This window comes from Sphingobium sp. UBA5915 (assembly GCF_002431195.1).
In the GTDB taxonomy this organism is placed as follows: domain Bacteria; phylum Pseudomonadota; class Alphaproteobacteria; order Sphingomonadales; family Sphingomonadaceae; genus Sphingobium; species Sphingobium soli.
Map to the genome: position 1 here is coordinate 1 of NZ_DJDV01000088.1, position 112,247 is coordinate 112,247.

At 61.7% G+C, this 112,247-nt stretch carries 108 protein-coding genes, 2 tRNA genes, 1 other RNA gene and 1 pseudogene (1 of these 112 running past the window's edge); 63 read left to right on the forward strand and 49 right to left on the reverse strand.

Annotation, left to right across the window (positions count from 1 at the left end; all coding sequences use genetic code 11):
- Together B2V90_RS14570 and B2V90_RS14575 are read left to right on the forward strand one after the other, a co-directional pair.
- Positions 1-230, forward strand: a 230-nt coding sequence (locus tag B2V90_RS14570) for a plasmid stabilization protein (protein ID WP_293921964.1), incomplete at its 5' end; no start/stop codon positions are given.
- A gap of 60 nt (positions 231-290) precedes the next feature.
- Complete coding sequence (locus B2V90_RS14575) at positions 291-581, forward strand: response regulator (RefSeq protein ID WP_293922064.1); 291 nt, start codon at positions 291-293, stop codon at positions 579-581.
- A 227-nt stretch (positions 582-808) separates the two neighbouring features.
- On the opposite strand, the gene B2V90_RS14580 is transcribed toward B2V90_RS14575, so the two are convergent.
- Entirely contained in the window at positions 809-1,381 is a 573-nt protein-coding gene (locus tag B2V90_RS14580; RefSeq protein ID WP_017503310.1) for a DUF4142 domain-containing protein, read from the reverse strand.
- 125 nt (positions 1,382-1,506) lie between these two features.
- Between B2V90_RS14580 and B2V90_RS14585 the strand changes: the two genes are divergently transcribed.
- On the forward strand, positions 1,507-1,941 hold the full coding sequence (locus B2V90_RS14585) for a DUF3597 domain-containing protein (RefSeq protein ID WP_026109643.1): 435 nt from the start codon (positions 1,507-1,509) through the stop codon (positions 1,939-1,941).
- A gap of 107 nt (positions 1,942-2,048) precedes the next feature.
- Here B2V90_RS14585 and B2V90_RS14590 read toward each other — a convergent pair whose 3' ends face one another.
- Complete coding sequence (locus B2V90_RS14590) at positions 2,049-2,942, reverse strand: SDR family oxidoreductase (RefSeq protein WP_026109644.1); 894 nt, start codon at positions 2,940-2,942, stop codon at positions 2,049-2,051.
- Positions 2,943-3,240: 298 nt separating this feature from the next.
- Here B2V90_RS14590 and B2V90_RS14595 point away from each other — a divergent pair, with 298 nt between their 5' ends.
- A complete protein-coding gene (locus B2V90_RS14595; protein WP_293921971.1) occupies positions 3,241-4,950 on the forward strand; it encodes a glycoside hydrolase family 15 protein in 1,710 nt (569 codons plus the stop codon).
- Positions 4,951-4,999: 49 nt separating this feature from the next.
- On the opposite strand, the gene B2V90_RS14600 is transcribed toward B2V90_RS14595, so the two are convergent.
- The 5 genes from B2V90_RS14600 to B2V90_RS14620 all read right to left on the reverse strand — a co-directional run bounded on the left by B2V90_RS14600 (position 5,000) and on the right by B2V90_RS14620 (position 7,982).
- Entirely contained in the window at positions 5,000-5,197 is a 198-nt protein-coding gene (locus B2V90_RS14600; RefSeq protein WP_017503714.1) for a hypothetical protein, read from the reverse strand.
- Positions 5,197-5,640, reverse strand: coding sequence for a pyridoxamine 5'-phosphate oxidase family protein (locus B2V90_RS14605; RefSeq protein WP_026109733.1), 444 nt, complete (start codon positions 5,638-5,640; stop codon positions 5,197-5,199). Before B2V90_RS14605 ends, B2V90_RS14600 begins: the two co-directional genes overlap by 1 nt.
- A gap of 99 nt (positions 5,641-5,739) precedes the next feature.
- Positions 5,740-6,534 (reverse strand): alpha/beta hydrolase family protein, encoded by a 795-nt coding sequence (locus B2V90_RS14610; protein WP_026109732.1) that lies wholly within the window; start codon positions 6,532-6,534, stop codon positions 5,740-5,742.
- Positions 6,531-7,649 (reverse strand): DUF3182 family protein, encoded by a 1,119-nt coding sequence (locus B2V90_RS14615; RefSeq protein ID WP_017503711.1) that lies wholly within the window; start codon positions 7,647-7,649, stop codon positions 6,531-6,533. The genes B2V90_RS14610 and B2V90_RS14615 overlap by 4 nt, the downstream gene beginning before the upstream one ends.
- A 123-nt stretch (positions 7,650-7,772) precedes the next feature.
- On the reverse strand, positions 7,773-7,982 hold the full coding sequence (locus B2V90_RS14620; protein ID WP_081600971.1) for a hypothetical protein: 210 nt from the start codon (positions 7,980-7,982) through the stop codon (positions 7,773-7,775).
- A 152-nt stretch (positions 7,983-8,134) separates the two neighbouring features.
- Here B2V90_RS14620 and B2V90_RS14625 point away from each other — a divergent pair, with 152 nt between their 5' ends.
- Positions 8,135-8,893 (forward strand): histidine phosphatase family protein, encoded by a 759-nt coding sequence (locus B2V90_RS14625; RefSeq protein WP_017503126.1) that lies wholly within the window; start codon positions 8,135-8,137, stop codon positions 8,891-8,893.
- On the forward strand, positions 8,890-9,807 hold the full coding sequence (locus B2V90_RS14630; protein ID WP_017503125.1) for an NAD(P)H-hydrate dehydratase: 918 nt from the start codon (positions 8,890-8,892) through the stop codon (positions 9,805-9,807). Before B2V90_RS14625 ends, B2V90_RS14630 begins: the two co-directional genes overlap by 4 nt.
- A 445-nt stretch (positions 9,808-10,252) precedes the next feature.
- On the opposite strand, the gene B2V90_RS14635 is transcribed toward B2V90_RS14630, so the two are convergent.
- The 3 genes from B2V90_RS14635 to B2V90_RS14645 all read right to left on the reverse strand — a co-directional run bounded on the left by B2V90_RS14635 (position 10,253) and on the right by B2V90_RS14645 (position 13,265).
- Positions 10,253-10,507, reverse strand: coding sequence for a hypothetical protein (locus tag B2V90_RS14635; protein ID WP_017503124.1), 255 nt, complete (start codon positions 10,505-10,507; stop codon positions 10,253-10,255).
- A gap of 879 nt (positions 10,508-11,386) precedes the next feature.
- Positions 11,387-12,418, reverse strand: coding sequence for an IS110 family transposase (locus B2V90_RS14640; protein ID WP_278376819.1), 1,032 nt, complete (start codon positions 12,416-12,418; stop codon positions 11,387-11,389).
- A gap of 86 nt (positions 12,419-12,504) precedes the next feature.
- Positions 12,505-13,265, reverse strand: a protein-coding gene (locus tag B2V90_RS14645) for an IS5 family transposase (RefSeq protein ID WP_086012830.1) whose coding sequence is annotated in 2 segments (ribosomal slippage) — positions 12,505-12,932 and positions 12,932-13,265 — 762 coding nt in all. Because the reading frame shifts where the segments join, the coding sequence is not laid out codon by codon here.
- A gap of 77 nt (positions 13,266-13,342) precedes the next feature.
- Between B2V90_RS14645 and B2V90_RS14650 the strand changes: the two genes are divergently transcribed.
- Positions 13,343-13,720 carry a hypothetical protein gene (locus B2V90_RS14650; protein ID WP_157228576.1) on the forward strand — a complete coding sequence of 126 codons (378 nt, stop codon included), beginning with the start codon at positions 13,343-13,345 and terminating at the stop codon, positions 13,718-13,720.
- A 1,353-nt stretch (positions 13,721-15,073) separates the two neighbouring features.
- Here the strand turns inward: B2V90_RS14650 and B2V90_RS14655 are convergent.
- Positions 15,074-15,247: a DUF6771 family protein gene (locus tag B2V90_RS14655; RefSeq protein ID WP_293921977.1), complete on the reverse strand. Its 174-nt coding sequence runs from the start codon at positions 15,245-15,247 to the stop codon at positions 15,074-15,076.
- A 131-nt stretch (positions 15,248-15,378) separates the two neighbouring features.
- On the opposite strand from B2V90_RS14655, the gene B2V90_RS14660 reads away from it, so the two are divergent.
- Genes B2V90_RS14660 through B2V90_RS14675 form a run of 4 tightly spaced genes read left to right on the forward strand, consistent with a single transcriptional unit; the run spans position 15,379 to position 21,489 of the window.
- The gene (locus B2V90_RS14660) at positions 15,379-15,777 is read left to right on the forward strand and encodes a hypothetical protein (protein WP_157228575.1); all 399 of its coding nucleotides are present in this window, start codon (positions 15,379-15,381) and stop codon (positions 15,775-15,777) included.
- 12 nt (positions 15,778-15,789) lie between these two features.
- The gene (locus B2V90_RS14665) at positions 15,790-16,551 is read left to right on the forward strand and encodes an ImuA family protein (RefSeq protein WP_026109607.1); all 762 of its coding nucleotides are present in this window, start codon (positions 15,790-15,792) and stop codon (positions 16,549-16,551) included.
- The gene (locus B2V90_RS14670) at positions 16,466-18,277 is read left to right on the forward strand and encodes a DUF6504 family protein (RefSeq protein WP_157228574.1); all 1,812 of its coding nucleotides are present in this window, start codon (positions 16,466-16,468) and stop codon (positions 18,275-18,277) included. The genes B2V90_RS14665 and B2V90_RS14670 overlap by 86 nt, the downstream gene beginning before the upstream one ends.
- A complete protein-coding gene (locus B2V90_RS14675) occupies positions 18,277-21,489 on the forward strand; it encodes an error-prone DNA polymerase (protein ID WP_017503115.1) in 3,213 nt (1,070 codons plus the stop codon). Before B2V90_RS14670 ends, B2V90_RS14675 begins: the two co-directional genes overlap by 1 nt.
- A gap of 113 nt (positions 21,490-21,602) precedes the next feature.
- On the opposite strand, the gene B2V90_RS14680 is transcribed toward B2V90_RS14675, so the two are convergent.
- The 5 genes from B2V90_RS14680 to B2V90_RS14700 form a co-directional block, all read right to left on the reverse strand.
- Positions 21,603-22,025 carry a MarR family transcriptional regulator gene (locus B2V90_RS14680; protein WP_293921980.1) on the reverse strand — a complete coding sequence of 141 codons (423 nt, stop codon included), beginning with the start codon at positions 22,023-22,025 and terminating at the stop codon, positions 21,603-21,605.
- Between the two features lie 64 nt (positions 22,026-22,089).
- Positions 22,090-22,626 (reverse strand): JAB domain-containing protein, encoded by a 537-nt coding sequence (locus B2V90_RS14685; RefSeq protein ID WP_017503686.1) that lies wholly within the window; start codon positions 22,624-22,626, stop codon positions 22,090-22,092.
- Positions 22,627-22,658: 32 nt separating this feature from the next.
- Positions 22,659-23,087 carry a hypothetical protein gene (locus B2V90_RS14690; RefSeq protein WP_017503687.1) on the reverse strand — a complete coding sequence of 143 codons (429 nt, stop codon included), beginning with the start codon at positions 23,085-23,087 and terminating at the stop codon, positions 22,659-22,661.
- 65 nt (positions 23,088-23,152) lie between these two features.
- A complete protein-coding gene (locus B2V90_RS14695; protein WP_017503688.1) occupies positions 23,153-23,503 on the reverse strand; it encodes a hypothetical protein in 351 nt (116 codons plus the stop codon).
- 62 nt (positions 23,504-23,565) lie between these two features.
- On the reverse strand, positions 23,566-24,366 hold the full coding sequence (locus B2V90_RS14700) for a helix-turn-helix domain-containing protein (RefSeq protein ID WP_293921984.1): 801 nt from the start codon (positions 24,364-24,366) through the stop codon (positions 23,566-23,568).
- A gap of 444 nt (positions 24,367-24,810) precedes the next feature.
- On the opposite strand from B2V90_RS14700, the pseudogene B2V90_RS23230 reads away from it, so the two are divergent.
- The 7 genes and pseudogenes from B2V90_RS23230 to B2V90_RS14730 all read left to right on the forward strand — a co-directional run.
- Positions 24,811-25,098, forward strand: a pseudogene (locus B2V90_RS23230) (DUF7146 domain-containing protein); the annotation flags it as partial.
- Positions 25,099-25,119: 21 nt separating this feature from the next.
- On the forward strand, positions 25,120-25,434 hold the full coding sequence (locus B2V90_RS14705; protein ID WP_293921986.1) for a toprim domain-containing protein: 315 nt from the start codon (positions 25,120-25,122) through the stop codon (positions 25,432-25,434).
- 32 nt (positions 25,435-25,466) lie between these two features.
- Positions 25,467-27,473 carry a ParB/RepB/Spo0J family partition protein gene (locus tag B2V90_RS14710; protein ID WP_293921988.1) on the forward strand — a complete coding sequence of 669 codons (2,007 nt, stop codon included), beginning with the start codon at positions 25,467-25,469 and terminating at the stop codon, positions 27,471-27,473.
- Positions 27,474-27,595: 122 nt separating this feature from the next.
- On the forward strand, positions 27,596-31,927 hold the full coding sequence (locus tag B2V90_RS14715; protein ID WP_293921990.1) for a strawberry notch-like NTP hydrolase domain-containing protein: 4,332 nt from the start codon (positions 27,596-27,598) through the stop codon (positions 31,925-31,927).
- A 113-nt stretch (positions 31,928-32,040) separates the two neighbouring features.
- Positions 32,041-33,231, forward strand: a complete 1,191-nt coding sequence (locus tag B2V90_RS14720) for a DUF932 domain-containing protein (protein WP_293921992.1) — start codon at positions 32,041-32,043, stop codon at positions 33,229-33,231.
- 41 nt (positions 33,232-33,272) lie between these two features.
- Positions 33,273-33,902 carry a hypothetical protein gene (locus tag B2V90_RS14725; RefSeq protein ID WP_293921994.1) on the forward strand — a complete coding sequence of 210 codons (630 nt, stop codon included), beginning with the start codon at positions 33,273-33,275 and terminating at the stop codon, positions 33,900-33,902.
- A 364-nt stretch (positions 33,903-34,266) separates the two neighbouring features.
- Entirely contained in the window at positions 34,267-35,043 is a 777-nt protein-coding gene (locus B2V90_RS14730; protein ID WP_026109575.1) for a Crp/Fnr family transcriptional regulator, read from the forward strand.
- 48 nt (positions 35,044-35,091) lie between these two features.
- Here B2V90_RS14730 and B2V90_RS14735 read toward each other — a convergent pair whose 3' ends face one another.
- The 5 genes from B2V90_RS14735 to B2V90_RS14755 all read right to left on the reverse strand — a co-directional run bounded on the left by B2V90_RS14735 (position 35,092) and on the right by B2V90_RS14755 (position 42,174).
- Positions 35,092-38,217: a hybrid sensor histidine kinase/response regulator gene (locus B2V90_RS14735; RefSeq protein ID WP_026109576.1), complete on the reverse strand. Its 3,126-nt coding sequence runs from the start codon at positions 38,215-38,217 to the stop codon at positions 35,092-35,094.
- Positions 38,218-38,248: 31 nt separating this feature from the next.
- Positions 38,249-40,234, reverse strand: a complete 1,986-nt coding sequence (locus tag B2V90_RS14745; protein WP_038293050.1) for a hybrid sensor histidine kinase/response regulator — start codon at positions 40,232-40,234, stop codon at positions 38,249-38,251.
- On the reverse strand, positions 40,231-40,422 hold the full coding sequence (locus B2V90_RS23185; protein ID WP_373562054.1) for a type II toxin-antitoxin system ParD family antitoxin: 192 nt from the start codon (positions 40,420-40,422) through the stop codon (positions 40,231-40,233). The genes B2V90_RS14745 and B2V90_RS23185 overlap by 4 nt, the downstream gene beginning before the upstream one ends.
- A 338-nt stretch (positions 40,423-40,760) precedes the next feature.
- Complete coding sequence (locus tag B2V90_RS14750; protein WP_026109577.1) at positions 40,761-41,417, reverse strand: DUF6766 family protein; 657 nt, start codon at positions 41,415-41,417, stop codon at positions 40,761-40,763.
- Positions 41,418-41,664: 247 nt separating this feature from the next.
- Positions 41,665-42,174: a hemerythrin domain-containing protein gene (locus tag B2V90_RS14755; RefSeq protein ID WP_017503021.1), complete on the reverse strand. Its 510-nt coding sequence runs from the start codon at positions 42,172-42,174 to the stop codon at positions 41,665-41,667.
- Positions 42,175-42,509: 335 nt separating this feature from the next.
- Here B2V90_RS14755 and B2V90_RS14760 point away from each other — a divergent pair, with 335 nt between their 5' ends.
- The 4 genes from B2V90_RS14760 to B2V90_RS14775 all read left to right on the forward strand — a co-directional run bounded on the left by B2V90_RS14760 (position 42,510) and on the right by B2V90_RS14775 (position 45,679).
- On the forward strand, positions 42,510-42,968 hold the full coding sequence (locus B2V90_RS14760) for a DUF736 domain-containing protein (protein ID WP_017503022.1): 459 nt from the start codon (positions 42,510-42,512) through the stop codon (positions 42,966-42,968).
- Between the two features lie 83 nt (positions 42,969-43,051).
- Positions 43,052-44,062: a DUF2493 domain-containing protein gene (locus B2V90_RS14765; RefSeq protein WP_293921997.1), complete on the forward strand. Its 1,011-nt coding sequence runs from the start codon at positions 43,052-43,054 to the stop codon at positions 44,060-44,062.
- An 11-nt stretch (positions 44,063-44,073) separates the two neighbouring features.
- Positions 44,074-44,289: a DUF6117 family protein gene (locus B2V90_RS14770; protein ID WP_026109578.1), complete on the forward strand. Its 216-nt coding sequence runs from the start codon at positions 44,074-44,076 to the stop codon at positions 44,287-44,289.
- Between the two features lie 406 nt (positions 44,290-44,695).
- Positions 44,696-45,679 carry a DUF2493 domain-containing protein gene (locus B2V90_RS14775; protein ID WP_038292990.1) on the forward strand — a complete coding sequence of 328 codons (984 nt, stop codon included), beginning with the start codon at positions 44,696-44,698 and terminating at the stop codon, positions 45,677-45,679.
- Positions 45,680-45,864: 185 nt separating this feature from the next.
- Here B2V90_RS14775 and B2V90_RS14780 read toward each other — a convergent pair whose 3' ends face one another.
- Positions 45,865-46,125, reverse strand: a complete 261-nt coding sequence (locus tag B2V90_RS14780) for a hypothetical protein (protein ID WP_017502403.1) — start codon at positions 46,123-46,125, stop codon at positions 45,865-45,867.
- A gap of 483 nt (positions 46,126-46,608) precedes the next feature.
- Here B2V90_RS14780 and B2V90_RS14785 point away from each other — a divergent pair, with 483 nt between their 5' ends.
- The 4 genes from B2V90_RS14785 to B2V90_RS14800 are packed head-to-tail and all read left to right on the forward strand — an operon-like array spanning position 46,609 to position 52,364.
- A complete protein-coding gene (locus B2V90_RS14785; protein WP_026109438.1) occupies positions 46,609-46,911 on the forward strand; it encodes a hypothetical protein in 303 nt (100 codons plus the stop codon).
- Entirely contained in the window at positions 46,908-48,911 is a 2,004-nt protein-coding gene (locus B2V90_RS14790) for a type IV secretion system DNA-binding domain-containing protein (protein ID WP_017502400.1), read from the forward strand. The genes B2V90_RS14785 and B2V90_RS14790 overlap by 4 nt, the downstream gene beginning before the upstream one ends.
- Positions 48,908-51,841, forward strand: a complete 2,934-nt coding sequence (gene mobF, locus B2V90_RS14795; RefSeq protein ID WP_017502399.1) for a MobF family relaxase — start codon at positions 48,908-48,910, stop codon at positions 51,839-51,841. Before B2V90_RS14790 ends, mobF begins: the two co-directional genes overlap by 4 nt.
- Positions 51,825-52,364 carry a lytic transglycosylase domain-containing protein gene (locus B2V90_RS14800; RefSeq protein WP_230461472.1) on the forward strand — a complete coding sequence of 180 codons (540 nt, stop codon included), beginning with the start codon at positions 51,825-51,827 and terminating at the stop codon, positions 52,362-52,364. Before mobF ends, B2V90_RS14800 begins: the two co-directional genes overlap by 17 nt.
- A gap of 798 nt (positions 52,365-53,162) precedes the next feature.
- Here B2V90_RS14800 and B2V90_RS14805 read toward each other — a convergent pair.
- The 3 genes from B2V90_RS14805 to B2V90_RS14815 form a co-directional block, all read right to left on the reverse strand.
- Positions 53,163-53,237, reverse strand: a tRNA-Glu gene (locus tag B2V90_RS14805).
- A 295-nt stretch (positions 53,238-53,532) separates the two neighbouring features.
- Entirely contained in the window at positions 53,533-54,327 is a 795-nt protein-coding gene (locus B2V90_RS14810; RefSeq protein WP_228220377.1) for a SapC family protein, read from the reverse strand.
- A gap of 104 nt (positions 54,328-54,431) precedes the next feature.
- Entirely contained in the window at positions 54,432-55,892 is a 1,461-nt protein-coding gene (locus B2V90_RS14815; protein WP_228220376.1) for an FAD-binding oxidoreductase, read from the reverse strand.
- A 78-nt stretch (positions 55,893-55,970) separates the two neighbouring features.
- Between B2V90_RS14815 and B2V90_RS14820 the strand changes: the two genes are divergently transcribed.
- The 8 genes from B2V90_RS14820 (at position 55,971) to B2V90_RS14855 (ending at position 63,507) form a co-directional block, all read left to right on the forward strand.
- Positions 55,971-56,405 carry a hypothetical protein gene (locus tag B2V90_RS14820; protein WP_009821331.1) on the forward strand — a complete coding sequence of 145 codons (435 nt, stop codon included), beginning with the start codon at positions 55,971-55,973 and terminating at the stop codon, positions 56,403-56,405.
- A gap of 122 nt (positions 56,406-56,527) precedes the next feature.
- Entirely contained in the window at positions 56,528-57,859 is a 1,332-nt protein-coding gene (locus B2V90_RS14825; RefSeq protein WP_228220375.1) for a DEAD/DEAH box helicase, read from the forward strand.
- A 112-nt stretch (positions 57,860-57,971) separates the two neighbouring features.
- A complete protein-coding gene (locus B2V90_RS14830) occupies positions 57,972-58,847 on the forward strand; it encodes a UDP-2,3-diacylglucosamine diphosphatase (RefSeq protein WP_228220374.1) in 876 nt (291 codons plus the stop codon).
- 11 nt (positions 58,848-58,858) lie between these two features.
- A complete protein-coding gene (locus tag B2V90_RS14835) occupies positions 58,859-59,887 on the forward strand; it encodes a glycosyltransferase family 4 protein (protein ID WP_293922010.1) in 1,029 nt (342 codons plus the stop codon).
- A gap of 127 nt (positions 59,888-60,014) precedes the next feature.
- Entirely contained in the window at positions 60,015-60,698 is a 684-nt protein-coding gene (locus B2V90_RS14840; protein WP_228220556.1) for a DUF1013 domain-containing protein, read from the forward strand.
- 137 nt (positions 60,699-60,835) lie between these two features.
- Positions 60,836-62,542, forward strand: coding sequence for a long-chain-fatty-acid--CoA ligase (locus tag B2V90_RS14845; protein ID WP_228220372.1), 1,707 nt, complete (start codon positions 60,836-60,838; stop codon positions 62,540-62,542).
- Between the two features lie 44 nt (positions 62,543-62,586).
- A complete protein-coding gene (msrA, locus tag B2V90_RS14850) occupies positions 62,587-63,120 on the forward strand; it encodes a peptide-methionine (S)-S-oxide reductase MsrA (RefSeq protein WP_228220371.1) in 534 nt (177 codons plus the stop codon).
- Positions 63,121-63,243: 123 nt separating this feature from the next.
- Entirely contained in the window at positions 63,244-63,507 is a 264-nt protein-coding gene (locus B2V90_RS14855) for a hypothetical protein (protein ID WP_009821338.1), read from the forward strand.
- 24 nt (positions 63,508-63,531) lie between these two features.
- Here the strand turns inward: B2V90_RS14855 and B2V90_RS14860 are convergent, their stop codons facing one another.
- The gene (locus B2V90_RS14860) at positions 63,532-64,488 is read right to left on the reverse strand and encodes an L-threonylcarbamoyladenylate synthase (RefSeq protein WP_228220370.1); all 957 of its coding nucleotides are present in this window, start codon (positions 64,486-64,488) and stop codon (positions 63,532-63,534) included.
- A gap of 114 nt (positions 64,489-64,602) precedes the next feature.
- Between B2V90_RS14860 and B2V90_RS14865 the strand changes: the two genes are divergently transcribed.
- Positions 64,603-65,421, forward strand: coding sequence for an ATP-binding protein (locus B2V90_RS14865; RefSeq protein WP_228220369.1), 819 nt, complete (start codon positions 64,603-64,605; stop codon positions 65,419-65,421).
- A 16-nt stretch (positions 65,422-65,437) separates the two neighbouring features.
- Here B2V90_RS14865 and B2V90_RS14870 read toward each other — a convergent pair whose 3' ends face one another.
- Positions 65,438-66,763: a PQQ-dependent sugar dehydrogenase gene (locus tag B2V90_RS14870; RefSeq protein ID WP_228220368.1), complete on the reverse strand. Its 1,326-nt coding sequence runs from the start codon at positions 66,761-66,763 to the stop codon at positions 65,438-65,440.
- A gap of 60 nt (positions 66,764-66,823) precedes the next feature.
- Positions 66,824-66,997: a hypothetical protein gene (locus B2V90_RS14875; protein ID WP_009821342.1), complete on the reverse strand. Its 174-nt coding sequence runs from the start codon at positions 66,995-66,997 to the stop codon at positions 66,824-66,826.
- 215 nt (positions 66,998-67,212) lie between these two features.
- Here B2V90_RS14875 and B2V90_RS14880 point away from each other — a divergent pair, with 215 nt between their 5' ends.
- Positions 67,213-67,422 (forward strand): hypothetical protein, encoded by a 210-nt coding sequence (locus B2V90_RS14880; RefSeq protein ID WP_228220367.1) that lies wholly within the window; start codon positions 67,213-67,215, stop codon positions 67,420-67,422.
- Between the two features lie 7 nt (positions 67,423-67,429).
- On the opposite strand, the gene argC is transcribed toward B2V90_RS14880, so the two are convergent.
- Genes argC through B2V90_RS14900 form a run of 4 tightly spaced genes read right to left on the reverse strand, consistent with a single transcriptional unit; the run spans position 67,430 to position 71,103 of the window.
- On the reverse strand, positions 67,430-68,374 hold the full coding sequence (gene argC, locus B2V90_RS14885) for an N-acetyl-gamma-glutamyl-phosphate reductase (RefSeq protein WP_228220366.1): 945 nt from the start codon (positions 68,372-68,374) through the stop codon (positions 67,430-67,432).
- Positions 68,371-69,279 carry a C40 family peptidase gene (locus B2V90_RS14890; RefSeq protein ID WP_228220365.1) on the reverse strand — a complete coding sequence of 303 codons (909 nt, stop codon included), beginning with the start codon at positions 69,277-69,279 and terminating at the stop codon, positions 68,371-68,373. The genes argC and B2V90_RS14890 overlap by 4 nt, the downstream gene beginning before the upstream one ends.
- A complete protein-coding gene (locus tag B2V90_RS14895; RefSeq protein WP_009821346.1) occupies positions 69,239-69,646 on the reverse strand; it encodes a MarR family transcriptional regulator in 408 nt (135 codons plus the stop codon). The genes B2V90_RS14890 and B2V90_RS14895 overlap by 41 nt, the downstream gene beginning before the upstream one ends.
- Positions 69,647-69,705: 59 nt before the next feature.
- Positions 69,706-71,103: a leucyl aminopeptidase family protein gene (locus B2V90_RS14900; RefSeq protein ID WP_228220364.1), complete on the reverse strand. Its 1,398-nt coding sequence runs from the start codon at positions 71,101-71,103 to the stop codon at positions 69,706-69,708.
- 141 nt (positions 71,104-71,244) lie between these two features.
- Between B2V90_RS14900 and B2V90_RS14905 the strand changes: the two genes are divergently transcribed.
- Positions 71,245-71,451 carry a hypothetical protein gene (locus B2V90_RS14905; protein WP_009821348.1) on the forward strand — a complete coding sequence of 69 codons (207 nt, stop codon included), beginning with the start codon at positions 71,245-71,247 and terminating at the stop codon, positions 71,449-71,451.
- A complete protein-coding gene (locus B2V90_RS14910; protein WP_228220363.1) occupies positions 71,451-72,269 on the forward strand; it encodes a PdaC/SigV domain-containing protein in 819 nt (272 codons plus the stop codon). The genes B2V90_RS14905 and B2V90_RS14910 overlap by 1 nt, the downstream gene beginning before the upstream one ends.
- Positions 72,270-72,306: 37 nt before the next feature.
- Here B2V90_RS14910 and rimO read toward each other — a convergent pair whose 3' ends face one another.
- The 4 genes from rimO to serS form a co-directional block, all read right to left on the reverse strand.
- Positions 72,307-73,686, reverse strand: a complete 1,380-nt coding sequence (rimO, locus tag B2V90_RS14915; RefSeq protein ID WP_228220362.1) for a 30S ribosomal protein S12 methylthiotransferase RimO — start codon at positions 73,684-73,686, stop codon at positions 72,307-72,309.
- A 34-nt stretch (positions 73,687-73,720) separates the two neighbouring features.
- A complete protein-coding gene (locus tag B2V90_RS14920) occupies positions 73,721-74,779 on the reverse strand; it encodes a potassium channel family protein (protein ID WP_228226283.1) in 1,059 nt (352 codons plus the stop codon).
- Positions 74,776-75,831 (reverse strand): M23 family metallopeptidase, encoded by a 1,056-nt coding sequence (locus B2V90_RS14925; protein WP_228220360.1) that lies wholly within the window; start codon positions 75,829-75,831, stop codon positions 74,776-74,778. Before B2V90_RS14925 ends, B2V90_RS14920 begins: the two co-directional genes overlap by 4 nt.
- 84 nt (positions 75,832-75,915) lie before the next feature.
- On the reverse strand, positions 75,916-77,193 hold the full coding sequence (gene serS / locus B2V90_RS14930) for a serine--tRNA ligase (protein WP_228220359.1): 1,278 nt from the start codon (positions 77,191-77,193) through the stop codon (positions 75,916-75,918).
- Positions 77,194-77,286: 93 nt separating this feature from the next.
- Here serS and B2V90_RS14935 point away from each other — a divergent pair, with 93 nt between their 5' ends.
- The 5 genes from B2V90_RS14935 to B2V90_RS14955 all read left to right on the forward strand — a co-directional run bounded on the left by B2V90_RS14935 (position 77,287) and on the right by B2V90_RS14955 (position 79,957).
- Positions 77,287-77,727, forward strand: a complete 441-nt coding sequence (locus B2V90_RS14935; RefSeq protein ID WP_009821354.1) for a host attachment family protein — start codon at positions 77,287-77,289, stop codon at positions 77,725-77,727.
- A gap of 41 nt (positions 77,728-77,768) precedes the next feature.
- Entirely contained in the window at positions 77,769-78,089 is a 321-nt protein-coding gene (locus B2V90_RS14940; protein WP_293922031.1) for a hypothetical protein, read from the forward strand.
- A 6-nt stretch (positions 78,090-78,095) separates the two neighbouring features.
- Entirely contained in the window at positions 78,096-78,506 is a 411-nt protein-coding gene (locus B2V90_RS14945) for a hypothetical protein (RefSeq protein ID WP_228220357.1), read from the forward strand.
- Between the two features lie 553 nt (positions 78,507-79,059).
- Positions 79,060-79,524, forward strand: coding sequence for an RNA polymerase-binding protein DksA (dksA, locus tag B2V90_RS14950; protein WP_009821358.1), 465 nt, complete (start codon positions 79,060-79,062; stop codon positions 79,522-79,524).
- Between the two features lie 64 nt (positions 79,525-79,588).
- Positions 79,589-79,957: a PilZ domain-containing protein gene (locus B2V90_RS14955; RefSeq protein ID WP_228220356.1), complete on the forward strand. Its 369-nt coding sequence runs from the start codon at positions 79,589-79,591 to the stop codon at positions 79,955-79,957.
- A gap of 106 nt (positions 79,958-80,063) precedes the next feature.
- On the opposite strand, the gene B2V90_RS14960 is transcribed toward B2V90_RS14955, so the two are convergent.
- Positions 80,064-80,222: a YdcH family protein gene (locus B2V90_RS14960; protein ID WP_009821360.1), complete on the reverse strand. Its 159-nt coding sequence runs from the start codon at positions 80,220-80,222 to the stop codon at positions 80,064-80,066.
- A gap of 187 nt (positions 80,223-80,409) precedes the next feature.
- On the opposite strand from B2V90_RS14960, the gene B2V90_RS14965 reads away from it, so the two are divergent.
- From B2V90_RS14965 to B2V90_RS14990, 6 genes are all read left to right on the forward strand, one after another.
- Positions 80,410-80,589, forward strand: coding sequence for a YdcH family protein (locus tag B2V90_RS14965; RefSeq protein WP_037542624.1), 180 nt, complete (start codon positions 80,410-80,412; stop codon positions 80,587-80,589).
- A gap of 118 nt (positions 80,590-80,707) precedes the next feature.
- Entirely contained in the window at positions 80,708-81,187 is a 480-nt protein-coding gene (locus B2V90_RS14970) for a DUF1465 family protein (protein WP_037542155.1), read from the forward strand.
- A gap of 77 nt (positions 81,188-81,264) precedes the next feature.
- A complete protein-coding gene (locus B2V90_RS14975; RefSeq protein WP_293922035.1) occupies positions 81,265-83,301 on the forward strand; it encodes an autotransporter assembly complex protein TamA in 2,037 nt (678 codons plus the stop codon).
- Positions 83,301-87,497, forward strand: a complete 4,197-nt coding sequence (locus B2V90_RS14980) for a translocation/assembly module TamB domain-containing protein (protein WP_228220354.1) — start codon at positions 83,301-83,303, stop codon at positions 87,495-87,497. The genes B2V90_RS14975 and B2V90_RS14980 overlap by 1 nt, the downstream gene beginning before the upstream one ends.
- A 2-nt stretch (positions 87,498-87,499) precedes the next feature.
- Entirely contained in the window at positions 87,500-88,894 is a 1,395-nt protein-coding gene (locus tag B2V90_RS14985; protein ID WP_228220353.1) for an L-serine ammonia-lyase, read from the forward strand.
- A 176-nt stretch (positions 88,895-89,070) separates the two neighbouring features.
- Positions 89,071-89,724: an outer membrane protein gene (locus B2V90_RS14990; protein ID WP_228220352.1), complete on the forward strand. Its 654-nt coding sequence runs from the start codon at positions 89,071-89,073 to the stop codon at positions 89,722-89,724.
- Positions 89,725-89,827: 103 nt separating this feature from the next.
- Here B2V90_RS14990 and B2V90_RS14995 read toward each other — a convergent pair whose 3' ends face one another.
- Entirely contained in the window at positions 89,828-89,992 is a 165-nt protein-coding gene (locus tag B2V90_RS14995; RefSeq protein WP_156784140.1) for a hypothetical protein, read from the reverse strand.
- A 216-nt stretch (positions 89,993-90,208) separates the two neighbouring features.
- On the opposite strand from B2V90_RS14995, the gene B2V90_RS15000 reads away from it, so the two are divergent.
- The 10 genes from B2V90_RS15000 (at position 90,209) to B2V90_RS15045 (ending at position 97,666) form a co-directional block, all read left to right on the forward strand.
- The gene (locus tag B2V90_RS15000; RefSeq protein ID WP_009821367.1) at positions 90,209-90,631 is read left to right on the forward strand and encodes an acyl-CoA thioesterase; all 423 of its coding nucleotides are present in this window, start codon (positions 90,209-90,211) and stop codon (positions 90,629-90,631) included.
- 68 nt (positions 90,632-90,699) lie between these two features.
- Positions 90,700-90,797, forward strand: an RNA gene (gene ffs, locus B2V90_RS15005) — signal recognition particle sRNA small type.
- Positions 90,798-90,844: 47 nt separating this feature from the next.
- Positions 90,845-92,461: a DNA polymerase III subunit gamma/tau gene (locus tag B2V90_RS15010; protein ID WP_228220351.1), complete on the forward strand. Its 1,617-nt coding sequence runs from the start codon at positions 90,845-90,847 to the stop codon at positions 92,459-92,461.
- Positions 92,458-92,781: a YbaB/EbfC family nucleoid-associated protein gene (locus tag B2V90_RS15015; RefSeq protein WP_009821369.1), complete on the forward strand. Its 324-nt coding sequence runs from the start codon at positions 92,458-92,460 to the stop codon at positions 92,779-92,781. The genes B2V90_RS15010 and B2V90_RS15015 overlap by 4 nt, the downstream gene beginning before the upstream one ends.
- 137 nt (positions 92,782-92,918) lie before the next feature.
- On the forward strand, positions 92,919-95,315 hold the full coding sequence (gene lon, locus B2V90_RS15020; RefSeq protein WP_228220350.1) for an endopeptidase La: 2,397 nt from the start codon (positions 92,919-92,921) through the stop codon (positions 95,313-95,315).
- 189 nt (positions 95,316-95,504) lie between these two features.
- Positions 95,505-95,777: an HU family DNA-binding protein gene (locus tag B2V90_RS15025; protein ID WP_009821372.1), complete on the forward strand. Its 273-nt coding sequence runs from the start codon at positions 95,505-95,507 to the stop codon at positions 95,775-95,777.
- A 212-nt stretch (positions 95,778-95,989) separates the two neighbouring features.
- Positions 95,990-96,553, forward strand: coding sequence for a septal ring lytic transglycosylase RlpA family protein (locus tag B2V90_RS15030; RefSeq protein WP_228220349.1), 564 nt, complete (start codon positions 95,990-95,992; stop codon positions 96,551-96,553).
- 84 nt (positions 96,554-96,637) lie between these two features.
- Positions 96,638-96,714 (forward strand) — tRNA-His (locus B2V90_RS15035).
- Positions 96,715-96,777: 63 nt separating this feature from the next.
- A complete protein-coding gene (hisI, locus tag B2V90_RS15040; RefSeq protein ID WP_009821374.1) occupies positions 96,778-97,149 on the forward strand; it encodes a phosphoribosyl-AMP cyclohydrolase in 372 nt (123 codons plus the stop codon).
- Positions 97,136-97,666: a hypothetical protein gene (locus tag B2V90_RS15045; protein WP_228220348.1), complete on the forward strand. Its 531-nt coding sequence runs from the start codon at positions 97,136-97,138 to the stop codon at positions 97,664-97,666. Before hisI ends, B2V90_RS15045 begins: the two co-directional genes overlap by 14 nt.
- Here the strand turns inward: B2V90_RS15045 and B2V90_RS15050 are convergent.
- The 6 genes from B2V90_RS15050 to B2V90_RS15075 all read right to left on the reverse strand — a co-directional run bounded on the left by B2V90_RS15050 (position 97,663) and on the right by B2V90_RS15075 (position 102,779).
- On the reverse strand, positions 97,663-98,289 hold the full coding sequence (locus B2V90_RS15050) for a YitT family protein (protein WP_228220347.1): 627 nt from the start codon (positions 98,287-98,289) through the stop codon (positions 97,663-97,665). The genes B2V90_RS15045 and B2V90_RS15050 overlap by 4 nt on opposite strands.
- 156 nt (positions 98,290-98,445) lie before the next feature.
- Positions 98,446-99,435 (reverse strand): RcnB family protein, encoded by a 990-nt coding sequence (locus B2V90_RS15055; RefSeq protein ID WP_228220346.1) that lies wholly within the window; start codon positions 99,433-99,435, stop codon positions 98,446-98,448.
- A gap of 137 nt (positions 99,436-99,572) precedes the next feature.
- Positions 99,573-100,058: a GAF domain-containing protein gene (locus B2V90_RS15060; RefSeq protein WP_228220345.1), complete on the reverse strand. Its 486-nt coding sequence runs from the start codon at positions 100,056-100,058 to the stop codon at positions 99,573-99,575.
- Positions 100,059-100,097: 39 nt separating this feature from the next.
- Positions 100,098-101,594 carry a hypothetical protein gene (locus B2V90_RS15065; protein WP_228220344.1) on the reverse strand — a complete coding sequence of 499 codons (1,497 nt, stop codon included), beginning with the start codon at positions 101,592-101,594 and terminating at the stop codon, positions 100,098-100,100.
- A gap of 116 nt (positions 101,595-101,710) precedes the next feature.
- Positions 101,711-102,115: an alternative ribosome rescue aminoacyl-tRNA hydrolase ArfB gene (arfB, locus tag B2V90_RS15070; RefSeq protein WP_228220343.1), complete on the reverse strand. Its 405-nt coding sequence runs from the start codon at positions 102,113-102,115 to the stop codon at positions 101,711-101,713.
- Positions 102,102-102,779: an RluA family pseudouridine synthase gene (locus B2V90_RS15075; protein ID WP_009821381.1), complete on the reverse strand. Its 678-nt coding sequence runs from the start codon at positions 102,777-102,779 to the stop codon at positions 102,102-102,104. Before B2V90_RS15075 ends, arfB begins: the two co-directional genes overlap by 14 nt.
- A gap of 67 nt (positions 102,780-102,846) precedes the next feature.
- Between B2V90_RS15075 and B2V90_RS15080 the strand changes: the two genes are divergently transcribed.
- Positions 102,847-103,803: an acyltransferase family protein gene (locus tag B2V90_RS15080; protein ID WP_228220342.1), complete on the forward strand. Its 957-nt coding sequence runs from the start codon at positions 102,847-102,849 to the stop codon at positions 103,801-103,803.
- A 4-nt stretch (positions 103,804-103,807) separates the two neighbouring features.
- Here B2V90_RS15080 and B2V90_RS15085 read toward each other — a convergent pair whose 3' ends face one another.
- The 4 genes from B2V90_RS15085 to B2V90_RS15100 form a co-directional block, all read right to left on the reverse strand.
- Entirely contained in the window at positions 103,808-104,671 is an 864-nt protein-coding gene (locus B2V90_RS15085) for a sigma-70 family RNA polymerase sigma factor (protein WP_228220341.1), read from the reverse strand.
- Positions 104,671-105,153, reverse strand: a complete 483-nt coding sequence (locus B2V90_RS15090) for a carboxymuconolactone decarboxylase family protein (RefSeq protein WP_009821384.1) — start codon at positions 105,151-105,153, stop codon at positions 104,671-104,673. The genes B2V90_RS15085 and B2V90_RS15090 overlap by 1 nt, the downstream gene beginning before the upstream one ends.
- Positions 105,154-105,589: 436 nt before the next feature.
- Positions 105,590-106,189, reverse strand: a complete 600-nt coding sequence (gene wrbA, locus B2V90_RS15095) for an NAD(P)H:quinone oxidoreductase (RefSeq protein ID WP_228220339.1) — start codon at positions 106,187-106,189, stop codon at positions 105,590-105,592.
- 121 nt (positions 106,190-106,310) lie between these two features.
- Complete coding sequence (locus tag B2V90_RS15100; protein WP_228220338.1) at positions 106,311-107,030, reverse strand: pirin family protein; 720 nt, start codon at positions 107,028-107,030, stop codon at positions 106,311-106,313.
- Between the two features lie 106 nt (positions 107,031-107,136).
- On the opposite strand from B2V90_RS15100, the gene B2V90_RS15105 reads away from it, so the two are divergent.
- From B2V90_RS15105 to B2V90_RS15115, 3 genes are all read left to right on the forward strand, one after another.
- On the forward strand, positions 107,137-108,030 hold the full coding sequence (locus B2V90_RS15105; RefSeq protein WP_228220337.1) for a LysR family transcriptional regulator: 894 nt from the start codon (positions 107,137-107,139) through the stop codon (positions 108,028-108,030).
- A gap of 279 nt (positions 108,031-108,309) precedes the next feature.
- Entirely contained in the window at positions 108,310-109,017 is a 708-nt protein-coding gene (gene ctrA / locus B2V90_RS15110; protein ID WP_009821390.1) for a response regulator transcription factor CtrA, read from the forward strand.
- 141 nt (positions 109,018-109,158) lie between these two features.
- Complete coding sequence (locus B2V90_RS15115) at positions 109,159-109,764, forward strand: methyl-accepting chemotaxis protein (protein WP_228220336.1); 606 nt, start codon at positions 109,159-109,161, stop codon at positions 109,762-109,764.
- 5 nt (positions 109,765-109,769) lie between these two features.
- Here the strand turns inward: B2V90_RS15115 and B2V90_RS15120 are convergent, their stop codons facing one another.
- Positions 109,770-112,247: the 3' portion of a TonB-dependent receptor plug domain-containing protein gene (locus B2V90_RS15120; RefSeq protein ID WP_228220335.1), read on the reverse strand. Its footprint extends 303 nt past the window's final position; only the last 2,478 of its 2,781 coding nucleotides appear in the window; its start codon lies beyond the right edge, outside the window; it ends in the stop codon at positions 109,770-109,772.

The window sequence follows — 112,247 nt, forward strand, 5'->3', positions numbered from 1 at the left end:
GCTATGAGGATCGCGGCGTTTCCCACAAGGAGGCCGAGCGCCGCGCCTGGGCAACGGTCAATAAGGAATCGGGCGGCGGAAACAAATCGGGTTCCGGACGCGGCAAGGCTGAAAATCATGACAGTTCGCGCAAGGGCGGACGCAAAGGCGGTTCCAGCCAGAGCGCTTCCGACCGGTCGGCTGCCGCGAAAAAGGGTTGGGAAACGCGGAGACGTAAAGGCGCCGCGTGAATTCCTGCTCCATGGGCAATCATAACCAGACACCACCAGATCGGCCGATTTGCGTCTCAACTGCTTGGCGATCCGGGGTTTGTAACCCAACGGACAGCCGATGCGCTCGAGGTGATCGCCATTTTGGAAATCGCTCACGACGATGTCGATATCATATTCTCGGATGTCGTCATGCCGGGCATGAATGGCGTGGAACTGGGCAAGAAAATCCGTGCGCGCTGGCCCGACAAGACAATAGTGCTCACCAGCGGCTATGGCCATGCCCTGGCCGAATATAGCGGGCACGGATTTCCGCTTCTCCATAAACCGTATTCGGTATTATCTCGCATCCTCCGCGATGCGGCCGCCTGAGATTGGCCCGCGCTCTTGATGTAAGAATATGAAGGCGTCGCCGCGTTGCGTGTCGGGTGCCTTCATGAGGATGAACGCGCGATTTCCTCGACGCGGCATTTGCTGGCAGGGCCAAAAGCCCCTTCGATCTGCCTCATGCAAGATCGAAGGGGCAGGGAGCCGGGTCATGGGCGATCACCGCCATGGCCCGTCCGTACACGCAGAAATTCTGAAAAAGGAACCTTCGCTCAGGACTTGAGACCCTTCGCCATGTTGAGATGTGCGGTGACGATGGGAACAAGCTTGGTCGCGAACTCCTTCAACGAGGGGACGTCACCATTGGCCGAATAGGCTTTGAGCGTGTCGAGCGTCTCCTGATGTCCCCTGGTCTGCGCTTCGATATAGGCGGCATCAAAGTCGGCACCTTTCTTGCCCTTGAGCGCATCGAGTGACTGTTGCTGCTCGGAAGTCAGGATTGGTTTGGGCACGATAGCCGGGGACGCGGCGCTCGCAGCCTGGCCAAGCTTAGCCGTTGAATCGGTATGCGCCTTGATCATCGACTCCGCGAATTTCTTGACGGACGTCGACTGGCTGTTGGCTTGCGCCAATCTCGAGCTTTCGATTTCGAATGTATCGTTCGATGCTGCCGCATTGGCGAACATCTGGCCTGTGCTCTCCGCAACCGGCGCCGGTTCGAAGGCGTTGACGCTGTTCATCGGCACTGCCGCGGCGTTGTTGGGCGTCGTATCGACCTTCTTGCCGCATCCGCCAAGTAACAGCGCTGCCAATGATATCGCCACCGTCGCGAACTGCATTTTCATCGATCGTCTCCCGGATCATCCTCTGTCGGAACGTCAACCCTCCGCGTCCAAGCTCGTTCCCATGGGAGCCTTCTTTGCCACCCGCCGTTTGGTGATGATTGAACCATCACATGGAGGACAGGAACATGGGCATCTTCAGTAAGATCAGAGACAAGATTTTTGGTCATGATGACCAGAAGGCAAGCAATGGCGCTCCTGCACCGGCCACGAATGTTCAGACCGCCAGCCCGACCCCGCCAGCCATTACGCCCCCTGCGTCGCCCGCCACGGCCACCGCCTCACCTGAGGCAGCCTCGCTGCCGCAGGTCGATGTCGGCGTGGTCCTTTCGGCCATGGCCGACGCTAGGGGCGGCGGTGGAAATTACCAAAGTTCGATCGTCGATCTGCTGAAGCTCCTCGATCTCGATTCCAGCCTTACAGCGCGCAAGCAACTGGCCGACGAGCTGGCTGTTCATGAGGGCGCTGACGGCAGCGCAGAGCAGAATATCGCGCTGCACAGGGCAGTGATGGCGAAACTCGCTGAAAATGGCGGCGTGGTTCCCGATAGCCTGCGCGACTAAGGCCTCTGGCCGTGCCGCTCCTTCTTGAGGTGGCGGCCCGGCGTTAACCTCTCAGAACCATATCTGTCGGGACGTTGGCCCCGCGGTGACGCGGGGCCATACTCGCTTCAAGCGATCCCTGCGCCGCCGGTCACGCCATAGACTTCACCGGTGATATAGCTGCCCTCCTGCGAGGCCAGCAGCACATAGACGGGCGCGATCTCGACCGGCTGACCAGGGCGGCCGAACTGGCTCTGCTCACCGAACTTGGTGACCTTGTCCTGCGGCTGACCGCCACTGGATTGCAAGACCGTCCAGAATGGACCGGGGGCAACCACATTTGCCCGGATGCCCTTTTCGATCAGCTGCTTGGCCAGAGCCTTGGTGTAAGCGACGATGCCCGCCTTTGTCGTGGCATAATCGAGCAATATGGCAGAGGGCTCATAGGCCTGGACGGAGGCGGTGGTGATCACCGACGCACCTGCGGGAAGATGCGGCACAGCGGCCTGTGTGATCCAGTGCATGGCGTAGAGATTGGTCTTGAGCGTGCGGTCGAAATCTTCCGAGCTCACGGCCTCCACGTCATCGCGAAATTGCTGGCGGCCAGCGTTGATGACAAGAATGTCAAGCCCGCCAAGGCCATTCACCGCCTCATCGACGAGCTTGCGGCACCAATTCTCGTCCGTAATGTCGCCAGGCAGCGCGACCGCCTTGCGGCCTTCTGCTTCGATCAGGGCGATGACCGTCTTTGCGTCTTCCTCTTCGCTTGGAAGATAGGAGATGGCGACATCGGCGCCCTCGCGCGCATAGGCTATCGCTGCGGCTCTGCCGATGCCGCTGTCGCCGCCAGTGACCAGTGCCTTGCGGCCCTTGAGTTTACCCGAGCCGGCATAGCTTTCCTCACCATGATCAGGCTTGGGATCCATGTTCGCGGCGATGCCGGGAACCGGTTGCGGCTGCTCGGGAAATGGGGGCTTGGGATATTGTGCGCGCGGGTCCTGCATGGTGAGACGCTCTGCCATGTTCGCTCCTTGCTGATGGGGATGATGGACGACAGTCCAGTTTGCCGTTCTAGGCGACACGGCAAACTACGAGCCGCAGAGCCATCCAGTTCCACACCGGCTCAGCAGGATGGCAATCTTATTCATAGTTCTGATCTGGATCAGGAAAACAGGCCGCCTCTCGTGCGTTCTCCCCTGCAATCAGTTAAAGGGAATCGTCGCTATCAACATAATCCGGCTCGACAACGCTCGCCCCCGGCGCGACGCGGAAAACTACCTCCATCTCGAACATTATGGGGCCCTGGGCGATGGCCGGACGGTGGCCCTGAGCGGTAGCGATGGGTCGCTCGACTGGTGGTGTGTCCCCAATCTCGATTCTCCGCCCCTGTTCGACAAGTTGGTTGACCCGCAGGAGGGCGGTTATTTCGCCATCACGCCTCGTGAAGCGTTCGAGGTCGAGCGGGCATATCGTCCAGAGAGTAATGTCCTCGAGACTATATTCACGACCGCTGGCGGTAAGGCGCGAATGGTCGAAACGCTCAACAGCGGTTCTGCGGGGCGCTTGCCCTGGTGCGAATTGGCGCGACGTATCGAGGGGCTGGAAGGCTCGGTACATTTCGACATCGCGTTGAGGCTTGGCCATCGGGCGGGAACCGCTTCGCCCTATATGCAGAAAGTCGGTGGCCATGATGTTTTCCATGTCGGCGGCGTGCTGGGTCTCTTTCTGCGGGGATCGGGCGTGATCATCGAGCATCTGGGCGATAGTGGGGCGACCGCAAGTTTGACGATCGAGGCGGGCCGGAGGGAGCTGCTCGCGATCGTGGCGGGCGAAGACGAGCCGCTGGTTGCGCCTTCGCTTGACGAAATAGATGCCCGGATCGATGGCTCGGATGACGAATGGCGCACATGGGCGAAGACGGTCCAATGTGACGGACCATGTCGGGAGGCATTGGTCAGAAGTGCCCTGGCCCTCAAACTCCTGCTCTTTTCGCCCAGTGGAGCGATCGCAGCAGCGGCGACCACCTCTCTTCCTGAACGGATTGGCGGACCGAAAAATTACGACTATCGCTTCGCCTGGGTCCGCGACGCAGGCTATACCATCAACGCCTTCCTGCGCGTTGGTGCCCAGGCGGAGGCTAAGGCTGCTCTGACCTGGTTGCTCAAGCAAATCGAGGAAGTGGGGCCGCGCGTCTGCTATTCGATCTGGGGCGGCGCAGCTTCAGACGTCCGGACAGTCGACCTGCCCGGCTATCGCCGTTCACAGCCGGTTGTTGCTGGAAACCGCGCCACGGATCAGCGGCAGCATGGAATTTATGGCGATATCTTCGAGACCGCGGCATGCTTCGTAGACCATGGCAATATTCTGGACGCGCGCAGCGCAGAGATATTGGCCCATCTTGCCGATCAATGTGCGGACATCTGGCGCCAGAAGGATAGCGGCATCTGGGAGCTTGCCCAGGAGCAGCATTATACCATGTCGAAAATCAGTTGCTGGCAGGCTCTGGCCCGCGCCGTCGAGCTGGCTGACGCAGGACAATTGCCGACGACTTGCCGCGATCGCTGGTCACGCGAACGAGACAGGATCGAGGCCTGGATAACGGAACATTGCTGGTCCGAGAGCCTGGGCGCCTATAGTTTCTATCCAGGCTCGGATCGCCTCGATGCATCCCTCGCCCTTGCTGTGCGCTTTGGATTCGATGGACGGGATCGCCTGCGTCGAACGGTCGAGGCGATCGATCGGGAGCTCGGCTTTGGACCCTATCATTATCGCTATTCGGGAGCAGAGAAAGAAGAAGGCTGCTTCCTCGCCTGCACCTTCTGGATGGTCGAGGCCAAAATTCTACTCGACCAGCCTGAAGCGGCGTCCAGGGCATTTGCCGAAGCGATTGAGGGACTGGCGCCCACAGCTGGCGTATATCCTGAAATGATCGACCCTGTGTCAGGCCAATATCTGGGCAACATGCCGCAAGGACTGACCCATCTGGCTATTATTCAGGCTCTCATGTCGCTGGAGGCTAGCAGAGGCTAGGCTCCAGCGAACAGGGCCAGCTTCCAGGCTCCTTTGAAAGCTGTCCGGTTCAAGGCTGCTGGTTATAGGATGGGCCGGTATGCTCGGTCGCGACGTTGTTGCCAGTGGCCTGATCCCGCTCAAGTTCCTCGCCATGCCAGACATTCCTCGCGACGAATATGATGATGAACAGGGCAATGATCACGCCGCAAAAGACTGCACCGGCCTTCGCGAGCCGGCGCGGCGAGGGCTTCTCATCCGATACCATCAGTGAGCGCCCTCCAGCGATAGCTCGCCTTCCTCTTCGCCATCCCAATAATGCGCGCGCTCGCCAATCACCTGGATCAGGACGAGGCCAGGCGTCTGCGGACCCTGCGGCCACCACCGTTCCAGGCCTTTCGTCCAATGCGCTTCAAACTGGTCCTTGTCGCGGATGAGCATGGCTGTCCCTTCCACCGCCAGACAGAAGGGGCGTTGTCCCAACAAGCCTGATTTGCCCTGATAGCTTAGATTTACTGCCGGATCGGCCTTGATATCCGACACCATGAGCGTGGTCTCTTCCGTGAAAAACCAGGCGCTACCGTCATAATCGACCTCACGATTATTGCTCATCGGACGCGATCCGATCGCGCCACCGCCCGTATGCATGGCCAGCATCGCGAAATCGATCTCCTTCATCTTGCGCGACAGATCTTCGAGCGACATGGACATGGCCGTCTCCTTCTATTGTTGCGGCATCAACGCACGAACAGGAATAACGGCCACCCCACAGTGAAGCGCCGCTGTAAGAACGCATCCGCTGGGACAGGATCAGCTTTGTGCGAGCTTCCTCGCCTGCGATGGAAGTTGAGCCTCTGCCTGGGCGTCCGACGACGGGCGGCGGCCGCCCCGGACCATCTCCTCTATCCAGGTGAGCAGCAATTGATTGTAGGCCCGTCGGCCAGCTTCATCCCGCAGCGAATGATCAGCGCCTTTTAGAATACGATAGCTCAGCGAATTGCTGTTGTGGAACGCCGACATATAGGAGCTGATGGTCGCGTGCGGCACATAATCGTCATGTTCCGATTCAACGATCAGAACGTCGCCGGCAAAGTGCTCGCAAGCGGCCAGAGCCTTGTCTTCCCGGCCCGTTCGAAAGCGCGCCCGATAGGCATTGATGAGATTGCGGTCGAGCTTCGCTTTGGGCACATTCCAATGTTCGTCAGGATAGAGCGCAGGAACACGAAGCGCCAACCAGTTGACCGGGCGAGCCGCAGTCAGCAATGCCGCAAGATAGCCACCATAGCTGGTGCCAACGACCGCAATCGCCGACGGATCGACCTGGTCCTGCTTGACGAGATAATCATAAGCCGCCGTCACATCTGCAAGACCGTGCGACCGGGTCACGACATTGCGCTCTTCGGCATGTTTGGCATGGCCTCGCAGGTCGAAGGTGAAGCAGATACAGCCCAATTGCGCGATCTCTTCGGCTCGCACCATGTCTTGTTCGCGCGAACCGCCCCATCCGTGGATGAAAAGAATGCCAGGGACCAGCTTGTCGGGCGACAATAAGGTTGCTTCCAGGCTCTCGCCCTCGACGTCAAAGGATAGCTGACTACCTGTCATTCCAGCTCCATCGCATATTTTGTCATCGGTCCTGCCACGGGATCTACCCCGCTATAATAGATAATGCTGCCGTCCGGAGCAGCGTCTACCTCGCCATAAATCTCCATCGTCATGCACGTCACAGCCGATCGGCCGGGATCACGCGCCAGGGCTTCGAACGCTGCGATCTCCGCGCCGCTCGCGCCGCCGGCACGCCAACTCTGCTCGAGCACGCCGATGCGGCGTTCGCCGTAGGAATTGACGCCTGCGGCGACATCGTAATTGCGGCGAGACGCCAGCAAATCCGGATAGAATCGTGAGACGATAGCGTCATAGGCGATCGCCTTATCGACCCCCTGCTGCAGTTCGTCAGCCAGACCCAGGCTCACAAGCCGTTCCAGACCGCCCCTCACGACATGAAGAGTGGAGCCGCCATAGACAGTCGCGCCACTGTTGTTGGTGGTGAGCCGCTGCGTGCCCCAATAGGAAATCGCCTCGCCAAAAAGGCGCGTCGTGCCGACGCTGTAGGTGACAACGTCATCAAGATTCTCCTCGATCACCACGCCATGCTTCGAAATGGCAGCCTCGTCGAGCTGGGCCATCGCTTCGTCCAAATCCTTGACCGACGTCGCGACGAACTGGCCTAGTCCGGCAGTGGCCTCGACCTCCTTCAGACGGGTCGCCGTACGCCCGAGCATATCAAGAGCGGCATCGCGAACCGCATCGAAAGTAAAGGCCGACCAGCCCGAAAGAACGTGAGGAGCAAGAGCTAAGCCCAGTTCAGCGCGCCATCCGGCGGGAATTGCAGGGTCGTCCCCGAAGGCCGGATGCGTGATGACCTTGCTCCCGACAAAGGGAAACGGCACGACGCCACCGTAGATCTGGCTCTCAGCCTGGATGCCCAGTTTTCTTGCCGTTGAGAGATCGACCGTGCCGGTCGGAATGAAGAGTGTGTCCGGCTTGCCGCTTGATAGCTGTTGGTCACCCGGCATGTCATGATCGACAAATCTTGTCTCGCCGAGCCGGGCAATCCTGCGGGCAAGTTCGCTCCGTGAGGCCTTGTCATGTTCATTGTTCAAGGCAATGGATTGGGTGGGATGGATCTTCACAAAATGGGTCTGATGCGAGCGAGCCATTGGGCCTCACGGACTTGGAGGGGCCGCCAAGCGGCAGTCCTGCAACAACCCCAGGCTCGGACATTATATCCCTGACCTTGCAAACCAGGCTTCCCTGATCTGCGGCTCTGGGTCAGGGCAGTGTCAGGGCCTTTTCCGAAATAGGCGCCACCAAGGCATCTCGCCACTTAAATGCCCCTGGTCGCCCGCAAAATGATCCAAAATCTCACACATATGGTCTGCGCAGGCTCGTACCAGGATCCAGCTTGGATCGCTTTTATCCTGCGTGGAAAGGTCGCGGAGCAGCGAAATTTCCTCCGCCATGAGTGTCAGCGCTTCGACATCATCACGCATGCGTGATTCCCGGCTAATATGGTCCTCTCATATTGGTGAACTCAACGGAGAAGCGAAATATCCTTGATCGCGCTTCATCTCCCGCACGCGAAAATGGGATCATTTGGCCAGCCCATCCATTTCTTTCAAAAAGGAGAAAAGCGGTGAAGCAGATGCATTGGCCGAGGAAACTGACGATCGTTCGGCATGGCCAGAGCGCTGGCAATGTCGCGCGGGATGCCGCCATGCAGGCCAATGTCGACCGCATAGATTTGTCCGAGCGAGATGCTGACGTGCCCCTGAGCGAGTTGGGCCGCGACCAGGCTGGAGCGCTGGGACGCTGGTATGCCGGCGAGGCACCGCATGAGCGTCCGGATGTTCTCCTTGCATCTCCCTATCGGCGCGCCTGCGAGACCGCAGATCTATTTCGTCAGGCCGGAGGTTGCGCAGGCAATGTGCCCATCTGCTTTGACGAGAGGCTGCGGGAAAAGGAATTCGGCATCCTCGATGGGCTGACATCTATGGGGGTAAGCAGCATCGAGCCGCAGCAAGCAGAATTTCGCAGGCTGCTAGGCAAATTCTATCATCGCCCTCCAGGGGGCGAGAGCTGGTGCGATGTCATTCTGCGACTGCGCTCCGTCATGGATACGATCGCGCTTCATCATGCGGACCGGCATGTGATGATCTTCACCCATCAGGTAGTGGTGCTGTGCTTGCGATACATCATCGAAGGCATGACCGAGGCCGAGATATTGGAGGTCGACCGTGAAGGCGATGTCGCCAACTGCGCCATCACCGAATATGCATTCAACGCGGAGAAGGGCAAGGATGGAGGGCTATTGCTTGGTCGATACAATGTGACAGCCCCGGTCGAGCAGGACGACACGCCCGTGACCCGCGCGCCCGATGCCATAGCGGGTGTACGCGGATGAGTTGCCGACAGCTCGACGAGGCGTGGCTGAAGCGACATCCGCTGCCGGCGATCGCGCAAGGCGCCGACAAGAATAGTCGCGGCCGCGTCCTGGTGGTTGGAGGGGCCGAGTTCGTGCCCGGTGCGCTTCGCCTTACCGGCGAAGCCGCGCTACGCGCAGGTGCGGGAAAGCTGCAGATGGCGACCGTGCTATCTTCGGCAATGTCGCTGGGCGTGCTCGTCCCGGAGGCAGCCATGATCGCGCTGCCCGCCGACGAAGACGGAGAAATCGCCCCCGCAGCAGCGGAAATATTGAAGGATCGAATCACGGCGTGCGACACGATCATCCTGGGACCAGGCATGAGCACGGGGAAGGCGGCGCGGGCATTTGTCGCCAGTCTTTTCGATAGCCTCGATTTCCCTGGCAGTCTCATTCTCGACGCTGCAGCCTTGGTTTCATTGCGTCATTTCGGCCCATCACGGTGGCGAGTAAGCAAGGATGCGATTTTCACGCCTCACCATGGAGAGATGGCGGCGCTGAGCGGCCTGCCGATCGAAGAGATCAAGGCGAGGCCAGCAGCGATAGCGGTTGAAATGGCAGCGCGATGGAGCGCCGTCATACTCCTCAAGGGAGATATTAGTTATCTGGCCCAACCTGACGGCCGATGTCTCATTTATGAGGGGGGCTGCGTCGGGCTTGGTACGGGAGGCTCCGGCGATGTGCTGGCTGGACTCATAGGGGGTCTTGCTTCTCGAGGTGCGACTGCATTTCAGGCTGCCGCCTGGGGTGCTTGGATCCATGGGAAAGCCGGCAACATCCTTGCAGAGACAATCGGTGAGGTCGGCTTTCTGGCACGCGAGCTTTTACCGCTCATTCCTGCTCTCATTGAGAAGACCATGCGAACTCAGGGTTCTGGTGAGGATGTCCTACCCTAGCTGCCGTCCATTTTTGCCTGCGTGAGCAATCGATCCGCAGATGCATGAAACATGGATTTCCGTGATTCTCCCGACCGTGGGCGTCGCGTCCCCTATTGCCCCGGATCGAGTACTGGTGCTGCTGGCAAGCGACTTCCTGACTTTGCGAGGGCCCCGATCCGCTGCTGATTGAAATCTGTGGCAGACACAAACGTCTGCACCGCTACAAAAAGCTCCCGTCCATCTTGATAGAGGGGAATGGAGTGAGTTGATCGACACCTGCCGCGATAGCGGACCTTCTGCACCTAGGGATCAGCATTTGATCTCTGAGTGTCTCAGAAGGGTCGCGACTTGCCCTTTCGCGGACCGACCGCACCTAGGACCGAAAAATTGGGCGCTAAATCACGACAAAGGGTCGCAAGCGGCGCGCGCCACGCCGCTAGCAACATTCTATCAGGCTTTTGGACTAATTCCCGGCCTTTCGTGCGAAAGCCAATAGCATCTCCGCGACCGCCGTTCGTGCATCGCGCTCGATCGCAAAACTTGCCGGGTCTAGGCTCTGATCGACCTCGCAGTTCAGGTGGGCCTGAGCGGCCCCTTCCAGGTCAAGCGACAAGCCCTGCAATCTTGCCATGTTGATGACGAACTCCAGCGTTGTCTGCGCCAGCTTGGTCGTGACGAGAGCCTGAAATCTTAGCGCATGAAGTTCTTCTTCCGTCATATCATTCCCTAGTAGTGATAGTAGGAAAAATATCCGTCATCGCCGTTTGTCGGTTCAGGACAGCCGCTTGCCAACTTCCGGCCCAGTGAATAACTATCCTTTCAACTCACGGCCGCGAGATCTGTTCGCCTTTCAGATAAATTTCGTGGAGACACTCTTGTTGGCTGTTTCGTCGGTGCGAGATTGCCGGCGGCCGGTAAGAAGCCCATTTTCGGCATTTGAATATGAAATCCAAGGCTCAACGGCCTGGGCCAGACGTTTCTGAGCTTATGCTGGCCGCTTCAATCTCTTCAAACCTGTAGCGAGCGGCCGCCTCCCGCTTCCAAGCGCATCGCCAAGCGTAGGCAAGTTCATAGATCAGGGTCGCAGACATCATGGCAATTGCAAACTGTAAGACTGCATTATCGATTATGATCGCGTTCAAGAGCAGGCCAATAGCCGTTGCGATGAGTGTCATGCGGAGCAATGGAGAACGCTTTGCGTTCAGCTGTGACGAGGCGGCGCTTCGATCCTCGACTTTGCTGAAGGAGCGCCTGGCTGCCGATTACGGGGGAGCGCAAGAGTTCGACGATGGAACACGGGGGGTGGCGAGGCGCTACCTAGGCTCAGGACTTCTGTGGTTGCCGCCCGTGATGCAAGAGGGTTTTGACCTTCTGAACTGGTGATCGAGTGCGGTCTTCTGTCAGGCCTTGATTACGGCGCTTTCGAAGGCCGCTGGCCGGTATGGTGATCAGCGGATCAGGTCCAAATCTCATTGGCGAGCTTTATCACTCAGAGTCCTGAACTGGTTTTCCTGATCCAGATCTGTTCGATCATTTTGCCCATTCGGGTCGTTGCCTTCTCACACCCCTTTCATCCAACCTGTCTAAGTTTGCCTTATCAGGCAGCCATGACCGGCGTCGGATTCCTGTAATCTTCATTCTTGGTCAGCATGGCCCAGATCTGGCGTGCCATTTTGTTAGCCAATGCGATGGCGACCAGCATGCGCGGCTTGCGGGCCATCATGCGTGCAAGCCATGAGCTTTCCGGGATCGACTTGCGTCCCATCCAATTCAATCGCGACATCGCGCCAATGATCAGCATTTGCCGGATGTCGCTTTGGCCAGCCTTGGTGATCCGCCCAAGCCGTTCCTTGCCGCCTGATGAAAACTGTCGCGGGACCAATCCAAGCCAGGCTGCAAAGTCGCGGCCATTGTTAAAGGTCGCCATTTCAGGCGCAAAGGTCTCCACTGCCGTCGCCACTAGCGGACCGACACCAGGCATGGTTTGCAATCGCTTCGATATCGGCGTGGTGGCTGCGAGTTCCTTGATCTTTGCGGTCTTTGTATCAATCCAACTACTGAGCGCCGCGACCTGATCGAGCATCGCGAGGCACTCCTCGCGCATCAAAGTCGGCAAATCGCTATTGGGCGCCTCCAGGATCGCGCCAATGCGGCGGACGTGCCGAATGCCCTGAGGCACGATGTGCCCGAACTCATACAAGGCTGCCCGCAAGGCGTTCACTGTCTCTGTCCGCTGACGTACAAGGCGCTGGCGTGATCGATACAGGATCGCCGCGCTCTGCTGAGCCACGCTCTTGGGTTCGACAAAGCGCATCTCGGGCCGTTGAGCCGCCACCACAATCGCTTCGGCATCGGCTGCGTCGTTCTTCTGCCGCTTCACAAATGGGCGCACATAGCGTGGCGCGATCAGCCTGACCTCGTGACCAAATCCGCTCAACAAACGGGCCCAGTAATGGGCACTACCGCACGCCTCCATGACGACCACGGCAGCTGAGTGTTGAGCCATGAACACGCTAAAGGCCTGCCGCGACAGCTTGCGTTGAAACAGTATCTCGCCGTTCATCGACGCCCCGTGAATCTGGAAAACAGACTTTGCCAGGTCCACACCAATCATCGTATCGATACTCATGGTTGCCGTCCTCTTCGTGCGTAGCTTGAACCAAAACTATGCTGGCACATCGTGATGCCGTCAGGGAGGGCGGCAACCACCCCATCTCATTGATTGAGCCAGAAGATGACGGCGGCGGCGATACAGATGGCGGACATGAAGGTGTGGGCGCAACGGTCGTATCGGGTGTGGATGCGCCGCCAGTCCTTGAGCTTGCAGAACATGTTTTCGATCTTGTGGCGCTGACGATAGAGCGCAGCGTCGTGCGGGATTGGCACCTTCCGGTTCTTCTTTGAGGGAATACAGGCGGTGATGTTGCGCTCCGCAAGCGCCTTGCGGAACCAGTCGGCGTCATAGCCTCGATCGCCGAGCAAGGCTTTGGCGGGAGGCAAGGCGTCGAGCATCAGGGCAGCGCCCTTGTAGTCGCTCATCTGGCCCTCGCTCAGCAGCATGACCAGCGGCCGGCCCTTGCCGTCGCAGACGGTGTGGAGCTTCGAGTTCAGGCCGCCCTTGGTGCGTCCGATACGTCTGGGAACATCCCCTTTTTGAGCAGGCTTGCCGCCGTCCGGTGTGCTTTCAGGTGGGTTGCATCTATCATCAACTGGTCGGGCTTGCCGCCCTTCGCCGCGAGGGCCGCGAAGATCTTGTTGAACACGCCGAGCCGGCTCCACCGGATGAAGCGGTTGTAGATCGTCTTCGGCGGGCCATAATCGGCAGGCGCATCGCGCCACCGCAGGCCGTTCCTGATCACGAAGATGATCCCGCTGATGATCCGACGGTCGTCCACCCGTGGCACCCCGTGCGATAGCGGAAAATATGGCTCGATCCGGCGCATCTGCGCTTCCGACAACCAGAGCAGGTCACTCATCACGACGTCTCCTCACGCCGTCATTGAATCAACCCTTCGCTATCACCGCAAGCGATTTAATAGGTCCTGAGCCTAGATTGGTGAAGCTTCGCGCCGCAAAAGCTTCTCTCTATATATATCTTGATGGCGCCCTACGCGCGCGTCATTCTCCACGGATGGACAGCGATACACTCCAGGTCGATTGGGCTGCCGGTGAAGTGGCCGATGGCGAGATGCGGATCCCGGCGACGTTCGAGGGCCTCTCAGGGATGCTCATTTTGTCTGAAGGCGAAATGCTAGCGGCAACCAAAGCTGCGGATGATGAAGTGCTGATAGCTTTCGGCGGGATGATCGGATGGATCGCCGATGCGGCCCAGAAGGCCTTCGCGCGGGGCGCCCTGGTCCAAGTCGATGGAAGTTTTCTGATGCTGATCGCCGCTGAAGACTTCAGTCTCACGCGACCAACGATCAACTAAAATGGCCCCGCCATTTCGGACGGGGCCAGTGAACGATCGATCGTGAAGACAAACCGTCGGGTCGCGCGAATCGGATAGCACATTTTGCAGCGCAGCGAATAACCCCAACGGGGTATGTCTCAGATCAGGATTGTGTCGCTGATCGCTTCCATCCCCATGCGGAAAATCGTTCGCGTTCCGGAGTATTTCTGGACGATGGAAATCGGGGAAGAAGCGCGCGCCATCTTCCCAACTGATCGTCTGCTCGACGGCGCAGGTACATGCTCTTCAACATGCGTCTAGCGACATGGTGAAGGACCGCACAAGGCGAAGGATCATGTTGGGATAGAGGGGGAGGGGACGCTCCACGCCAATGTCAGCGCTATCGTCTGCTGGGGGGGGCGATTAGCAGCGGGATGCCAACGTAATCGACGACATAGGACAAATGATCCAACGGTTCGGGCGGACTGTCGAAGCGGTCCATGATTTCATGTCGGAGGGCAGGCGAAGGTGGTTCGTCGTTATCGCATATGAGGTATTTCGCGGACGACTTGACCCCAAATACGCCCGCTGATTTTGACCGCGCACGGGACGCGCTTGGTAATAGTGGGGTGCGGCGCGCTATCTCCCGGATCGGCACATGATCGCCAAAATGTCGGCGCCGGATAACGCTCACTAGCCATGTCCATCACTCCATATATCTTCGCTTGTCAAAGCCAGGGACGAGTTGAGCATGGGTCAATTCTCAATGGAAATTTACGCCCTACCCGGGTCAATTCTCAGTGGAAACGAACACAGCTGCGGATTTCGTCAGCATCGAGGATGTGGGAAGGGCCGCGCCACCTGGCGCACCTCGCGCGGGGATCGTTGCCCGAATGGGACAGGACACTGAAGGTGGCTTGGTCGAAGCGTAGTGGAGATGGAGCCGTGTCCGTCAGGACCGCGCCAATTCGATGCTTCAGGAGAAGTTCTGTGCGGAAATTGGAGGTCCATCCTCGGCTTTTGAACCCGATTGGATGGCTTGCGCCAGGCTATGTTGAGGAAAGTCCCGTATTGAAGTTCATGATAAAATCCGTCTAGCCGCCAACCATCCCAACCGGCACTCGGCACGTGTCGCTCGAACGCGCCCTGCACGGGTCAGCCGATCTTCCCATGTCAGCACCACGGATTGGTAGATACTGGTCGTCGGCGTGCTACATCCGAAGCTCTGTTCTGTCTCGCAGGCGAAATAAAACGCCGCCGGAGCAAACTAAAACACGGGGCCAAGGTTCAGGGAGTTGCCAGCCAAAGGGGGGAAGGGTGGCACACTCAACCGAGAGGCCGAGCGTGGATATTCAAGCTGACGGTGGTGACTGATCAGGTTCCTCTCAGAAATCAGGTCGTCGGTTTTTCGCCGGCCCCTTCGTTCAGTGCGTTGGCGATCATAGCCGCAAGCGTCTCTTCAGCGCTGCGGCGGGCATTCGCATCCTTGCCGCCAAGATCATTGCGCAGCCATTGGGGCGCGCGCTCGACCGTCCGTTCGATGATCGCTTTCATATGGTCGTCCATGGTCATCGCCTATGAGCGTCAATGCGTATTGGCGCAATAGCGGGCGGTCACACGGCATCTCTCCAATTATCTGTGGATAACTCGCAGCGCCTCTTGCACGTTGCGTTCTTGATATGTTCTAGGCGTCGATCATGGAATCAGATGAGCCAGATCGCCCTTTAGCCGATGACCTTCACGTGCCCGAGGGCCGTGAGCGGCTGGGGCGCGCGCATCAGCTTCGCGTCGATATTTCCATCGCACTTTCGATGGCACCACTTTGGCTGCGCCGGGCTCTGTCCGATCGCAATTTTGCCCGTTCCCGCGGCGCGCGCCTCGATATCGTCGAGCGAATTGCCGCAGCCATCGAGCGGAGATTTACCGTTCAGTGGCGCGGCTCAGATGATGAAGGCCAAAATGCCCGTCCAGTTGAGGACGGCGGGCCGCTTTTTGGCGGACCAGATTTTTGTGACGCGCATCAGGCACATGCGCCACTGAAATCTCGATCAATTGACTCCGTGACAGTATCAGAGGAACATATAGAGAACACGTGAGTCTCATCCATCATGCCGACTGTCCCGCGCCCGGAAAGGCTGCAAGCCCTTATTGCCGAAATCCAGGCTATAGCGCCGGTTTCGCGGGCCGATGTGCCGTGCCTGCCCTTCGGTATTGCCGCCGTCGATGACCGCCTGGCAGCAGGCGGGCTGGTGCGCGCCGCGCTGCACGAGATTGCCGGCGACACCGGCGCGCTGGGCGATGACGCCGCCGCCACCCTCTTCACTGCGGGCATCGCGGCCAGAGCGTCGGAAGGCGATATTCTCTGGATCATGTCCCAGCCCGACCTGTTCGCGCCCGGCCTTGCCTGCGCCGGTGTACCGGCGACCCGGCTGATCCAGGTCGAAGCCGGCAAGGACGACCACGCTCTTGCCGTAATGGAAGAGGCGCTGCGCCATGGCGCACTGGCAGCCGTGGTATGCGAGGTTACCCGCATCGGCATGACCGCCACGCGTCGCCTGCAACTGGCGGCTGAGGAGGGAAACACCACGGCCCTGCTGCTGCGGCGCTGGCGACGGTCCGCGCAAGATCCGCTGGGCCAACCTTCCTCTGCGCTGACGCGCTGGCGCATCGGCTGTGCGCCGTCCGATCCCTTGCCGGTATCTGGCGTCGGTCGCTCGCGCTGGCAGGTGTCACTGGTGCGCCAGCGCGGCGGGGATCCTGATAACTGGCTACTGGAGGGCTGCGATGCGACGGGTCGCCTCGCTGTTCCTGCCGAGCCTCGCCGTCGATCGGCTGCGCCGAAACGAGGCGAGGACCGGCAGGCCGCCTGAACGGATATCTGCGCTCCAACTGCCCGTCCTTCCGCTCGAAGAGGAAGACGGCTCGTCCTGCTCCTGCCCACGTGGCGGCGGGTGGCGTCCTGGCGCGCGCTGGGCGCAGACTGCCGGGGCGGGCGCCGCGATGGGCACGCGCGAGGAACAAATCGATAGCCTGCCTGCGCATCAACGTCCCTCGCCGCGTGAACTCGGTCGCCGCTCGGAGGCGGCCGACAATCCGTTCAAATCGGGCAAGCAAGCGGCAGCGCCAAATCTGAAGCCCCTTGGACATGCGCAGCCAGACGCATCGCCGCTGGTCACCAGCATCCTTCACAAGCAGCGCATGGTGATCGCCGCACTCGACGCGCAAGCTGCAAGCCTTGGTCTCTTTTCCGGCATGCCGCTCACCCAGGCTAAAGCCATGGTGCCCGGCCTCGATACGCGCGACGCTGACCCGGTGGGAGATGTGCGGGAGCTGGAACGGCTCGCGCTGTTCGCCGTGCGGCGCTGGACGCCGACCGCACAGGTCAACGCGCCTGACGGGCTGCTCATGGACCTGACCGGCGTTGCCCATCTCTTCGGAGGCGAGCAGGCGATGGCGCGGCGGATCATCGGCTTTTGCCGTCGGATCGGGTTGGACGCGCGCATCGCTATAGCGGGCACGGCGGGCGCTGCCCATGCGCTCGCCCGCTATGGCAAAGAGCGCATTGCGATCTGCGACGTGCATGGGGAACTGGAAGCGATCAGCAGCTTGCCGGTAGCGGCACTGCGGCTCGATGACCGCCAGCGCAGCGCCGCCCAGCGCCTCGGGATCGAGCGCATCGCCGATCTCATCGCCATGCCGCGCGCGCCGCTCGGCCGCCGTTTTGGGGCCAGTCTGCTTCACCGGCTCGACCAGGCAATCGGGCGGGTTGGCGAGCCGCTCGTCGGCATTGTCCCATTCGAACTGCCGCAGGTGCTGCGGATCTTTGCCGAACCCATTGGCTCGGCTGAGACGATCGCGCGGGTCATGGCCGACCTTGCCGATGATCTGGCGCGGACATTGCGCGAACTGGGGCTTGGCGTGCGGCTTCTGCGTCTTGTTTGCGAGCGGGTGGACAAGGAAGAACAGATCGTCACGGTCGGGACCGCGCGCGGCACGCGCGACATCGGCCATATGCTGCGGCTGCTCGCGATGAAGATCGAGACCATCGATCCAGGCTTCGGCATCGAACGCATGCGGCTGCTCGCGTTGCGCAGCGAATCCCTGGCGCCCACGGCGATCGACGCCGATCTGGGGACGGGCGAAGCGGCGGATATCGCACTCCTCGTCGATCAGATCGTTGCTCGGCTGGGGCAGGGGGCCATTTACCGTCCGACCATGCGCGAGAGTGATGTACCCGAGCGCGGCGTTGGGCGCATCGCGCCACTGGCTGACGCTATGCCCTGGCCGACCTTATGGCCACGGCCCGCCCGCATTCTGCGGCGGCCAGAGCGGATCGACCATGTCATGGCCGAGCTTCCCGACCAGCCGCCACGCCGCTTCGTCTGGCGCGGGGTCGCCCATGTCGTGGTGCGGGCAGATGGACCGGAGCGTATTCGTGGAGAATGGTGGCGTCGGCGCGGCGAGAGCTATGCCGTGCGCGATTATTTCCGGGTGGAGAATGAGCGGGGCGAGCGTTTCTGGGTGTTCCGGCGCGGCGATGGCGAAAATCTGCGGTCGGGCGATCTCTCCTGGCACATCCATGGTGTGTTCGGATGATGAGCGAGGATTATGTCGAACTTCAGGTCACCACGCATTTCTCCTTCCTGCGTGGCGTGTCCTCCCCTGACGAACTGTTCGCTCAGGCCGCCTGGCTCAAGATACCGGCACTGGGCGTCGTCGATCGCAATTCGGTAGCCGGGATCGTGCGCGCCTGGCAAGCGGCCAAGGAAACCGGCGTCCGTCTGATCCCCGGCTGTCGGCTGGATCTTGCCTGTGGCACCAGCCTGCTGGTCTATCCAACCGACAAGGCCGCCTGGTCGCGGCTGACCCGCCTGCTGTCCGTTGGCAAGGCGCGAGCAGGGAAGGGGGCCTGCGAGCTGCATTGGGAGGATGTCGAACAATGGCACGAGGGGTTGATCGCCATCCTTGTTCCCGATCTGCCCGACGACGCCAATGCACGAGCGCTCTGCCGTTTAAACCTTACATTTGGCGATCGCGCCTATCTTGGGCTGTCGCTGCGCCGAAGGCCGGACGATGCGATCCGGATTCATGGTCTCAATGCGCAGGCGCGATCGCATCATGTGCGATCGGTGGTGCTGGGTGACATCCTCTATCACAGCAATGATCGCGAGCTGTTGCAGGATGTTGTGACCGCGATCCGTCACCATTGCACCGTCGATGCGCTGGGGTTCAAGCGCGAGCGCTATGCCGATCGGCAGCTCAAGTCCGGCGCGGAAATGGCCCGGCGCTTTGCCGCCTATCCCGATGCGCTGGCAGCAACGGCCGACATCGCGCATGCCTGCACCTTCGACCTCGATCAGCTTCGCTATCAATATCCGCAGGAAGCAAGTCCGGGCGAAACGCCGCAGCAATTGCTGGAGCGGCTGACGGGGGCGGCATCGGCCCGCATGTTTCCCGATGGCGTGCCCAAAGCCTATGCCGATCAGCTTGCCCATGAGCTCGGGCTGATCGAAAAGTTGAGCTATGCCCCCTATTTTCTGACCGTGAACAGCATCGTCGCTGAAGCGCGAAGGCGGGGCATTCTCTGCCAGGGGCGGGGATCGGCGGCGAACAGCTGCGTCTGCTTCGTGCTGGGCATCACCTCGATCGATCCCATCAAGCATGAATTGCTTTTCGAACGGTTCGTGTCGGGCGAGCGCAAGGAACCGCCCGACATCGACGTCGATTTCGAACATGAGCGGCGGGAGGAGATCATCCAGTGGATCTATGAGACCTATGGCCGCACCCGCGCCGCTCTGACGGCGGTGGTAACGCGCTATCGCGCCCGCGGCGCGGTGCGCGAGGTCGGCAAGGCGCTGGGTTTGCCCGAGGACATGACCGGGGCGCTCGCGGGGCTCGTGTGGGGATGGTCGCTCGAAGGCGTGCGCGACGATCAGGCAAGCGAACTCAATCTCGACACCAGCGATCCGCGTCTTGCCCTGACGCTGGAGCTGTCGCGTGAACTGATCGGCACACCGCGCCACCTCTCGCAGCATCCTGGCGGCTTTGTCCTGACCTCGGACCGGCTGGATGAGCTAGTGCCGATCGAACCTGCAGCCATGGAGGACCGGCAGGTCATCGAGTGGGATAAAGATGACATCGATGCGCTGAAGTTCATGAAGGTCGATATTTTGGGTCTGGGCATGCTGGGCTGTATGCGCCGGGCCTTTGCGCTGCTGGCGGAGCATCGCGGCGTCGCCATGACCATGGCGTCGCCAACACTCCAGCGAGATGATCCGGCCGTTTATGCCATGATCCAGCGCGCGGACACGCTCGGAGTCTTCCAGATCGAGAGCCGTGCGCAGATGTCAATGCTGCCGCGGATCAAGCCGGAGAAATTCTACGATCTTGTGATCGAGGTGGCGATCGTTCGGCCCGGGCCGATCCAGGGCGACATGGTGCACCCCTATCTGCGGCGGCGCGAGGGCAAGGAGAAGCCGGAATATCCGCGCGAGGAGTTGCGCGCCGTGCTGCAGAAGACGCTGGGTGTGCCGCTGTTCCAGGAGCAGGCGATGAAGGTGGCCATTGTCGGTGCCGGGTTCACGGCCGCTGAGGCCGACCAGCTGCGCCGCGCTATGGCGACGTTCAAGTTTACCGGCGGCGTCAGCCATTTTTACGACAAGCTGGTCGAGGGCATGGTGGGGCGCGGCTATCCGCGCGACTTTGCCGAGCGCACCTTCAAGCAGATTGAGGGCTTCGGGTCCTATGGCTTTCCCGAAAGCCATGCGGCGAGCTTTGCCAAGATCGCCTATGCGTCGAGCTGGATGAAGTGCCACCATCCCGATATCTTCTGCGCGGCTCTGTTGAACGCGCAGCCCATGGGCTTTTACGCGCCTGCGCAGATCGTGCGGGACGCCCGTGCCCATGGCGTGGAGGTGCGGCCGCCCTGCATCAACCGCAGCCGTTGGGATTGCACGCTGGAGCCAACACGCGGGCGATACCTCGCCGTCCGGCTGGGGCTGCGTATGGCACGTGGGCTTTCCAACCTGCACGGCGCCATGATCGTGTCGGCGCGAGGGGACGCGCCCTTCGATAGCGTCGAAGGCGTTTGGCGACGGGCAGGGGTGCCGCCGGCCGCCATCGAGCGGCTGGCGGATGCGGATGCATTCCACGCCCTTGCCCATGATCGAAGGCAGGCGCTTTGGCGCGTGAAGGGGCTGGGCGACAAACCCCTGCCACTCTTTGCGGCTGCCGACGCGCGGGAAGGGCGGTTCGGTCCGGAAGGGGACGAGCCCATGGTGACGCTGGAGCCGCTCAGCGAGGGAAGGGAGGTGGTCGAAGATTATCGGACCATTCAGCTTTCGCTTCGGGCGCATCCGCTTGCGTTTCTGCGCGAGGATTTGCGACGGCGCGGGGTCAAGTCTGCAGCCGAACTCGATCAGGTGAAGGACGGGCAGCATGTCGAGGTGGCGGGGGTCATCCTTGTGCGGCAGAAGCCGGGGTCGGCTAAAGGTGTTCTGTTCATCACGATCGAAGATGAAACCGGGATCGCGAATGGCATATTGTGGCCGGACCGGTTTGAGGCGCAGCGGCGGACGGTCTTGGCATCAGCAATGGTCGGGTTGCGTGGGCGGTTGCAGCGCGAGGGGATTGTCACGCACATCATCATAGATCGCGTGATCGACTATACCCCTCTTCTCAGATCGATCGGTGAAGCCAAGCTGTCTGCCGCCACTTGCGCCGCCAGCGATGGTGAAGCAGACTTGTCGAAGCGGGCAGCGAGAGATGATGCACCTTGTTTGCGGCTTCAATCGCGCAATTTTCACTGAACAGATCATTGCGTGGAGGGCTTGCGGCTGCCTCTTGGAATTCGGTGGATCTGGCCGAAGTGGACTCTCAAGCCAGATGCCAACGGGCGGGCGCGACCGTCACCTGCACATAATCAGTTGGCGTTTCTGGTGCGCTTGTCCGCGCTGACAAGCGCGGGAATGTCGGCGCGCATTCCCGTGTTGGTTTGGTAAATCTCGGCGAGCCGGTCCAGAAGCGACTCGACGACCCCTTGCCCCTTCTCGGTCAGGCTAACCTTAATTCCGCGTCGGTCCCGATCGGTCGCGTTGCAAAGGACCAGACCGATCTTCTCCATTTCGTACACCTTGCGACATGCTGTGGGGAACGGGACATTTGCGAAACTGCAGAGCGACCAGAGATAGACGACCCTCTCCTCCCTCTCGGCAATATAGAGTTCCAGAAGCATGTCCCAGACGGGACTGGCGCAATAGCGATAGCCCAGCGTGTCACCAAGAGCTTTACGCATCGTCACCAGCTTGCGACAGGCATCCATGCGAGCAACGACTTGATACGGCATTGTCTTTCTCCCTTTGCTAAGGGCGCTGCGCGTGCTCGGCCGGGCCGATCGCTGCGGCGCCTGCCTACAAAAATCCTTTTCTACGAAAGCTCAGGCTGCCCTCCCGGGCGATAAGAATATGATCGTGCACCGCGACACCCAGCGCTGTGGCGGCCTCGACGAGCTTGCGGGTCATGATCCTGTCACTCCGGGAGGCTACAAGACGACCAGATGGATGATTATGCGCAACGATGATGGCGGTCGCGCCGAGCTCAAGACAGCGCTTGAGCACTTCGCGCGGGTAAATATGGACAGCGGAAACGGAGCCGATGCTGGCTACCTCGTCGCATAGAAGCTCATTGCCTGCGTTGAGATAGAGTACCCGAAGCTGCTCTTGCGGGGCAAACGCCATCGCGCCTCTCAGATAATCAAGGACGGCGGGCTCATCGGCCAGCACGGCTCCACGTGGAAGGCGATCTCGCAGGACGTGGTGGATAGCCGTTCGAACCGATGAAAACAGCCCCTCCAGATCATCGCCACCAACAGCTTTGACGCGCTCCCCCTCCGTAGCGTTGAGGGCCTCGGGAAAGGACCCAAATCGTTCGAGAAGCCGGTCAGACAATTCTCTCGCGCGATCGGGCGCTCCCAGACCGATCAGGTCTTCCAGGATTTGTCGACACCCAGCCGGGCCAGCCGTTGCTGGTGTCGCCAGGTCGCGGCAATCAGAATGATCTGGGCAATCCAGCTCCAGAGCGCCACGGCATCCATATAGGCTTTTGGCACCACAGCCGGCACAGCCACGCGCATGATGTGGATCGAAAGTTCGGCTACCAGCATTCCCGAAACCCAAAGCGGCCAAAATCGCGTGCTTTTGAAAGAAAGCCATAAGAAAATACCCAGCATGGCCGTGTCGACAAAGAGCATGCCGTGCTCGACACCCTGGAACCGGAAGGCAATGGGATGGGCGAGCGCAATGCTGGCGATGACGCCGCTCACAAAGGTTGCCGCCCCGATCTGCTCGGGCCGGCCACCCTTTGCGAACCCATAAATCGAGCTCACGACCAAAAGTCCGACGAACATCATTTGTCTGGTCATATCGACTTCGAAACGGAAGTGTCGTTCCCAGTCAAGCGCTTGACGATCGTCGCTCAGGCGGCGCGGAGATGGTTCGGTACCGCCGGCTGCTGGCTTTGGCCAGTTGCGACCTTGAAGACATCGCCATAGGCCTGCTCGCCAAGACCGATGTCGTCACTCACGCGCTTGAGCTGGTCATGGGTCGCGACGAGCTCTGCCCGCGTCTTGGCAACCAGCATGATGGCCGAGGCGGAGGACTGGAATGCGTCCTGCCCGATCGCTGCGTCCAGGCGCCCTTCGAGACGGGCGAGGGGAAGGGCGGCATTGAGTTCGGCGATGCGAGCCGCCGCAAGGTCGATAGCTTCCTCCGCAGCGTGCATCCGCTGCGCGATCGAATGGGCGATAATCTGACGTTGTCTGGGCATGATGTCTCCTCCCGCATTCCACAGGAATGCATGGTTCATGAAATTGATTGTCGGATGGTGCCTTACGGGTGGGCGAAACTGTCCATGACCGTAAGAAGCGATATGGCCGAGCCGGCAAGCAGGAGCCCCAAGGCGCCCAATGCCGCTACGGTAACGATGGCTTTTGATTGGTTCAGGTCATTACTCGGTCTCCTGCCTGAGCGGAGCGGGACCCAGTCGACGAGGGAGGTTGTGAGGCGTTCGAGCGAATAGCTTCCCTGTTCCTCAACAAGCTGCCCATCATCATCCGGATGCCCATCCGCTTCGTGATCAGCAGGGATAGTTGCCGCTCTCTCGACCTTGGAGGAAATTACCAGCGATTCGGGGGGTGGTAAAAAATAGGTATCGACAAATTGAATTTCGCGGCCGGTTTCGAAGGCCAGCACGATCTGCGCTGCATCAGCGCGACTCATCCCATTCAGCGCAACCCGAGCTTTATCAACATGTTTGTCGACCGTGCCGGGCATGATGCCTAGCTTGGGTCCGATTCGCTTGGAAATCATCCCTCGCGCAACAAGCGCTAGACATTCACGCTGACGATCGCTCAGCGACTCGACGGCGGCGCGATATTTCTCCAGCTCGGGAGGCAAAATGTTGCTTGTCACGGTGCGACCCGACCCTTGCATGCGTCGGCGACCATAGCCGGGAGAGCCAGGCGAGGTGGCCGATCCGTTTCGATAAGCTATGAGTGTCATCAAACTGACACGCAAAAGCAACGCTCTTATATCGAATGGCATAGAGCCATTGGCGTACCGTCTGGGAACGAACAGGAGAAAAGGAAGAGGGGAGAGGTCGGCTTCTTTTAACCTCAGGATTTCCCCCATGTGCAGCCCTTTGGCCGCTGGTCTGTCGAGTTGTCTCGAAACCATCCTCTCGCAGGAGCACTGGCTCGGGCGAAAGCATGTTGTAAGTTTAAAGCGATCACGCCCCTGCGGTTGGCGCATTCCTCGGCATCGCAATCCCGCTGATGCGAGCATTATGGCATCTGACTCGCGGAGTTTGCCATGAGCGCTGACATGGCTGCAGCCGGAGAGCACATTGTCCGGCGACTCGGGGGCGTCTGGTCCAACGGGTGGGGCATGTGCCAATGCCCGGCTCACGAGGATCGCACGCCGAGCCTGTCCGTACGGTGCGGTCGGACCGGCCTCCTGTTCAAATGTTTTGCCGGCTGCACAATTACCGAAATTCTGGCCGCACTCAGGCGCGAAAAGCTCGATGTGCCAGGTGGGGAGAGCCGAAAGTTCGAGCGCCTCCAGCCTGCCACCGACATGCGGCGATATGCCGCTCGTCTCTGGCGCGAAGGACGACCTGTCAGCGGCACTCCGGCGGAGCGCTATCTGCGCAAGCGGTCAATTCCGGCGATCCATGATCTCATGCGCTACCACCCGGCCACACCCTTAGGTCGAGGTCGAGCGGTTCGACGGTTGCCCGCATTGCTTGTCGCTGTCGGGCAACCGCGCCGACTGGCAGCTGTCCAACGGATATTTCTGCAGCCCAATGGTCGGCCGGCTTTGCTCAGCCGGACAAAGCGCGCGCTCGGTCCGCTATATCGAGATGCCGTGCAGTTGTTCGAACCGATGGATACGCTGGGTCTGGCAGAAGGCGTGGAAAATGCCCTATCCGCGTCCTTGCTTCTCTCCATCCCGGTTTGGGCGAGCCTTGGCGCCGAGCGATTCGATCGGATCGAGATACCGTGCCGCATCAAGCGCCTGATCCTCCTCGCCGATAACGACGATGCGGGCAGGCGGGCCGTAACCAAAGCTTTGCAGAGCTACGCACTTCCGGAACGCGAGATCATTGTCCTTTGGCCGGCAGCGCCATTCAACGACTGGAACGACATGCTGCGGGCAGGAGGGAAAGTGAGGTTGGGATGGGAGCGGAATGCGGCCTGATGGTCAGGGCGCCCGCGAACAGGAGAAAGCTCATGTCCCAGGCACTGCCCGACATTCAGGTTCCCGCTTCCAAGCTCTCGATCGCTCCTTCCAATGTCCGCAAGCGGACTGACCCCGTGGCCGATAGCGAACTCAAGGCCAGCATCCTCGCACGCGGCATCATCCAGAACCTCATTGGCCTGCCGGTGGCGCGCAAGAAGGGCGAATATCAGATCACCGCCGGCGGTCGCCGTCTCACGCAGCTCAAGGCACTGATCGATGAGGGCAAGCTGCCGGCCGATTACCCGGTGACGGTGAAGCTGCTGAGCAATCGGAACGATGCGGCAGAAATCAGCCTTGTTGAAAATTTCAATCGGCTCAACATGTCGCCGGCAGAGGAATGCCGCGCGTTCCAGACGATCATGGAGACCGAGAAGAAGAGCCCGGCCGACGTTGCCATACGTTTTGGGCTCACCGAGCGTTTCGTGCTGGGGCGTCTGCGACTTGCTGGCCTTGCGGATCCCGTCTTTGACGCCCTCGCTGATGGGACCATTACGCTCGATGTGGCGAAGGCCTATGGCAGCATCACCGACACAGCCCGCCAGGCAGCCGTCTTCGAAGAACTTGCCGACGGCTACTACGCCACGAACTGCGCGGAAATCCGGCGCCGCCTGATCTCCGGCTTCTATCGCGGCAATGATCCCAAGGCCCTGCTCGTCGGGCGCGACGCCTACCTCGCCGCCGGTGGCAGGATCGACGGTGATCTCTTCTCCGACAATGCGAGCGAAAACTGGATCGACAGCGACATAGTCGAAACGCTGGCGCAGGAACGCCTGGAGGCAGCGGCCGCGGCGCTGAGATCAACCGAGGGCTTTGGCGAACTGCGCGTCGTCTGCCACAGCCGTGTCCCGTACATGGAAACCATCGGCCTGGATCCAATCGAGGGTGAACCGGCGGAGCTAACTCCCGAGGAGGAAGAGCGGCAGCGCGCGATCGAGGTCGAGCTGGAGACAATTGCCGAGAATGCCGATGAAGATGGCTATTCCGACGAAGAGATCGAACGGATCGAGGGGCTGGAATCGGAATATCAGGGCCTGACTGAGCGCCCGCCGGTCCTCGGTGCCGACCAGAAGGCTACGTCGCTGGCCTATCTCGTGATCGGCGATGACGGCACCCCCCGGCTTCACGAACAAATCTACGCGATCCCGCAGCCTGAACCGGAGGTCGACGAGGATGCCGATACCCAATCCCAGGAGGAGGATGAGAGCGCCGATGAGCCGGTCGATGAGGCTTCCGGACGGTCGCCGATAAGCCAGAAGCTGGCAGAAGAATTGGCTCTCATGAAGACGGAAATCCTCCGGGTCCATGTCGCGAGCGATCCCCATTTTGCTCTCGACCTCGGCGCTTTCATCATGGCCGACGCGGCGGTTGCCTATCGCTACGACATGCCGAGCGATCTGCGCGCCACCGTGCCCAGTACCCGCGTCGGCAATTTCGAGAGCGACACGCCCGCCGCGGAAAGTTGGGATGAATTGCAGGCGGGCCTCGACCGCAGCTGGATCGATGCAGGCGGGATATGCGAACGGTACGACGCTTTCTGTGCGCTCGCCGATACGGCGCGGGCGGCCTGGCTTGGCTGGGCGGTTGCCAGAACCCTCCATGCGGTGCCCGCAGGTGACCGTTCGGCCATGCTCATCGACCACCTCGGGACCAAGCTCGACATCGATGTTGCGCAATGGTGGCGTCCGACCGCGCGACGCTATTTCGATCGGGTAGCCAAGCCAACGATCCTGGACCATTTCCACGAGGTTGGCGGGGCCGAACTGCGCAGCCGGTACAGCGGCTTGAAGAAGCATGATCTCGCGCTTTCTGCCGAAAAGCTCTTTGGCGGCCAAATCATCGTCGAGGCCGATATCAAGGATCGGGCGATGCAATGGCTACCGGACGCGATGCGCTTTGGTCCGCTTGAGGATCTCGCTCCCCCGGAAAGCGAGCCGCAGTCCCCCAACGGCGAGCCTGCGTCCGCTGATCAGCAGAGCGACTTGCCCGAAGCGGCCTGAACGATCGTGGGCGGGGCCGCATGCGAGCCTCGCCCAAATTTTCCGAACATCGAAGTCGGGCAGGCCCTGCCGTCCGACAATCTCGCCTGGAGCCGTTCGGCTACGGGCATCAGGAGCTTGCCATGACCTCAGATCATTTCGCCGCCGTTACCGCTGGCACCGGGCCGCACGATCAAAAAATCTGGACTCTCACTTCGGTCGCGAAGGACCTCTGCGAACTCATAGCGAGCGGTCAGCCGATCAGCCGGCACCGTCTCACCCGTCTGATGACCGCCTATTTCGGTGCTGGCGACGCGACGGGCGTCTGGTCGCTGCGCGAGGCGTTCGACGCGCTGGAGACAGCTCAGGCCTTGGCGCTCATGCGAGATCCGCTGAACGAGGCGTCGCCCGAAGCTGTCCTTGCTGACCTGCTGGCGCGATCCGAGCGGCTGCCAACCCAGTCGGTCCGATCGGAGCGCCAGGTCGACATGCAGCAATTTTCAACGCCGTTGCCACTGGCCTATCTCGTAGCACGCGCTGCCGTCATCGGGGCCGACGATCTGATCCTTGAACCCTCTGCTGGTACCGGGCTGCTGGCCATTTTTGCGCGACTGGCGGGCGCGGGCCTTTTCTTGAACGAACGCGATCCCGTGCGAGCCGGCCTTCTTGGGCAGGCCCTAGGTGCCGAAGTCAGCTGCTACGATGCCGAGTTCATCGACGACTTTTTACCTACAGCCGTGCGGCCCAATGTCGTGCTTATCAACCCACCTTTCGCCCGCAGCGAACAGCGGGGACGCGACGCGCATGCCGGTGCCCGGCATCTTCGCTCCGCCCTCGCGCGTCTGACGCCCGGCGGCCGATGCGTTGCGATCATGTCGCCGGCATTTGCCCATGATGGAAGCGGGGAGAAAGGCTACCGGGCTGTCGCTGACCTTGTCCCGCCGCGCGTGGAAATCACGATCCAGGGCAGGCCGTTTGCAAAGCATGGCACCAGCGTGTCGGTCCGTCTGATGATCTACGACAAGGGCTGGACCGGCGCGCAAGAACGGATTTGCGTGCCAGACATAAGAGCGGCCCTGCCGCATATTCTTTCGATGCCGCCAAGGCTGGGATCGCTCGATAGCGCGCAGCGTGAGCCGGCAGGAACGACTAAAGCACGGATCCCGGTGCGAATGCCTGTCAGAACCCATGCGCCGCTGATAGCGCTGCCTTCAACCACAATTGGACGCAAGCTCAGGCCGCGCGCTACCGCCGCGTTGGATACGACGGTAGAACCGCTCGCTTACGCTGTTCGCGAAACGCCGCGGTCCGCCGACGAGCAGATCGGCATCTATGTGCCCTGGCGTCTCTCGCGGATGGATATTCCGGGCGGAAAGCCGCATCCCGACCAGCTCGTCGAGTCGATCGCAATGTCCTCGATCCTTCCTCCCGCGCCGACCTATGTCCCGATGCTGCCCCGCTGCGCCGTCACCGCGATGTCGGACGCGCAGCTCGAAACCCTTGTCTACGCGGGACAGGCGTTCGAGCGCGATCTGCCCGGTCTCCACGCGCCCAATGAAGCTGGCACGATGCTTATGCCTGACAGTGCGGGGCGCGCCTATCGCATGGGCTTTTTCATCGGCGACGGCACTGGCGTCGGCAAAGGTCAGCAGGTCGCAGCCTGTATCCTGGACCAGTGGAGCCGCGGTCGCCGCAAGGCGATATGGATATCCAAGAGCTCGGCACTGATCGAGGATGCGCGCCGTGACTGGGCGGCGCTGGGCGGCCTGCCGATCGACATCCAGCCGCTGGACGCCATTCCATTCGGGGCGCCGATCTCGATGGAAAGCGGCATCATCTTTCTGACCTATGCGACGCTGCGGTCCCAGCGCCATGACACGGCCTCGCGCCTTTCGCAGCTGCTGGCTTGGCTCGAAGATGATTTCGAAGGCGTCATCTGCTTTGATGAAGCGCACGAAATGGCCAACGCCGCAGGCACCGAAACCAAGTTCGGCACCCAGAAGGGGTCGGAGCAGGGTCTGGCCGGCGTTCGCCTTCAGAACCTGCGCCCACGCGCCCGCGTCCTCTACATTTCGGCGACCGGCGCCACCGACCCCGCCAATCTTTGCTACGCGATCCGCCTGGGCCTTTGGGGGGCGGGCACGTCGTTCGATGATCGAGCCGCTTTCATGGGCGGCATCGAGAAGGGCGGGATCGCCGCGATGGAAATCGTCGCGCGCGATTTGAAAGCCCTTGGGCTCTACACGGCGCGCGCGCTGACATTCCGCGGCGTTGAATATGATCCCCTCGTTCATCCGCTGACCCCGGCCCAGATCGAGACTTACAACGCTTATGCCGATGGTTGGGCCGTCATCCACCGCAATCTCGATGAAGTGCTCGCGCTCACCAACATCGTCGACCGGATGGAGGACAAGGCGCTCAATGCCCAGGCCAAGGGCTCTGCGCTCTCGCGGTTTGAGAGCGCCAAGCAACGCTTCTTCGCGCAATTGCTGATCGCAATGAAAGTGCCCAGCCTGATCGATGCCGTGACCCGAGAGCTTGATGCAGGCAATCATGCGATTATCCAGCTTGTGACGACGGCCGAAGCCATGCTGGGGCGACGGCTCGCAAGTCTGTCTGCCGAGGAGCGCGCCAACCTCGATATCGAACTATCGCCTCGGGAGGCGATGATCGATTACCTCAAGACGGCCTTCCCAGTCCGCATGATGAAGATCATCACGGGGAGCGACGATGCAGAGCGCTCCGAACTGATGGTCGATGAGGCTGGCAACCCTGTCTTCTGCCAGGCGGCCCTCGCCATGCGTGACGAGATGATCGAGGCGCTTTGCGCCTTGCCGCCAATTGGCTCGGCGCTCGATGAAATCATCCGACATTTCGGCACCGAAGCCGTGGCGGAAGTGACCGGACGGACCCGACGGCTCATTGTTGACGCAAATGGCCGCCAGCGTGTCGAAAGCCGGAGCGGTCGAAGCAACATCGTTGAAGCCGAAGCCTTCATGTCTGGGGCCAAGCAGATACTGGTCTTCTCCGACGCCGGCGGCACGGGGCGGAGCTACCATGCCGATCGCAACTGCAAATCCGCGGACCGCCGGCGGATCCATTTCTTGCTGGAGCCTGGATGGCGCGCGGCAAACGCCATTCAGGGTCTTGGTCGCTCCAACCGCACCAATCAGGAGAGTGCGCCCGTCTTCAGGCCAGTGACCACGGATTGCCGGGGCGAGCGCCGCTTCATCAGCACCATTGCGCGGCGGCTCGACAGCCTTGGCGCCCTCACTCGCGGCCAGCGACAGACGGGCGGACAGAATATGTTCGACCCCTCGGACAATCTCGAAAGCGATTATGCCCGCGATGCGCTCATCCAGTGGTACCATCTTCTTTACCGCGGCAAGCTCACCAGCACGACCCTTGCCGCCTTCATCGACATGACGGGCCTGCGCCTCCTGGACAAGGAAAGCGGCGGTCTGCTCGATGATCTCCCGCCTATCCAGCGATGGCTCAATCGCCTGCTGGCTCTGCGGATCGCGATCCAGAATGCGATCTTCGAGGAATATATGGCGCTGATCCGGGCGCGCATCGATGCGGCGCGTGAGGCCGGGACGCTCGATGTCGGCGTCGAAACCATGCAGGCAGAGCGGATGGCCCTCCTCGACGAGCAGGTACTGCGGCGTGATCCTGTGACGGGCGCCGAAACACGGCTTAGTCGGATCGAACTGCATTTTCGCAAGCGTGCCCTCAGCCTCTTGCGGCTGGAGCGTGATTATGGCGGTGTCGAAGCTATTCGGCTGCGCAACGGTCGGTCGGGTCGCGTTGCACTCCGGGTGCCAAGCTGGAGCAGTATGGACAATGATGGCAATGCGATCGCCATGTGGCAGCTTGTTCGTCCAACCGGCCGCGACCGCATCCGCGATACCGCCCTACAGGAGAGCCTCTGGTCTCCTGTCGATAAGGAGGAATTCGAACGCCTCTGGGACACAGAGGTCGAAGAGACCCGATCAAAGCTCGACGTTGAAACGATCAGCATGGCAACCGGCCTCCTGCTTCCGGTCTGGGATCGCCTTCCTGATGACGATATGCGGGTCTGGCGGGTTACTGACGCGGAAGGCAACTCGCTGCTCGGACGCATCATTTCGCCCTATGGACTGGAGAAACTCGCCCGTTCCTTCGGTGTCGACATGTCCACTGTGCTGAGCCCGGCGGAGATGATCGCTGGCGCCAGAGGGAGGCAAGGGGTTCCGATCGTCGGCATGGATACTGCACGACTGGTGCAGGTCCATATGAACGATGCGCGACGGCTCGAAATTCGTGATTTTCCCGCCGCACGGCGGGATTGGCTGAAGTCGATCGGCTGCTTCACCGAGATCATCAATTACAAGACGAGGCTGTTCGTGCCCACTGACCGTGCCGAGGCCATCCTCGACCAGATCGTCCGCACCGGCGAGCAATGGAGCCGGCTTGCTGGCGTGAAGGCGGCCTGAGGCAGCGCCGACCAGTCAGGCGAGCAGAAGGGAAGGGGGGTGGGGAAGGGCGGCGGCGAAGCGCGGTTGGAAGCTGCGCGGGATCGCCAACTTTCCCACCTTCGGAGGCATTCATGAACGCCCTATCTTCTGCCCCGCGCCAGCAGGCGCAGCCTTATCGCGTCGATATATCCCGCGGGACCGTTGTTTCTCGCGTTTCGTCCGAATGGTTCAATCGCCCCCAGGATGAGCGCTATCTCTCGCTGAACGATCTCTACGCCAGCGTGCGCTCGCGCGCGGAACGGGCGACGACGCGGATCATCGAGAGCCGGACGGTGCGGGTCGAGGCCCGTAGCGACCAGCCCGAACGGCTTTCGCTCCTTCTTCCCGGTGACAGCGCACCGGTTGCACCCACCAACTGGTCGTTCGGGCAGCTGTGCAGCCTGGTTGGCGCCCCGGCCTCCTATCTGCGGCAACTTCCCGCCGCGCTTGCCGGCATCAACCTCCAGCATGGCCTCATCCGCCATCCGGCCGAGCATGTGAAGCTGCTCCAGACGCACGATGGCCGGGCCGAACTGCGGGCGGTCACCGGACCGGATTATGGTCGCATCTGGGATCATGAACTGGTCGCCGCGGTGATGAAGATCGCGGGCAATGGCACGGGCGACACAAGATGGAAGGTGCCGGGCGTGCTCGATTGGGGATCGATGACCTACAACCCCTGTGTCGATGTGACGAGCGACACGACAACGCTTTATGCTTCGGACAGGGATGTGTTCCTATTCCTGGTTGACGATCTCAACCCGATCGAGGCCGGCCGACTGCCCAATGGGGAGCCGGATCTCTATTTTCGCGGATTTTATTGCTGGAACTCAGAGGTTGGCAGCAAGTCACTGGGAATAGCCACTTTCTACCTCCGTGCCGTATGTCAGAACCGCAATTTATGGGGCGTCGAAAACTTCCAGGAAGTGAATATCCGGCACTCCAAGTTCGCGGCGAACCGCTTCGCGCATGAGGCAGCACCAGCGCTCGCGCACTTCGCCGATAGTTCGCCGCGCTCGTTCATCGACGGGATATCGGCGGCGCGATCAGCCATCGTCGCGCGCAAGGACGAGGATCGGGAAAGCTTCCTGCGCAAGGAAGGCTTTTCCAAGGCAGAGACCGCCAAGGTCATCGCGACGGTTCTGGCTGAAGAGGGGCATCCTCCGGCTTCGGTTTATGATTTCGTCCAGGGGATCACCGCGCTTGCACGCAGCCGCCCGCATCAGGACGGACGCCTGGAGCTCGAAGGCAAGGCCCGCAAGCTGCTCGAACGCGCTCGCTGAGCGAGCCGGCACCACCCGACCAAAATTCAAGGAGATTTGTCATGGCTCACATGACCACGACGCTGCGCGCCTATCGGATCGATGTCGAATTCTTTAGTGGAGGCGACCTGTTCGCTTCCGATGTCATTTCATTCGAGATCGAGGACGGGGCTGACGTCTGGACCGCGGCCTATCTCGCCGCGGAGGGTTCGACCTATTTCGACCTGCGGATTCCTGATCTTTCGTACAGCTTCAGCTTCGTTCCGAGTTTTCCCGACGATCCCGATCCAACATCGCCTGCCGGTGGCCTCAAACCTGTCTGCAGGGACTGCGGTTGCGACATGCTCGTTCGCGACGCCAGCGCAAGATGGGACATTCAGCGGCAGGCCTGGGCGATCTCCGGCGTCTATGACTGCACCTTCTGCGACCTCTGCAATGCGGAAAGCGATGATCTGGCTCGATGGGTGCCGGCGGGTGATCTCACACCCTTAGATCGCTTCAGCGCCGCCCTAGCAGACGCGCTGTCCTCTCCGGAACTCGCTTTCGACACCTTATTCCAGCTGTTCTGCGTCGATCACGCGCTCACCCACACGGTCGAAGACGCTCGCGCCGAATGGGTCGAAGCCGTTGGGCCGCGATTATCGGCGGACAGCGTAGACCGCCGTCCCGGTACAGGAGGTGATCATGCCTAGTCCGATGCCCGATGCGGCATATGTGCATCGCTTCAACGCGCGCCTTGTGAACTCGGCGCGCGTCGCATTGATACGCCTCGACGCCCATTCTGGGATGCTAGAGCTGAGGGGCGAAGAGGGGAACTTCCTCGACCTCATATCGCGCGACGCATCACGGGACATGGCCAGGACCGCATTCGGCCTCTACGCGCGTGGCTTCAGCCTCGGTGTCCAAGGGCGCGCGCGGCCATGGTAGACAGCATCGGATGGCCCTCAACCTCCTGGACATATGACGGAACAAGGCGGGCTAACATGTATTAATGTGCTGCCTGAGCCTGACTTCGTTGGGTAAAAGATGGCGAGCGATTACTGTTTAGAGACCGTCATGCAGAACATCTCCGCCCCAGATATTTTAATGCGAAAGCTTACCACTCACTCGCATTTATCGAATGCAGAATCGGTAGCAATTTCAGCGCTGTCCTTGCGGGTCATGAACTATGAACGCGGCTCATTTATCTCCCGGCAAACAGATTTCGCTAAGAACGCCTTCGTGATGCTGACAGGCATCGCGTGCCAGCAGCAGACGACGAGGGCTGGCACCCGCCAGATTTTGAGTGTGTATCTGTCGGGCGACGTCGCTAACGTAGATCCCGGCTTTGCTGAGGAAATGCGGGATGTCATCGCTATAACGCCAGTCATGGTAGCGCTGATTCCTCTCGATGCGCTGGACCAGATATTTATTGAATTTCCTAATGTTGGAGCCGCCTTTCGCCGAGAGGCAGCAGCTGAGCTAGCTCTGCTGCAATCGCGCCTGGTAAGTCTTGGACGATGTAATGCGAGGCAGCGTATAGCTAGATTTGCCTGCGAAATGGCTTCGCGACAAAGGGCGTCGGGTGCGAGCCAATCTCAATCCATTGAATGGCCTTGGACACAGGAGCAACTGGGAGATCTGACAGGGCTGACGGCGGTTCATGTCAACCGGATGCTGAAGAGTTTGCGGGAGGACGGCGTTCTCGCACTTTCCCGCGGTCGCCTTCAGATAACGGACTGGAACGCGATAGAGCTCGCAGCCGGACTGATTAGACATTCCCAGGATCAAAAAACGACCCGCACTTCACAAATGCCTGGCCGTTCTATTTCTTCGGCTGCCGCGGCCTGCTAAGAATCGATCCATATGAATAGGACGAATTGGTTTCGATGGGGTCGGCTGTCACCCTTCGATCATTGCCCTGATCCGCGTTGCGAGCGCTTCCATCGCGAATGGCTTGGTTATCATTTCCATTCCTGGTTCAAGGAAACCAGAGGCAAGAGCCGCATTTTCCGCGTAGCCAGTCATGAAGAGAATTTTGAGCTCAGGGCGCAGATCGCGCGCGGCATCAGCAACCTGTCGCCCATTCAGGCCTGGCAGCCCGATATCGGTCACCAGCAAGTCAATCCTACGTCTGGACTGAAGGATTTCGAGGCCCTTTGGCCCATCCGCAGCCTCCAGCGCCTGGTAGCCCAGTTCCTTAAGCTCTTCGACGATCAGCCCGCGGACGATCGGTTCGTCTTCGACGACAAGGACGACCTCGCCGGCGTCAGCCATGTGCGCGTCGGTTAGCTGAGGCGCGCGCTCATCCGTTTCCTCGGTGCCGCGGAAGCGGGGCAGGTAGAGCTTGAACGTCGTGCCCTTTGCGACCTCGCTGTAGATTTTTGCGTAGCCTTCAGACTGTTGCGCAAAACCGTAGATCATCGATAGACCAAGACCGGTGCCCTGACCGATCGGCTTGGTCGTGAAGAAGGGCTCGAATGCTTTGGCAATGGTGTCAGCATCCATGCCCACGCCGGTGTCGGTCACGCAGATGCAGACATACTGGCCCGGATTCACCCCCCGCTGGCGCGCAGCGTAGGCGCTATCGAGATGGGCGTTGCAGGTCTCGACCGTCAATTTGCCCCCATCTGGCATCGCGTCGCGAGCGTTGATCGCAAGATTGAGGATCGCGCTTTCAAGCTGATTGGGGTCGCATTTGGTAATCCACAATCCGCCGGCGAGAGCAAGCTCGAGCTCAATGCGCTCGCCCAGGGTCCGGCGCAGGAGATCCTCCATAGACGCTACGAGCCTATTGGCACGCACGGGCTTGGGATCGAGCGGCTGGCGCCTGGAGAAAGCTAACAGACGGTGGGTGAGGCCCGCTGCCCTGTTAGCGGCGTTAGACGCGCCGGCGATGTATCGATCGAGTTCGGTGACGCGCCCCTGCATCACGCGACGCTGTATAATTTCCAGATTCCCGGTGATGCCTTGCAGGATATTATTGAAGTCGTGGGCGATGCCACCAGTCAGTTGTCCGACCGCCTCCATCTTTTGCGACTGACGGAGCGCGGCTTCGGCGTCGGCCAGCGCGGCCGCGGCCTCTGCTGCCGCGGTTATGTCTCTGCCAAAGCCGTAGAAGGTGCCGCCCTCGGGCACAGTTGTCCATTTGATCAAGCGCTCATGACCGTCCTTGGCGCGCAACCGTGTCTGGTATTCGAGCATAGGCTGCCCGGCGGACAGCGTCCGCACCCGCTCGCCCCAAAAGGCTTCATCGTCGATCATGAAGTCTGTGCTGCGCTTGCCGAGCGTCTCTTCACGGGTCCAGCCGAGCGCCTTGGTCCAGGACGGGTTGACGTCGGTGATGTAACCCTGGCTGTCGGTGACCACCTTTAGGATAGGAGACAAGCTCCAGGTCCGATCCCGATCGCGCAGAAGTTGGCGCTCCTGCGTGATATCCCGCCCGACGGCGTGAATGCGGTCGGCATCTGGAACTGCAGTCCATGCGAGCAACCGATAATCGCCACCATTCGTGCGATAGCGGTTTTCAAAAGCGAGCGTGGTCACACCGCGAGAAAGCTTTTCCACCTCTTCCTGCGTGCTCCTGATGTCATCGGGATGGAGGAAATCTCCCAAATTCTTTCCGACCATTTCCTCTTCGGCCCATCCAAGGAGGCGCCGCGCTGAAGGATTGACCGCTGTGATGACTCCATCGAAAGTGCATACCAACATAAGGTCGCGAGATATCGACCAGAGGCGATCGCGATCTGCTGTACTCTCGGCCTGGCTGAGCTTTTGTTCGTGAATATCTGTGTTCGTACCAATCCACCGGATGATACCGCCGGCATCATCACAAATCGGTACCGCCCGCACCAAATGCCATCGATAGCTGTCGTCAGCCCCGCGGATGCGAAATTCCGTTTCATAAGGCTTCGCCGAGCTTAGTGAGGATCGCCATTGCTCGGCCGCCGCGGATACATCATCGGCATGGACGATTGCCGTCCAGCCATTCCCTATCAGGTCTCGCTCGGAAGCACCGCTATATTCCAACACCCGGTCATTAAACCAATCGAGATTCCCATCGGGGGTTGCCGTCCAGATATGGCTGGGAAGCGCCTGCGCGAAGGTCCGGAACTGCGCTTCGCTGGCACTGATCGCCGCCTCGGCCCGCATGCGATCGGTGACGTCGATGCCCGACACGAAGATGCCAGTAGTCTCGCCTTTTTCGTTTGCGACCGGTTGATAGACGAAATCGAGACGGCGTTCGAGCGAGGGATCGTCAGGTGACCCCTCAAGCCGAAATGGCGCTCCTGTGGCCTGGAACACTTCCCCGCTGGCATACACCTCGTCGAGAATGGCCACGAAATTTTGCTGCAAGGCTTCCGGCAGCACCTCGACGATCGGTCGGCCGATCACCTCTCTGCCGCCAACCAAGGCTTGATAGGCCGGGTTGGTCATCAGGAACCGATGCTCCGGGCCTTCCAGCAGGGCCATGAAGCTTGGACTATGCTCAGCCATTTGAAGCAGCTTGCGGCGCTCGTCAGCGATACGTTCATTCGCAAGCACGGCCTGCGTGGTCTCCAGGACGATGGCGATAACGCCCAGAACGGAACCATCATCGTCAAAAGCCGGGGAATACTCGATATCAGTCCAGAGGCGGCGGGGCGTGCCGTCGCGGATAAGGGTCAGCTCCTGATCCTTGTAGGAGAGTGTTCCCCCACCCTGATAGACCTCCCGCATCACGTTGGCGTTGAATTCGGCAACCTCGTGCCAACCTTGAAGGACATCACTTCCCAGCAGGCTAGGGTGCCGGTCGCCCGCAAACGCGCGATAAGCGTCATTATAGATCATGATGCCTTTAGGACCCCAGAGCGTGACGATCGGGGCTTGCGAGCGCAGCACGAACGCCAGATTCGCGCGCATCGCCGCAGGCCATGTTGCGATAGGGCCGATGCTGGTTTTGGCCCAATCGAAATCCGCGATGATGGCACCCATTTCACCGCCGCAAGCGAGAAATTCCAAAGCCTTATGATCGCCGCCTGAGTTCATAGATCTGACTTCTGCCCCCCAAATTCATCCATCAGGCTTTCGCGCCGTTTGACTTTCGCGCCACTCGCAGCGCGCGCGCGAGACCATCAGCGGTGTAGGGCTTGTGAAGCAAGTCGAAACCGTGCGTCCCTTCCGCCGCCAGGACATGACTATAACCGCTGGTAAGAACCACCGGCAGGTCGGAAAAGCGCGCGCGCAATATTTCGGCAAGCTCGATCCCCGACATGCCGGGCATGACAACATCGGTAAAGACGATATCGAAACGCTCGGGATCGGCTTCGATGAGAGCCAGAGCATCCTTGGCGCTCGACACCCAGATATTGCCATATCCCAGGTCGCCGACCAACTGGGCTGCAAATTCACCGACTAGCTGATTGTCCTCAACCAAAAGGACACAGCGCTCCTGGCCCGGTTGCGGCTCGGTCGGCGGAGATACGTCAACCGGCCGGCTCTGCGGCTTTTCCTGCGCATGGGGAAGATAGAGGATGAAGGTCGCGCCTTTGTCGATCTCGCTTTCGATACTGATTTCGCCTCCGGACTGCTTGGCAAATCCGAACACCTGGCTGAGCCCGAGGCCGGTGCCGTGTCCGACATCCTTGGTGGTGAAAAACGGTTCGAAGATCCGTGATATATCGGCCTTTGATATGCCACCGCCAGTATCCCTGACGAGGACCGCTATAAACTTGCCCTGGACCGCGGCATGGCCCCGTGTTGCGGGTATGCCGTCACGCTCCTCGACAACGATTTGCAACCGTCCTTCACCGCCCATTGCATCACGGGCATTCACGGCCATGTTTAGCATCGCGGTGTCGAACTGAACCGGATCTGCCTCTACCACACATGGCTGGCACCGGATGTCCAGTTCGAGCGTCACGCGTGAACCAGATACACTGCGAAGCATTTCCTCGTCCTTGCGAAGGCGCTCGGCGATATCGAAGGCTTCGGCCTGCAACGGTTGACGCCGGGCAAATGCTAGTAGCTGATTAGTAAGCTTTGCCGCCCGCTGCGCCGTTTCGGCGATCGCATTTACATATCGCTCGCGCTTGTCCTCCGGAAGGTTGGGTCGCTTCAGCAGGTCGATGCTGCCGAGAATAACTGTGAGGAGATTATTGAAGTCATGAGCCACGCCGCCCGTCAGCTGGCCGATAGCTTCCATCTTCTGGCTTTGGCGCAATGTCTCTTCGATGCGCTCACGCTCTGCAACTTCGGCCTGCAGGCTCCGCAGAGACTCTGCCAGCGCCTCACCCTGGTCCGTCACCGCATGTTCGAGTGAGAGGTTAAGTTTTTCGAGCGTAGCGCGCGCCTGAGCCTCATTCTCGACGTCGATGCATGTTGCAATCCAGCGAAGAATACGGCCGTCATCGTCGGTCTGTGGCAGCGCGCGACAGGAAAAGCATCGGTAGGTGCCATCCTGCGCCGCCACAGGGAAGGTTTGGTTGAACGCCGCCCCTGAACCAACCGCTTCCGACCAAGCCGCCTGGGTCTTGTCGCGATGATCCGGGTGAATCGCGTCCAGCCAACGATTGCCGAGCAAATCCTCGTCTCCGCGGCCGGTATATTCGCGATAGCGCTCGTTGATCTGAACGATATGCCCGTCCGTATCCGCCTGGAACACAAAGCCCGGTAGCGCATCGGTAAGAGTGGCAAGGCTGCGTTCAGCCTCGCGCTCGCGGGTGCGATCACGGACGATCTTCACAAACCCCGGTTCGCCTTGAAGCGGCATCATGAGACCCGAGCCCCAGAATCTCGACCCATCGGCGCGCATGTGGAAACGCTCGTCGAGCGCGCGACCCTCTTGCGCCGCACGGCTCATTTCATCTTCCGGCGATCCTGCGGCCTGATCTTCAGGGGTGAAGAAAATCCGCCCATGTTTACCTAACGCCTCTTCCGGCGACCACCCCAGTAGATTGGCCGCGCCGGGGTTCCAACTGGTTATGCGCCCATCGGCAGCGAGGGTAATAATGGCAAAATCTGTCGAGCTTTCGACAATACATTGGGCAAGAGACGGGTCGATCATCGTTCTGGTTGTTTCACTCGGCTTGAAGTAGATGCTGGCTGCGCCGCGAGCGTTCTAAGGCCCGCACGAACAACTTCGCTTGCGTTGGAATATAGTCCGGATGCGACCTGATCCGATATGAATCGGTCCAGCTCGCGGCTGAGCGAGATCGTGCGTATTTGGCGACCTGACATGCATACCCCCGGCATTGTATGACAATGCAATACACATAAAATGGCTGCGGGTTCCTCCTAAGCCGTCAATTACAACGGCGATCTGGGTATCGGTCGGATGCTCGATGCCGACGAATTTGGGGCGCGCCTCAGCCGGGGCGCAAACAGGTGGACTGTCAGGTGACGGAATACTGAAGTGGCGGACCGCTCTGGCGAGACAATGATAAGCAACGTGGAGATGGTGAACCATCGGGTGACCCATAATCTGGGTCAACGGTCGCGATGGCGGTGAACACACGGTCAATTATCCTCAACTTGGCCATGATCGCTGAAGTGAGCGAATATCCGGGTAAGTGGCACCGCGATAAATCGGATCAACTGCCCGTCTCGCTATGGGGCGCTGCGACGGCCTTCGATTCTGGAGATTCGCGCTGACGCAGGAAAATCGAAAGCACGACCAGGACGGCGGTCGAGAGAAACTCGCTTTGCCAGTTCTGGAAAGACTCAAACCAGAGTTGCGGGTCGCCCAGGTAAGCAAGCGTGCTCAACGGCACCTCACGATGTTCGATTGCGTTCTGCGCAGCGACCTGGGCACTTTGGGTCCAGTGAATAACGAAAGAAATCAGAAACAGTGCGAACAGCGCCAAGCCGAGCGATCGCGCATATAGTGCGCGCCACATCGCACCCCCACGTAGCACAGTCGGGGCGCCGGGCTTTAGTGCCTGCTTATCCAGATCTTTGTCGCGTGGCTGCGCATCAGGATCCTTGGATTCAGCCGATCCACGCTGAATCAGAAAGGCTGTCAGGACGACATAGGCGGACATTTGAAGGAACTCGCTTTCCCAATTCTCGAAAACCGAGGATAGGAATTCTGGGCTCGACGTATAAGCACTAAGGCTCATCGCGGCCTGATGGTGACGCTGTGCATCCTCGGCCGCAACATGCCAGCCCGCGAGCCATTGACCCGCTATGCTGCCGACAAAAAGCAGCAAAAGGACAATTGTCAGCCCATTATCGCGCAGCACCCTCATCCGACGTCTCCCTCAGCCTGTTCTTGTGTGCTGGAACGCAGGTGGAACGATTATGGTTCTTTTCCTGTAACGCAGCCAGTTCGCCATCCAGTTGCAAGAGGACATCGCTTGTGAACGCTGCCGAAATGGTGCGTGGGACACCATTTTCGTCCGGTGGGTTGCCGTGTTCAGCAACCTTTTCCCCTCAGGCCCCAATTCAAGCCTATTGCGCACTGACCGGGCCTCGTGACCCGGTCAGATCCAAAATTTACGCCGGCATCAGATTGACGGCCGTTGGCTTGGCCGGCGGCAGCGCGCCGGATCCGGCTTGCGCCTGCAACTCGGATTTTCGCGCCAGCATGAGGTCGCGAAGGGATACGAGATCGACGTCGGTCTTGCGGCACTGCGCGAACATGCCCTCCGACTGCATCTCCTCTTCATGGACATGGTGCTTGATCTCTTCGGATAGGACCTTGACCTTAGCATCGTAGAAATCGTCGTCGGGGCTTCCGGCTTCAATGTCGTTGATCAACACCTTTGCACCGTCATGCTCGACATAGGCTTCGTCCAGGGTGTCGTCCTCGATCTTCCCCCGGAACGCGGGGTAGAACAGCTCTTCCTCGATCAGTGTGTGAATTTTGAGCTCTGTGCAGATTTGTCGCGCGATCGCCTGCTTCTTCGAGGCGGATTTTGTCTTTTCGAATTGCTCAAAAAGGTCTTCTACCTCCCGGTGATCGGCTTTGAGCAGTGCGATCGCGTCAGTGAAGCTGTCAGCCATGGTGAAACTCCTCTTGTTCGCCCCCGCTGCTAAGTTCTCCAAACCTACTCTCGTTCCAAGCGAACGACTCGCAAGAGCCGGCCCCCTGGGGACGGCGCACCACAATCGTCGCCAGATTGGCGGCAATTTTCTGTCCCGTTAATAAGAATGGCGAGGGGGATCCCGGATTTGTCCGGCTCTTTGGGTCGACGGCCGGGCGGAAGCCCGGTGCGAGGCGGGCTCCTTCGGGGCCGACGGTCGCGCCGGACGGACGCGCCGCGTGTGAGAGGGGAGAAGGATCTTGGAGAGTGTCGCTTTCGGATGGTCGAGAGCGGAACTTCCAAGGAGTTGAGGTTATGAATATCGGTGAAATCAAGCCCGTGAACGGTCGTCTTATCGGTCATATCGCGACCCGTTCGATCGACTTGCCGCGGCTTGGGCTCAGGCCTGTCGAAAGCACCAATGAGCGCGCGCCGGTCTTCGAGATCGTCGCGCTTAACGTGGGGCAGCGCTGGGTACAGATCGGTGCGCTCTGGGAAGCGACCGCCAACAAGACTGGCGAATGCTTCCTCCAAGGATCGCTCGATGATCCGAGCCTGGCCGAACCGCTGCCGATCGCTTTGTTCGGTAGCGATGCTGAAGGCTATCGGGTCGCATGGCGGCGCCGTGATGCGCTGAGCGGCTTTGGCGGCGGCCAGCGTTCGGAACGTCCGGGGGTGGGCGGCGAGGCAGTGGGCGGGTTCGGCGCGAGCACAGCCGGCATGGATGGCAGCTACATGGGCGGTAGCGATTTCGACGATGAAGTGCCTCACTGAGGTCTTTGTGCGTCATGGGCCGGGGGAGCAATGGCTTCCCCGGCCTTTCTTTTTGTCTGCCAATTTTGGAAAGGATGCGCATCATGGCTACCGCCCTGCGCCACAGCATCGATCGATTTGCTGACTTGCCCGCCCTCTACGCACAAATGATCGCAACGCCGGAATATCAGGCGGCTTTTGGCGACCCAATGCCGCTTACAATCGCCGAGCCTGGAGACGCGCCTGCGGAGCATGAGATGCCCGAGCCGATCGCGGCCCAGGCTGAATGCGGCGGGATTATCGCTGCGATCTTCGACCTCTTTACCGGTACCCGTTTGGAGCCTCTGGCACCTGATATCGCCTGGGGTTTCGTCAACAGCTTCCACTTTCTCGCGGGGGAACTCGAAAAGCGCGAGGATGGCTATGCCAGGGAACTGGGGGAGCTGGCGCGAGACCCTGAAGGGAGCGAGATCTATGCCCGTTCGCTCGAAGAAAAGCAGCTTCAGTGTCAGTCGGTCGCCGAGCAGCGGCAGGCCATTGAATGCATGCGCGACTATGCCGCGGAAATGTACCGGGCGCAGTCAGGCTGGCCCTGGTCGCCGGCCAAGGGCACGCGAGCCTCTTCTGCATCGAGCGCCAGCCAGATCGCTGCGGTCGACTTCCTGCGTGCCCGTCAGCTGGAGCAGCGCGAACGTCACCTGCCGCAGGGGCCGGTGGTCGTCGTCACCGGTCCGGCCGACTGGCATGATTGGCAGGCGATTTGGGCACGGCTTGACGCCATCCATGCACGGGTCTCCCATATGACTTTGGTCACCACCGGGCAACGCCGCGGTGTGGATCAGATCGCCGCGGCCTGGGCGGCTCGCACCGGCGTTGAAGTGCCCGTCGTGCGCTATGGCCTATACGGAACCGGGCGAAAGACCGCTTTTACCCGCAATCGCAAGATTCTCGATCTGAAGCCCGTCGAGGCAGTGCTCTGCGAGGGCTCGGGTGTGCAAGCCAATCTCTACCAGTTGCTTCGCCAAGCCAATGTTCCCATCCATGCGTTGCGCAAGGCGGACCAGGCGGCTGACGCCGTCAAAATCCCCACGCGCGCTTCCCGCGGCAGCCATTGAAGGAGGGTGGCATGGCAATACCTGACTATCTTAGCGCCAATTTCCAGTCGCTCCTTCGGGCAGCGGAAGATGGAAACCTCGCTTTTATAGAATGCCAGGACTCAGCGTCAGGGGACCCGCGTTACGTGATCTGCGCGGTCGGGCGGGAGGAGGGGGCCTATCTCATGACCCCTTTCGGCCACCTCGCGGAAGGTAACCCTTACGACGCCTACCGGGCGCTGACCTGACAGCGGACGACGAAATCCAAATTTACCTTGGGACCGCAGCCATTCGGGCGCGCGGTCCTTTTTTTATCGACGCGGGTGTCCGGGGCGATGTCAGAAGGGCGCTTGGGCACATGTCGCGCGAGGATCATAGCGCTCCAGGGGGCATCGAGCCCCCTGGAGCGCTGCCACACTTCTTCTCTCAAGTCTTTTAATCTTGGCACGGGGACAGCGCCGGCCTCAAGGATGACGGGGCCCCACCATTTTTTTCGGCAGGCAGGCGGCAGTCCGTCCATGCTGGCGGGGGCGCGTGCCGAAAAAAATCGTGACCCCCATCGCCGCTTCGCGGTCGGGGCTGCGCCCCGATCCTTGACCCCGTCACTCGGAGCCCGTGCAGGGGGAAGACCTCTTTCAATCACAGGAGGTTCTCATGACCAAGGCATTCCGTTCCGTCCGCAGCTTCACCGAGATTGCAGCGCTCATTGCGGACGAAAGCGCGGTTACGTCCGACAGCTTTCTAGCCGCATTCGAAACGGACCTCGATGGCGTCCGGGTCAGCAGGGACGACGAAGAGCGCACTGCGCAGATGCCTGACGCGACCGAGGTTCAGCTCGCGGTCGAGTTGATCGTCACGACGCTCTTCGATGTTCTGCGGGACAGCAGGATGGAGAAAGTGGCGGGACGCATCGCGTGGGGCATCGTCCACAGTTTCCACCGAGTGAGCGATCGGGCAGCGGGACAAGCCGACGGTGCTGCAAGACAGATGCGCGACCTTCTCCGGCAGGCGGACGGCAGCGAAATCCACGCCGTCGAGCTGGAGCGCGCGCAGGAGGAACTGGCGTTTCTCGATGAGGCATCGGATGCACTAGCCTGCATGCGGGACCATGCCGCGGCGGTGTATCATAACGAAACCGGTAAGCCCTGGTCTGCGCCAAGGGCGACGCTGGTGTCCTCTAAACGGACAGCGAGCGTCATCAACGGGACGGACTATCTGGCCGCGCGACGCCAGCGCCGGATCGGGCAGTATCATCCTGAAGGCCCGCTGGTCGTCTTCTCGGGCGGCAGCCAGTGGGCAGATCCCGAGCCGATCTGGAAGGCGCTCTCGCGGGCCAAGGCGACCCGGCCGCAGATGGTGCTGCTCACCACCGCGCAGAATAGCGGCGGCGATGCGATTGCCGAGGCATGGGCGGCAAAGACCAAGACGCCGGTGGTGAAACTGGGCATCGACAAGGGGAGGTGGGGGAACCGAGCCGGGTTCGTACGCAATGACCAGATTGCGCGGCTGCGGCCTGTCGAAGCGATCGTCGCTGAAGGAAGCGGGGTTCAGGCTCAACTGGTAAGGGTTATGCGCTCCATCGGTGTCGCGCCGGTGCTCCTCTCACTCTATGGCGGCCCGGCGCACTGGGCTTCCTGAAGTCATGCGGATATGCGGGAGCGGTCGGGTTCAGGCCCGATAGCTCCCGCTTTTTTGTCTGTCGCTCTATGTCGTTGCCCTCGAGGACAGGCGCTGCGCGCCCGTCCCGTCGGACAACGATGCCGCGCTCTTAAGGAACGCGGGCCTCCCGCGCGCGGCTACGCCGTGCTCGTCACAGGGACGCCCTACGGGCGCTTTTCCGGTTGAGATTTCGACGTCGTTGGAATGCCTTTCAGTGCAGTGATTGAGGCTGGCCCACCCGCCCGTATCGCGTTTTGGAGAAGGTCGCGAAAGTCTTTTTCGCTGAGCCTCTCCACCTCCATGTCGCTCAGGATAGAGGCATATTTGCTGCGCAGAGCGCGGCGGGCGTCCAGGATCTCTTGCGCGATTTTCGTTTGGCGCGCTTCGAGGTCGGCAAGGCGGTCACGGTCATTCAACTTTGGCATTGATCATCCTTTCACGTCGGATGGTCTGCCCGCCAATTTCATTATCAAGGATCATGCCCATGAACGCAACTCGTTGTGCCAATCAGAGTCTCGGCTGGCTGCCGCCGGGAAGAGAAATCCCCTCCGGGGTGCCCCGCGCCTTCCGGCACGAGGCAGCGCAGCGGGGCGAGCCCGCTGCGAAAGGGGTACTCACGCCCAGGGCGTTTTGTAATGCACCGTACGCACGGGTGCTGCGGGCGCGAATCGCGAGGTTTTCCGCGGGTTTCGGCAAGGTGCCAGCCGGTGCCGATGTCGCTTTCTTCATCGGTAGCTGGTACCAAATGGTCACCATATGAAGGCAATTCAGGGCTAAGTGCCTGATAAGCTTTGGCACCATGTCGGTGCCGCACTTCCTCATCGTAAGGCGTTGAGATCCCCTGTAAATAGGCGTATAACGACCGGGCTTCACCCCATCTGGACAGGCATCGAACAGGAGTTCGGCGTTTGCCCAGGATCAATATCAGATTGAAGGATGCTCTTTACGAGCGCCTTGTCGCTGGCGCCCGATCGGCGCGGCTCAGCCTCCCCGAATATGTCCGCGACATCCTCGATCGCTTCGAAGGCATCGATGCCGGCGGCTATCATGGTCGCTTCGATGAGGTGCAGGCGACGCTCATTCAGGTCTTCGCTATATTGGCCGCCTCGGTCGGAACGCGGCGCCCCGACATTCTCCAGAAGGGCATGGACGATGCCCGCGCCCTGCTCCTCGAAAGGGGGCTGCTCGCGCCCGAGGATGGTGCACTATGAGCATCTTCCGCAACGACACGCTGGGCTCCTGGACCCGGGGTGGTCAGGCCATTGTCCACAATGTCAGGATGACCACCCAGGTCTTTTTCCAGACCTCGCTTGCGGGTCTCGCGATCTGGGTTGGCGGCATCATCTGGTATGTCCTCGAAAAATCCAGCGACTATCAGCGCTTCGTCGCGATGAAGATCGCCGAAGCTACGCTGAAAAGCGACGTGCCGGGTGGGGCGCCGATCCTGTTCAGGACCCCGGCTGGGCGCCAATATTGGACGAACTCGGACGCGCTGCTGGCCTCCCCCATCGCGAAGAAGACCATGCAGGCGATGGAGCAGCATCTGATCTATGGCGCGGGGCTGTCAGGTGCCTTTGCCGCGCTTATGCTTCTGTGGGCCTGGTTCTATTTCACGCGAACGGGGAAAGGGCTTGGGTCCAATCAGTTCATTCGCGGCGCCCGGTTCGGGACGGCACGGCAATTGCGCCGGCTGTTGTGGCGGTCGAAGCGGGGAAGCTTCGCTATCGGCGGTGTGCCGGTTCCTGAAGAGTTTGAGCCTGAGCATATATTAATCTGCGGTGCGCCGGGGACGGGCAAGACCAACATCATCGTCAAGATGCTGGCGGGAATGCGTGGGAAGGGCCGCCGGGCGATCGTGTTCGATACGGCCGGCACCTTCGTCGAAAAATTCTACCGGCCCGGGCATGACATATTGCTCAACCCGCTCGACGCTCGAGCCGACAGCTGGTCCCCTTGGGTCGATGTGCCGCGCGACTATCATTATGATCAGATCGCGGAGTCCACGATACCAGATAAGGGCGGCGATCCCTTTTGGGCGAAGGCGGCGAGGGGAACGCTGGTCGCCGTCTTCCGCAAGCTTGCGAAGAACAAGCAGATGCTCGTTTCGGTCTTGCTCGACACGCTACTGCGGAGCCCTCTGAAGACGCTGGCGGCCTTTGCGGAAGGGACGGACGCCGCCGCCTTTATTTCGCTGGAGGGAGACCGTACGTCCGCGGGCATTCGCGCCGAACTGGCCTCTGTCATGCGCAGCTTCTCCTATCTTGACGACACACTGGACGGCTTCTCGGTGCGCGACTGGGTGGCGAATGAAGAGGATGACAGCTGGCTTTTCATCACGGTGAAAGCCGACCAGCTTCCTTCTCTGCGGCCGCTCGTCACCGTCTGGCTCGACATCGCGATCAGCGCGATCATGAGCCTTCCGCCCGACCAGAAGCGCCGCCTCTATTGCGTCATCGATGAGCTGCCTACGCTTCAGCGCCTGCCCTCGCTGAGCGACTTCCTGGCGCGCGCCCGCAAATATGGCGGATGCGGCATATTGGGGTTCCAGTCTTATCCGCAGCTGGAGGCAACCTATGGCATCCAGGATGCGGCCGCGATCACCGGATACTGTTCCACCTGGGTGGCGCTACGAGCGAACGATACCCCCACGGCCAAGCATGTGTCCGAGAATTTGGGGCAGGTCGAACAGGTCGAGGCCAATGAGGGCATGTCCTATGGGGTCAACGACATGCGGGACGGCGTCAATCTCTCCCGTATGCAAGTCACCCGCCCGCTGGTCATGCATACCGAGGTCACGAACCTCCCCAACCTGTCGGGATTTCTCCGGTTCGGAAGAAATCTGCCCGTCGTCCATTTCCGGGATCGGTACAATGGGCTGCCAACGATTGAGCCGGCGTTCGTCGAGCGAACGGAACCTGCGAGGAGGTTCGAGGAGGGCAACGCTCTACCCCACCCCGAAAAGGTGTCGCAGAAAAAGCGCCGTCGCGCCGGGAAGGAAGCGCCGCCCGCGCCGCAGCTGCCCTTGGACGGCAGCTCACCCGAAGAAGCAACTGCGGGTGAACCGCCTGCGCATAAGGGCAACCAAATTCCGAAGCAGGATGGGGACAGCTCGAACGCCGAACCGCCCAAGCTCCTTGGGCCAAGGAGTGGTTTCAACCTCCACAAGCATAGCCGTTCCAACGGTGAGCGTGACGATGCGAGGCCGGCATGATGCATCCGCGCCGCCTCAAGGGCTCCCCGGGCAACATCGCCCGCTATTACACCGTCGGGGACTATTACACGAAGGGAGATGCGGAGACATCTTCCTGGGGCGGAGCGCTCGCTGGCGAGCTTGGTTTGCACGGAGAGGTGGATTCCGCGCAGCTTAATGCGCTGCTCAGCGGCGCTGTCGAGGACCAGCAGTTAGGGCGTCGGCGTGCAGACGGGATCGACCACCATCCCGGATGGGATTTTGCGATCAGCGCCCCCAAATCCGTATCGATCATGGCGCTTGCCCTTCGCGATGAGAGGATGGTCGCGGCGCATGAGAAGGCTGTCGACGCAGCGCTTTCCTATCTTGAAGAACATGCCCAGCTGCGCCGCCGGGAAGAAGGGAAAATCGTTCATGAGACGACGGGGCGGCTCCTGTGGGCACGCTTTACTGAGCATGCCAGCCGCGAACTCGACCCCCATCTGCATACCCATATCGTGATCCTCAACATGACGAACCGCGATCCGGGCAATCCGATGGCCAGTCTCGAAACGCGGGCCATGTATGCCGAGCAGATGGCCAGCGGCCAAATCTACCGTAACGCCCTTGCCCACCATTTGCGGGAATATGGATTTGAGATCGACTTCGATCCGCGCCAAGGATTGTTCGAAATCAGGGGCGTCCCAAAGGCATTGATCAAAGAGATGTCGCAGCGTGCCGAGCAGATCAACGCTCATGCCGCTGAGCATGGCCTTTCCGGGCAGGCGGCGCGTAGGCAGAGCTTCTATCAGACGCGTGGCGCAAAGGTGAAAGTCGGGCTGAACGAGCTGCATGATCGCTGGGATGCGCGGCTCATCCCTTATGAGCCCAAACTTGCAGCTGTCCTCGCCCAGGCCATGGAGGCTGGTGAGCGCCCCGTCCCGGTTGAGCCCGCCGACGCAGCGCGGGCGGCCCTGTTTGGGATCAGGCAATCGGAAGGGCGCGAGGCGGTCAATCCACTTGGTCGCGTCATTGCCGTAGGCCTTGCCTCCCATGTGGGAGAGGTTCGGTTCGAAGACCTGAGACCGCTCCTGATTGACCATGAGAGCCGCCGCAAACTGCTCGCTACTCGGGGGCAGACCGGCGACGCAATCCTCACGCGTGGGCGAACCAGCCGCAGGACGGTAAGGCTGGAACAGGCGCTGACCCAGCATCTCGCGCTCTCGCTGGGAGACGGCAGACAGGTAGCCAGCGCAGACCGGCTGCTGCCCGTTCTGGAAAGCGCTGGTCTATCCCCGGCGCAGGAGCAGGCTCTCGTGCACATGGCATTGTCAGGAGACCGGATAACGGCCGTGCATGGCGTGGCCGGGGCCGGGAAATCCATGCTGGTTCGCTCACTCAAGAACGCCGCGCATCCGGGGATGGTACTGACGGCGCTTGCGCCGACATCATCTGCCGCCGCTGAACTGGGTGATCGCGCGGGGATTGCATCTCGCACCGTCGCCAGCCTGTTGGCGAGTGGCGGGCATGGCCTGAGCAGCAACGATGTCCTGGTCCTCGATGAGGCGGGCCAGCTCGGAAACCGCCAGGCGCTGCGGGTGCTGGAGATCAGCCGTGCGACCGGTGCGAGACTTATCCTGCTTGGTGACAACCGGCAGACCGGCGCGATCGAACAGGGAAAGGCATTCTGGCTGATGCAGAAGCTTGGGCTCGCGACCGCCGAGCTGGTTGAATCACGGCGGCAGGAAACCAGGGCGATGAAGCTTGCTGTCACCCAGGCTCGCGCCGGTGATTATGCCGGTTCGCTGGACCATCTCGATAAGGTGGTCAGCGGCGGAGACGCGGAGGAACTGGCCAAGGGGCTGGTGAGGGAATGGACGCGCCTCAAGCCTGAAAGCCGAGCAACCACGAATATCCTCGTTCTGGAGAATGCGACGCGCCTCATCGTCAACAGTCAGATCCGCGAGACATTGCAGCGGGAAGGCGTCGTTGCGGCCGAGGACACCCGGCTCGCGGTCCTAACCCCCGCCGGGCTCAGCGACCAAGAGAAGCAGATGGCCCGCTTCTATTCCGGCGGCCAGGTTCTGAAATTCAACCGCGATCAGGTCGGCGCTGGCCTGGCGCGCGATGGCGAGTATCGGGTGGTTTCCGTGGTGCGCGATGCGAAGGGCCGGCAGCTTGTGCGACTGGCGGATGAGCAGGGGCGCATCCACAATTGGAATCCGCGAACCAGCAAGGCGGCGCACGTGAATATATTCCTCTCCGAGCATCGCAACCTCGCCGCTGGTGATCGCATCCAGTGGCGGCTCGCGACCAAGGAGCTTGGTCTCAAAAACGCCGAACGCGGAACGGTGGAGCGGCTCGATGGCATGGTGGCGACGGTTCGCTGGGACCGCGGGGATCGGGTCCAGCAGATTGACCTTGGACGCCACTCCACTTGGGACCATGGCTATGCCGAGACCGTCTATTCCGCCCAGTCAAAGACCTATGACCGCGTCTATGTGCTGGCCCCTGTGGCGTCCCCGCTTGTCAATGGACAAAACTTCTACACCGCCATCACGCGAGCCCGTTACGGCGTCAAACTCTGGACAGAAGACCCTAAGAAGCTCATCGCGAAACTCGAAGAGAGGTCGGGCGAGAAGACATCGGCGCTCGAAGGTTTGGGCCGTCTGGAGCGCGATCACAACAGGCGCTTTGCCGCACGGAACGAGGCGCGGTTGAAGGGAATGAAGCTCGAACAGGTTGAGGAGCGGCGGAAGGCAGAGGGAAGGGCGCTCGCGCGCAAACTTGATCAGCGAGAGCCGGACCGCGGAATTGTCGGACGTCTTGCAGGCGATGCCCGCTCACTGTTCGAGACGCTCGACCGTCATTTGCAGACGCTGGCCGAGAATCGGCAAGCCCATGCGCCCAAGGCGGAGGACCTTGCCACAGAGCGGAACATTGGGGAGCGATCGCATGATCACGATCGGTAAGCGGACAGCCGCCCTGATGATACTGATCATCTGGCAATCGGATTGTCTTGCAGCACCGTCGGGTCATAATGCAGCCGATGAACGGAGGGTCGCCCATTGCATCAGGCAAGCAGCGGGCGGACAGAAATGGCTCGAAGTGACCCTGTGGGGGCTGCGCGATCAGGAAGGCGGTTGGATCGGCGCAGCGGTTCCGAACCGCAATGGGAGCCACGACCTCGGACCTCTCCAGATCAATAGCTGGTGGGTGCCAAAAATCGCAGCAACGCTTGATCGTTCACCGGAGGAAGTTCGCCATTGGCTGCGTTACGATCCATGCTTCAATGCCCACGCAGCCCGTTGGATTTTCGTCGCTGCTCTGGCATCGACGGGCAGCTATTGGAAGGCGGTGGGCGTCTATCACAGTCCGAGGTCTGATCGGCAGAGGCGATATGCCCGCAGCGTAGCGGAACATTTGAAGCGCCGGTTTGGTGTAACGATTTTCTCATCTTTCGGCGCGGGGGGCATTGGAGGAAGAGTTCGTTGAGCGAACAAAATGATCGGCGCCCCCGGTCATCTGAGCCTGCCGCAACGGTATTCAGGAAAAGCGAATGTGACGCTGTGCAGTGCACATTTTCGATTCGGAGTTCATTCAACCAGCCCTTTTCCGGGCACCTTGCCGGCGTGCCGCGCTGGCGACACCGTGAGGCGTCAGGGTCAGGACCTGCGGCTCTTTCAGTAGGTTTATGTTCCTCGTAAACGGTGAGGCCTCGCCGCGCGCGCATTTCGCCGCCCCATACCTGTCAGCTTTGGACTTCCAATTCCGCATAGTTCCGATAGATTGAGAAGGCTTCATCCCATTTGGCAGACTCCAACAAGGAGACCTTCTGCCGTGCGTAAGAGCCTGCCAAGAATTAACGCGCCACTTCCTGTCGAGAAGTCAAAGCCACCTACACTCATTGATCCCATCAGCGTAAGGATCGCGGTAGCGGTGACAATGACGGGGTTAAGCCGGTCCCGCCTCTATGAGCTGATCAAATCCGGTGAGTTGGAGATCGTGAAAGATCGAAGTTCGACTTTGATCATGGTTGCAAGTTTGCGTGAGGCGATCGAGCGACGGCGATCACGCTAAAGCCCAGACAAGAATGCGGAGTGGGGCTCAGGCAGGTGTAGCCTCGCGCTGCACAACGCTGGTCAACTGAGCCAGCGGCGAGGCACTACGCCGCAGTTCATCAAGAAAAATTTTTCCAAGCGCGTCCTACACAATCCCAGACGGTCAAAAGGACAAGAAATAGGCAAAATGGTATTTTGGGGCCAACCTCAAGAGCTAAGTCATTGAAAAGATTGGTGACCCCTACGGGAATCGAACCCGTGTTTCAGCCGTGAGAGGGCCGCGTCCTAACCGCTAGACGAAGGGGCCTTGGGGCCGCTTGGGCGGCCGGCAGGGGGAGCGCTTTACCAGTCCTGGGCGATGCGTCAAGAGAAAGCCGTGTCGCGGCGATCAGCGCTCCATAAAAAACCACCCCATGCAAGCATGGGGTGGCCTAGGTTCAGGGAGGAGACGCCTCCAAAGGGGGAGGCGCCCATACGGCACACCCGAAAGGGGGGCAGGTGCGCCGCATGTTTGAGAGATAGGATAGTGACGGTCGCCTTTCAAGAGGGAAGCGCCGTCCCACCTACCAAAGTCGTATGCCCCGGTGATTTCCGTCCGGTTCTCAGTTCTCGGCGGACACCGGCGCGACGGGCGCGGGCGCGTTGATCGGGCCCTTGCCCAGATTGATCTGCGCTTCGAAGATTTCGCGCATCAGCTGGAGCGAAAAGAGATGCGCGTAGATCAGCGGCAGCATGCCGCTCTGATTGATCTTGCGCAGCTGATCACCGCGCAGGTCGCGCAGCTTTTCCTCATTCACCATGCGGAAACCGCGATAGACGAAGGGCTGGTCGGCGATCGGGGTCTGGATCGACACTTCGCCGTCCATCAGCAGGTCCATATCCTGCAATTCCTTGACGAACTGCCCGGTACGAGCCGCAGCCTGCTCGAAATCCTCGCAGAATTTTAGCACACCCTGCGTCAGTTCGCTGGGCTTGCCATCCTCGAACAGCGGCGTGCCTTCATCGAACGCGCCCAGCGCGGGACTGGTGGGGTCGAAACAAAGCGACAGTTCCTCGCTGTCCGGGCGCAGCTTGGCCAGCATCCAGGGGTAACGGCGAACATAGGCTGGGACATAGGCGGGGCCGCGCAACTTGCCTTCGTCATCCAGGAAGATGTTGACGCCTTCGTTCAGGCCCATCAGCAGCAACGGAACGGCATCCGCTCCGGCCGAAAAGATGATGGGGGCAAAACGCTGTGCCGTCACGAATTCGTCGATCGTCAGCGGAACCGCGTGCTGGCTGGTCAGGAACGGCGCGGAATCGACGCTGCGGCTCTTGTAATCGGCATGGTCCATCGTGCTGAGCGGCAGCAGGTCATTGTAGAAGATCGGCAGGTTGTTCGTGGGCGCTGTGGCCATGATCAGGTCCATTCTCTCAAATTGCGGCGTTCGGCGCCGCGGTCGGAAATATTGGGGCAGGGCGATAATGGGCTTGCCGCCCCGGTGCAATCGCTTTGTCGGCGCTAAGCCGGGCCGGTCGCGTGGTCAGCTTCTTCCGGCAGGGGGATGAGCTTACCGGGATTGAACAGCCCCTGGGGGTCGAAAGCGGTCTTGATCGCGCGCAGGGCGGCAATCCGCGCCGGGCTGGAGAGCCGAGCCAGTTCCGCGCGCTTCATCTGGCCGATGCCATGTTCGGCCGAGATGGAGCCGCCCGCAGCCACGACCGCGTCATGAACGAAGGCGTTGATCGCCTGACCCTGCGCCGCGATCCAGGCCGGACCATCGCTGGTTCCCTTTGGCGCGCGCACGTGGAAATGCACATTGCCATCGCCCAGATGCCCGAAGGAAGAGGCTGTGGTGCCGGGGAAGGCGGCCTCGGCCGCCGCGGCCGCTTCAATCATGAAGGCCGGCATCTTCGCGACGGGCACGCTGATGTCATATTGCAGCGCCGGCCCCTGCGCGCGCTCGGATTCCGAAAGCGATTCGCGGATCCGCCAGAAGGCTTCGGCCTGGGTTTCGTTGGTGGCGATGGCTGCATCGATGACGATTCCCTGCTCCATGGCCTGCGCCAGGGCGCCTTCCAGCCTTTCGCCAGGGCCCGGATCGGAAAGATCGGCATGATCGATTTCGATCAGAACGTGCCAGGGCGTGCGTGTCTCGATCGGCGATCGGGTACCGGGGATATGCCCCAACACAAATCCCAGGCTGTCGTCGGCAATGACCTCGAACCCTTCGATGCTGTCGCCCAGTGTCGCTTCGGCCAGGCGAAGCAAGCGCAGCGCCTGTTCGGGGCTGTCGACGCCCGCCCAGCCCACCGCGCGCGTGGCGATGGCGGGCACGAGGCGCAGCGACGCGGCGGTGACGATGCCAAGGGTCCCCTCCGCACCGATCAGCAATTGCTTGATGTCATAGCCGCGATTGTCCTTCTTGAGCGCGTCCAGCCCGTCGAAGATACTGCCGTCGGGCAGCACCGCCTCCAGCCCATCGACCAGCGCGCGCATCGTGCCATGACGCAGCACCTGCGTCCCGCCAGCATTGGTGGACACAAGCCCCCCGATCGTTGCGGAGCCTTTTGCGCCCAGGCTTAAGGGAAAACGTCGTCCTTCCGCCCGTGCCGCATCATGCAGGACACTCAATATCACCCCGGCTTCGCAGACCGCGACATTGTCCTGCGCGGACAGGCTGCGGATGCGGTTCATCCGCCGGAGGGACAGGATGAGGGCGGAGCCGTCGGCCGGTGGGGTTGCACCGCCCACCATTGATGTGTTGCCCCCTTGTGGCACCAGCGGCACGCCCAGTTCGGCCGCCAGCTTCACCGTCTCAGCGACAAGGTGCGTGGAATCGGGGGAAAGGATCGCGGCGGCGGCGCCATGATACCGGCCGCGCCAGTCGCTGACCCACGGCGCGATGTCGTCCATATTGGTCGTGACGCCCTTGGGGCCGAGCAGCGCGGTGAAGCGATCTATGATGTCTTGTCCAATCATGGGATAGGCTATGCCCCGGAATTCATCGACTGTTCAACCATCGTGCGTTAGCGTCCCCATCCCATAAAGGGGTCCGACTTGCTTCATTCCGTGCTGCTGCTACTCGCTGCGCCCGCCGCAGAGCCCGTGCAATGGGCGCAGATGACAATCGAGCGCCGCGTCATTATCCGGGTGCCGATGGCGCGCAAAGGCAAGGCGCCGCCCCGTGCCGATCCGCACGCGCGTGACGATTGGGACGAAAAAAAGGGTCCGCGCTGCATCGCCCTTCGTTCCATCCGCAGCGCAAGCATCATCGTGCGTGAGGGCGTGGACCTGCTGCTGGCGGATCAGCATCGTTACCGCGCTCGTTTGGAGCGAGGATGCGATTCGGCGGGCTTTTATTCTGGTTTTTACGTCGAGCCGCATGACGACGGGTCCATCTGTTCAGGGCGGGATGAATTGCAGGCGCGTAACGGCATGACCTGCCAGATAGATAATTTTCGACGGCTGGTACCCGCTGACGGTGACGATTAACGCATCATCTGGCCTCAATCTCTCTGTATTTCTTGACATGGGCGCGATATTTCCGCAATGCGCGGCCGATTTCCGTGCTGCGGACGCGTAGCGCGCATTTTCCTCCTGTCCCGGACCTTTGAATGACTTTTGCCGATCTCGGCCTTTCCGATGAATTATTGAGGGCCGTTACCGAATCCGGTTACGACACGCCTACACCCATTCAGGCGCAGGCGATTCCGTCGGTGTTGATGATGAAGGACATTATCGGCATCGCTCAAACTGGTACGGGCAAGACCGCCAGTTTCGTGCTGCCGATGATCGACATCTTGGCGCATGGCCGCGCCCGCGCACTGATGCCGCGCAGCCTGATATTGGAGCCGACGCGCGAGCTTGCCGCGCAGGTGGCCGAGAATTTCGAGAAATACGGAAAATATCACAAGCTTTCGATGGCGTTGCTGATCGGCGGCGTGCAGATGGGCGATCAGGTCAAGGCGCTGGAAAAGGGCGTCGATGTGCTGATCGCCACACCGGGCCGGCTGATGGATTTGTTCGAGCGGGGCAAAATCCTGCTCAACGGCTGCAACATGCTGGTGATCGACGAAGCGGACCGGATGCTCGACATGGGGTTCATTCCCGACATCGAGCATATCTGCACCAAATTGCCGGCGCAGCGGCAAACGCTGCTCTTCTCCGCGACCATGCCGCCGGTGATCAAGAAACTGGCCGACCGCTTCCTCAGCAATCCCAAGTCGATCGAGGTCGCCCGCCCGGCGACCGCGTCGACCAATATCGCGCAGCATTTGGTCAAGGTGGATGCGCGCAAGAAGCGCGAAGCGCTGCGGGCGTTGCTGGACGGACAGCAGGTGCAGAGCGCCGTCATCTTCTGCAACCGCAAGACGACCGTGCGCGAACTCAACAAGAGCCTGCAACGCGACGGATACAAGTCTGGCGAAATCCATGGCGACATCGATCAGGCGTCGCGTATCGCCGAGTTGGAGCGGTTCCGCGATGGCACGGTCAATATTCTGGTCGCATCGGACGTCGCAGCACGGGGCCTTGACATCAAGGGCGTGAGCCATGTGTTCAATTTCGATGCGCCCTGGCATCCGGACGATTATGTCCACCGCATCGGTCGCACCGGCCGCGCGGGCGCCAAGGGGGTGGCCTATACTTTCGTCACCAAGGACGACGCCGAAGCGATCGACAATATTCAAAAGCTGATCGGCACGAAGATCGACTATGCCGACTTTGCCGGCGAGACGACGGACGCGGAACCCAAGGCTGAGGGCAAGCCGGCCCCAACCAGGACGCGTCGGGCCGAACGTCTGGACGAACAGCGGAAGGATCAACGACGCGAAGAGCGCAAAGCGCCCGCGAGCGGCCAGCGCCAGTCCAAGATGCCCGAAGATGGCCCGGACGAGGGTTGGAACGGCCCGGTTCCCGAATTCCTTTCGGTCGGGTTTGACCATTGATCGTTGCGTAAAGCCGGCCGAACAGTAGTATTTCCGTCATATTCGGTGCGGACTTGTAATAATATGGCGCTATGGATTCGCTCCCAAGGACAGAGTTTCCGGGGACCGTATCATGAACGCCATCACGCGCTTGCCCTTCCTTGGCGATCTGGAACAGGGGGGCGACGATCCATTCCACATCCCTGAACGGGAAGGGGAACGCCGCCGTTATCGCACCATCTGGATTTCCGATATCCACTTGGGCACGCGAGGCTGTAATGCGACGATGCTGATCGACTTCCTCGACAGCGTCGACAGCGAAACCATCTACCTGGTCGGCGATATCATCGACGGCTGGCGGCTCAAGAAGCGCTTTTATTGGCCGCAGGCGCATAATGACGTGGTCTGGCGCATTATGAAGCGCGCCAAGCGCGGTACGCGCGTCGTCTATATTCCCGGCAATCACGATGAAATGTTCCGTCAGTTTACGGGGATGAATTTCGGCGGCGTGGAAATCCGGCGCAAGGCGATCCACGTCACCGCTGATGGCCGCAAGCTGCTGGTGCTGCACGGCGATGAATTCGACACAATCATGCTGGCGCATCGCTGGCTCGCCTTCGTCGGGGACGCGGCCTATACCTTGATGATGCGGCTGAATGTCGTGGTGAACGCAGTGCGGCAGCGCATGGGGCTTCCCTACTGGTCGCTCAGCAAGATGGCCAAGCACAAGGTCAAGAATGCCGTCGAATTCATTTCCAAGTTCGAGGACGTCGTCGCGCACGAAGCAGCGACCCGCGGGGTGGATGGTGTGGTGTGCGGACATATCCACAACGCCGAAATGCGCGAGATTGCTGGCGTGGAATATTATAACGACGGCGATTGGGTCGAAGGCTGCACCGCGCTTGTCGAGCATTTTGACGGTCGAATGGAAGTGTTGCACTGGGCGGACGAGATTGCCGCCCGAACTGCCAAGGAGGTGGGGCGCCATTCCTCCCGGCTTGCCGCTTGACGGAGGAGCCGGTGCGGATCGCGATCGTCACGGATGCCTGGTCGCCGCAAGTCAACGGCGTCGTGCGGACGCTTCAGACGATTGAGGGCGAACTGACGCGGATGGGGCATCCGGTCAAGGTGATCTCGCCTGACCTCTACGGCTCGATCCCGTGCCCGACCTATCCGGAGATTCGTCTGGCTCTGGTGCGCTCGGGCGTCGTCGGCCAGGACATCGCTGCGTTCCGCCCTGATGCGGTGCATCTGGCGACCGAAGGCCCGTTGTGCGTGGCTGCGCGCCGTTGGTGCCTGCGCAGCGGCGTGCCCTTCACGACCGCCTATCATACGCATTTTCCCGATTATGTGTCGCAGCGCACGGGGCTGCCGGCAGCCTGGTTCTGGCGTTACATTCGCTGGTTCCACGGCCCCGCGCAGGCGGTCCTGGTTTCGACGCGATCGGTCCGCGAGCAATTGCGTGCTCATGGCATCGCCAATGTGCGACCATGGGGCAGGGGCGTCGACCTGACCGCCTTCACGCCCGACGCTGCGCCACTGGCGCAATTCGCTGATTTGCCGCGGCCGATCATGCTCTATGTCGGTCGGGTCGCGGTGGAAAAGAATCTCGAGGCTTTCCTCGCCGCCGACCATCCGGGCACCAAGGTCGTGGTCGGCGACGGTCCCGCGCGCGCCGCCTTGGAACGAGCCTGGCCTCAAGCGCGCTTTCTGGGGTCCCTGTTCGGCGCGGATCTGGCGGGTGCTTATGGCGGCGCGGACGTGTTCGTCTTCCCCAGCCGTACCGACACATTCGGCCTGGTAATGATAGAAGCGCTGGCTTGCGGAACGCCCGTGGCGGCTTTTCCCGTGACAGGGCCTGTCGACATCGTAACGCCGGAAACCGGCGCCCTGTCCGACGATCTGAGCGAGGCCATCGCTGGTGCCTTGCAGCGGGATCGGGCGGCGTGTGCGGCCTATGGGCGCAGTTTCAGCTGGGATCGCAGTGCCCGCGAGTTTCTCTCAGGGCTCCACGCGATCGACCCGGACGTCATCGAAAGCGCCGCCTGACGCATCACATGCCGGATTATCTTGCCGGAACCGGCGGGATGGACTATCCCTGCTCTGTCGTGGCCGCCCTGCTTGGGCGGCCCTTATCGTTTTTACGTGCCGGAGAAGTCCCGTGTCCCAGCCTCTCATGCCCCATGCGACCGCCAGCTGGCTGGTCGACAATACCGCGCTGAGCTTTGACCAGATCGCGGAATTTTGCGGGCTGCATATCCTTGAAGTGCAGGCGATCGCCGATGACACCGCCAGCATCAAATATACCGGGCGCGATCCCGTCCGCGCGCACGAAATCACCATGGACGAAATCCATAAGGGTGAAGCGAACCCGGACTATAAGCTCAAGATGCTGAAAGGGCCCGAACCCGTGCGCCGGACCAAGGGGCCGCGCTATACGCCGGTCAGCAAGCGGCAGGACAAGCCCGACGGCATCGCATGGATTTTGCGCAACCATCCCGAAATTTCGGATGGCGCGATCGGCAAGCTGATCGGCACGACCCGCACCACCATTGCCGCCATCCGCGACCGGACCCATTGGAACATCAGCAACATCACGCCGAAGGATCCAGTGACGCTGGGTCTGTGTTCGCAGCGCGAACTGGATGCGCTGGTGGTGCGGGCGGCGAAGAAGGCTGGTATCGAGGCGCCGACCGATTCGCGCCTGGACGGCGACCGCGAGGCGCTGATCGAGGAACTGCGGCGCGAGCGAGAAGATGCCGTGCGTCGTGCCGAAGATGCCCTCAAGAGCGAGTCCGGCTTCATTTCCAGCGCCGCGACGATCATCGATCCTTTCAGCAGCAACAAGGGCGAGGTCTGATGCCGTAGCGTCAGCGGCTCTTATGAGGCTGGCGCTGGAAATCAGACGTTTCTCAAGGGCTGCGTCCGCACGGGACGCAGCCCTTTTTCATTGGTTGACGCTTGCGTAAAGCGCGGGCGCGCCATACACTCCAGGGCATGGAGAGCATCGAAAAGATCCTGAAGGACAAGTATCGCCATCCCGCGCAGTGGGATCAGACCTTTCCGCCGATGTCGATGGGGCAGATGGTGACGGACAGCGCGCTGGCGCATCCAACCGCCCATATGGTCGATTTCATGGGGCGCAAATTCAGCTATGGCGAAATGTACGACCAGATCCGCCGCGTGGCCTGTGGGCTACAGGCCATGGGCGTGCAGAAGGGCGATCGGGTCGGCCTTTATCTGCCCAACACCCCCCATTATGTCGCGGCCTATTATGGCGCGCTGATGGCGGGCGCCATCGTCGTCAATTTCTCCCCCCTCTATACCGCCGCCGAACTGGAGCATCAGGTCGAAGACAGCGGCACGAAAATCCTCTTTACCCTGTCTGCCAAGGCGTTGCTGCCAACCGCGATGGAGGTGCTGGAACATAGCACGCTCGAAACGCTGATCGTGGGATCGGTGGCCGAGATGCTGCCGCCGGTCAAATCCTTGCTGTTCCGCTGGTTCAAGGCCAGCGAAAGCGTGGCGATCCCCGATGATCCGCGGATCATCCGCTATGACCGGTTCATGACCAACAAGGGCGATTGCGCGGTCGCCCAGATCGATCCCGTCAACGACGTCGCCCTGCTGCAATATACCGGCGGTACGACCGGCACGCCCAAGGGCGCGATGCTGACGCACCAGAATCTGACAGCCAATGCGCGTCAGGCACAGGCGATCGACCCGCACCAGCATGAACCCGATCGCATCATCGCGGTCCTGCCGTTTTTCCATGTGTTTGCTAACACCTGTACGCTCAACCGCACGGTGGTGAATGGCGGCGAAATGGTGATGTTGCCCCGCTTCGACGCGGCGCAGGTGCTGGCCGCCGTTCAGCGCGTTAAGGCAACGTCCCTGCCGGGCGTGCCGACGATGTTTCAGGCGCTGCTGGATCATCCCGCGATCCGCAATATCGATTTCTCGTCACTGCGCGCCTGTATTTCGGGCGGTGCGCCGCTGCCTCTGGAGCTCAAGCAGAAATTCGAGGCGGCGACTGGCGCACATCTGATCGAAGGCTATGGGCTGACCGAAACCAGCCCGATCGTCTGCACCAACCCTTATGAGGGGCTCAACAAGAGCGGCACGGTGGGGCAGCCTGTTCCCGCAACCCGCGTGAAGCTGGTGGATCGCGAAGATCCCACGCGGCCGCCGCCCGAAGGCGAGCCGGGCGAACTTCTGTTCGCGGGGCCGCAGATCATGAAGGGCTATTGGAACCGGCCGGACGCTGACGCGAAGGTCTTTGTCGGGGAATATATCCGCACGGGCGATGTCGGCATCATTGACGAAGATGGCTATGTGAAGATCGTCGACAGGTTGAAGGACATGATCGCTGTCGGCGGGTTCAAGGTGTTCCCCAGCCAGGTCGAATCCGTGCTCTACCATCATCCTGCGGTGAAGGAGGCGCTGGTGATCGGCGTTCCTGACCATTATCGCGGCGAGCAGCCCAAAGCGTTCGTGACCCTGAACGATGGGCATGAGATTGACGGCCCTGCGCTCAAGGAGTGGGTGAACCCACAACTGGGCAAGCATGAGCGTGTCTGCGATGTTGAGGTCCGCTTGAACCTTCCCAAGACCCTGGTCGGCAAGCTGTCACGCAAGGAACTGGTGGCCGAGGAGCGGGCAAAGGCGCAGGCGGCCGCGCTGGAGGCTGGAACCACGGCCTGATCCTTCCTATCTGATTGCCTCATAGAGATTTGAGGAATGACGAAATGGCGGAAGAAGTCGCAACGCTGGCCGGCGGATGCTTTTGGTGCACCGAAGCGGTGTACCAGAATTTGAAAGGCGTGAAGACGGTCGAAAGCGGCTATATCGGCGGCACGATGCCCAATCCGACCTATGAGCAGGTTTGTTCGGGCAACACGGGCCATGCCGAAGCCATCCGCATCACCTTCGATCCCGACGTCATTTCCTATGGCGATTTGCTCGACATATTTTTCGCCACCCATGATCCCACGACGCTCAACCGTCAGGGCAATGACATCGGCACGCAATATCGGTCGGCGATCTTTCCGCATTCCGCCGAACAGGAGCAGGAAGCACGCGCCGGTATCGAGCGGGCGCAGGCCGATCAGTCCGCACCGGTCGTGACGGCCATAGAGCCGCAGGCGCCTTGGTATCCCGCCGAGGACTATCATCAGAACTATTGGGATAGGGTCGGGGACCAGAATCCCTATTGCATGGCGGTCATACCGCCCAAGCTGGCCAAGTTGCGCAAAGGATTTGGGGAGCGTCTGGACGGCTGATCGTTCGCTTATTTGCTGTGTGTATATTCTGTCGTGACGACGGCGCCGCCCTTCCGGTGGCGTCTGTCGGGCATATCCTCTATGGACGACACGCGCACATCAGCAACTGGCGGGGACGGACCGATGAACAAGGCAATGATATTGGCGGGGCCATTGCTGCTACTGGGACTGACCGGATGCGTCCGCACGGTGGCCAGCGTCGTTACCGCGCCAGTCAGGGCGGGCTCGCAGGTTGCCGACTGGGCAACCACTAGCCAGGATGAGGCGGACCGCAATTATGGCCGCAAGATGCGCGAGAAGGAAGCGCGCGAAGGCCGGGAGGCGAAAAAGGCCGAAAAGGCGCGTCGCAAACAATGTCGCAAGGCGGGCTATGAACGCTGCGACTGATGCGGCGCCCTGATCGCAGGTCGATTATGCCGCCGCGCGTTTCAGCCGATCATTGATCGCCACGCCAATGCCTTCCGGGGGGATCGGGGCCACGGCGATCCGTGCAGCGGTGCTCGCGTCGGCGATATGTAATGCCGCAAACAAGTTCGCGCCCGCTTCGCGCAGATTGGCTTCGGGGCTGAGGTTGATGTGGCACGGCATCAGGCCAAATCCGATCAGATATTCGTCCGCCTCCGCCCGAAGGGCTTCCAGGCGGACGGCCTTGGCGGGCGCATAATGGCTTTCCAACTGGCCAGGCGCTTCGATCGCAGCATCCGCCAGTCCGACGACGACGGGAAGTCCGATGGCCTTGCCCAGCATCGCGGCCGTCACGGGGCCGGGTCGCAATAATCGTATCCGGTCCGTTTCCGGGGCGGCGATGGTCGATTCCAGCCCCTCGCTGGTCGGCCCTTCGTCCAGCACCATGCGCACCTTGCCATTCAGGCTGGCCAGCACATGCTCGGCGCGCGTCGGGCTGATCGATCCGCTGCGATTGGCCGAAGGCGCGGCCAGGGGGCGGCCGCTTTCGCGGATCAGCGCACGCATCGCGGGATGGGCGGGCAAGCGCAACGCGACGGTCGGCAATCCGGCCGTCACCAAATGCGACAACCCGCTATCTGCTCGTACCGGCAGCACCATGGTCAGCGGTCCAGGCCAGAATTGCGCGGCCAGCGTTTCCGCCGTGGTCGACAGATGAGCCAGTGAGCGCGCCATGTCCATATGCGCGACATGCACGATCAGCGGATTGAAACTCGGCCGGCCTTTGGCGCTGTAGATTGCGGCCACGGCGTTATTGTCGGTCGCGTCAGCCGCCAAGCCATATACTGTCTCGGTCGGCACCGCGACCGGCTCGCCCGCGCGGATCAACAGCGCCGCTTCCCTGAGCGATTCAGCGCCATAGCGGCAGGATCGTGTGGAATAGACTGGATTTGCGATGGTCACGGCCCCCACGCTATAGACCCCTGAATGACCGAGTAAAAGGCCATTGCGTCAGCACAATGACATGGGGCACCACATCGCTTCCCCTTCACTATGGAAATGATCTAAGGCCGCCCGATGAACGACGCTCTTTTAACCCGCATTGCTGAAGCACTGGAGCGACTGGCGCCGCCGACGGCCTCTTGCGCTGATCTGGCCGCCGCGCCGGCCTATATCTGGGATGGGCATGCCGTCCATCCGGTTCAGGATTTCGCACCTGTCGATTATGATTTGCTGACAGGGATCGATGCGCAGAAGGAAGCGCTCCTGGCCAACAGCGCTCGCCTGGCGGACGGCTATGCTGCGCATGACGTGCTGCTGTGGGGCGCGCGCGGCACGGGCAAGTCTGCGGCGGTGGCCGCTGTCGTCGGCAAGTTGCAGCAGGGCGGTCGGGATATCGCGCTGATACAATGCGCCATTGACCAGCTGGCCAGCCTGCCGTCGCTGTTCGCACTGCTGCGGGGCAGCGACCGTCCCTTCGTGCTGTTCCTTGATGATCTGGGTTTTGACGAGCAGGGCGCTGGCGACGCCCGCGCCCTGCGGTCGCTGCTGCAGGGCGGCACAGCGGCGCGTCCGGCCAATGTGCGACTTTACGTTACGTCTAATCGCCGTCACATCGTGCCGCGCCACCTGACCGAGCAGGATGATCCGATCAATCCGCGCGATGTGATCGATGACAAGATGGCGCTGTCGGATCGCTTCGGCCTCAGTCTCGGCTTTCACGCAATCGATCAGGACGCTTATGTCGCGATCGTCAACGGCTATGCGCAAACGCTGGGGCTGACCGTCGACCGGCTGGAGGCCATTCAATGGGCGACCCAGCGCGGCAGTCGGTCGGGCCGCGTCGCCTGGCAATATGTGGTCGAACTGGCCGGGCGGAACGGACTGACGATCTGATCGCCAGCCCTATCACTCACTTGGCCTTCGCAACGCGCCAGACGATCCCGCCGACATCATCGCTGACCAATAGGGCGCCCTGCGCATCCGCCGTCACATCGACAGGGCGGCCATGGGCGTCGCCATCCTCGTCCAGGAACCCGGTCAGCACATCGACCGGCTTCGTCCTGCCGGCCTCTCCGTCATTGAAGCCGACGAACACCACCTTGTAGCCAGCGGCCGGCTTGCGGTTCCAGCTGCCATGCAGGCCGACGAACGCGCCGTCGGTAAAGGGCGCGCCGAGTTTCACCTTGTCGGCAAAAGCCAGACCGAGCGGCGCGACATGGTTGCCCAGCGCATAATCGGGGCGCTTGGTATATTCGCGAATTTCCGGGCGCTGCGGCTGGACACGGCGATCCTCATACCCGCCCCAATAATTCCAGGGCCAGCCGTAGAAGGCGCCAAATTCGATCCGCGTCAGATAATCGGGGACAAGGTCCGCGCCCAGCATGTCGCGCTCATTGACAACGCCCCATAGCGCCCCGCTCTTGGGTTCGAAGGCAAGGCCGACAGGGTTGCGCAGACCGGACGCAAAGACGCGCTTATACCCGTTCCTGGGGTTCACTTCGAACACCACCGCGCGGTTGCGCTCGCGCTCCAGCCCATTTTCGCCGATATTGCTGTTCGACCCGACGCCGATGTACAGCAGCCCGTCGGGCGATGCGACCATGCTCTTGGTCCAATGCTGGTTGGGCGATTGGGCGGGCAGGTCGATGATCTTGCGCCCGGCGGCGCTGATCTTCGTGTCGCCTTCCTTGTACGGGAAGGCCATCAGCGCATCGGTATTGGCAACGTAAAGCGTGTCGCCGATCAAAGCCATTCCGTAGGGCGAGTTCAGGCCCGTCAGAAATGCCGTCTTGGTATCGGCCCTGCCGTCCTTGTCGGTGTCGCGCAGCAGGGTAATACGGTTGGCCGAAGGAACGCCAGCACCCGCCTTGTCCATCAAGTAGTTCATGACCCGCTGGACGATGCCGTCCTTGGGGCGCGGCGGGCTGTTGGTTTCGGCGACCAAGATGTCGCCATTGGGCAGCCGCAGCAGGGATCGCGGATGCGCCAGGCCCTCGGCAAACCGGTCGACCGCCAATCCCTTGGCGGCAACGGGTTTCTCGCCGGCCTTCCACGGCTTGACCTCGGCAATATTCACCGTCGGGATCATCTCGCTGCGAGGGCTGGTGAAAACCGGTTCCCGGCCCGTATCGGCGCCTGCCGGCAATCGGGCTGTGTCGCCCTGGGCCAGATAGAGAAATCCACCGCCAACGAGCGCGAGGGCGACGAGGGGGAGGGCAATGAGATGCTTGTTCATGCGCCACATCTATGCGCCGATCGGGTGTCGGGCAAGGTTATTGCCCCGTTGCAACGGCGCTTATTTGCCGCGTTCGCCCAGATAGATCAGCAAGGCGATAATGATACCCAGCGCCAAACCGCTTAGCAACCCGATCGTCGGCTGACCCAACAGGCCGCCGCCGATCGTGCCGGCGAGAATCAGCAGCGCGATGATCGCGCCGGAACCGGTCGGATTGGAACGACGATCCTTCATGGCGCTGTCCTTGCCATGCTAATCTGATTGAAGCCAGCGCCTTTGCGACCCTGTCCAAAATGGGTCGAACGATCCCGAAGCGGGATATTCGTCCCGAAACGGGATATGCCTAAACGCGTCTTCATCATAGTCTCCCAGCGTTTTCGTTGATCCGCCTGGATGGCATGTTTCTTGGGTCGGCCGATGGATATCAAAAGGGGGAGCGGGGGCGCACCATGCAATTGCCATATCTGTCCGGCCGCAAAAGCGTTGACGACGCGGCCGATCTGATCAGCCGATTTGGCGCCAATGCTGGCTATGAAGCGGCCGCCCGTGCCGGTCGAAGCCTGGACCAGGGCAACCATATCCATTTCTGTCACTGGCGGCAGATAGAACGGCTCATCCTTTTGCTGGCAATTGATCAGCCGGCCGGTACCGTCCACTGACGATGGCTTAAAGGCGCAGCCCAGCGGTCTCGGGCAATCCGGCAAGGATATTGAGATTCTGCACGGCCGCGCCGGCCGCGCCCTTGCCCAGATTGTCAAGCGCGGCCACCAGCCGGGCCTGGCCGGTGTCCGGGTTGCCGAACAGGAACAATGCCAGTCGATCGGTCGCGCCCACATATTCCAGCGGCACGCCGGACATGGCCGCGCTGTCCTCCAGCGCGGCGACGGTGACGATCGGCGACTGCCCATAGGCCGACGCCAGCGCGTCGTGAATGTCGGCCAGCGATGGCGTGCCCGGCATGGCGCGCAGTTGCAATGGCACTTCCACGATCATGCCGCGATAGGCATTGGCCACCGCAGGCGCGAAGAGGGGCGGGTGCGTCAATCCGGAATAGCGGGTCATTTCCGGCACATGCTTGTGCCCGAGGCTAAGGCCATAGGGGCGGAAGGCGCTGGGCTGCGCGGCGTCGCCCTCATAGTCCGCAATCATCGCCTTGCCGCCGCCCGAATAGCCCGATGCGCCGGACACTGTGACCGGCCAGTCAGCTGGAATGAGCCCGGCGAGCACCAGCGGGCGCACCAGCGCAAGGAAACCCGTGGGCCAGCAACCCGGGTTGGCGACGCGGCGGCTTGCGGCCAGGCGGTCCCGATGTCCCGGCTCCAATTCCGGAAATCCATAGGTCCATCCGTCGGCCACGCGATGCGCGGTCGATGCGTCGATCACGCGCGTATGATCATTGTCGATCAGCGCCACCGCCTCGCGCGCGGCGTCGTCGGGCAGGCACAGGATCACGATGTCCGCAGCATTCAGCGCGTCGCGCCGGGCGACCGCATTCCTGCGATCCTCCAGATCGAGCGCGATGAGCGAGAGTTCCTGCCGGCCCGCGAGCCTTTCGGCGATTTCGATCCCGGTCGTCCCATGCCCGCCATCGATGAAGACATTCGTGGTCATAAGCTTACCCTGCGCCGCGCGATGATCGGACTGAGATGGTCCGCCGCCAGCCGGGCGACGACGTCGACCAGAGGTTCCTTCACCACGGCCATCCAGTGCGCGTTCGCATGCAATAGAGTAGCGCCGTCCGTCATGATGCCGACATGGCCGGGAAAGAAGATGAGGTCGCCACGTTTCAGCCCTGCGTCGCTTTCGATGGGCGTGCCGATCCCTTCGCTTTGCAGGTCGGTATCGCGCGGCACGCTGAGTCCTGCTCGGCCGAGCGCCACCTGGACCAGGCCGGAGCAGTCAATGCCGCGATGCCCGCGTCCGCCCCAGACATAGGGCTTGCCCAGGTGCCGTTCGGCCAACGAAACCCAATCGGCGGTCGACTCGGTTAAAGGCGCGGCATGGCGCAGATGCACAAACCCATCCCCGCAGGCGATGAAGTCACCACAATGCTCGCCCGTAAACCTGGCCCCAAGCGGCCAATAGTCCGCGATCGGCGATTTGATGTCGGGCGCGCTGAACAGGGGCGCGGTCAATGCCGTTACCCGATGGGTGGGCTGTTCCTCAACATCCAGCGCATCGCGCCGGATATAGCCGACATAGCCGTCATGCCCGCAAAAACCCCAAGCCCAGTCCGTGGTTACGTCCAGCGCGTGGAAGACTTCGCCACGCAGCAGTTCGCTGATCGCTTCGGCCGTTGGCGATGCCGCGGCCAATATGGGGGTGCCGGGCGCAACGCATGTCAATGCAACCGCCCGCGCATAATGAGCGGAAAAGAGCGTTCCTGCTAGCGAAAGATCGGCCAGGTCGCCACGCGCCGCATGAACGCGCCGGTCCAGCGCGGCCGAACGGCCTTGCAGTTTGAACCGGGTTCTTTCAGGCGGAGCGTTCCGCAGCGGGGTTGTCCATCCGTTCATCGCGCGCGGTTCCTGCGATGAAAAGGTGAAAGGCGTCAAGAAATTCCGCGCCTTTGGGCGTTCGGGTGATGAAAATATTGCGACGGTCGGCAACATCGCGCTCACGCCGCAGATAGCCGAGCGCCGATAATTTGTTGAGCGCGCGCGTGATCACCGGCTTTGAGACATGCAGCGTTTCGGCAAGGCCCCGGACGGTATGCGGCCCCGAGCTGATATACACCGTCATCATCAGGGCCATTTGGCGATTGGTGAGGTCGGGTTTGCCCGAGCGCACATAATCGACCAGCGTCGACATCCACTGACGCAGCAACGGGATGCCCGGGCGGTTGGTCTCGGCGGAGGACTGACTGGCTGAAAGGGCGTTCATGCCCGCTTAACGCGCGATGGCCAATCCGGTTGCGTAACGGATAGGCCTTTGTAAATGCATCATCGTTCGGGGCGGTAGCGATCCTGAAGCAATCTGAATATGGCGCGCATCCCCAACGCTTCGCCACCCTTGGGGCGGCCGGGTTTGGCGGACGGACGCCAGGCGAATGTATCGAGATGGAGCCAGGGTGTGTTGTCCGGAACGAAGCGTTTCAGGAACAAGGCTGCGGTGATCGCGCCGGCAAAGCCGCCATCACCGGCATTGTTGATGTCGGCCACGTCGGATTTGAGCATATCGGCATAGGGATCCCACAGCGGCAACCGCCACAGCGGGTCGTCGACGTCGGTGCCATGGGCGATTGCTTGCCCCGCAAGATCATCGTTGTTGCAGAATAAGGCGGGCAGATCGGGGCCGACCGCGACACGCGCAGCACCCGTCAGCGTGGCGAAATCGATCACCAGGTCCGGCCTGTCTTCGCCGGCGCGAGTCAGTGCGTCCCCCAGCACAAGGCGGCCTTCGGCATCGGTATTGCCGATTTCGACGGTCAGCCCCTTGCGGCTGCGTAGGATGTCGCCCGGGCGAAAGGCGTTCGCGCCAATGGCGTTTTCGGCCGCGGCGATCAGAAGATGCAGCCGGACCGGCAGACGGTTCGCCATGATCAATTGTGCAAGCGCAAGCGCGTGGGCCGCCCCGCCCATGTCCTTCTTCATCAGGCGCATGCCCGATGATGGCTTGATGTCGAGGCCGCCGCTGTCGAAACAGATGCCCTTGCCTACCAGAGCGAGGCGAGGGTGGGCCGGCTCGCCCCATTCCAATTCTATCAATCGCGGCGCAAAGCTGCGGTCGGCGGCCTTGCCCACGGCATGGATCATGGGAAAGCCCTGCTCCAGTGCATCCCCGCGGGTGGTGGTGACGCGGGCGCCGAATGGTTGCGCGACGCGTTCCACCGCCTGCTCCAGATCAGGCGGCCCCATGTCGGCAGCCGGAACATTGACCATGTCCCGCACCAGCGCGGTTGCACGGGCCAGATGCAGGGTCGGTTCAATACGGGCGACGTCTTGGGTCAGAAGGACCTTGGGACCCGTTGAATTGTCGTCCTGCCGATAGCGGTCGAACCGATATTGCGCCATCAGCCAGCCAAGCGCCGCGTCACCCGCCCGACCATCGACGAGCCGATACTGCCCCTCCGGCAAGGCCTCCGCCAATTTGGCGAGGCACCAGGGGCCCATTTTTCCCCGATCCGGCACGACCGTGACGACCGACCAATCATGCTGATCCCCGCCCCACAACAGCGCATGATCGCCAATCTTGCCGCGAAACTTCTGCGCTGAGAGCATGTGCCGAGTCGAGGCGGATTGTCCGCTGTTCCACGCGTCGTAGCTGTCGGGATCCAGCAATTGGATCATGTGCGCGGGCTGTCGGTTGTCTGTTTTGAGCAGGTCGGAAAAGTCGATCATGCCGCCGATGTAAGGGAAAGATCAGGAGGAGGGGAAGAGGCAATTTCCCATCGCGCGCGTGGCACGGCCGACCCATTCCGTCTTTGCCTCCCTCGGCCAATCGGCCTAGAAGGAATGAAAGAAGAAACAAGGAGATGGACAATGACACACGGAGATGACCGCAGTTTGCAGGCGGCGCGCGCCAGGGCCTATGCGCTCGCTGAAACCGGCCGTTTTGACAATGGCAATGCGGTTCAGCAGGCGCTGATCGCCGAAGGCTGGTCGAATGCCGGTCGCGCGCTGGAAAGCGACTATGCACGCCAGGCAGTCGGCGAGCGCTGCCGGGCCGCCCAGGCGCAGGCGCACTGATGCGCGGCGGCGGGGTGATGGCGGTTGCGGTGCTTTTGGCAGCTTGCTCGCCAACAGCAGATGAAACCGCCGGCAATTCGGTTTCAAACGCAGGCGCCACGCAATTTGCCAATCATATGGCGGGTGTGAGCCGGCCGCCTTCATCCCCTGCCGCCCCCTTTTCGCAAAGCGACAAGACCGAATTTCTGGAATTCGCCTATGCCTATCCCGCTGAGGCAGCGGCGATTCCGGCGCTGGTCGACAAGTTTCGCAAAGCGATGGAGGCAGGCAAGGCCGACGCCCTCAAGATGGCGCGGGAAGATAGTGAGTCGGCGAAAAAGGCGGGTTATCCGTTTCGGCCTCACAGTCTTGAAACAGAATGGACGGTCGCGGCCGATACGCCGCGTTTCCTGTCGCTCCGCTCGCAGACCTATGTCTATACCGGTGGCGCCCATGGCATGACGGGATATGACACCGTTCTATGGGATAAAGAGCGCCAGCGAGAAACCAGCGTCAAGGCGCTGATGACGTCGCCCACTGCTTTTGCCGCCGCCATTCGCGATCGCTTTTGTGCCGAACTGGACAAGCAGCGCGCGGAGAAACGGGGCGAACCGGTCGTTGCTGGTGACGATGATTTCACCAAATGCATCGATCCGCTGGATCAGGTTCTGGTGCCAGCCTCCAAGGACAGTAAGCTGATCGACAGCATGACCGTGATCATCGGTCCCTATAGCGCCGGTCCTTATGCCGAGGGGACGTATGAAGTGACGCTTCCGGTGGATGCCGCGATGCGCAAGGCGATCAAGACCGAGTATCAGGACGCCTTTCTGACGCCCTGATCATCGGGGCCAAGGCTTTGGCGGAACCGTCTGTGTTTCAGGCGGGAACGCCGTAGAGATCATGGTCGTCGGCATCCTCCACCACGATATCGACAATGTCCCCGGCGCGATGTCCCTCGCCGACATCGCGTAGGAATACATTACCGTCGATTTCCGGCGCATCCGCCTGGCTGCGTGCCGTCGCGCCGATGCTGCCATCCTCGTCGGGTTCGCCGACTTCATCGATGATGACGGGCAGAATGCGGCCGACCTTAGCCTGCAATTTGGCGGCGCTGATGCCCGCCGTCCTTTCCATGATCCGCTGGTAGCGTTCTTCCTTGACCTCTTCGGGCACGGCATCGGGCAGAGCGTTGGCCGCCGCGCCCTCCACCGGTTCGAACCGGAACGCGCCGACACGGTCAAGTTGCGCTTCATCCAGCCAGTCGAGCAGATATTGGAAATCCGCCTCCGTCTCGCCGGGGAAACCGACCACGAAGGAAGAGCGGATCGCGATGTCCGGGCAGATGCCGCGCCACTTGCGGATGCGATCAAGCACCTTGGCTTCGTTGGCCGGCCGCTTCATCGCCTTGAGCACATTGGGGGCGGCATGTTGGAAGGGGATGTCCAGATAAGGCGTCAGTAGGCTGTCCGCCATCAGGGGGATGACCTGATCGACATGCGGATAGGGGTAGACATAGTGGAGCCGCACCCATGGTGCGCGCCCCTCCGCCGTGCGCAACTGGCCCAGTTCTCGAGCAAGATCGGTCATGTGCGCCCGGACATCGCGGCCCTTCCATTGCCGCACATCATGGCGGGTATCGACGCCATAGGCCGATGTGTCCTGGCTGATGACCAGCAATTCCTTCGTGCCCGCCGCGACCAGCTTTTCCGCTTCGCGCAGCACCGCATCGATACGCCGGCTTACCAGGTCGCCGCGAATTGAGGGAATGATGCAGAAGGAACAGCGGTGATTGCATCCTTCGCTGATCTTCAAATAGCTGTAGTGACGCGGTGTGAGCTTGAGGCCCCCTTCGGGCACCAGATCGACAAAGGCATTGGGGATGGGCGGGGAGGCGTCATGCACAGCATTGACGACCTGCTCATATTGATGCGCGCCCGTGACGGCCAGCACCTGCGGGAATTTCGCGCGGATGACCTCTGCTTCGTCACCCATGCAGCCGGTCACGATGACGCGGCCATTTTCCGCAATCGCTTCGCCGATGGCTTCGAGCGACTCTTCCTTGGCCGAGTCGAGAAAACCGCAAGTGTTGACGAGCACGACGTCCGCGCCCGCATAGTCAGCGGACATCTGATAGCCGTCGGATCGCAATTTGGTCAGGATACGCTCGGAATCGACCAGATTTTTGGGACAGCCGAGCGACACCATGCCGATCTTCGGCGCGTCTGGGATTTTGGTTGCCATGATCGGCGCGCACATAGGGATTTTTGCGGCCAATGTCACGGAAAACGACTCAGACAGGCGGCAGGGCGTTCCCATGTCCGTCGCCCTCGGCGATTTCAATGATGACATCGCCGGTCTGCAACCGCCGGGAATCCTCCTCCCAGAAACCGATGGGGCGCTTGCCCCGATAGACCCGCAGGCCAAGGCCGGTGCGGATGGCGGACAGCGGCTGGCCGATTTCCTCCGGCAGCACCGCCCGTTCGATCAATTTTACCCGGCCCCCGGACGCGGCCAGATCCGCCATATAATCGGCAATATGCTCGCCGGTTGTGCTGCCGGCCAGCAGCAGCCCGGCAAAGCTTACAGGGTTGATGACCGTCGTCGCGCCGGCCTGCCGCGCGGGCACTTCATTATCCTCGTTCCGCACGACGATGCTGATTGGCAGGCGAGGGGCCAGATGGCGGGCCGTCAGGGTGATCAGGATCGACGTATCATCGCGCCCCGCAGACACGATCATGCTACGCGCCCGATGGATGGCGACATCCTTCAGCGTCTTGTCGCGGGTCGAATCGCCGCACAGCACGTTGCACCCATGGGCTTCGGCCAGCTCCAGCGCCTTTTCGCTGCCATCGATGACGACGATTTCGCGAGGATCGGTGCCGCGCGCCAGCAGTTCATGCACCGCCTCCTGCCCGCTGGTGCCAAAGCCTGTGACGATGATGTGATTGTGCAGATCGGCCTGGATGCGTGCCATGCGCCACCTGTAAAAAATGTTGCGGAGAAAGAGATTATAGGCCGTGCCAAGGAAAATCAGCCAGACAAAGAGCCGGATTGGCGTAACAAACAGGGCTTCGAACAGGCGGGCTTCGGGTGTGATCGGGACAATGTCGCCATAGCCAACGGTCGTGACCGTGACCGTCGTGAAATACAGGACATCAATGAAGCTGATCTGATTGTCGAGATTATCCTTCAGCCCGTCTCGCCCGATCCAGTGGAGGAGCAAAACCAGCGAGATCAGCCCGAACAGCAACAGGACGCGCCAAGTCAGGTCCATCCACATCGGCATTGACGATCTGCGCCGCAGAAAGCCCGCCATGGCCGAGGGGGCGTTTGCCTTGTCGATCCTCATGCTGGGGGCAACTTGCCGAGGGGATCGACTGGCGCGCGGTCCTTGCGCAGTTCGAAATGCAATTTGGGCTTGCTGGCATAGCCGGTGTCGCCGGTCAGCCCAATCACCTGTCCCTTGGACACTTTCTGCCCGCGGACCACATCGACCCGGCTGGCATGGCCATAGGCGCTGACCCAGCCGCTGCCGTGATTGATCAGGACGAGGCCGCCAAACACCGCGACCTTGTCGCCGGCATAGGCGACGACACCGTCGGCCGATGCGCGGATGGGCGTGCCAACAGGGGCAGCGATGTCGATGCCATTATTCTTCGATCCGCTCTGGCCCGGCCCGAACCGGGAAAGGATGGTTCCGTGCAGGGGCCATGCAAAGCTGCCGGCAAAACCGGATGGCTGGGCAATCGGCGCATTGGATGGCAGCGGCCTGGGCTTGGTGGAAGCTGCGACCACTGGCGCGTTGTCCCGCGCGGCCGGCTGGCCGCCGGTCAATACATCGTCAATGTCGATGCGGAACGCGGCTGCCCGCTGCTCCAGCGATCGGGCATCGCCCGTCGGAGCATCAGGCAGCAACAGACGTTGGCCGCGCCGCAGGACATAGGGCTCCTCCAGCCCGTTCGCTTCCACGATGCGGCGCCAGGGAACGGCGTAGGCGGCGGCGATCGCGATGCCTGTTTCGCCTTCAGCGACGAGGTGATAGCGGCCGCCGGGTATGCGGAGTGTCTGCCTGACCCGCAGGGCATAGGGCGGCGACAGCCCATTGGCCTTGGCGATGATTTCCGATCCAGCCCCGGTGCGATTGCCGACGCCACGCAACGTGTCCCCCGCGCGCACGACATAGTTGGAAGCGGGGACAGTCCGGGCATTGGCGACGACTTGCTGCGCGGTCCAGACCGGCTCTGGTTCAGCCAATCGCACCGTGGTTGCGTCGGCGCCAAGATCGGGCGGCGGCGTCGGCACAGCAATGGCCGCGGCATCCCGCTCGGCCCGCTGCGGGATGCAGCCTGTGAGCAACAGCGGGCCGATGGCGCAAAGGAGCGGACGGGAGGAAACAGGCATCTATGTCTGTGTATCGCATCAGAGCGCGCTTGCCAGCCCTCAAGCAGCGCAGATATTCACGCGGGAGGACAGGAAGTGCTGCTCTTACCGCGGCTCCAGCTTCGTGACCCCGCCCATATAGGGTGCCAGCGCGTCAGGGATGACGACGCTGCCGTCGGCTTGTTGACAATTTTCCAGTACCGCGACCAGTGTGCGCCCAACGGCAAGGCCCGAGCCGTTCAATGTATGCAGGAACACCGTCTGCTTGCCGCCGTCCGGCCGCATACGCGCGTTCATGCGCCGCGCCTGGAAGTCACCGCAATTGGAGACCGAACTGATTTCCCGATAAGTGTCCTGGCTGGGCAGCCAAACCTCAAGATCATAGGTCTTGCGTGCGCCAAACCCCATGTCCCCCGTGCACAACAGCATCTTGCGATAGGGCAGGGCGAGCGCCTGGAGAATGCCCTCCGCGGCGGCGACCATGCGTTCATGTTCGGCCTCCGACTCTTCGGGCCGGCAAATCGTCACCAGTTCCACCTTTTCGAACTGGTGCTGGCGAATGAAGCCGCGCGTATCCCGGCCGGCCGATCCGGCTTCGGACCGGAAGCAGGGCGTCAAAGCCGTCAGGCGCAGCGGCAGGCGCTCTTCCGGCACGATCTGGTCCGCAACCAGATTGGTGAGCGACACCTCGGCGGTGGGAATAAGCCACCGACCATCCGTGGTCTTGAACAGGTCTTCGGCAAATTTTGGCAACTGGCCCGTTCCGAACAGCGCCGCATCCTTGACGAGCAGCGGGACGATCGTTTCCTCATAGCCATTCGCCACCGTCTGCTGATCCAGCATGAACTGGGCGAGCGCGCGATGAAGCCGCGCCATCTGTCCGCGAAGCGCCGTGAAGCGCGCGCCCGACAAGGCGGCGCCTCCTTCGAAATCAAGGCCGAGTGCGGGACCGAAATCGGCATGATCCTGCGGCGGAAAGGCAAAGGCGCGCGGCGTGCCCCAACGGGCCACCTCGACATTATCGACCTCGTCTGTGCCATCGGGCACGTCCTGCGCCGGCAAATTGGGGATGGCGGAGAGTAGCGCCGTCAGTTGCTCGCCAGCCGCGCGCTCCTCACCCTCCAGCGCAGGCATGCGATCCTTCAACTCTGCGACTTCGGCCTTTAGCGCATCGGCCGTTGCACTGTCCTTTGCGGCCATGGCTTGCCCGATCGCCTTGCTCGCTTCGTTGCGACGCGCCTGCGCCTGCTGCCATTCCGTCTTGAGCGCGCGGCTTTTCTCGTCGAGCGTGATGATGTCGGCGGACATGGGGGACAGGCCCCTGCGGCCAAGCGCGGCGTCGAAAGCGGCGGGGTTTTCGCGGATGAAGCGGATGTCGTGCATGGCGCAAGCCTATGCCGCTGCCCAGCCCGTGGCGCAACCCCACGGCCCGTCATCCGTTAGCTTAGCGTCAGCCAAGAACAAAGGAGACAGGCGATGCAGATCGAACATGATACGATGGTGCTGGTGGCCGATGGTCGCAAGATGTTGTTCTTCCGGAACAAGGGCGATGCGGCCTATCCCAATCTGGAGGCGGAGACCGTTAAGGAGCAGGACAATCCCGCCGACCGTGATCAGGCAACCGATGCGCCGGGTCGATCGCACAATTCGGTCGGCAGCCATCGCAGCGCCATGGATGAAGTGAACTTCCATGATCTGGAGGAGGCGCGCTTCGCGGCCGATGCCGCCGATATGCTGAAGCGTCGCGCTCTTGCGCAGGAATTTGAAAAGCTGATCATCGTCGCCCCGCCAACGGCATTGGGCGAAATGCGCAAGCATTTGCATAAGGAGGTGCAGGACCGGATCGTCGGCGAAATTGCCAAGGATCTGACGAATCACCCCGTGCCGGAAATCGAAAAGGTCATCTCGGCAAGCTGAAGCCGCAAAAAAAGGGGTGGCCCCCCGGAGCCACCCCCTACATGCCCCTGAGGGGAACGGATCAGGCTGCCGCCTGCGCCTTGCGTTCAGCGAAACGTCGGCGCGCCACCAGCGCCACGGCTGCTGCGCCGAACAGCAGAACCATAGGCGGCGCGGGTACGTCCGTGCCGCCCGTGCTTGTGCTCGATCCGCCCGTCGAACTGCTCGTTGAAGAACTTGTCGATGACGAACTGCTCGTCGATGACGAAGTCGATGAACTGCCGGTGCTGCCGAAGCTGGACGAACTGCTCGACGACGAACCGGAAGAGCCCGACGAGGACGACGAACTGCTGCCGGACGATCCTCCGGTCGAACCAGGGTGATCGGGCTTGTCGGGTTTACCCGGCTTGCCGCCGCTCGAACTGCTGGACGAAGAGCTTGAGGACGAAGACGATGAGGACGAACTGGAACTGGACGAGGAAGAACTGCTGGTGGCGCCCGATGACGTCGATGTGCTGATCCCGCCCGTTGAGCTGCTGGTCGAGGAAATGACGACGGACCCGCCGCCGCTGCCGCCACCGCCGAAGAACCCGCCAATAAAGCCGCCGCCGCCAAAACCGCCGCCGCCACCCATGACGATCGGCACGGCTCCGCCGCCGCCCGACATCATCGGCATCTCAGCCGGCGGCAAGGGGGCGGGCAGGGGGACAGGCGCCGGTTGGCTGGTGACTGTCACCGTCTGTGGCGCGCAGGCTACGGCCGTCTTGACGACCTTCCTCTTCACGGTCCGAACGGCATAGCGCTTCTTGGGCGCGGCCTTCGTGCTCTTGCTGCTATGGACCACAGCAGGACGTGCGCTTTCAGCGACATGCACCGCGCCGCCGCCAATGATCGCGCCTCCGCAAGTGCAAGCGCATAATTTAGCCAAGGCCATCCGAACCGACATAGGAATCCACTCTTGTCTTGTCGCCCACCGATCCGGGTCGGAACGGGTCAGGCTGCCTTTTCATAAAAGCGCAGAAGAAAAGGTTAACCGCAAGGTCGTTAACTCTGAATCCTGTCGACAAGTCCACTGAATTCAGGGGGCAGCGTCAGCAATCATGGTTAACGTCCCACTATGATACGGCCACTGGCCCGCATATGAAGGGTGCCGCCGTCGGCATCAGCCTTCCGCCGGATGATGAGTCGCTCCCTTTCATCCCTGCGGGCGCATAGGGTTTTGAAGGAAAAGCCGTTTGGGCCAGTCGAATGTGCGCTTGTGTCGTCCCGCGCCGATGGCTATGAGGCGCCCTCAATGAAAAGTCATGGGTGCCCCGGAACTTCAAGCGCCGGGCCAACGAGTCGGAGAGCCAGATGGCGTCGGTGCTGAATTCCGATAAAGACGGCGTAAAGCCGCCCAAATCGTCCGTAACCCTCCCTGCAGAGTATCGCCCCTCGGCCGACGAGGAATTCATGAATCCGCTGCAACAGGAATATTTCCGTCAGCGGCTGTGGGACTGGAAGAAGCAGATTCTCGCCGAAGCGGAGGGGACGCTGGCCGTTCTTCAGAATGAGCCTCTACGCGAACCCGATCTCAACGACCGCGCGTCGAGCGAGACCGACTGGTCGATCGAGTTGCGCACGCGCGACCGCCAGCGCAAGCTCATCTCGAAAATCGATGCGGCCCTGCGGCGGATCGACGATGGCGAATATGGATATTGCGAAGTCACGGGCGAGCCCATTTCGCTTGGTCGCCTGGAAGCGCGTCCCATCGCCACCATGACGGTCGAGGCGCAGGAACGCCACGAACGGCAGGAAAAAATCTCACGCGACGATTAACGGTTTTTCCACTGCCTGTGCCTAGTGATCGTTACCGGAACACATTAGATTTTGCGGGTACGGAATGAACGAAGAACAGGGCATTTCTGATCGGGGACCGGCGCGATCGTCGCCGCGCGACAGCCTGTTCCTGATGGCAAGTTTCTTTGCGCCGGACGGTCGATCCTTGGGTCGTGCCCGCATTCGGAACCTGTCGGCGACTGGCTTGATGGCGGATTGCGAGATGCCGCTCGCGGCTGGGCAGAAGGTCGTACTGGATCTCCGCGGTGTGGGTCGCATCACCGGCAATATCGCCTGGTCGCGCGACAATAAGGTTGGCTTGGCATTTGACGATGTCATCGATCCGCAGCTGGCAAGAAAGCCGGTGTCGTCAGGGCCTGCGCAACAATTACCGGATTATCTGAGAAGCCAGCCAGCCGGTCGCCTGCGCTGATAGCGTAACCCTTGCGCCGAGGCATGACATCATAAAAAGCGGATTGCTACAGGACGGGCGGGACCGACTGTCTGCCGGTCCGCACCCTGTATGGACTAGTCTGCGCTTAATGCTGCGCAGCCATCTCTTCCTTCAGCCGCAATTTCTGCTTTTTAAGCGAGGCAACGAGGGTGGTGTCCGGCATGGGACGACTCGATTCCGCCTTGATCCGGGCGTCGAGTCCTGCGTGCTTGGCTGAAAGAGCTGAGATGTGGCTGTTTTCCATGACATTCTCCTTACGAGGGCGATGGATTTCCGATTAAATCACGAAACCTTCTGATTGTCTCGCGGCGTTTGCGCCTTTGCGATGGGCCGCCCGTAAATTTGCGGTGGCCCGCACCGGGATCGCACGCTACCACGGGTCGCACCATGCACTGGGGATGCGAGCAACGACGGTGAGCCGGGAAGATATCATGCGCCGTCTGGAGTTGCTTCGCGTCGAACATCGCGATCTCGATAGCGCGATCGCGGCTCTGGTCGATGCCGGCAGCAGCGATCAGATGCAGATCGCCCGGCTGAAGAAGCGTAAACTGCGCCTGAAGGACGAGATTTGCGCGTTGGAAGATGAACTGGTGCCTGACATTATCGCCTGAGCCTAAGGCTGTCGTCCCAGCCTGACGTTACCAGATCGGCCCCTAATGGGACAGGGAAGGCGCGTTGCTCTCGCCTTGGCCCGCTGACAAAGGCGTCGATTTGTGTCACTTAGCCGTGATGCGGAACGTTGCGTCTTTGGATCCTGGCCTCCATCGCCGATTGGTTGACGGCCTTTATCTCGAAGCCATGATGATGGCGGATGAGGCGCGCGCCTATTTCGATGGGGACCCTCTTGGACGAGGTGAAACGGTCGACCCGCTGCGGCGTGTGTCCTTCGCATGCGAATCGCTGAAGGTGACGACGCGGCTGATGCATGTCATTGCCTGGCTCTTGAGCCAGCGCGCCTGGCAACGCGGAGAAATCAGCGATGCAGACCTCGTCGATGAAAAATATCGGCTTGGCCGCGCCAGTTTGACCGACCCGACACTGACGGAAGGCTTCCCCTTCGAAGCGCGCGCCCTGATCGAGGGCAGTCAGGACCTCTACGATCGGGTGGCGCGGCTGGAGGATAGGATCGGTCATATGAACGACGATCCGAAAGCCCAGGACGCTGGTCCCGCCCGCGCCCTGCTGGATCGCTTGAACACCGCTTTCTGACGCTTGGGCGGATCGCAGCTGTTTGAGATGATGTTCGGCGCTGGTGTTTTCCGTCATTCTTGGTCTAGACCGGCGCCATGACCCATGGTTTGCGGATCCGACGCCGCGCTTCTGGCCGACCGCATTCCCGGCTCGCATTTGCGCCGTTGTTGCTGCTCGCTCCCTATCCGGCGCTAGCACAGGATACCGCCGCGCCTACGCTGCCTGATACCGACGCTCCGTTGGACGCTATGCCTGATATCGGTCTGGACTGGCCCGACATGTATCAACCTGACAGCGTCGCGCCCTTGGCCCCTGATCCGGCCGATCAGGCTGGCGCGCCGATCGAAGCGTTCGACGTCACGACGACCGAACCGGCCGAAGTCGCCGCGACGTTCGCCGACGCGGGCGAAGAGCGGCGCTATACGGTGGCATTAACGGGACTCGATGGCGTTGCCGACACGACATTTCGTCAGCGTTTCGATGAGCTGTCCGTGCTGCATCAGGGCGAGGACAAGGCCGCGAACCTTGCCCAGATCAACCGCCGTATCGCAGAGGATAGAGACCTGCTTGACCGGCTTTTGCGTGCAAAAGGCTATTATGCGGCGCGCGTACGGGGCAATGTCGCGGCCCCTGTGCCGGGCAGCGACCGGCTGCTGGTGAGCTTCACGATTACGCCTGGCACGCGCTATCTTCTGTCATCCGTGGACGTGACGGGTCTTGCCGAAACGGGCGAGCGAGAGGCGACGCTGCGCGCGGCCTTTCCGCCCAAGGTTGGCGATCCGGTGGATGCCGACGCGATCATCGCGGCTCAGGTCCAGTTGGAAACGGCGTTGTCGGAAAATGGCTTTTCCTTCGCCAGGGTCGACGAGCCTGAAGTGCGAATCGACCATGAAGAGCGCAAGGGCGACCTCGACATCATTATCACGCCGGGGGGATATCGGCGCTTTGGGGCCATCCGCATGGACGATGACCGTCTGTTCGATGCCCATCATGTGCAGGAAATCGCACGTTTCGATCCCGACGACACCTATATGGCGTCGGATGTGGAGGATCTCCGCCGGGCCATCGTGGCAACCGGTCTGGTGTCGTCCGTGTCGCTGACGCCGCGCGATGCGGGCGATGGCGAGCATGTCGACCTGGATGTCGATGTGCGCCCGGCGCCGCTGCGGACGATCGCCGGCGAACTGGGTTATGGCACCGGCGAAGGCTATCGCGCGGAAGTCAGCTGGCAACACCGCAATCTTTTTCCGCCCGAAGGTGCCGTTACCGTGCGCGGAGTGGTCGGCACGCAGGAGCAGACCGCATCCTTCACCTATCGCCGCAACAATTTTCACCGGCGTGACAATGTGCTGACCGGGCTGGTGTCCGTCAGCAATATTCGCCGCGATGCCTATGACGCCCGCACCATCACCCTGGCCGGTGCGCTCGAGCGGCAGACCAACATCCTGTTTCAGAAAAACTGGGTCTGGCGCATTGGCGCGGAGCTGATCGCGTCGGATGAAGCGGACGCCTTTTCCGGGGGGGCGCGGCGCACCTTCCTGATTGGCGCCGTTCCGCTCAGCCTGACCTATGACGGCAGTGATGATCTGCTCAATCCGACCAAAGGCTTTCGCCTCGGCGGGCGAATCAGCCCGGAATTGTCATTCCAGAACAAGACATTCGGATACACCAAAGTGCAGTTGGACGGCAGTGCCTACCAACCGGTGGGCGAGCGCGTCGTCGTGGCGGCGCGCGCGCGCTTTGGCACCATCCTTGGCTCCACGGTCGATCAGATCGCGCCGTCCCGCCGCTTCTATGCCGGTGGCGGCGCGTCGGTGCGCGGCTATGGCTATCAGGCGATCGGCCCGCGCTATGGCGAGGATGACGATCCCGTCGGCGGCAAGAGCCTGGCTGAATTTTCTCTGGAGGGTCGCATCCGCTTTGGCAATTTCGGCGTCGTGCCTTTTGTGGACGCAGGCAATATCTCCACCAGTTTCCTGCCCCGGTTTCGGGACTTGCGGGTCGGTGCGGGCTTGGGCGTGCGCTATTACAGCAATTTCGGGCCGATCCGCGTGGATGTCGGCACGCCGATCAACCCGCAATCTGGTGACCCCAAGATCGCGGTCTATGTCTCGCTGGGTCAGGCCTTCTGATGCCCGAGGAAAGTCCGTCGCCACCTGTCATTCCGCCGCCTGCCGCGACCGCGCCGCGCCGCGCCTGGGATGGGAGGTGGCAACGGTGGGTGGCGGGCCTGCTCGCCGCGCTGTTCCTGATCATGGCGGGCGCACTGACGTGGCTTGATACCGATGGCGGGCACCGTTTCCTCGCCAGCCGGATCGCCGCGATACAAACCTCTTCGGGGCTGCGCATCCAGGTCGGCGCCATCGAAGGCAGCATCTATCGCAAGGCGGTGTTGCGCGACCTGACCTTGTCGGATCCGGCTGGACCCTTCTTTAAGGCACCCAAGGTGGAACTGGACTGGTGGCCCTTCGCCTGGCTGTCCAATCGTCTGGACATTGACCGTCTGTCCATTCCGCAAGCGTCCCTCAGCAAGCTGCCCAAGCTCAACCCCACGCAGCGTCGCGGCCCGATCCTTCCGGGGTTCGACATCCGCCTGATGCAATTTTCGGTTGGCCGCCTGTCAATCGCGCCCGCCATAACCGGGCGGGCGCAGATTGCGACGATGGCGGGGGACGCCGACATTCGCGGCGGACGCGCGATCATCGACCTGTCCGCCCGTACGCTTGATGGCAGCGATGTCCTGACCATCGCGCTGGACAGTCGACCAGACGATGATCGCTTCAAGCTCGACGTGACGGTCAACGCCCCGAACAAAGGACTTTTGGCGACGATGGCCGGATTGCGACAGGATGCCAATCTGCGCATCACCGGCAAGGGCAGCTGGAGCCAATGGGATGGCCAGTTGGACGCGACGCTGGACGGCGCACCCGCCGCCGATCTTGTTCTGGCGGCGCGCAGTGGCGCTTATTCGGCTCGCGGTTCGATCGAGGGTCGGGCGATCGCTGGCGGCGGCCTCGTCCGGCGCATGGCCGACCCGCGCCTGTCCGTGCGTGCCGATGGGCGGTTCGAGAACCGTATCATCGATGGCAAGTTGATGCTGCGCTCGGCGGCATTTGACCTTACAGCGGATGGCGCGATCGACCTGCGCAACAACGCGCTCGACAACATGCTTTTGCAAGTGACGCTGGCCCGTCCTCAGGCTTTGCTGCGCACCATGGGCGGGCGCGATATCCGGGCCAAGGTGCGGCTTGATGGGCCGCTCGACCGGCTGGGCTTCGACTATCTGCTGACAGCGCGCCAGCTCACATTCGACAAGACGGTGATCGCCGATGTCCGGGCGGAAGGCAGCGGACGGGGCGTGGGCGACGGTCCCTTGCTGATCCCGGTCAAATTGCGGGCAAAAAGGCTCGATGGTCATGGCGACCTTGTCGGTAATATCGTCCGTAATTTTGCGCTGGATGGCGTTCTTCAATTCAGGGGCCAGCAGCTCGTCAGCAATCCCATGGAGGTCAGGTCAGACAAACTTCAGGGCAAGCTGGTGATGCGGCTCGACCTGAAAAGCGGCCGCTATGATTTCGGCCTGGACGGCCAGATTCGCAGTCTGTTCATTCGGGGTCTGGGTATCGTTGACCTGGCGTCCAAGCTCCGCGCGACGCCGCGTCCCGATGGGGGGGTCGGCCTTAGCGGCAATGCCATGGCGCAGATGCGGCGGCTGGATAATGCTTTCCTCAACGGTTTGGGAGGCGGACTGCCCATCGCGCGCAGCGCCCTGGCATTGCGGCCAGACGGACAATTGGCGTTCAACGGCCTGACCATCCAATCGCCCTTGCTCTCGCTCAGGGCGAACGGCATCAGGCGGCGCGACGGCAGTTTTCATTTCGAGGGCAGCGGCGATCATGACCGCTACGGCCCGTTGCAACTCGTCCTCGATGGCCGCATAGAACGGCCGACGATCGACCTGATATTGCAGCGGCCCCTCGATGCCCTGGGCCTGCGCGACGTCAAGGCGCATCTGGTTCCCGACAGCGAAGGCTACAGCTATACCGCGCAAGGTGGGTCGACATTAGGGCCGTTCGACGGGCGCGGTGTGATCCTCCTGCCGCAGGGCGGGCAAGCGGTGGTCCGCGTGGCGCAGCTGTCGGTTTCCGGCGTCAATGCCAGCGGCGACATTCGCCCCTTGCCCGGCGGCCTGGAGGGGCAGTTGAGCGTCACTGGGCCAGTCACCGGATATGTCGGCTTCAAGCCCGTCAACGCTATCCAGCAAGTGCAGGTCAAGCTGACCGCCAGTGGCGCAAGCTTTGCCGGGCCGACCGTGATCGAGGTCCGGCGGGGATCGCTGGACGCCACCGTCCTGCTTGATCCGGACGGCACCAATGTTACGGCCACGGCGCAGGCACGGGGCTTGCGGCTGGGCGGCATTCTGGTTGGGCGCATGGCGCTTACCGCCAATCTGGTGGATGGCCGGGGCAAGGTCAGCGGCAGCCTGTCCGGCCAGCGGGGACGCTTGTTCGACCTGCAAGGCGAAGCGCAGGTCGAACCCGACAGCATTCGTTTGTCCGCCAAGGGGACGATCGACAAACGTCCCATTCGGCTGACCCGCGCGGCGCTTGTGACGCGAACGGCCGAAGGCTGGCGGTTGTCGCCCGCAACGATCAGCTATGCCGGCGGTTCGTTGCAACTGGCGGGCGAACTGGGCGGGGAATCCACGCATGTAGAAGCGCGGATGCAGACCCTTCCCCTGTCGCTGCTGGACATCGCCTACGATAATCTGGGACTGGGCGGCATGGCGACGGGATCGCTCAGCTACGCGCAGCCGCAGGGCGGTCCGCCCACCGGCAAGGCGGAGTTGCGCATTCGCGGCCTGTCGCGATCGGGCCTGTCGCTTAGCTCGCGACCTGTCGATGTCGGTGTCAATGTTGCATTGACACCCGACCGCCTGGCGACCCGGATGCTGTTTGTCGCCGACGGACGTACGATTGGTCGCGGGCAGGCCTTGCTGACCCCGTTGGGCAGGGAGGGCGGCCTTGTTTCACGCCTCAACGCGGCGCCGCTCTTTGCACAGTTGCGCTATGCAGGGACAGCCGACACGCTCTGGCGGCTGACGGGCGTGGAAATCGTGGATATTGGCGGGCCAGTCAGCGTGTCGGCGGATATGCGCGGCACGCTTGCCAATCCGCAGATCAGCGGACAGCTGGCGACTGACAACGCAACGATCAACAGCGCCGTGACCGGTATGCGTCTGCGCAGCGTCAAAGCGCAGGGGCGCTTTTCGGGTGCGCAACTGGTCATCAACAATTTTGCCGCCAGCGCGCAGAATGGCGGGTCCGTCACGGGCAGCGGGCGCTTTACCTTCAACGGTATCGCCGGCGTGGGCATGGATCTGGCGCTTCAGGCGGACAATGCCGCATTGCTGGAGCGGGATGACATCGCTGCCACGGTGACGGGGCCCCTGACGCTCAAATCCAACGGCGCGGGCGGCACGATCGGCGGCGACCTGATCCTGAACCGCAGCCGCTTCACCATGGGCCGCGCCGCGGCGGTGGCGCAAATCCCCGAACTGCGCGTGGTGGAAATCAACCGGCGCGGGGACGAGATCGAGCGGCCACGCACCAGCGTGCCCTGGGCCCTGGCGGTGCATGCCCGCGCGCGCAATCGGCTGATGGTGACGGGCCTGGGGCTCGACAGTGAATGGCGCGCGGACCTCGATATCGGCGGGACCGTGACCAACCCGACCATTGCCGGGCGGGCGGAACTGGTGCGCGGCGGCTATGAATTTGCCGGCCGCCGGTTCGACCTGCGCGAAGGCCGGATCCAGTTCGACGGCAAGACTCCCGTCAATCCCACGCTGGATATCGACGCCGAGGCGGATGTCAGCGACCTCAGCGCGACGATCCATGTCGGAGGAACCGGCTTGAAGCCCGACATCAGTTTCAACAGTGTGCCGGCATTGCCGCAGGATGAACTGCTTTCCCGAATCCTGTTCGGCACGTCGATCACCAACCTGTCCGCGCCCGAAGCATTGCAACTGGCGTCGGCCGTCGGATCCCTGCAGGGCGAAGGAGGGCTTGATCCCATCAACGCCGTGCGCAAGGCGGCAGGGCTGGACCGGTTGCGGATCATCGCGGCTGATCCGACGCAGGGGCAAGGCACGTCCATCGCCGCAGGCAAATATCTGACGCGCAAAACCTATGTCGAACTGATCACCGATGGTCAGGGCTATTCCGCCACCCGCATCGAATATCAGGTGACGCGCTGGCTGTCCCTGCTTGGCGCCATCTCCACGCTTGGCCGGCAGAGCGCCAACGTCCGTGTTTCCAGGGATTATTGATCGTGACCAACAGCCGTATCGATGCTGGCACCGCCATCAGCGTCACTGACCTGTTCACCATCGGCATTGGGCCGTCGAGTTCGCATACGGTGGGGCCGATGCGCGCGGCGTTGCAGTTCATGGATTGCCTGCCCACCGCGCCGCAGCGCGTCCGGTGCGAATTGTTCGGATCGCTGGCGCTTACGGGGCGGGGGCATGCGACGGATACGGCCGTGCTTCTGGGCTTGTCGGGCCACAGCCCGGAAAGCGTCGATCCAGACGCGATACCCGACATATTGGCTGCCATTCGCCGGGACGGCCGGATTCAGGCCGGCAGCGGGCAGGGCCAATGGCTGGATTTCGATGCCGAACGCGACCTCCTCTTCCACATGGGAGAGTTTCTGGAAGCGCACAGCAATGGTATGCGCTTTTCTGCCTGGTTTGCTGGCGATGACGCGCCGTTCGTGCGCGAATATTATTCGATCGGGGGCGGGGCCGTGTTGCCGGGCACCGTGCCGGTCAGCGATGATGTGGCGTTGGGCCATAATGTCGTGCAGCCCTATCCCTTCTCATCCGGCGTCGAGTTGCTGGAGCAGGGGGAGAGGCACGGTTTTTCCATCGCGACACTGGTCCTGCGCAATGAAGGCGCATGGCAATCGCAGGCTGAGACGGAAGCGTTTCTGGACCGGGTCATCGACGCCATGTCGCAGTCCATCGAGCGCGGCCTTGCGCAGGAAGGGCTGCTGCCGGGCGGCCTTAAAGTGCGGCGCCGGGCGAGCGCCATTCACCAACGGCTACGGCTTCAGCAGGACGCGCTAGGTCCGGCGCAGATTTTCGAATGGGTCAGCCTGTTCGCTTTGGCGGTGAACGAGGAAAATGCTGCGGGCGGCCGCGTCGTCACCGCACCGACCAATGGCGCAGCGGGCGTCATTCCGGCGGTGCTGCATTATTATCGCCGCTTCGTTCCCGGCGCGGATCGGGAAGGGGAGCGCCGCTTTCTCCTGACCGCAGCTGCGATCGGATTTCTTTACAAGAAGCGCGCGTCCATATCCGCAGCGGAAATGGGCTGCCAAGGGGAAGTTGGGGTTGCCTGTTCCATGGCGGCCGCCGGGTTGGCCGCGGTATTGGGCGGCACCAACAGCCAGATCGAAAATGCTGCCGAAATCGGTATGGAGCATAATCTGGGCCTGACCTGCGATCCCATTGGCGGCCTTGTCCAGATTCCCTGTATCGAACGCAATACGATGGGCGCGGTCAAGGCGATCAATGCGGCCTACCTCGCCTTGCAAGGCGATGGCCGGCATATCGTCAGCCTGGACGCGGTGATCGAAACCATGCGCCAGACCGGCGAGGATATGGCGAGCCGCTACAAGGAAACGTCGCTGGGCGGGCTGGCGGTCAACGTCGTGGAATGCTGAACGAATTGACAGCCTGTCGCCTGTAGCGCTCATCTTAGCGCCCAATTGAGCCAGTTTCGTGTCAATAATGCAACAGAATCAGCTGTTTATCTGCCGTTCATGAAACTCTTGCCAGCCGCGATACTTGTGCGTCTCGTCCCCATCAGGGGAGAAGAATGACGAATGGAGTATCTGTTATGCGCAAGTTGATGGTCGCAACTCTTCTGGCAGGTGTTGGCGTCGCCACCCCCGCATTGGCGCAGGATGTCGGCTCGACGTTCACCGGACCGCGCGTTGAGGCGATCCTGGGTTATGACCATGTCGGCGCCGGTAGCGACGTGGACAACAATAATGGCCGCGACGATCAGTCGATCGACGGTCTGCTCTACGGCATTGGTGCAGGCTATGACGTCAATCTGGGCAGCGCGGTCGTCGGTGTCGAAGGCGAATGGACGGATTCGACTGCCAAGAGTGATCGGTATGACCTGACCGACCAGTTCGGGTTCGGACGCGTCAGCCAGGGCCGCGACCTCTATATCGGCGCGCGTGCCGGTATTCTGGCTAACCCCGCCACGTTGGTTTACGTGAAGGGCGGCTACACCAATAGCAAACTGAACATCCTCGCCGGCAACACCGATGAGACGACCGATCGGTCGTTCAAGCTTGATGGCTGGCGCATCGGCGCAGGCGTCGAGCGCGCCATCAACACCAACACGTTCGCGAAGCTGGAATATCGCTATTCCAACTATACCAATGCTAACATCGATTACATGGACGGGGCGACCAGCGCCGACTTTGATGTCGATACGGATCGGCATCAGGTGGTCGCAAGCGTCGGCTGGCGGTTCTGACCATAAAGGAGGAAGGCTGGCTTGCGGCCAGCCTTCCTCCCGGCATTGGCAAACATGATTCGCGGACGCGGTCTTCCGTCGGGTAGCCTTCCGCCCCTACGGTTCAGCGGTCCAGTTGCTGCACCGCAACCAGAAGCCGGTTGTAAATCGTAAGCACTTGTTCTTCGATAGGTTTGGACGGATCAGGCTTTTTCACGCCGGATCGAATTGCCCATGCTTGCGTCAATTGAGCGGCCACTTGAGCCGCTATTTCCTTGCTCATAGCCATGACAATCTCCGGCTTCGTTACGGATGCGGCACAGCATGGCGGATGTCCGGCCAGAGTCAATCGCATTCGAACCAAATTGCTGCATTGCTGCATTGCGGCATGTTAGGCCGGGCATGGCAGCCATCCTGTGTCAGGTGAAGGCCAAGCTCAATCCAGATCTGCAATTTTCCACCAGCCCCCTATCTGTCGTCATGCGAAGATGGTATTTACAGCCTTGTGAGTAACGCGATTCCCCATAGCTATCCCGTAGGCATCGACCCGGACGACATTGATTTCATGGGCCATGTCAATAATGCCAGCTACCTTAAATGGGTGCAGAACGCCGTGCTCGACCATTGGCGCGCGCTGGCCCCTGCGGAGGCCGTGACGGAGCATCTGTGGGTCGCACTCAAGCACGAAATCACCTATCGCAAGCCGACTTTTCTGGATGACGAGGTGATTGCGACCGTCCTGCTGGAAAAGGTTCAGGGCGCGCGCGCCTTTTACGAAACCGTTATTCGCCGTGGCGAAGAGGTTTTGGCTGAAGTCAGATCGAGCTGGTGCTGTGTCGATGCATCGACATTGCGACCGGTGCGATTGGCGCGCGATGTCATCCAGCATTTCTTCGCAGCTGATGATGAAGGTGAAGACCAGCGCTGAACCATGGGAGAGGCGAACCTGTTTGTGGTTGGGCCTTGCCATTCGATCGGCAAACCGTCATATGCGCGATCGGGAGTCGGGCGGACGAGGCCGTCGCGAACCTGGTCAGGTCCTGACGGAAGCAGCCACAGTGATTCCGCCGCGGGTCGTCCCGGCTCCCACCCTCCAGCATCCGGCTTCGACAATCCCTGCCTGAACGGGTAGGACCCTATCATGTCCGATTCACCCCAGCCCTATCGCGTTCTGGCGCGCAAATATCGACCGCGCAGCTTCAGCGAATTGATTGGCCAGGACGCCATGGTCCAGACGCTGGGCAATGCGATCCGGCGCGGGCGGCTGGCCCATGCCTTCCTGATGACCGGCGTGCGAGGCGTGGGCAAGACGTCGACCGCGCGCCTGATCGCCAAGGCGCTTAATTGCGTCGGGCCCGATGGCCAGGGCGGTCCCACGATCGATCCATGCGGCCAGTGTGAACCGTGCAAGGCGATCGCGGAGGGCCGTCACATCGATGTGGTGGAAATGGACGCCGCCAGCCATACCGGCGTCGACGATGTGCGCGAAATCATCGAAGCAGTGCGCTATGCGGCCGTTTCGGCCCGTTATAAAATCTACATCATCGACGAAGTGCACATGCTGTCGAAAAACGCCTTCAACGCCCTGTTGAAGACGTTGGAAGAGCCGCCGGCGCATGTGAAATTCCTGTTCGCGACGACGGAAGTCAACAAGGTTCCCGTCACCGTCCTGTCCCGGTGCCAGCGCTTCGACCTGCGGCGCATTCCTGCCGAATTATTGGCGACCCATTTCACCCATGTCGTTGAAGCCGAAAGCGTCGCCGCCGAGCCGGAGGCATTGGCGCTGATCGCCCAGGCCGCGGAAGGATCGGCTCGCGACGGGTTGTCCATTCTCGACCAGGCCATCGCGCATGCAGAAATGGACGACGGACCGTCCCTGGTGACGGCGGCGCAGGTGCGCGAGATGCTTGGGCTGTCCGATCGCGGGTCGGTGCGCCGGTTGCTGGCGCTGTTGCTCGAAGGGGAAACGGCCAGCCTCATTTCCGCCGTGCGGGAACAATATGCGCTGGGCGTCGAGCCGCTGTCGCTGATGCGTGGACTGATGGAACTGGTGCATGCCGTCACGCTGATGAAGGCCGGGCGCGACATTGCCAGTCCCGGTCAATCCGCGGAGGAGCGAGAGATGCTGGCCGACTGGGCCGCGCAACTCGGTTTCGCGCCGCTGCATCGCCTCTGGCAGCTGTTGCTTAAGGGGCATGATGAAGTCGCCAATGCGGTCCTGCCGATCGAAAGCTGCGAGATGGCGCTGTTGCGTGTCATGCATGCGGCAACCATGCCCGACCCCGGCGAGGTCGCGCGCCTGTTGCGCGAAGGTGGCGCGTCGTCATCAGCCAGTACGGAGGGCTCCAGCGCTGGCGCCGCGTCTTCAGCGTCAGCATCTGCGCGTCTGCCCGCGACCTACGCGGATCTGATCGAGGCTTTTTGGCAGCGTGGTAAGGGGCAACTGGCGCAGGAATTGCACGATTGCGTGGGCGTGATCCGTTATGCACCGCCGCAATTCGACTATCGCCCAACGCCACAATTGCCAGCGGACTTTCTTGCTCGCCTGCTTCCCGCATTGCGGGAGGTGACGGGGACGGCGTGGCAGGTTGCGGCGGGCGAGGGGTTGGCTGAACCAACCCTGCTGGAACAGGAACAACGACAGGCGGCGGATGCGCGCGCCCGGATTTTGGAAACCCCGGTGGTCAAGGCGGCGATGGCCGCTTTCCCCGATGCCGAGCTGGACGACAGGCTCGAACGATGGAGTGCAGAAGCATGAAGGACCTGAATGAAATTCTGGGCATGGCGAGCCGCGTCCAGGAAGAATTGCAGCGCGCCCAGGACAATCTCGACAAGTTGGAAGTCGAGGGCGCGGCAGGTGGCGGGCTGGTCAAGGTGCGCGCCTCGGCAAAAGGGCGCATATTGGGCGTCTCGATCGACGACAGCCTGCTGGCGCCGTCGGAAAAGCAGATGCTCGAAGACCTGATCACGGCGGCGTTCAACGACGCGCGTAGTAAGGCCGATGAGGTCAGCAATACCGAAATGGGCAAGATGACTGCCGGCCTGCCGCTGCCCCCGGGGTTCAAGCTGCCCTTCTGACCGGGGGACCTGGCCGGAATGATCACTTCTGGTTCATGACGGCCCTGTTATCACAGGGCCGATTGATTGACGTGCCGGGCATCCCCATAAAGGCGATGGACCGTTTGGATGGGTCGCGTTTCGGCCCCGGAGATTGAATGACTACGCATTATCCCCTGCTGCCGCTGCGTGACATCGTCGTGTTTCCGCAAATGATCGTTCCGCTCTTCGTCGGGCGCGACAAGAGCGTCGCTGCGCTCGAGGCTGCGATGGAAGGCGACAAGGAGATTTTCCTCGTGTCGCAGCTGGACCCGGCGGAGGATGAGCCGGGCCGCGAGTCGCTTTATGATACGGGCGTCGTCGCAGTCGTATTGCAGCTGTTGAAACTGCCCGATGGCACCGTGCGCGTTCTGGTGGAGGGCAAACACCGCGCGCAACTGTCGGCCATGGAAACCAAGGATAATTATCTGGTTGCGGAAATCGCGCCGGTCGAGGAGCTGGCTGCCGAAGGCCCCGAAGCTGCCGCGCTGATGCGGTCCGTGGCCGAGCAGTTCGAGAACTACGCCAAGCTTAACAAGAAGCTGCCGGCCGAAACGCCCGTTCAACTGCGCGAGATTGAGGATGCGGGCCGGCTGGCCGATGCCGTCGCCGCCAACATCAATGTCAAAGTGTCGGATAAGCAGTCGCTGCTGGTCGAGGCAGATCCGGTCAAGCGCCTTGAAATGGTCTTCGCCTTCATGGAGGGCGAACTTGGCGTGCTGCAGGTCGAAAAGAAAATTCGTGGTCGCGTGAAGCGGCAGATGGAAAAGACCCAGCGCGAATATTATCTGAACGAACAGTTGAAGGCGATCCAGCGCGAGCTGGGCAATGGCGAGGGCGAGGAGGGCGACGAGCTCGCCGAACTCACCGAGAAGATCGCCAAGACCAAGCTGAGTAAGGAAGCTCGGTCCAAGGCGACGGCGGAACTCAAGAAGCTCAAGGCGATGCAGCCCATGTCCGCCGAGGCGACCGTGGTCCGCAACTATCTAGACGTTCTGCTGGGCTTGCCCTGGGGCAAGAAGGGCAAGGTCAAGACCGACCTTAAAAAGGCGCAGGATATCCTGGACGAGGATCATTTCGCGCTCGAAAAGGTCAAGGACCGGATCATCGAATATCTCGCCGTCCAGGCGCGCACAAACAAGCTCAAAGGACCTATCCTGTGCCTTGTCGGGCCGCCCGGTGTCGGCAAGACATCGCTTGGGCGCTCGATCGCCAAGGCGACCGGCCGTGAATTCGTACGCCAGTCGCTGGGCGGGGTGCGCGACGAAGCCGAGATACGCGGCCATCGGCGCACCTATATCGGGTCGCTGCCCGGTAAGATCGTGTCGAACCTCAAAAAGGCAGGCACGATGAACCCGCTGTTCCTGCTGGATGAAATCGACAAGCTGGGCCAGGACTTCCGCGGCGACCCGGCGTCCGCTTTGCTCGAGGTGCTTGATCCGGAACAGAACAGCAAATTCCAGGACCATTATCTGGAAATCGACGTTGATCTGTCGGACGTGATGTTCGTCACGACCGCCAACTCGTTGAACCTGCCCCAGCCGTTGCTCGATCGCATGGAGATCATCCGGCTCGAAGGCTATACCGAGGACGAGAAGGTCGAGATTGCGGAGCGGCACCTGCTGCCCAAGCAGATTGACGCGCATGGATTGAAGGACGGCGAAGTCGTCGTCACCGAACCGGCGGTACGCGATCTGATCCGCTTTTATACCCGTGAGGCGGGGGTTCGCACGCTGGAGCGCGAAATGGCGCGTCTGGCGCGCAAGGCGCTGCGCAAGATATTGGAAGGCGAATATGACAAGATCGTTATCACGCCGGACAATCTGGCCGATTTTGCTGGCGTGCGGAAATTCCGCCACGGCGTAGGCGAAGAAGAAAATCAGATTGGAGCTGTGACGGGGCTTGCCTGGACAGAGGTTGGCGGCGAACTGCTCACGATCGAGGCCGTCACCGTGCCTGGAAAGGGACAGATCAAGACCACCGGCAAGCTGGGCGAGGTCATGAACGAATCGGTCCAGGCGGCCTTTTCCTATGTGAAGGCGCGCTCACCGGGCTATGGCATCAAGCCGAGCGTGTTCAATCGCAAGGACATCCACATCCACCTGCCCGAAGGCGCCGTGCCGAAGGATGGACCCTCGGCGGGTATCGGCATGGTCACGACGATCGTGTCGACGCTGACCGGCATCCCGGTTCTGAAAGATGTCGCGATGACGGGCGAGGTGACTTTGCGCGGACGCGTTCTGCCGATTGGCGGCCTCAAGGAAAAGCTGCTGGCGGCGCTGCGCGGCGGCATCAAGACCGTGCTGATTCCCCAGGAAAATGAGAAAGACCTAGCGGAAATTCCGGCCAATATTCGTGAAGGTCTGGAGATTATTCCGGTTTCCCATGTCGATGAGGTCCTGGCGCGTGCACTGGTTTCCATGCCCGATGCGATCACCTGGACCGAGGCAGATGATCTGGCCGCCCAGCCATCCGGTCTGACTGGCCGCGATGGCGATCCCAGCCTTCGGCACTGAAAAGTCACTAAAGTGAAACAATGGGCAGAACTCCTAGATTTTACTCCATATTGCGGAACAGGATGCAATTTTGGAGCAAAGCCGGGGCCTTCGTCGCTTTCCCTTTGACAGAGGCCGGAATCCGCGCCTTATTGCCCCGCCTACGCCGCGATTCCTAACTAACCAACAGCACAAGGGGGTTCCCAAGGCATGAACAAGCAGGATCTGATCAGCACGGTTGCTGAAAGCAGCGGCCTCAGCAAGAATGACGCGACCAAGGCTGTCGAAGGCGTATTCGACGCCATCACTGGCGCGTTGAAGAAGGGCGATGAAGTCCGTCTCGTCGGTTTCGGCACCTTTTCGGTTTCGCAGCGCAAGGCGTCGACCGGTCGCAATCCGCGCACTGGCGAAACCATGACCATCAAGGCCTCGGCCCAGCCGAAGTTCAAGGCCGGCAAGGGCCTGAAGGATTCGGTCAACTAAGGGCAAGGGCGTCCGTTTTGGCGGACGCCCGCTCTGGCTGACTTTGCCGGCGTCGCGGTCGGAAAGCCATTAGGAGAGAGAGGCGGATTGGCAGGGCATACCTGTCCTTCGCCCAGAGCCGAAAGCGCAAGGGGTAAAGGCGGAAACGCCTTTACCCCTTTTCCTTGTCGTGTGTCTCGACGTGGGCTGATGCGGACGTTAGGGATGCCGTCATGACGGTATGGACTAGGATGGTGTGGACCGCTCCTGCCCTGGCATTGGCAGCGTGCGGTGGAGGCAATTTCCGACCGGTCAGCGACCACCCGGTGCGGATCGGCCCGCCCTATAAGGTGCGAGGCGTCACTTATGTCCCCGCTGCCGATCCGCAGTATGACATGCTGGGCTATGCAAGCTGGTATGGGTCGGAATCGGGCAATCGCACTGCCAATGGCGAACGCTTCCACGCCAAGTGGATCACGGGCGCGCATGTCACCCTCCCGCTGCCCAGCTATGTTGAAGTCACGTCCCTCGATACCGGGCGCACCATCGTGGTGCGGGTCAACGATCGCGGGCCGTTCGCCGGTCGCGGCCGGATCATCGACCTGTCACGCGGCGCGGCCGATGAACTGGGTATTCGTGCCCGAGGACACGCGGCTGTGCGCGTGCGACTGGTGAACCCGTCCGAAAAGGACCGCGCGAAATTGCGCAAGGGAAAGCCGGCGCGTGAGCGGCCCCGTGTATCTGAAACCACGCTCGCAAATTTGCGGGCGCAGCTGGCAGCGGGAATGGGCCAATGAATTCTTCTGGCGGTGATTTGTCGGCTTGACGGGCAGGGGCGGGCCGCATATGTGCCCTGTCTCTCGGGGCCGCTGGCCCCTGTGGCGATCGTAGCTCAGTTGGTTAGAGCGCCGGTTTGTGGTACCGGAGGTCGCGGGTTCGGATCCCGTCGATCGCCCCATTTGGCTTCATTTCTACAGCCTTTGGGCTTCGCTTTCGCGCTGTTCCCGCCTATAGGACGGCGATGACTGATGCGCGCGACACGGGCCTGACCCTTGATCCCAAATATGACCGCGATGGACTGATCACCGCCGTCGTGACGGATGCAAGGAGCGGCGAGGTGCTGATGGTCGCGCACATGAATGGGCAGGCTTTGGCGCTGACCGTGGAGACGCGCCTCGCCCATTTCTGGTCGCGCAGCCGGCAGTCGCTCTGGAAGAAGGGCGAGACATCCGGTCACATGCTGGAGGTATGCGATATCCGCATCGATTGCGATCAGGACGCTGTCTGGGTGAAGGCCATTCCAGCCGGGCCGACATGCCACACAGGCGCACGCTCCTGTTTTTTCCGTCGCGTCGGGTCCGAAGGCCTAAGCCCGGTCGATGCGGCGGATTAGCCTGACGCTCTTTCTCCTGTTGCTCGGTTGCCAGCGCAGTCCCGCCAATCAGGATACTCCGCCCGTCGTGTCGGGCGGTGCGGCATCCCGGCTGGAACAGGCGGCGATAGCCAGCGGGACGATTGCCGACCCCGCCAAGATATCGCCTGTCGGCCTCTTCCAGCGCACTCACGAGGCTGGCCGAGACGCATTGTGCGTCATACCTGCACGCAATGGCGAGCTGCATTTTGGCTTGGAAGCGATTTTCGGTGAGGAACCTGCCTGTCGAGGGCAGGGGACGGCGCGGCGGGCTGGCGACAAGCTGATCCTCAGTTTCAAGGGTGGCGATCGCTGTATCATCGTCGCGCAATATGATGGCGACCAGGTGGCGCTCCCCGGCGTCGTCGATCTGGCTTGTGCTGATTTGTGCGAAGGGCGCGGTTCGCTGGAAGGGGTGAGCTTTCCGCGCATCGCCAGCGATGCGGCAAGCGCGCTCCGCGCGCGCGCGCGGTCGGGCGATCCGCTCTGTACCGCCTAGTGGCCGATATAGCGTCCAGGGCGATGATTGACGAACAGCACGGCGTTGATCGCTCCGGCGGATAATATGGACAGGGCGAACCGGTCGGCGCTCAGGATCGGCAGGGATGCGAGCAGGATCAGCACATCGCACCCCATTTGCGTGCGGCCGGCCTTCCAGCCGCGGGACTTTTGCAGGATCAGCGCCACCACTCCGATACCGCCGACGCCGGCACCGTGCCGGGCGATTGCCAATATGCCAAAACCGATGATTGATCCGCCGAACAGGGCTGCAAAGACCGGGCTGATCTTCGCCACCTGCAACGCGGCGGGCATCGTCAGGCCCAGCGCCATGATAGCGATGTTGGCGAACAACGTCTTGAGCCCGAACGCAAGCCCCATCGCTCTGCCGCCAAACAGGAAGAAAGGAATATTGACCAGGATGAACAATGTCGCGGGCGACCAGGGGATCAGATAGGAAATGAGCAATGCGACGCCTGCCATGCCCCCCGTCACCAGACCTGCTTGCTTCAGCAGCATGAGCCCCATGGCGATGAAAGCGCAGCCAATCGCTATGGCATAGCCATCTTCCGCAAGATTATGGGGACGGGCCGGCGGGTGAAGAGCAGGCAGGGCGGGCGGCATGTAAGGGGTCCATTCATTGGAAAAAGCCCTCGTCATCCTCTCCCGCGATAGGATCCATGCTCTGGCCACCCAAGGGCGGCTGGAGCACGATCATTCCGCTGCTTATCGTGTGCGCCGCTGTGCCATGAAGCCGCCAGAGTGCGCAAGATGCCGCAGCTATTTGCAGCGGCATGCACGCCGACTGCGGCGAACGCTTTTGCGCGGCGCTACCGTTTCGGTTACATAGGTGGTGGTCGTCGTGGTTGTCGTTGCCGGCTGGACCGTAACGGTCGTCACGATGGGAGCAGGATAATAATAGCCGCCCGACACATAGCCACCCGCCATCGGTGCGCCACCCCAATGCGGCGCGCCTTCATAGGGCGGCGGCGGATAATCGACGCCTGCGCCCCGTACATCGCCTTCGAACCGGCCATCATAGGTTCCTGAAACCGTCCGTCCGTCGTCAGTTGTCCAGGTACCGGTCCAGCGGCCTTCATATTCGTTGGAACTGGTCACGGCATCATCGGCATAGCCATAGCCGTCGTCATAGCTGACGCCGGGCCGAGGCGAGGGCGCATCCCGCCGATCATCTTCGGCCTTGTCGATCGCCATACCAGCCACCGCCCCGACGCCAGCGCCGATCACCGTGCCGGCCGTGCGATTGCCGCGTCCCGCGATGCGGTTGCCCGCGACGCCGCCCACGACCGCGCCGATCGCAGCGCCGCCCACGCCATTGTCGCGACGATCATCGGCATAGTCGCCATAACCGCCCTCGTAACGGTCCCAGTCGATATCTGACCGATAGTCATAGACCCGCCCGTACCGGTCGGTCATGACCGCATCATCATAATAGCGCGACCAACCATAGCCGGGCGCGGGGGCAGGCAGCCCATAGGCGGGGTAATTGGCGATATAATAGTTGGGGCTGACCCAGTAGCGCGGCAGAATGTAGCCGCGCACGGGGCGCCGATAGCCGTTCCAGCCGCCCGGTGCGCCCCATCCAGCGTACCACCGGCCTTGCTGGCGCGGACCCCAGCGGTGCATGTTACTATGCGCAACGCCGGGACGCACGCCATGCGCCCCGCCACGACCGTTTGCCGATGCAGGCGCCGCTACCCCGGTCATCGCCAGGGCCGTGCCGATCAGGGCAAGGTTCAACATCCGCATGGATCAGTCTCCCGATGGTCTTGAGCGGGCACGAGGCGCGCCGCGAAAATGCTAACGCGCTGTTTAGCATGATGATCCGCCGCAATCCACGGATCATGGCGTTATACGCTGTCCTGAAACGGGGCAGATGTAGAGGGTCAGGCGATGCGCGCGGCAATCATCGTCGCCAATCCTTCAAGGCCTGCGGCGTCGTCGGCGTCGAAGCGGGCAGCGCGCGGGCTATCGAGATCAATCACCCCCACGAGCGCGCCATCATGGATGACCGGCACGACGACCTCCGACGCGCTGGCCGCATCGCAGGCGATATGTCCGGGAAAGGCGTGAACATCCTCGACCAGCTGGGTTTCGCGCGTGGCAGCCGCCGCGCCGCACACCCCGCGACCAACCGGGATGCGGATGCAGGCCGGCTTGCCCTGAAAAGGGCCGAGCACCAGCTCATCCCCGATCAGCCGATAGAAGCCCGCCCAGTTGAGGTCGGGCAGGAACTGCCATAAGAGCGCGGATATATTGGCCATATTGGCCATAGCGTCCGGCTCGTCGCGCGTGAGCGCGTCCGCGGCGGAGACGAGATCGGCGTAGAGCGTGGCTTTGTCAGCCTGGGCGGTTGGGACAAAATCGAACATATATGTGTGCATCCGTGCGGAGAATGGTCTGGTAGGTGCTTAGCGATGAACGCATGCCAGCACGACAATGGGGCGCTTTCCGAAATCGCGACAATGCCAGTCAGGGGCGAGTTGCGGTATGACCCAAGGGTGGACGGCGCCGCGTGTCCCGGGAACACTGGTATCATAAGCCCACAGGATCGCTGTGTCGCGCCTGTTTTCGGTTGCGTCGAGCAAAGTGGCATTCGGATCCCCGTTTCTAGGCCACGGGGGAACGATCGTCGTTATGGGATGACCTGCGCGCCGAAGGAAGTAACTGCCCACAGATGCAAGGTGACCGTCCGGATCATCAAGCGCTGCTGTCGGATTATCCCACAACATGACCAGGCGAGCCGCGCCATGTGCGGCTATCCATGCAGAAGGTGACTGGAACGTAAAACCATAGCGAAAATCGTCTTCGGGCTTCACAATATTTGTCTTGAGCATGCCTATCGTCGTTCCCGTCATTAGGCAAAGGAGCATAACAGCAGCGATGACGGATTGGGTTCCCAAGCGTCCGATCCAGAACACTATGCCTGCGACTAGGGCGGGTAGAAAAGGCAGCAGATATCGCGGGGTAAAGGAGGGGAATATAAAGCCTGCCCCTATCACTATTGCCGTCGCTGCCAAGCTGCTCCCCATCAAAGCGGTTTCACCAATCGAATAGGGCCATTCACGTTTCCATCGGAACGTACGGATCATATCCCACCCTAAAGTGACAAACATCCAGAAGAATAAAATGACCCCCGGCCAGGCCCAGCCGGTTATCAAGGACGGAACGAGCCACAAGACATTCCAATCAAGCAGATTGTACCACGCCACGTCATTTCGTGCGAAACTGGCGATGAAGGGTAGATGCACTGCCATCCAGGCCGCCATCGGAAAGAGTGGAAGGAGTGCCGGCCAAGTGCGCGCAGCCTTAAGCCTGTGCACGGCAATAAAAGCGATTCCCTCAATGCCGGATATTATAGCGGCGTGATAATGCGTCAGCACAGCGAGAGCGGAAATGCCTGTCCAGATGAAAGCGTTTCGCAGAGTAACCCCGTCCATCAGCCGAAGAAAGGCGATTGCCTGGGCCGTGCCTAAGAAAAGCATCAAGCTATAGGGTCGCGCTTGCGTGGCGGTTTCGATGGCAATCCCGGACAGGGCGATGATGGCCATCCACATCATTCGGACCGCCCGATCAGAATGGCCTTTCCACATGATCAGAAGCGGTGTTGCGATGGAGATTGTCAGGCTGGGGAATCGCAACGCGACATTGCTGTCGCCGGCGATCTTCTCCCAGCAAAACACCATCGTGTAATATGCTGGACCACTTAGTTCCGTCAGCATCCAACGGGCGAGCAATTCCACGTTTTCTTGCGTCGCTATGGCCGCCGAAAATGTTTCATCGAACCACAATGGGGCAGTGATGCCAGAAAATATGCGAGCGAGAATACCAACAGCAAGGCCGATCCAGCAAAGCTGTATCAGGAGATCTGATTTGCGGCTCTCCGCGCGGCTGGCAGTCAATGACATGAGGCCTAATGCTGACATGGGGTTCCTGTGAGCCATTCCCGCACAAGCTCGAGGGCATCGGGTTACCCGATGGGCACTAATAAAGCCTTTACCACCTTGAACACCCGTCCAGCGCGTCAGTCCATTTGTATCTTACCGCGCCCTTGCTTGACGGAACTACGCGCTTTCTTTGCGTCGACGCGGCGGGCCTTGGCGGCCTTGCCGGGTTTGGTGGCGATGCGGCGGGCGTCGCGTTGATGGGCTTTGGCGATCAGGTCGGCGAGCCGGTCGCGGGCGTCCTGCCGGTTGGCTTCCTGGGTGCGGAAGCGGTTGGCCTGGATCACAATCTCGTTGGCGGCGGTGAGGCGCGATCCCGCCAGTTCCTTGATCTTGCGATAGGCATAGGGCGGCAGTCCGAGGCGGAAGAGGTTGACGCGCAGTTGCACCGCCGTCGCGACCTTGTTCACATTCTGCCCGCCCGGTCCCCCACCGGTAACGAAGCGCTCCTCCAGCGCCTCTTCGGGCACGTCAAAGTCCGGCATCGTCCAGATGTTCCGGGCCAAAGCCAGCGGCGGCAAAGGTTTGCGGCAGTGGCGCGGTCGCCTCGGCAGCAGGCTTGTCGCCGCGCGGGACGCTGAGGAATCGGCTGTGGAGCAGCATAGGCCCTTCGCCATTGCCATAGACCGGATCGCCCATGATGCCAAAGCCAAGCCCGTGCTGGGCATGGACGCGGATTTGGTGGGTGCGGCCGGTTTCCGGGGTGAAGGCAACCAGCGCGCGTCCGTCGCGCTCGGCAAGCTTGCGCCAATGGGTGACGGCGGCCTTGCCCGCCTTGGCCGCGATCATGCGCCAGCCCTGCGTCGGCGTGCTGACCTTCTTCAGCGAAAGGGCGATCGTCCCTTCGGTTTCCGCCGGGACGCCATCGAGCACGGCGATATAGCGTTTCGTCACGGTGCCTGCTTCGAACGCGGCGGCGAAGCGCTTGTGCGCCTTGGGATTGCGGGCGAGCAGCAGGCAGCCGCTGGTATCCCGGTCCAGCCGGTGGACGGCCAGCGGCCAGCGCTGGAAACCGAAGGTCAGGGACGCCAGATGATTTTCCAGACTCATCGACCCGTCGCGCGGCGCATCGACCGGCAGGCCGGCGGGCTTGTCGAGGATCAGCGCCTCGCCATCTAGAAACAGGACATGGTCGGTCAACAGGGGCAAGGGGTATCATCCTAACGGGAACAGGGGCGATTGACGCGCGCGCGCCATCCTATAGGGCGGGGCGGCGATGGAAAACAGGGGGCATGACGCGGCGACCGCGCAATTTCGGCTGGACTGGGTCGATGTGGCGCGCGGCATCGGCATCATCGCGGTGGTGGCGGGGCATATATGGACGCGCGGCCCGGTGCGCGATGCGCTCTACAGCTTCCACATGCCGCTTTTCTTCCTGCTGTCGGGCCTGTTGTCGCGGCCACGCCCCATCGGTGCCTTCACCCGGCGGCAGATCGTCAGCCAGATGCGGCCCTATGCCGCCTTCCTGATAGTGCTGCTGCTCGCCGACCAGATCATCGAGCCGATGAAGGGCAATGTGCCCATCTATCGCGACTGGCCGCAGGATATCGGCCCCATATTGCTGGGCGGAACATGGCTGGGCGGGCCGTTCATCATCTTCTGGTTCGTGCCCTGCCTGATGACGGCGCGGATCGCGTTCAATCTTGCGCTCAACCGCTGGCCCGATCCGCTCGACCGACGATGGGGGTTGTTGCTCGTGCCGCTGGCGCTGCTGGCCTATGGGCTGGGCTGGCTGTTCGATGTGTCTCCGTTGGGTCTGCTGACCGTGCCAATGGCCATATTGTTGCTCTGGGCCGGCGCGGCATGGCCGCATGTCCGCTGGCGCAATGGCCTGATCCTGCCCCTGGGGCTGCTGGCGACGGCGGGGCTGTCGGGCCTGTTCCCGACGCTCAACATGAAGGTCGCCGATTATGGTTGGCCGCTGCTGTCGATCGGCGCGGCGGTGGCGACATCCCTGCTGCTGTTCCGCCTGTCGGCGCGGATCGCGCGCTTTGCCTGGCCGCTGAGGCAGTTCGGCCGCGCCTCGCTGGTGATCATGTATCTGCATGGCGCGCTGATCCATTATTGCGGTCCTTCCCTGTCCAAAGCCTGGCTTTTCCTTCTCGCTCTCGTCCTGCCCCTTCTTGCCTGGCACCTGGTGCGGCTGACGCCGTTGCGGCGCGTTTTCCTCTAGCGCTTCAGTGAAGATGGCGCAGCTTGTCGGGGTTGCGCATCACATAGATGGCGCTGATCCGCCCATCCTCGATCGCGAGCGCGGTGGTCTGGATTTCGCCATCGGCCTCTCGCGTGACGAAGCCGGGCAGGCCGTTGATCCGGCAGGTGCGCAAAAGCGTCGACCCATATTTGCCGAACAGCACGCCCAGCGCCTTGTGCACCTGCATGACTTGCGCGAAGCCGAGCGCGGGGCGGACGGTCGCCGGGCGCTTGCCGCCGCCGTCGCTGTGCAGGCTGACGTCCTGCGCCAGCATTGCGCCGAGCGCGCCCATGTCGCCGCTGCGCGAAGCAGTAAAGAAGGCGTTGGCGATCTCCAGCCCGCGCGCCGCATCCATGCGATAGCGGGGGCGGGCGGCGCGGACATGGCCTCGCGCCCGCGCGGCGAGTTGCCGGCAGGCGGCGGTATCCCGGTCAATCGTGGCGGCTACCTCCTCAAAGCCCAGGCCGAAAACGTCGTGCAGCAGGAAGACGGCGCGCTCCAGTGGAGACAGTCGCTCGAGCGCCAGCATCAGCGGCAGGGTGATGTCATCGGGGTCCTCATCCCCGTCCTCCACCAGCGGTTCGGGGAGCCAGGGGCCGACATAGGTTTCGCGCCGCACCCGCGCGGATTTGAGATGATCGAGGCACAGGCGGGTGACGATGCGGCGGAGAAAGGCTTCGGGTTCGCGCACCGCGTCATGGTCCGCGCCCATCCAACGCAGGAAGGCGTCCTGCACCACATCCTCGGCGTCCGCCACGGAACCGAGCATGCGATAGGCGATGCGAGTGAGGCGGGGACGCAGCGGGGCGAAGCGCGCCGCCGCGTCCGTCTGCGTCCCCTGCGCCATCAGGCCGCCGCCTTGACGTGCGCCGCTTCGCGTGCCTTGGTCGCGGGGGTTTCGATCCACATGCCAAAGCCGACCGCGAGCCGGTTCCAGCCGTTGATGACGTTGATCGCCAGTGTCAATTGCACCTGTTCCTCCTCGCTGAACTCCCATTTTAGCGCTTCATGGGCGGCCTGCACCTCGGGTGCTTCGGACAGGCGCGTCATCGCTTCGGTCCAGCCCAGCGCGGCGCGTTCCCGATCGGTATAGCAAGGGGCGTCGCGCCAGGCGGAGAGGAGAAAGAGCCGCTGTTCGCTTTCCCCCTGCGCGCGGGCGTCGGCGCTATGCATGTTGAGGCAGTTGGCGCACTGGTTGATCTGCGACGCGCGGATCTTGACCAGTTCGACAAGCGCGGGTTCCAGCGCTTCGGCAATGGCGGTGCTGGCGGCGTACCAGGCCTTCATTTGCTGGGGCGCGGCGGTGAAGGGATCGAGCTTGGCAGTCATGATGCAGTCCTTTCGCTTGGAGTGTGCAATCATGACGAGACGGCGGCGAGGGATGTGACATGCCGCTGTGTTTTTTGCACCCGATGGGCCATGTGGACAGCAAGGCGAAGTTCACACGGTTTCGCCTGTTTTGGGCCGGAAGCGACCACGAAGCGACACCGAAGCGACCGCGAAGCGACCACAAGGCGACACCTGAGCGACGGGGGGCTTTGCCCGCCCCGGGCCGCGCAGGCAGGCATGTGCGGGTGGTGAAGAGCGGCGTCATCAACCAGTGTAGATCAGACGAAATCCTATTTTGGAAGAGATATGTGAGCAAGCAAAGCTGGCCCGCTTTGCGCACCAAAAAGGGCTGGCGCATGTCCGGTGCGCCAGCCCCTGTGGTTTTTCCTTCGCGAGATCCGAAGGCGATGCGGTCGCGACAAACCGCGCCGGGCGATCAGCCGTGCAGCTTCATCGCGGTTTCGGCGATGCGGCGGCCCTGATAGCGCGCGCCGTCCAGTTCTTCTTCGCTGGGCTGGCGGCTGCCGTCGCTGTCGGCCAGCGTGGTCGCGCCATAGGGCGATCCGCCGCGCACCTTGTCCACGCCCATCTGGCCCTGGAAACCATAGTCGAGGCCGACAATGGTCATGCCGAAATGCATGAGGTTGGTGATGATCGAGAAGAGTGTGACTTCCTGTCCGCCATGCTGGCTGGCCGTCGAAGTGAACGCGCCGCCGACTTTGCCATTGAGCGCGCCGCGCGCCCACAGGCCGCCGGCCTGGTCGAGGAAGGCCGCCATCTGGCTCGACATGCGGCCAAAGCGCGTGCCGGTGCCCACGATGATCGCGTCATAGTCAGCCAGTTCGTTGACGGTAGCGACCGGCGCGTCCTGATCCAGTTTGAAATGGGCATTTTTCGCGACGTCGAGCGGCGCGGTTTCGGGCACGCGCTTGATATCGACCTGCGCGCCGGCGGATGCTGCGCCTTCGGCCACGGCCTTCGCCATGGTTTCGATATGGCCGTAGGATGAATAATAAAGGACCAGAACCTTTGCCATCGTCATGTCTCCTTAGCTGAAATGGTTTGCGTGAAGGATGGCCGCCTGCGCGGGAGGGAGGAAGGCGCAGGCGGCCCGGCCCGTTCATGAGGGGGAGGGGAAAGAACGGGCCAAAGGGTTTCTAGATGCTGTCGACCAGCACGATTTCGGCATCTTCCAGCGCGGTGATGGTGATCGGACCGCCACTGGTGATTGCCGCGCCGTCGCGCGCCTCGAAAGGTTCGCCATCTATTTCGATCCGCCCGGTGGCGGGCACGAGATAGAGGTGACGACCGGGCGCGCTGTCATAGGTGATGCTGGTCCCCGCCTTGATCGTGCCGCCCAGCAGGCGGGCGTCGGCGCGGATGCGCAATGCTTCTGTGTCAGCATCATCGCCGCTCGCCAGCACGACCAGCTTGCCGGCACGGTCGCCCTTGGGGAAGGGCTTGGCGCCCCAGCTGGGCTGGCCGCCGCGGCTGCGCGGCATGATCCAGATCTGGAACAGGGTAGTGGTTTCATCCTCCAGATTATATTCGGCGTGACGGATGCCGGTGCCGGCCGACATTACCTGAACATCGCCGGCCGCCGTGCGGCCCTTGTTGCCCAGGCTGTCCTGGTGCGTGATCGCGCCGGTGCGGACATAGGTGATGATTTCCATGTCGCTGTGCGGATGCGGCGGAAAGCCGGAGCGCGGTCCGATCTCGTCATCATTCCAGACGCGGATCGCACCCCAGTGCATCCGTTCGTCGTCATAATAATCGGCGAAGGAAAAATGATGGCGCGCATTGAGCCAGCCATGGTCGGCATGGCCCAGCGACGCGAAGGGGCGGCGTTCGATGCGGCTCGCAGTGGTCGTGGTCATGGCAGATGCCTTTCATTTCAAAAGCCGGGGCTTCCGGCTTGCTTTCCGCCAATATAGCCATCAGGATCGTTTCCTGAACGAACAGCTTTGAAACGGATTGTTTCCAATGCGCCTTCCCGATTTTGAAGCCTGGGCGATGTTCGCCGCCGTGGTCGAGCATCGCAGCTTCACCGACGCGGCCAAGGCGCTGAGCGTGTCCAAGGCGACGGTGTCCAAGGCTGTGACGCGGCTGGAGGAGCATCTCGACACCAGCCTGTTCAACCGCACCAGCCGCCGCCTGGCGTTGACCGAAAGCGGCAAGCGGCTGGCCGATCATGCCCAGCGCATCCTCGCGGAGGGGCGGGCGGCCGAAGAGGCGGCGCGGGACGAGACGGCGGAATTGTCGGGCGTTGTGCGGCTGGGCGCGCCGATGACGTTCGGCCTGCTGCGCATCGCCCCGCTGGTGGCGCAGTTCACGAAAATGCATCCCCTGGTCGATATAGAACTGCATCTGTCGGACGCGAAGATCGACATCGTGGAGATGGGGTTGGATGCGACGATCCGCATTGCCGACATGCCCGACAGTTCGTTGCGGGCGCGGCGGCTGGCGGACGTCAACCTGCATGTGATCGCGTCGCCCGCCTATCTTGATGCGCGGGGGCGACCGGCGCATCCAAGCGACCTGGGCGTGCATGATTGCATCTGCTATTCCAATGTGACGCCGTCTGACGTCTGGCGATTTTCGGGGCCGGGCCAGCAGGTCGTGGCCGTGCAGGTGCGCGGGCGGCTGACGATCAACAGCGGGGAGGCGATGTTGCCGGCGCTGCGCGACGGGATCGGCATTGCGCGGTTGCCCGACTTCATCGTGGGCGAGGCGCTGGCGAAGGGCGAATTGGAAGAGATATTGATCGACTGGCGTTCGCCGCCGGTCGGGCTGCATCTGGTGACGCCGCCGTCTAGGCTTCGTCCGGCGAGGGTGGACGCGCTCATCGACTTCATTGCCAGCCACCATGGCTGTTAAGGATCACCGTCAACCTTTGTAAATTTTTTCTGCTGCAAATGGCATGTCTTAGCCTCGCGGCGGCCCGATGCTGTCGTTTCGCATGTGAATCTACCTTGACTTTGCGTGGGTGGAGCGGCGCTCAACCCTTTGTAAATAGATTCGTTTCCATGCGACTCGCCGGATTCCGCCGGTTAGTCAAAAATTAACCTTTGTCCTTCAGAAGTTTTTTGGTTAATGATTTAAAGCGGAAGCCGTTCTGGTGGGGTGAACGGGACTGCGACGCAAAGGGGCATTCATATGCGCGTGCTGCTGATTGAGGACGAACCGACCACTGCCAAGGCGATCGAGCTGATGCTCACGACTGAAGGCTTCAACGTCTATACCACGGATCTGGGCGAAGAGGGTTTGGACCTCGGCAAGCTCTATGATTACGACATCATCTGCCTGGACCTGAACCTTCCAGACATGCATGGCTATGACGTGCTCAAGAAATTGCGCGCGGCGAAAGTGCAGACCCCGGTTCTGATCTTGTCGGGCATCAGCGAGATGGACAGCAAGGTGCGGTCGTTCGGCTTTGGCGCGGACGATTATGTGACCAAGCCCTTCCACCGCGAGGAACTGATCGCGCGTATTCATGCGGTCGTGCGCCGGTCCAAGGGGCACAGCCAGTCGGTCATCCGCACCGGTAAGCTGTCGGTTAATCTGGACGCCAAGACGGTGGAAGTGGACGGCAATCGCGTCCACCTGACCGGCAAGGAATATGCGATGCTGGAGCTGCTCTCGCTGCGCAAGGGCACGACGCTGACCAAGGAAATGTTCCTGAACCACCTCTATGGCGGGATGGACGAGCCGGAACTCAAGATCATCGACGTCTTCATCTGCAAGCTGCGCAAGAAGCTGGCGCTGGCCTGCGGCGGCGACAATTATATCGAGACCGTCTGGGGTCGTGGCTATGTGCTGCGCGATCCCGACGAAGTCGAGGAAACGCAGGCCAAGGTCGCCTGACGCTGACGGAATAAACGACGCAAAAGGCCGGGCTCCAACAGGAGGCCGGCCTTTTCCGTTTCCAGTAGGGTGCAGGCAAGCAATCTTAACGGCTTGGTCACCTTATGCCGTGTAGCGCGGCGGTGAAGGAGTTTCCGTTTGATGGGTCAGGCCACGCATAGTCCCGAAGCAGCATGGGATGCCATCTGCCGTTCCCAGGCGGTGATAGAATTCGACCCGTCCGGCGTCGTGCTGTGGGCCAATGACCGGTTCCTGGCGACCATGGGCTATGCGCTGGAGGAAATACAGGGGCAGCACCACTGCATCTTCTGCGAGCCGGGCTATGGCGACACGCCGGCCTATGCCGAATTCTGGCGCAAGCTGGGGCGGGGCGAATATGATGCGGGCGAATATCGCCGCGTGGGCAAGGGGGGCCGCCTCGTCTGGTTGCAGGCGACCTATAATCCGGTTTTTCACAGCGACGGATCGGTCGACCGCATCCTCAAGATCGCGACCGATAATTCGGCGGCGCATCAGTTGCGGACGGAATTGCGCCATACGGTCGATGGGCTGGCCGCTATCGTCAACAGCATCGGGTTGATCGCCAACCAGACCAACATGCTGGCGCTCAACGCCAGCATCGAGGCGGCGCGGGCGGGCGAGGCGGGCAAGGGCTTTGCCGTCGTTGCGGCTGAGGTCAAGAAATTGGCCGGCGACACGCGCAACGCCACCGATCGGGCGCGGGCGATGGTGACGGCCGCGCGATAGAAGCGTCAGAAGGCCAGCGAGAGCTTGCCATAATAAAAGCCGCCGCTGATGCCATAAGGGGCATAGCTGTTGTACAGCGCAAAGCCCGACGCGCCCTGGTTCACGGCGCTGAGCTTTGTCGGATAGATGTTGAAGAGGTTGTTGGCCCCGGCCGCGAGGCGAACGCCAGCGGCCAGCTGTTGGCTATATTCCAGGTCGAATAATATCTTGGGCGCAATATGCTCATCGGGATAGAAGGTCGCGCCGTCCACGGTAACGGTCCGCGCGGCGGCCTGCGTCACATCGCCATAGCGGGTCGCGCGCAGGTTGAGCGTGGCTTCTCCCCGCGTCCAGTTCAGGTTGGCGATGATCTTGCTGCGCGGCGTGCCCCTGGTGACATCGCCCTGACGCGCGCGGTCGATCAGATTTACCCCCAAGTCGGCCAGCACCTGCGGCACGTCCAGACGGGTGAAGATCGTCCTGTTGATATTGCCGGACAAGGTCACGAGCGCGCTGCCCAGCGCGCCCAGGTCCGCCCGCCAGTTGGCGACGACATCGATTCCGCGCGTGCGTGTGCTGGCTGCGTTCGAAAAGTAGAATCCGCTCTGCACCGGATCGAGGCCCCGGGTGAGCAACAACTCGCCAAGGACATTATAGCCGCTGGCGCGCGTCGCATCGGGAAGGCCCGACAGGATGCCGCCCAGCAGGATACGATCCCGAATGCGGATCTGATAGGCGTCGATCGTCATGCTGAGCCGGGGCAGGGGCGCAAGCACCAGCCCGGCGGAGAGGTTGGTCGATCGTTCGGGCCGCAGCGGTTGCGCGCCCCAGGCGATGGCGACCGGATCATCGACCTGAAGCGCACGGACCGGGGCGAGGCGGGTGGTGGTTTCCCCGGGGAACAGCACGCCGATCGTACTGGACGAGGCGTAATAGCGTTGCTGGAGCGTTGGCGCGCGAAAGCCTGTGCTGACCGTGCCGCGCAGGGCGATGCCGCGCAGGGGCTCGATCCGGGTCGAGATTTTCCATGTGTTGGTGGTGCCGAAGTCGGAATAATCCTCATGCCGGGCGGCCAGCGCGACCTCCACACCCTGTGCGACCTTCTGTTCCAGGTTGAGATAGGCCGACCAGTTATGGCGGCGATACCGGCCCGCGCTGTCGGGGGTGAAGCCGGTGACGCCCTGCGCGCCCGGCGTGCGCGTCGCGCCGGCGAAGGGCGCGCCGGGGGGCGAACGATAGCCGCCGTCGGCATGGGAAGCAGGGTCGCCAGCCGCGATGCGATAGCGATTTTCGCGATATTCCGCACCGATCGCGAGCAGCAGCGGTTCGGCAAGGCCCAGCGGCACGTCGCGTTGCACGTCGATATTGCTGGTCCATTCGGTGGCTGTCACGGCCCCTAGGAAGAAGCGGGTCGGGCTGGTCGGCCCGAATGAAACGTTGAGCGACTGTTCGGAATAACGCCCTTCATTGCGGGCATAGCTGGTGCTGAGGTCATAGCGGAAGCCGGCGGGGCCATCACCGCGCAGGCCGCCGGTCACCTGGCTGTCGCGATCCTGGATGGAAAGATGGGGGATATAGCCTTCGGGATAGATGTCCGGGATGCTGAGGATGGAGTTGGGCGGACGATAGGTCAGATAGGCGTCGGCACGGCGGCGCGACCAGGTGCCGTGGCTGTACAGTTCCGATGCGCCCAGCGGCATGACGGCATGATAGGCCAGATTGACGCCGGACACCTGTGGCTGGCCCGGCTTGTTGCGCATCCGGTCGGCGGTGGCTTCACGGGGGTCGCCGGGGAAATAGAGGCTGGAGGTAATCGGGCCGCCCCGGACGGTGCGGCCCTGAAGAACCCCGTCGGCGGCGAGGTGGATCGTGCCGCGGCCGATCGCAAAGCCTTTGTCGACCTGAAAGCGGCCTTGTTCGCCGCCGCCGTTCCAAGTTCCGCCGCCCACGATCGACGCGCCGCCCCGCCTGTCGTCCTTGAGCAGGATATTGACGACGCCGGCGATTGCGTCCGATCCATAATGCGCCGACGCGCCGTCGCGCAGCACCTCTATCCGTTCGATCATGTTGGACGGGATGAGGTCGAGATCGGGGGGCGACTGGCCATTCTGGGTCGTGCCGTTGATGAACAGGGTCGCGCTGTTGTGCCGCCGCTTGCCGTTGACCAGCACGAGCAACTGGTCACCGGCAAGCCCGCGCAGCGACAATGTCTTGATCGCGAAACTCGCGCCCGCGCCGCTGTTGGATACGGATATGGCGGGGACCAGCGCGCCGAGCAGGTCGCGGACCGACTGCCGGCCATTCGCCTCCATGGCGCGCGCCGAAAGGATGTCGATGGGCACCATGCTGTCGGCGACGGTTCGGGTGACAAGGCGCGTGCCGGTGACGATGATCGGTGTGACGTCCGTGACCGGACCGGACACTGGCGCAGAAGCGGCCTGGGCGAGCTGAAAGGATAGCGGGCTTTGCCGCGCGGTGGCGCGAGACGGCGCGGCAAGCGCGAT

Bases quoted from the DNA above. Each gene is read 5' to 3' on its own strand.
- B2V90_RS14660 (WP_157228575.1), top strand. From the start codon at position 15,379: ATGGAATCAGATGAGCCAGATCGCCCTTTAGCCGATGACCTTCACGTG.
- B2V90_RS14760 (WP_017503022.1), top strand. From the start codon at position 42,510: ATGAATATCGGTGAAATCAAGCCCGTGAACGGTCGTCTTATCGGTCAT.
- B2V90_RS14840 (WP_228220556.1), top strand. From the start codon at position 60,015: ATGCCCCATGCGACCGCCAGCTGGCTGGTCGACAATACCGCGCTGAGC.
- B2V90_RS14925 (WP_228220360.1), bottom strand. From the start codon at position 75,831: ATGCCTGTTTCCTCCCGTCCGCTCCTTTGCGCCATCGGCCCGCTGTTG.
- B2V90_RS14830 (WP_228220374.1), top strand. From the start codon at position 57,972: ATGAACGCCATCACGCGCTTGCCCTTCCTTGGCGATCTGGAACAGGGG.
- arfB (WP_228220343.1), bottom strand. From the start codon at position 102,115: ATGCCGGACTTTGACGTGCCCGAAGAGGCGCTGGAGGAGCGCTTCGTT.
- B2V90_RS14725 (WP_293921994.1), top strand. From the start codon at position 33,273: ATGGCTCACATGACCACGACGCTGCGCGCCTATCGGATCGATGTCGAA.
- B2V90_RS14750 (WP_026109577.1), bottom strand. From the start codon at position 41,417: ATGAGGGTGCTGCGCGATAATGGGCTGACAATTGTCCTTTTGCTGCTT.
- B2V90_RS15090 (WP_009821384.1), bottom strand. From the start codon at position 105,153: ATGACTGCCAAGCTCGATCCCTTCACCGCCGCGCCCCAGCAAATGAAG.
- B2V90_RS14655 (WP_293921977.1), bottom strand. From the start codon at position 15,247: ATGGACGACCATATGAAAGCGATCATCGAACGGACGGTCGAGCGCGCG.
- B2V90_RS14880 (WP_228220367.1), top strand. From the start codon at position 67,213: ATGCAATTGCCATATCTGTCCGGCCGCAAAAGCGTTGACGACGCGGCC.
- B2V90_RS15050 (WP_228220347.1), bottom strand. From the start codon at position 98,289: ATGCCGCCCGCCCTGCCTGCTCTTCACCCGCCGGCCCGTCCCCATAAT.
- B2V90_RS14730 (WP_026109575.1), top strand. From the start codon at position 34,267: ATGCAGAACATCTCCGCCCCAGATATTTTAATGCGAAAGCTTACCACT.
- B2V90_RS15030 (WP_228220349.1), top strand. From the start codon at position 95,990: ATGACGGTATGGACTAGGATGGTGTGGACCGCTCCTGCCCTGGCATTG.
- rimO (WP_228220362.1), bottom strand. From the start codon at position 73,686: ATGTGCGCGCCGATCATGGCAACCAAAATCCCAGACGCGCCGAAGATC.
- B2V90_RS14995 (WP_156784140.1), bottom strand. From the start codon at position 89,992: ATGGCTATGAGCAAGGAAATAGCGGCTCAAGTGGCCGCTCAATTGACG.
- B2V90_RS14940 (WP_293922031.1), top strand. From the start codon at position 77,769: ATGCCCCTGAGGGGAACGGATCAGGCTGCCGCCTGCGCCTTGCGTTCA.
- argC (WP_228220366.1), bottom strand. From the start codon at position 68,374: ATGACCACGAATGTCTTCATCGATGGCGGGCATGGGACGACCGGGATC.
- B2V90_RS14615 (WP_017503711.1), bottom strand. From the start codon at position 7,649: ATGGCTCGCTCGCATCAGACCCATTTTGTGAAGATCCATCCCACCCAA.
- B2V90_RS14895 (WP_009821346.1), bottom strand. From the start codon at position 69,646: ATGAACGCCCTTTCAGCCAGTCAGTCCTCCGCCGAGACCAACCGCCCG.
- B2V90_RS14745 (WP_038293050.1), bottom strand. From the start codon at position 40,234: ATGATCGACCCGTCTCTTGCCCAATGTATTGTCGAAAGCTCGACAGAT.
- lon (WP_228220350.1), top strand. From the start codon at position 92,919: ATGACTACGCATTATCCCCTGCTGCCGCTGCGTGACATCGTCGTGTTT.
- B2V90_RS14600 (WP_017503714.1), bottom strand. From the start codon at position 5,197: ATGGTATCGGATGAGAAGCCCTCGCCGCGCCGGCTCGCGAAGGCCGGT.
- B2V90_RS14580 (WP_017503310.1), bottom strand. From the start codon at position 1,381: ATGAAAATGCAGTTCGCGACGGTGGCGATATCATTGGCAGCGCTGTTA.
- B2V90_RS14690 (WP_017503687.1), bottom strand. From the start codon at position 23,087: ATGATGTTCGTCGGACTTTTGGTCGTGAGCTCGATTTATGGGTTCGCA.
- B2V90_RS14935 (WP_009821354.1), top strand. From the start codon at position 77,287: ATGCAGATCGAACATGATACGATGGTGCTGGTGGCCGATGGTCGCAAG.
- B2V90_RS15065 (WP_228220344.1), bottom strand. From the start codon at position 101,594: ATGTCATTGACTGCCAGCCGCGCGGAGAGCCGCAAATCAGATCTCCTG.
- wrbA (WP_228220339.1), bottom strand. From the start codon at position 106,189: ATGGCAAAGGTTCTGGTCCTTTATTATTCATCCTACGGCCATATCGAA.
- B2V90_RS14680 (WP_293921980.1), bottom strand. From the start codon at position 22,025: ATGCCGTATCAAGTCGTTGCTCGCATGGATGCCTGTCGCAAGCTGGTG.
- B2V90_RS14870 (WP_228220368.1), bottom strand. From the start codon at position 66,763: ATGAACAAGCATCTCATTGCCCTCCCCCTCGTCGCCCTCGCGCTCGTT.
- B2V90_RS14755 (WP_017503021.1), bottom strand. From the start codon at position 42,174: ATGGCTGACAGCTTCACTGACGCGATCGCACTGCTCAAAGCCGATCAC.
- B2V90_RS15105 (WP_228220337.1), top strand. From the start codon at position 107,137: ATGCGCCTTCCCGATTTTGAAGCCTGGGCGATGTTCGCCGCCGTGGTC.
- B2V90_RS15010 (WP_228220351.1), top strand. From the start codon at position 90,845: ATGTCCGATTCACCCCAGCCCTATCGCGTTCTGGCGCGCAAATATCGA.
- B2V90_RS14735 (WP_026109576.1), bottom strand. From the start codon at position 38,217: ATGAACTCAGGCGGCGATCATAAGGCTTTGGAATTTCTCGCTTGCGGC.
- B2V90_RS14625 (WP_017503126.1), top strand. From the start codon at position 8,135: ATGCATTGGCCGAGGAAACTGACGATCGTTCGGCATGGCCAGAGCGCT.
- B2V90_RS14980 (WP_228220354.1), top strand. From the start codon at position 83,301: ATGCCCGAGGAAAGTCCGTCGCCACCTGTCATTCCGCCGCCTGCCGCG.
- B2V90_RS14965 (WP_037542624.1), top strand. From the start codon at position 80,410: ATGCGCCGTCTGGAGTTGCTTCGCGTCGAACATCGCGATCTCGATAGC.
- dksA (WP_009821358.1), top strand. From the start codon at position 79,060: ATGGCGTCGGTGCTGAATTCCGATAAAGACGGCGTAAAGCCGCCCAAA.
- B2V90_RS15115 (WP_228220336.1), top strand. From the start codon at position 109,159: ATGGGTCAGGCCACGCATAGTCCCGAAGCAGCATGGGATGCCATCTGC.
- ctrA (WP_009821390.1), top strand. From the start codon at position 108,310: ATGCGCGTGCTGCTGATTGAGGACGAACCGACCACTGCCAAGGCGATC.
- B2V90_RS14775 (WP_038292990.1), top strand. From the start codon at position 44,696: ATGACCAAGGCATTCCGTTCCGTCCGCAGCTTCACCGAGATTGCAGCG.
- B2V90_RS15045 (WP_228220348.1), top strand. From the start codon at position 97,136: ATGCGGCGGATTAGCCTGACGCTCTTTCTCCTGTTGCTCGGTTGCCAG.
- B2V90_RS14845 (WP_228220372.1), top strand. From the start codon at position 60,836: ATGGAGAGCATCGAAAAGATCCTGAAGGACAAGTATCGCCATCCCGCG.
- B2V90_RS23185 (WP_373562054.1), bottom strand. From the start codon at position 40,422: ATGCCGGGGGTATGCATGTCAGGTCGCCAAATACGCACGATCTCGCTC.
- B2V90_RS14990 (WP_228220352.1), top strand. From the start codon at position 89,071: ATGCGCAAGTTGATGGTCGCAACTCTTCTGGCAGGTGTTGGCGTCGCC.
- B2V90_RS14695 (WP_017503688.1), bottom strand. From the start codon at position 23,503: ATGCCCAGACAACGTCAGATTATCGCCCATTCGATCGCGCAGCGGATG.
- B2V90_RS14800 (WP_230461472.1), top strand. From the start codon at position 51,825: ATGATCACGATCGGTAAGCGGACAGCCGCCCTGATGATACTGATCATC.
- B2V90_RS15015 (WP_009821369.1), top strand. From the start codon at position 92,458: ATGAAGGACCTGAATGAAATTCTGGGCATGGCGAGCCGCGTCCAGGAA.
- B2V90_RS15055 (WP_228220346.1), bottom strand. From the start codon at position 99,435: ATGCGGATGTTGAACCTTGCCCTGATCGGCACGGCCCTGGCGATGACC.
- B2V90_RS14905 (WP_009821348.1), top strand. From the start codon at position 71,245: ATGACACACGGAGATGACCGCAGTTTGCAGGCGGCGCGCGCCAGGGCC.
- B2V90_RS14960 (WP_009821360.1), bottom strand. From the start codon at position 80,222: ATGGAAAACAGCCACATCTCAGCTCTTTCAGCCAAGCACGCAGGACTC.
- hisI (WP_009821374.1), top strand. From the start codon at position 96,778: ATGACTGATGCGCGCGACACGGGCCTGACCCTTGATCCCAAATATGAC.
- B2V90_RS14630 (WP_017503125.1), top strand. From the start codon at position 8,890: ATGAGTTGCCGACAGCTCGACGAGGCGTGGCTGAAGCGACATCCGCTG.
- B2V90_RS14640 (WP_278376819.1), bottom strand. From the start codon at position 12,418: ATGAGTATCGATACGATGATTGGTGTGGACCTGGCAAAGTCTGTTTTC.
- B2V90_RS15025 (WP_009821372.1), top strand. From the start codon at position 95,505: ATGAACAAGCAGGATCTGATCAGCACGGTTGCTGAAAGCAGCGGCCTC.
- B2V90_RS14605 (WP_026109733.1), bottom strand. From the start codon at position 5,640: ATGTCCATGTCGCTCGAAGATCTGTCGCGCAAGATGAAGGAGATCGAT.
- B2V90_RS14770 (WP_026109578.1), top strand. From the start codon at position 44,074: ATGGCAATACCTGACTATCTTAGCGCCAATTTCCAGTCGCTCCTTCGG.
- msrA (WP_228220371.1), top strand. From the start codon at position 62,587: ATGGCGGAAGAAGTCGCAACGCTGGCCGGCGGATGCTTTTGGTGCACC.
- B2V90_RS14665 (WP_026109607.1), top strand. From the start codon at position 15,790: ATGCCGACTGTCCCGCGCCCGGAAAGGCTGCAAGCCCTTATTGCCGAA.
- B2V90_RS14765 (WP_293921997.1), top strand. From the start codon at position 43,052: ATGGCTACCGCCCTGCGCCACAGCATCGATCGATTTGCTGACTTGCCC.
- B2V90_RS14815 (WP_228220376.1), bottom strand. From the start codon at position 55,892: ATGATTGGACAAGACATCATAGATCGCTTCACCGCGCTGCTCGGCCCC.
- B2V90_RS14875 (WP_009821342.1), bottom strand. From the start codon at position 66,997: ATGAAGGATCGTCGTTCCAATCCGACCGGTTCCGGCGCGATCATCGCG.
- B2V90_RS14890 (WP_228220365.1), bottom strand. From the start codon at position 69,279: ATGAACGGATGGACAACCCCGCTGCGGAACGCTCCGCCTGAAAGAACC.
- B2V90_RS14700 (WP_293921984.1), bottom strand. From the start codon at position 24,366: ATGGGGGAAATCCTGAGGTTAAAAGAAGCCGACCTCTCCCCTCTTCCT.
- B2V90_RS14790 (WP_017502400.1), top strand. From the start codon at position 46,908: ATGAGCATCTTCCGCAACGACACGCTGGGCTCCTGGACCCGGGGTGGT.
- B2V90_RS14900 (WP_228220364.1), bottom strand. From the start codon at position 71,103: ATGATCGACTTTTCCGACCTGCTCAAAACAGACAACCGACAGCCCGCG.
- B2V90_RS14810 (WP_228220377.1), bottom strand. From the start codon at position 54,327: ATGGCCACAGCGCCCACGAACAACCTGCCGATCTTCTACAATGACCTG.
- B2V90_RS15085 (WP_228220341.1), bottom strand. From the start codon at position 104,671: ATGGCGCAGGGGACGCAGACGGACGCGGCGGCGCGCTTCGCCCCGCTG.
- B2V90_RS14715 (WP_293921990.1), top strand. From the start codon at position 27,596: ATGACCTCAGATCATTTCGCCGCCGTTACCGCTGGCACCGGGCCGCAC.
- B2V90_RS14705 (WP_293921986.1), top strand. From the start codon at position 25,120: ATGGATACGCTGGGTCTGGCAGAAGGCGTGGAAAATGCCCTATCCGCG.
- B2V90_RS14955 (WP_228220356.1), top strand. From the start codon at position 79,589: ATGAACGAAGAACAGGGCATTTCTGATCGGGGACCGGCGCGATCGTCG.
- B2V90_RS14610 (WP_026109732.1), bottom strand. From the start codon at position 6,534: ATGACAGGTAGTCAGCTATCCTTTGACGTCGAGGGCGAGAGCCTGGAA.
- B2V90_RS14825 (WP_228220375.1), top strand. From the start codon at position 56,528: ATGACTTTTGCCGATCTCGGCCTTTCCGATGAATTATTGAGGGCCGTT.
- B2V90_RS14675 (WP_017503115.1), top strand. From the start codon at position 18,277: ATGAGCGAGGATTATGTCGAACTTCAGGTCACCACGCATTTCTCCTTC.
- B2V90_RS14975 (WP_293922035.1), top strand. From the start codon at position 81,265: ATGACCCATGGTTTGCGGATCCGACGCCGCGCTTCTGGCCGACCGCAT.
- B2V90_RS14970 (WP_037542155.1), top strand. From the start codon at position 80,708: ATGCGGAACGTTGCGTCTTTGGATCCTGGCCTCCATCGCCGATTGGTT.
- B2V90_RS14920 (WP_228226283.1), bottom strand. From the start codon at position 74,779: ATGAGGATCGACAAGGCAAACGCCCCCTCGGCCATGGCGGGCTTTCTG.
- serS (WP_228220359.1), bottom strand. From the start codon at position 77,193: ATGCACGACATCCGCTTCATCCGCGAAAACCCCGCCGCTTTCGACGCC.
- B2V90_RS15100 (WP_228220338.1), bottom strand. From the start codon at position 107,030: ATGACCACGACCACTGCGAGCCGCATCGAACGCCGCCCCTTCGCGTCG.
- B2V90_RS14710 (WP_293921988.1), top strand. From the start codon at position 25,467: ATGTCCCAGGCACTGCCCGACATTCAGGTTCCCGCTTCCAAGCTCTCG.
- B2V90_RS14590 (WP_026109644.1), bottom strand. From the start codon at position 2,942: ATGGCAGAGCGTCTCACCATGCAGGACCCGCGCGCACAATATCCCAAG.
- B2V90_RS14780 (WP_017502403.1), bottom strand. From the start codon at position 46,125: ATGCCAAAGTTGAATGACCGTGACCGCCTTGCCGACCTCGAAGCGCGC.
- B2V90_RS15060 (WP_228220345.1), bottom strand. From the start codon at position 100,058: ATGTTCGATTTTGTCCCAACCGCCCAGGCTGACAAAGCCACGCTCTAC.
- B2V90_RS14855 (WP_009821338.1), top strand. From the start codon at position 63,244: ATGAACAAGGCAATGATATTGGCGGGGCCATTGCTGCTACTGGGACTG.
- B2V90_RS14670 (WP_157228574.1), top strand. From the start codon at position 16,466: ATGCGACGGGTCGCCTCGCTGTTCCTGCCGAGCCTCGCCGTCGATCGG.
- B2V90_RS14865 (WP_228220369.1), top strand. From the start codon at position 64,603: ATGAACGACGCTCTTTTAACCCGCATTGCTGAAGCACTGGAGCGACTG.
- B2V90_RS14635 (WP_017503124.1), bottom strand. From the start codon at position 10,507: ATGACGGAAGAAGAACTTCATGCGCTAAGATTTCAGGCTCTCGTCACG.
- B2V90_RS14620 (WP_081600971.1), bottom strand. From the start codon at position 7,982: ATGCGTGATGATGTCGAAGCGCTGACACTCATGGCGGAGGAAATTTCG.
- B2V90_RS14720 (WP_293921992.1), top strand. From the start codon at position 32,041: ATGAACGCCCTATCTTCTGCCCCGCGCCAGCAGGCGCAGCCTTATCGC.
- B2V90_RS15080 (WP_228220342.1), top strand. From the start codon at position 102,847: ATGGAAAACAGGGGGCATGACGCGGCGACCGCGCAATTTCGGCTGGAC.
- mobF (WP_017502399.1), top strand. From the start codon at position 48,908: ATGATGCATCCGCGCCGCCTCAAGGGCTCCCCGGGCAACATCGCCCGC.
- B2V90_RS14910 (WP_228220363.1), top strand. From the start codon at position 71,451: ATGCGCGGCGGCGGGGTGATGGCGGTTGCGGTGCTTTTGGCAGCTTGC.
- B2V90_RS14585 (WP_026109643.1), top strand. From the start codon at position 1,507: ATGGGCATCTTCAGTAAGATCAGAGACAAGATTTTTGGTCATGATGAC.